Below are 98,729 nucleotides of genomic sequence, written 5' to 3'. Positions count from 1 at the left end.
AAAAAAACGAAACGACACCCACAACTCGCTCTTCGGTTTCCCCCCCCCCCCCCCCCCCCCCCCCCCCCCCCCCCCCCCCCCCCCCCCCCCCCCCCCCCCCCCCCGGCGGCGGTGTCCGGCGCGGGTGGGCCCGACGGGCCGGTGGCGGAGGGTGTCGAACGGCCGGGGCTCGTGGACGCCGTGTTCTTGGCGCCGCCCGCGTCACCCCGGTCGCCCTGGTGGTGCTCTGCGAGGGCATACCAGGTCACCCCGCCGACAACGAGCAGCGCCGCCACGACGGCCGTGATCACGGCGGTCGTGGGGCGCTTCCTCGGAGTCTGCGGCGGAGGCGTTCCCGGCTGCAGCGTTGTGGTCATCGGTGGTGGACCGGGATCACTTGCTGAAGGCCATCATCGTCTTGGTCTCCTTCTCCTCCGCGTCGTTCTGGGCGCTCACGCGTCCCGCCGCGACGACGAAGGTTCCGCCGGAGTAGACGTAGGCCGGGTCGTAGTAGTCGTCCTCGATCTCGGCGGTCGCCAGCGGGTGCTGCTGGACGATCTTCAGGGTGCCGCCGGTCGCGGGGAGCGTGGCGACGGCGCCGCCCTTGTCGTACATCGCCTTCATGTACAGCACGACCTCCGAACCCTCCATGCGCAGCGGGGTGATCGAGCGCTCGGCGGGGGCGGCGGCACGCCACTTCTGCTTGCCGGTGTTCAGGTCGAAGGCGACGACCGCGTTGGCCTGGCGGTACTCCGAGTCCGTCGCCATGTAGAAGGTGTTGGCGTCGGCGGCCACGCCGTGGCAGCCCTGGAGGTTGCGGCCGAAGATGACGAACGCGCCGCCGCCGCAGTCGGGGGCGTACTTGTCGTTGCCGCCCTGGATCTGCGAGCGGAGCTTGCCGTCCGCGGTGACGGCGAAGACGGACCACTTCTTCTCGTCGCGCTGCTGGGCGGAGACGACGAGCGGGTTCACCGAGTAGATCTTGTCGACCTCCCAGTTGGGCTGGAGCTTGAAGGTCCACTTCGGCTTGCCGGTCGCCGGGTCGACCTCGCTGATCTGCTCCTGCTTCTTGTCGACGTCGCTCGTGCGACAGCTGGCGGCCGCGATCAGCTTGGCGCCGCCCGCGAAGGCGTACGGCTGGCAGCTGCCGGCGGCCGGCTTGGTGAAGAGCTGCTTGCCGTCGGCGAGCGCGAAGCCCCAGGAGTTGTTGGTTCCGGCCGCCGTCACCGTGTTGCCGCTGATGGCGAGGGTGATGTCGGACAACGAGCTGAAGCCGGTGCCCTTGTCGAGCGACTTCTTCCAACCCGCCTTGCCGGTCTTCAGGTTGACCTGCTGGAGGACGGTGCAGTCGGCGCGGTCGCCCGCCTTGTCGTTGACGCCGATGACGGTGGTGCCGTCGGCGGCGGGCTCGGGGGCGGCGGCGCACACCTCGAAGGGCAGGTCGAGGTGCCACTTCGCGGCGCCGTCGGCGAGGCCGTAGCCGTCGATGCCCTTGTACATCGCCTTGGCGACGACATCGCCGACGACCCACGGCCCGAAGACGTCGGCGCCGTTGCGGGGCAGGTCGACACTGTTCTTGAGCAGCCAGTTGATCTTCGCCTCGCCGGGCTGGCGGCCGGCGTTGAGGTCGTCCTCGCCGTTACGGCCCTCGCCGTCGCCGCTGCCGTCGCCCTGGTCGACGGACTCGGACGGCTTCGGGGCGCCGCTGGTGGCGGTCGGCTTGGCGACGGGCTCGTCCTTGCCGTCACCGCTGAGGGCGAACCACGTGCCGCCGCCGATGACGAGCGCGGCGGCCACGGCCGCGGCGACGATGACGCCGGGCTTGCCCTTGAAGGGGTTCTTGCCGCCGGGCGCGGGGGGCTGGGTGGGGTACCCGCCGCCGTACGGACCCGGCTGCTGCTGACCGTACGGGCCGGGCTGCTGCTGACCGTACGGGCCGGGCTGCTGGGGATATCCGTAACCCGGCTGCGGCGGCTGGCCGTACGGGCCTGGCTGCTGCTGCGGGTAGCCGTAACCGGGCTGCGGGGCCTGGTGGTACGGGCCAGGCGCGGCGGGCGGCGGCGTCTGCGGGGCCTGGGGCGCCTGCGGCGGGACCGGCGGAGTCTGCGGCGGCATGGGCGGCATCGGCGGCGGGCCCGCGGCCGGGTTGTGAGCCGGAGCCTGGCCCGGGTTCTGACCCGGGTTCTGGTTCGGGTCCGGGTTCGGTGCGCCGAAGCCCGGCGGCTGGTTGCTGGGCGGCTGGGTCATCAGCGCGTTCCCCCTTGGTGTGAGCGGGTTTTCTTTCTACCACTCACGGGATGACGCAAAAACGACCGGTCCACCCCTTGTTCCCAAGGGAGGACCGGCCCGTGATGCCGCCGTTACGCGTTCTGCACGGCTTCTCTACGCGTCCTCGGCCAGTTCCAGCCAGCGCATCTCCAACTCCTCGCGCTCCCCGGCAAGTTCCCGCAGCTCAGCGTCCAGCTTCGCGACCTTCTCGAAATCGGTCGCGTTCTCGGCGATCTGGGCGTGCAACTTGGCCTCCTTCTCGGAAACCTTGTCCAGCTGCCGCTCGACCTTCTGCAGCTCCTTCTTCGCGGCGCGCGCGTCGGCCGCGGAGACGCCCGGCTTCGCCTGCGCGGCCGCGGCGGCCGGGGCAGGGACCGACGCCTCGATCATCTTCCGCCGCCGCTCCAGGTACTCGTCGATGCCGCGCGGCAGCATCCGCAGCGCCTGGTCGCCGAGCAGCGCGAACGTGCGGTCGGTGGTGCGCTCGAGGAAGAACCGGTCGTGGGAGATGACGACCATGGAGCCCGGCCAGCCGTCGAGGAGGTCCTCCAGCTGGGTCAGGGTCTCGATGTCCAGGTCGTTGGTGGGCTCGTCGAGGAAGAGGACGTTCGGCTCGTCCATCAGCAGGCGCAGCAGCTGGAGTCGGCGCCGCTCGCCACCGGAGAGGTCGCCGACCGGCGTCCACTGCTTCTCCTTGGAGAAGCCGAACTGCTCGCACAGCTGACCGGCGGTCATCTCCCGGCCCTTGCCGAGGTCGACCCGGTCGCGGATCTGCTGGACGGCCTCCAGGACCCGCAGCGTGCCGGGGAGTTCGGTGACGTCCTGGGAGAGGTAGGCGAGCCGTACGGTCTTGCCGACGACGATCTTCCCGTCGGCGGGCTGCTTCTCGCCCTGGCTGACGGCGGCCTCGGCCAGCGCCCGCAGGAGGGAGGTCTTGCCGGCGCCGTTGACGCCGACCAGGCCGATGCGGTCGCCGGGGCCGAGCTGCCAGGTGAGGTGCTTGAGCAGCGTCTTCGGGCCGGCGGTGACGGTGACGTTCTCCAGGTCGAAGACCGTCTTGCCGAGGCGGGCGTTGGCGAACTTCATCAGCTCGGAGGTGTCGCGCGGCGGCGGCACGTCGGCGATCAGCTCGTTGGCGGCCTCGATGCGGTAGCGGGGCTTGGAGGTACGGGCGGGGGCGCCGCGCCGCAGCCAGGCGAGCTCCTTGCGCATCAGGTTCTGCCGCTTGGTCTCCTCGGTCGCGGCGATGCGCTCGCGCTCGGCGCGGGCGAAGACGTAGTCGGAGTAGCCGCCCTCGTACTCGTGGACGTCACCGCGCTGCACGTCCCACATGCGGGTGCAGACCTGGTCGAGGAACCAGCGGTCGTGGGTGACGCAGACGAGCGCGGAGCGGCGCTCCTGGAGGTGCTTGGCGAGCCAGGCGATGCCCTCGACGTCGAGGTGGTTGGTGGGCTCGTCGAGGACGATCAGGTCCTGGTCCTCGATGAGGAGCTTCGCGAGCGCGATCCGGCGCCGCTCGCCACCGGAGAGCGGCCCGATGATCGTGTCGAGGCCCTTCTCGAAACCGGGCATGTCGAGCCCGCCGAAGAGCCCGGTGAGCACATCGCGGATCTTGGCGCTGCCGGCCCACTCGTGGTCGGCCATGACGCCGATGACCTCGTGCCGGATGGTGGCGGCCGGGTCGAGCGAGTCGTGCTGCGTGAGCACCCCGAGCCGCAGCCCGCCACTGTGCGTGACGCGGCCGGTGTCGGCCTCCTCCAGCTTGGCGAGCATCCGGATGAGGGTGGTCTTCCCGTCGCCGTTGCGGCCCACGACCCCGATCCGGTCCCCTTCGGAGACGCCGAGCGAGACACCGTCGAGCAGGGCACGGGTGCCGTACACCTTGCTGACAGCCTCGACATTGACCAGGTTGACGGCCACTTTGACTCCTGTACGGGGGAACGATCGACATCCAAGGGTAGACGGCCGGAGCGGTGGGCTACCGTGCGTGATCGTTCGCTGGCTCGCAGGAGCGCGGCGACGAGGACGAGGGCGGCGCGGCGCGGTACCTGACCACGGCTGCGCGCCCCCGATGCCGTAGCCGCCGGCAGCCCCTGACAGCAGCCCCTAACAGCAGCCCCTAACAGCGGGCGAGGGTGCCGCTTCCCCCGGTGGTCTTGTCGGCGAACACCCAGCCCTCGGTCTCCGTGCCGTCGATACGGGCGTAGATCCACTTGTTGCCATGGGCATTGGTGACGTAGCAGTGGTAGTAGATCTTCACGCCGTCCTTGACCGCGGTCACCCACCCGCACTCCGCGTACGGCCCGGTGTAGAGGTGGGAGTTCTGGGACAGGTATCCGTAGCCGTTGCTGCGGTTCGAGTGGGCCCAGCCGGTGCAGGCCGTCGACACTGGGGCGGGCTCCTTCGCCGTGGAGCTGGCTGTGGCCACCGGAGAGGTGGACGGGTCCGCGCCCGGCTCCTCACCGCCCTTGCTGGGCGTCGGGGTGGGACCCGGCTCCTTGTCCTCGTCCTTGTTCTTGTCCGTCCCCTCCGAGGGGGCGCTGGACTGCGTCTCGCCGGGGCCCATGGACGTCAGGTCCCCCGGGGAGGTCGCGCCGTCGGCCGCGCCGCCCGTGCCGGACATGTCGCCGTCGGCCGGGGTGCTCGCCGTGGGAAGCGCCCCGTTCGCCCCGCCGCCGCCCGTGTCTCCGCCCGTGTTCATCAGGGCGTAGGCGACGCCGCCTCCGGCGATCACGGTGGCGACCGCCGCCGCGACGATGGTGCGGGTGCGGCGCCGCCGCGCGCGGACGATCGCCGTACGGGTCTCGGAGCGGCTGCCGCGAGCGGCGGGTATGCCGGGCTGCATGCCTGGCTGCATGCCGTGCGGGCCGGCCGGCGGGTAGGCGGCGCCTGCGGGCTGCGGGATGGGCTGGAACGGCTCGGCGGCAGGGCCGAAGGCGGCGGGCGGGGTCACAGGGGTCGGGGCCGGGGTCGGCGTGAGGTTCGCCGTCGCGCCCGCGGCGACCGCCTCCAGCATCTCGCGCGCCCGGGCGGCGTCCGGCCGCTGCTGCGGATCCTTGGCCATCAGCGCCCGCAGCACGGGGGTGAGCGGTCCGGCGCGCCGGGGCTCCGGCAGCTCCTCGCCGACGATCGCCGCCAGCGTGGACCACACCGACGTACGGCGGAAGGGCGAAGCGCCTTCCACGGCCGCGTACAGCGTCATGCCGAGCGACCAGATGTCCGACGGGGAACCCGGTTCCTGGCCCTGCGCGCGCTCCGGCGGCAGATAGTCGAGGGAGCCGACGATCTGGCCGCTCTGGGTCAGCTTGGCCATGGCGTCGTCGCCGGAGGTCTCCATGCTGGCGATGCCGAAGTCGGTGAGCACGACACGGCCGCCGCGCTCGAGCAGCACGTTCCCCGGCTTGACGTCCCGGTGCAGGACCCCGGCCCGGTGCGCCGCGTCGAGCGCGTCCATCAGACTGGCGCCGATCGCGGCCGCCTCGCGCGGGTCCAGCGGGCCGCGCTCGGTCAGCACGTCGTCGAGGGAGGGCCCATCGACCAGCTCCATGACGATGACCGGCAGCCCCTGCTCCTCGACCACGTCGTGAACGGTGACCACACCGCTGTGCCGGATACGGGCGGCGGCCTGCGCCTCCCGCTGCATCCGGACCCGCAGATCGGCCAGCTCTGCCTTGGAGGCGTCGGTGTAGGCCCGCAGCACCTTGACGGCGACCTCGCGGTTCAGCAGCTGGTCCACCGCCCGGGCGACCACACCCATGCCTCCGCGCCCGATCGTCGCGGTCACGCGGTACCGCCCGCCCAGAACCTCGCCGACCAGCTCCGCGCCGTTCGCCCCCGTCACCTGTCACACCCCATCCGTCGCACAACGATTCATCCGAGGGGCACCAGAGTAGGGGTACGCATATGTGCGAGTGCGCACGGTCCACCCCTCGGCGCACAGGGGATCCCATGTGCGGGCCGGACCCCGACCGGACGCGGCACGTTTCCAACCGCCATTGCTGTCAACATATCTGACTTGAGGTCAGAAAATTCGTGCGTTCCGCCCACGGCCCGCCCGTTCGACCAGGAGCCACCCCGCCATCGCCATCGCCACCGCCGCCGGGGCAGTGATCTCGACCGCTATCAGCGTCGCCGAGTGGCCCTCCAGGAGGCCCCCGAAGCCGACCATGGACAGGCCCAGGACGCCGAAGAGCGCCAGGGTGATGCCCAGGGCCGCGACCGGGCTGCCCGTCGCGGAGGCCGGTGCGGGCGCGGCCGGGCGTTCGAAGCGGCGGAAGGCGGCGACGAGGAGCGCGGTGACGACGGCCGCGGCGGCGATACGGAGCGGGACCTGGGCCCACCAGGCGCCGGTCGCGGGCGCGGGCAGCGTCACGTCGAACGCGAGGAGCGTGCCGTACACGCCGAGCATCGCGGTCAGGTGCCACAGGAACGCGGTCATCGCGATCCCGTTGGCGGCGACGACCTTGTGCCAGACGCCGGCGCGGGCGACGAACCGGGCCCCCGGGCCCTTCAGCAGCTCGACCCCGCCGACCAGCCAGAGGCCGTGCGCGAGCAGGGCCAGCGTCGGCGGAGCCATGTTCGAGACCTTCTCACCGGGCATCCCGACCATGGAGAGCGGGTACGGCCCGAAGGCGACGAGCCCGGTGGCGGCGAGCAGCCCGGCGCCCGCGAGGACAGAGGGAAGGCGGATCATGCCGTCGGCGCGCAGGAAGCCGAGCTGATGGACCGCCAGCCAGACGAACGCGAAGTTCAGGAACTCGACGAAGGGCACGTCGAACGCGAACCGCAGCACGTCCATGGCGACCGCCCCGCCGGCGAGCACGCCGAACGCGCCCCATCCCCACCGCTCGTGCAGCTTCAGGAGCGGCGGCGTGAACGCCACCATCGCGAGGTAGATCCCGATGAACCACAGCGGCTGGGCGACGAGCCGCAGCGCGACCCCGGTCAGCCCACCGTCCGCCCCCAGGAGCTGGATCACCAGGGCGGCGGCCCCCCACACCCCCACGAACACCATCGTCGGCCGCAGCAGCCGCTGGAGCCTGGCCCGCAGGAACGCGGCGTACGCGGGGCGGGAGCGGTGGGCCAGGGCGTGCGAGAAGCCGCCCACGAAGAAGAACACCGGCATGACCTGGAGCGCCCAGGTGACGACCTGGAGCTCCGGTACGACGGCGAGCAGATTGCCCACCTGCCCGTCGGCCCCCACGGCCGCCATCAGCCAGTGTCCGAGCACCACGACCCCGAGGGAGGCGACCCGCAACAGGTCGACGTACCGGTCCCGCGTCGCGGGGGTGGCGGCGGCGAGCTCCCGAGCGCTGATTCCCACCCTGATTCTCATGGGGGGTACGGTCCCGCGGCCGCCCCGAACACCGTCAGCGCTCGGATACTCAATCGGCACCTGAGTACGGGCCGACTGGCCCCATGTCGTCGGCCACGCGGGCGATCTCCCGGCCATGCCTCCCGCCGACCGGGACTGACGCATCGTCATCTTTCGTCTGGTGCCGGGCACCCGGCGCCTCGTGCCCGCCCGCCCCCCCCCCCCGAGGAGAGGCCCCATGTCGCGACTCCCCCGCCTGGCCGCTGTCGCCACGGCCACCGCCGCGCTCACCGTGCTCGTGTCAGGCCCGACGTCGGCCGGAGAGCCGACCGTGTCGGACCCGCGCGTCGTCGCTCACTTCGACTTCGCCCTCGGGCAGACACCGGAGAACATCGCCCTCGAACCCGACGGCTCCGCGAACCTGACCCTGTCCTTCGCCCGCCAGGTCGTCCGCGTCACCAAGAACGGCGACACGACGATCCTGGCGACCCTGCCCGCCGTGGCGAACCCGAACACCCCCATCGTCGGCGCCGCGGTCACCACGGGCATCGCCCGCGCCCACGACGGCACCCTGTACGTCAACTTCGCCACCGGAAAGACCGAGACCGGCATCTGGCGCATCAAGCCCGACGGCAGCGCGCCCGAGCAGATCGCCCCGCTCCCTGCCGACAGCTTCCCCAACGGCCTCGCTCTCGACGAGGAATGCGGCACGCTCTACGCCGCCGACTCGGTACGCGGAACCGTGTGGAGCGTCCCGCAGGCAGGCGGCACACCCACGGCCTGGGCCACGGGAACCGAACTCCAGCCCCTCGCTCCCCCCGCCGGCTTCGGCGTCGGCGCCAACGGCATCAAGGTCCACAACGGCGCCGTGTGGGTATCCAACACCGACAGGCAGACCCTGCTGCGCATCCCTGTACAGCCCGACAAGTCCGCCAGTGCAATCGAGACCAGGGCGACCGGGCTGACCTGGATCGACGACTTCGCCTTCGCCGGGCACGACGACACGGTCCTCGCCGCGCTGATCGCGAGCAACGAGCTCGCCCTGGTACGCCCCGACGGCACCCACAAGGTCGTCCTCACGGCGCAGGACGGCCTGTCCAACCCGACCTCCGTCGCGGTGGACGGCAAGACCGTCTACGTACCGAGCGCGTCCTACTTCGAGACCGTGAAGGACCCGAACCTGCTCCTCGCCCGCCTCAACAAGGGCAAGGACTAACCGAGGACCGTCGCGCCCGGCGCCGGGGACGTGGCCGCACGGGCCGTGCGGCAGGTGCCGGAGGCGATCAGGGCGGCCGCGACCGCATCTGCCGACTCCGCGTCCTTCACCAGGAACGCCGTCGTCGGGCCCGAGCCCGAGACCAGGGCGGCCAGCGCGCCGGCCGCCGTACCCGCCTCCAGGGTGGCGGTCAGGGCCGGACGCAGGGAGACGGCGGCCGGCTGGAGGTCGTTGGCAAGGGCTCCGGCCAGGCCGGTCGCGTCGCCGGTGCGCAGGGCCTCCAGGAGGTCCGGTGAGGCGACCGGCTCGGGGACGGTGACGCCCTCGGTGAGCCGGTCGAACTCGCCGTACACCGCCGGGGTCGAAAGTCCGCCGTCGGCGACCGCGAACACCCAGTGGAAGGTGCCGCCCACCGGAAGCTCCGTCAGCCGCTCGCCACGCCCGACGCCGAGCGCCGCGCCGCCGACCAGGCTGAACGGCACGTCGCTGCCGAGCTCCGCGCAGATCTCCAGGAGTTCGGCGCGCGAGGAGTTCAGGCCCCAGAGCGCGTCGCACGCGAGCAGCGCGCCCGCGCCGTCGGCGCTGCCGCCCGCCATGCCGCCGGCGACCGGGATGTCCTTGGCGATGTGGAGGAGGACGTCCGGGGAGATCCCGTGCCGGGCGGCGAGCAGCTCCGCGGCGCGCGCGGCCAGGTTGGTGCGGTCGAGGGGGACCTTGTCGGCGTCGGGGCCCTCGCAGGTGATGGTCAGGTGGGTGGCGGGCGTCGCCGTCACCTCGTCGTACAGGGAGACGGCGAGGAAGACGTTCGCCAGGTCGTGAAACCCGTCGGCCCGCGCCCCACCGACCGCAAGCTGCACGTTCACCTTGGCGGGCACCCGCACGGTGACACTCCGCGCAGCACCCGCGTGCGCACCTCGGCCCGTACCCGCGCCCCGCTCCGTCCCCGTACCGCTCACGCCTTCGCCTCCGCGATCCTCGCGAACTCCTCCACCGTCAGGGCCTCGCCCCGGGCCTGGGGCGAGATGCCCGCCTTCACCAGGGCCTCCTCCGCCGCCGCGGGTGAGCCCGCCCAGCCGGCGAGGGCGGCGCGCAGGGTCTTGCGGCGCTGGGCGAAGGCCGCGTCGACGACCGCGAACACCTCCGCCTTCGAGGCGGTCGTCGCGACCGGCTCCGTACGGCGGACCAGCGACACCAGACCCGAGTCGACGTTCGGCGCCGGCCAGAAGACGTTGCGGCCGATCGCGCCCGCCCGCTTCACCTCGGCGTACCAGTTCGCCTTCACCGACGGCACGCCGTACACCTTGTTGCCGGGCTTGGCCGCCAGCCGGTCCGCGACCTCCGCCTGGACCATGACGAGCGTCCGCTCGATCGTCGGGAAGCGGTCCAGCATGTGGAGAAGCACCGGGACCGCCACGTTGTACGGGAGGTTCGCGACCAGCGCCGTGGGCGGCGGGCCCGGCAGCTCCTGGACGTCCATCGCATCGGAGTGGACCAGCGCGAACCGGTCCTTCTTCGCCGGCAGACGGGCCGCGATGGTCGCCGGCAGCGCGCCCGCGAGGACGTCGTCGATCTCGACGGCCGTCACCCGGTCCGCCGCCTCGAGCAGCGCCAGGGTCAGCGAGCCGAGCCCGGGGCCCACCTCCACGACCACGTCGTCGGGGCGCACCCCGGCCGTGCGGACGATCCGCCTGACCGTGTTGGCGTCGATGACGAAGTTCTGGCCCTTCTGCTTCGTGGGGCGCACGCCAAGGGCTGCTGCCAGTTCACGGATGTCGGCGGGGCCGAGGAGGGCGTCGGGGCCTTCGGGGCCGGTGGTGGTGCTCACCGGTACAGCCTACGGCTCACCGGTACAGCCTTCGGCCGCAGTGCGGCCACGGGCTCGCGCCGCGCTGCACGAAGAGCTTCTTCGCCCGGTACGTCTGCTCCGAGGCGGACGCGTTCTGGGCGACCCCGCTGCCGCCGAGCGAGCGCCAGGTGCCGGGGTCGAACTGGTAGAGCCCGCCGTACGTCCCCGAGGGGTCGACCGCGTTCGGCCGGCCGCCGGACTCGCAGGCGGCGAGCGCGCCCCAGTCGAGTCCGTCCGCGCCCCCCACGGACAAGGGCAGCGGCTTGGTCCCGACCTTCACCTTCTGGGTGACCGGCTCCCGGACGACCTCCTCGCCGGTCTTCCTCGGCTTCTGCCGGACGCCGTTGACGGTCCGCAGGCTGTACGTGACGCGGCGCACGCCCTGGACGCCCTGCCGTTCGACGACCTCCGTGCCCGCGAACAGCCCGGGGTCGCGGGTCCGCTCGACGGCGAACGGGATCGGCTCCTCGCGGATCTCCTGGGTGCCGGTGATCCTCATGACCGTGATCGTCTGGCCGTCGCGCGGGAAGGAGCCCGGCGGTACGGAGGTGGTGTCCTGGCCGGAGAGGGTGATCCCGGCCTCCGCGACGGCCTCGCGGACGGTGGCGGCGTTGGTGCGCAGGGTCCGCTCGCGGCCGTCGGCGAGGAGGGTGACGGTCCGTTCGGTGCGGACGTCGAGGGCGAGGCCGCGGCGGGAGATGGGGGCCGTGCGGGAGACGGAGAGGTACGCGCCCTCGGCCCGTACGCCGAGCTGGCGCAGGGCGCCGTCGACGGTGCGGGCCGTCGTCCACACCTGGCGGCGCTGCCCGTCGAGGGTGAGGGCGACGGGCCGGCCGTAGCGGACGACGACCTCGTCGCCGCTGGCCAGGTCCGCGCCGGGGGCCGGGGCGACGATGTCGTGGGAGCCGACGGCCAGGCCCTCGTCCGCGAGCAGCTCCCCGACGTCGTCGGCGAAGGTGTGCAGGGTGCGCGGGACGCCGTCGACGGAGAGCAGGATCGCCTTGTCGCTGGCGACGAAGGCGCTCGTGCCGCCGGCCAGGAAGGCGACGACGAGGGCCTGCGGGACGATGCGCCGCAGTCCCTGACCGGCACCGGTCCTGGCCTTGCGGCGGCGGGCGGCCCGCCGGGCCTCGGCGCGGGAGCCCTGGGGCGGGAGGAGTACCGCCTCCTGGGTCGGCTGGTCGTGCACGGCCACGGGCGCTGAGCGCCGCGGGGAGCGGTGACTGCCCTGGGAAGTGCTCACGAGGCCCGGACCCTAGCCCCGGGCGCGATCACTCTCCCAAACGACCCGACCACTACACGTAACCGTTATTGATCAGTGATCTCAGTAGTCGAAGGCGTCGGCCGTGTTCACGGCGATCGCCTCGCAGAGCTCCTCCTCCGTGATCCCGCGCACGGCGGCCATCGCACGGACGGTGACCGGGATGAGGTACGGCGCGTTCGGCCGTCCGCGGTACGGCGCCGGGGTCAGGAACGGGGCGTCCGTCTCGACCAGGACGAGCTCCAGCGGGGCGACGGCGAGGGCGTCGCGCAGCGGCTGCGCGTTCTTGAAGGTCACGTTGCCGGCGAAGGACATGTAGTAGCCCTTCGCGGCGCAGATCGCGGCCATCTCCGCGTCGCCGGAGTAGCAGTGGAAGACGGTCCGCTCGGGCGCGCCCTCCTCGTCGAGGACCCGCAGGACGTCGGCGTGGGCCTCGCGGTCGTGGATCACGAGCGCCTTGCCGTGGCGCTTGGCGATCTCGATGTGGGCGCGGAAGGAACGTTCCTGGGCGGCCATGCCCTCCGGGCCCGTACGGAAGTAGTCGAGCCCGGTCTCGCCGACGGCGCGGACGTACGGCAGGGCGGCGAGGCGGTCGATCTCGGCGAGCGCGTCGTCCAGGGCCGCGTCCCCGCCCGCCTCACGGGCGCCCTGCCGGGACCATCCGTCGGGGTCGCCGAGCACGATCCTCGGGGCCTCGTTGGGATGCAGGGCGACGGCGGCGTGCACGTGCTCGTGGGCGGCGGCCGTCTCGGCGGCCCACTGGGAGCCCTTGATGTCGCAGCCGACCTGGACGACGGTGGTGACCCCGACGGCGGCGGCCTTGGTGAGGGCCTCCTCGACGGTGCCGGACTGCATGTCCAGGTGCGTGTGGGAATCCGCCACCGGGAGGGGGAGCGGTTCGGGCAGCGGCGGCGGGGCGTCCTTCGAACTCATGGCCCCGATCGTACGAGGGCCATGAGTTCACTCGCGCGGCATGCCTACTTGCGGTGGAACAGGTCCGACAGACGCCGACGGTGGTGGGGCTCCTCGATGTGGACGGGACCGGGGACGTCCCCCGTCGGGGGCGGTGGGGCCGGGGCGGCCTCCCGGGCCGGGGGGCGCTCCTCGCGCTCCTCCCGCTGCACCCGCTCCAGGTCCTGCCCGATCGGCCCCGCCAGGCCGATCGGTCCGGCCGGGATCACGGGCCTGCGCGGCGTCCCGGGCACGTTCCGGTGATGGGCCTGTTCCCATGAGTCCAGGACCGAGGAAACCTGACCCGCGCGCATGATGCGGACGACGTGTCCGCCACAGTTCATGCAGGTCGGACTGGACAGCGGCGAGGGAACCCGCTCACCACCGGCCTTGTAGACGATGAATTCCTGGCCGGCGGCGTCGACGTGGTGCTCGATGTCGTACGCCTGCTCCCAGCCGTACCCGCAACGCATGCAGGCGAAGGCGTACGCCTCATGGGCGACGGGTATGCCGGTGCCGGTGATCTCACTCATGCCAGCTCCTCTCCACCGATCCAGTGGACCCACCGATCCAGTGGACGCCTTTTCGGGCCGGAGCGCATCAGCGCCGGTCGAACAATGGAATGGCCTTGGGCCTTCCCTTGCTCTCAGGCCCTCAGGGGGCCCGCCGCGCGGTTTTCGCTTTGCTTTTCACGATAGCTCTTTACCCTTTCCGGGGCCCGACACAGCCTTTCCGGGGCCCGACGCGGCCGCGTTCTTTGCCGCGACGACGGCATCGAACACCTCACGCTTGGGAAGGCCCGCCTCGGCGGCGACCGCGGCGATGGCCTCCTTGCGCCGCTCCCCCGCCTCCTCGCGCACCTGCACCCTGCGCACCAGCTCCTCGGCGTCGAGCTCGGCGGGCGCGGCCTCGGGGGCGCCCTCGACGACGACGGTGATCTCGCCCCGTACGCCTTCCTTCGCCCACTCCGCGAGCTCGCCGAGGCCGCCGCGCTTGACCTCCTCGTACGTCTTGGTCAGCTCGCGGCAGACGGCGGCGCGGCGCTCGGCGCCGAAGACCTCGGCCATCGCGGCGAGGGTGTCGTCGAGGCGGTGCGGGGCCTCGAAGTAGACGAGGGTGCGGCGCTCGTCGGCGACCTCGCGGAGCCGTCCGAGGCGCTCCCCCGCCTTCCTCGGCAGGAAGCCCTCGAAGCAGAAGCGGTCCACGGGCAGCCCGGACAGGGCGAGCGCGGTCAGCACGGCGGAGGGGCCGGGGACGGCGGTGACCTTGATGTCGTGCTCGACGGCGGCGGCGACGAGGCGGTAGCCGGGGTCGGAGACGGACGGCATGCCGGCGTCGGTGACCAGCAGCACCCGCGCGCCGCCGACGAGCGCCTCGACCAGTTCGGGCGTACGGGCGGACTCGTTGCCCTCGAAGTAGGAGACGACCCGGCCCGAGGTGTGCACGCCGAGGGCCCGGGTGAGGCCGCGCAGCCGCCGGGTGTCCTCCGCGGCGACGATGTCGGCGGTCTCCAGCTCGGCCGCGAGCCGCGGCGGGGCGTCTCCGATGTCCCCGATGGGCGTCCCTGCAAGTACCAGCGTTCCTGTCACATAGGTCATCCTCGCAGCCCGGACAGGCGACTCGCACAGATGCGTTCCCTACGATGGCGCGGTGACCAGTACCGCACCCGAGACCCTGCAGGGTCAGCGCGCCGTGGAAGAGCCCCCGTCGTGGCAGCAGCGTCTGCGGCGCTTCGGCTACACGCCCCCCGCTTCGGGGGCCTCCGGACCGGGGCTGCGGGAACGTCTCGTACCGCCGTACACGCGGCCATCGGAGCGGCTCTGGTCGCTGCTGGGGATCTCACGGGGCGCGGCGGATCGGGTGTGGCGGCTGGCCGCCTGGGGCGGTCCGCTGCTTGTCGCGCTGCTCGCCGGGCTGCTGCGGTTCTGGAACCTCGGCAAGCCGCACGCGGTGATATTCGACGAGACGTACTACGCCAAGGACGCCTGGGCGCTGATCAACCAGGGGTACGAGGGGGCGTGGCCGAAGGACATCGACAAAACGATCCTGAGCAACCCTGACTCGGTCCTGATCCCGACGGATCCGGGCTATGTCGTCCATCCGCCGATGGGCAAGTGGGTCATCGGTCTCGGTGAGAAGATCATCGGCTTCGAGCCGCTGGGCTGGCGCTTCATGGTGGCGCTGCTCGGCACGCTGTCCGTGCTGATGCTCTGCCGGATCGGGCGGCGGCTGTTCCGCTCCACGTTCCTGGGCTGTCTGGCGGGTCTGCTGCTCGCGGTGGACGGCCTGCACTTCGTGATGAGCCGGACGGCGCTGCTCGACCAGGTCCTGATGTTCTTCGTGCTGGCCGCGTTCGGGTGTGTGCTGATCGACCGGGACTGGGCGAGGCGCAGGCTGGCGGGGGCCCTGGAGGAGGACGAGGAGGGGGTCCTGCGGCCGGACTCCTGGGCCGCGGAGACGGTGCGGCTGGGCTGGCGGCCGTGGCGGCTGGCGGCGGGGGTGTCGCTGGGGCTCGCGGCGGCGACGAAGTGGAACGGCCTGTACGTGATGGTCGCCTTCGGGCTCCTGACGGTGCTGTGGGACGTGGGCGCCCGGCGCACGGCCGGCGCGGTCCGCCCGTACGTCGCGGTGATCAAGCGCGACCTGCTCCCGGCGTTCGTCTCGGTCGTACCGGTCGCCATCGTCACGTACCTGGCCACGTGGACGGGCTGGATCGTCACGGACAAGGGGTACTTCCGCAACTGGGCGGCCGAGCAGGACAAGATCGACGGCGGCGGCCTCTGGTCGTGGCTGCCGGACTGGCTGCGCAGCCTGTGGCACTACGAGAGCGAGGTCTACACGTTCCACGTGGGCCTGAACTCGCCGCACACGTACGAGTCGAACCCCTGGAGCTGGATCGTCCTCGGCCGCCCCGTCTCGTACTTCTACGAGTCCCCGGCACCGGGCACGGCGGGCTGCCCCTCGACCGCGACGGAGAAGTGCGCCCAGGAGGTCCTGGCCCTCGGCACGCCGCTGCTGTGGTGGGCGGCCTGCTTCGCCATCCTGTACATCCTGTGGCGCTGGTTCTTCCGCCGGGACTGGCGCGCGGGCGCGATCGCGTGCGGAATCGCGGCGGGCTGGCTGCCGTGGTTCCTCTACCAGGAACGCACCATCTTCCTCTTCTACGCGGTGGTCTTCGTGCCGTTCCTGTGCCTTGCGGTGACGATGATGATCGGCGCGATGATCGGCCCCGCGGGCTCCTCGGAAAGGCGCCGGACGTTCGGGGCGGTGGGGGCGGGAGTTCTCGTTCTTCTGATCGTGTGGAACTTCATCTATTTCTGGCCGATCTACACGGGCACGGCGATTCCGATGGACCAGTGGCGGAACCGGATGTGGCTCGACACCTGGGTGTGACGCTGGTTGACTGAGCGAACTTCTGGGGCTTCTGGGGAGGGGAACCACAGAGATGCGTAGTGGAACGAAAGTCGCGATCGTCGGCGGGGTCTTCGTCGTCGTGGCGGGCGGAGTCGCCTACGGGGGCTACAACCTCGTCCAGGGGATCAATGGCAGCTCCGGCGTGAGCAGCCGCTCTGGTGCGGAGGAGAAACTGTCCGGGCCGGTCACCGAGGACGAGGTCACGAAGACGGCCACGGACTTCCTGGCCGCGTGGGCGGCGGGCGAGCCCGAGAAGGCCGCCCAGCTGACCAACAACCCCGTCGAGGCCGGGCCGGTCGTGGCCAACTACGGCGAGGGCGCGAAGGTCTCCAAGGCCGAGATCACCCCGGGCAAGGCCATCGGCGCCAAGGTGCCGTTCACGGTGAAGGCGACGGTGACGTACGAGGGGCAGTCGAAGCCCTGGACGTACGACTCCGAACTGACCGTGGTGCGCGGCCTGTCCACCGGGCGGCCGCTCGTCGACTGGAAGCCCGCCGTCATCCACCCGAAGCTGACCAAGGACGGGACCCTGCGCACCGGCGCGGCGAAGACCGGCGCGATCAAGGCCGTCGACCGCAAGGGCGTCGAGCTGACGGCGGAGAAGTACCCCTCGCTCGGGCCCATCCTGGAGCAGCTGCGCGCGAAGTACGGGGCGAAGGCCGGCGGGGAGCCGGGCATCGAGACCTGGATCGAGTCCGGTACGGAGGGCGCGCCGAGCACCACGCTCGTGACCCATGTGAAGGGCAGACCCGGGCGGCTGGAGACGACCATCGACGCGACTGCGCAGGCCGCCGCCGAGCGGGCGGTGAAGCAGTACGGCCAGGCGTCGGTGGTGGCGGTCAAGCCGTCCACCGGCGAGGTACGGGCGGTCGCCAACAGCCCGGCGGCAGGCTTCAACGCGGCGTTCGAGGGCCGGCAGGCGCCGGGCTCGACGCTGAAGATCGTCACGGCGGCGCTGCTCCTGGAGAAGGGGCTCGTGACGGCGAACGGGCCCGCCCCGTGCCCGCCGGCGGTCCGGTACTACACCCGTACGTTCAACAACCTCGAGAACTTCTCTCTCGGCACCGTCCCCTTCAAGCGGAGCTTCGCCAGGTCCTGCAACACGGCCTTCATCAAGCTGATCGACGAGGTGAACGACGACTCCGCGCTCGGCAAGGAGGCCCGGGACGTCTTCGGGATCGGCCTCGACTGGAAGACGGGCATCCAGTCCGTCGACGGGTCGATCCCCGAGGAGACGCAGGGCGCGGCGGCGGAGCAGTACATCGGGCAGGGCACGGTGCAGATGAACGCGCTCAACATCGCCTCGATCACCGCCACCGCGAAGACCGGCACCTTCAAGCAGCCGTTCCTGGTGTCCAAGGAGCTGGACGGGCGGACCTTCGCCGAGGCCTCGCGCTCCCTGCCGGACTCGGTGTCGAGCCAGTTGCGCGCCATGATGCGGGCGGCGGCGACCGGGGAGGGCACCGGCGCGAGGGCGATGGCCTCGGTCGGCGGGGAGAAGGGCGCGAAGACGGGCTCGGCGGAGGTCGACGGTCAGGCCACCTCCAACAGCTGGTTCACGGGCTACTCCGACGATCTGGCGGCGGCGGCCGTCGTCACGTCCGGCGGACACGGCGGGGACACAGCGGGGGAGATCGTGGCGAGCGTGCTGAAGACGGGTTGAGGTGGGGGGAGGAGTCGGGCTGAGGAGTCGGGTTGAGGCGGCGCGTTGAGGCGGATCAACGCCTCGCGTGGCCCGTACACGTACCGCTAGCGTGCGGGCCATGACCGAATCGCTCGCCCACCCCCGGTTCGCCGCAGCTCTCCACGAGCTGGGCCTCGACGTCGAGATCCGCCGCTTGGCCGACGCCAAGGCCGTACGGGAGACGATCGCGTACGCACTGCACCCCAAGTCCCTGATCGCCCACGCGGGCGGGGCGCTGGTGGACGTGCGCGAGCGGATCGCGTGACGCCGCTCGTCGTGGCGGCGGTCCTGCTGGCCGCCGTGACGCACGCGAGTTGGAACGCGATCGCCCACACCATCCGCGACCAGCTGCTCTCCTTCACCCTGATCTCCGGCGGCGGGGCGGCGATCGGCGCGGTCCTCGTCTGCTTCGTACCGGTGCCGACCGCCGGGGCGTGGCCGTACCTGGTCGCCTCGGCCGCCCTGCACATCGGCTACTACGCCCTGCTCATGCGGTCGTTCACGCTCGGCGACTTCGGCCAGATGTACCCGATCGCACGCGGTACGGCCCCGTTGGCGGTGACCGTCCTCGCGGCGGTCTTCGTCGAGGAGATCCCGGACGGCCTCCAGCTCCTGGGAGTCGCCGTGGCCTGCGCGGGGCTGACGGGCCTCGCGCTCTGGGGACTTCGCGGGGCGGGCCGCCGCCCCGACTGGCCCGCCCTGCTGGCGGCGGGCGGTACGGGCCTGGCCATCGCCGCGTACACGGTCGTCGACGGCGTGGGCGCACGGGCCTCCGGCACCCCGCTCGGCTACATCGCGTGGCTGATGATCCTGCAGGGCCTGGTGATCCCCGCGTACACCTTCTGCCGGCGCCGCTCCCGGCTCCTGCCCGAACTCCGTCCGTACGCCACCCGCGGGCTGCTCGGGGCCGCGCTGTCGGTCTCCGCGTACGGCCTGGTCCTGTGGGCCCAGACGGAGGCTCCCCTGGCGCTGGTCGCGGCCCTGCGGGAGTCCTCGATCATCGTGGGGGCGGCGATCGGGGCGCTGTTCTTCAAGGAGCGCTTCGGGGGGCCGAGGATGGCGGCGGCGGGGCTGATGGTCGTGGGCATCGGGCTGATGCTGACCACGACGTGACGAGTCCGCGTGCCGGCGTCAGCGCAGGTCGAGCCGCATCAGGACCCGCGGGTGACCGGCAAGGACCGAGGTGGTGTCGGCGGCGTGGACGAACCCGGCGCGTTCGAAGTTCTTCCGCAGCCCGGCGTACGCCATGGTCAGGTCGACCTTGGCGTCCCCGTTGTCGAGGGGGTACGCCTCGATCGCCGGTGCGCCCTGGGCGCGGGCGAACTCGACCGCGCCCGCGATGAGGGCGTGCGAGATCCCCTGCTTCCGGTGCCCGGGGCGCACCCGGACGCACCAGAGCGACCAGACGGGCAGATCGTCGACGTGCGGGATCTTCCGGCTGTGCGCGAAGGCGGTGTCGGCCCGCGGCGCGACGGCGGCCCAGCCGACCGGTTCGTCGCCGTCGTAGGCGAGGACCCCAGGAGGGATCCGGCCGCGGCACAGCTCGGCGACGTACTCACCCCGCGCGGGCCCCCGCAGCTCGTTGTTGAGCTTGGACGGGATCCGGTAGCTCAGGCACCAGCAGACGTTGGCGTCCGGCGACTTCGGGCCGAGCACGGTGCGGACGTCCTCGAAGACCGAAGCCGGGCGTACGTCGATGGTCATGACTCCACGATGGCACGACGGGACGGTGATCCGACTTGCGCTTGCCGTGGCGTCAACTCCTACGGTCGTGTGTGGGCCGGAGAGACCGGCCCGGCGATGGGAGGAGACCGGTCATGGCCTGGTCGATCGCGGAGGTGGCCCGGATGTCCGGGGTGACGTCCCGGACGCTGCGGCACTACGACGAGATCGGCCTGCTGCCGCCCGCGTGGATCGGGAGCAACGGGCACCGCTACTACGAGGAGGCCGATCTGCTGCGGTTGCAGCAGATCCTGCTGATGCGGGAGCTGGACCTGGGACTGCGCGAGGTCCAGGCGGTCCTGGACAGCCAGGCCGACCGGGTGACCGTGCTGCGCGAGCACCACGAGCGGCTGCTGCGGGAGCGGAACCGGCTGGACACGCTGGTCCGCACGGTCGGGCGCACCATCGCCGATCTTGAGAAGGACGACACCATGACGAAGATCAACAGGCCGGAGAACCTCTTCGAGGGCTTCGCGCCCTCCCCCGACCAGGACGCCGAGGTCCGCGAGCGCTGGCCGGAGGCGTGGGAGGAGTCCCGGCCGGCCAGGGAGACGATGACGGCCGAGGACCAGGAGCGGTGGCAGCGGGAGGTGACGGCCCAGATGATCCGCTTCGCGGAGCTCATGACGTCCGGCACCCCGCCGACGGCCCCGTCGGTCCAGGCCGAGGTGGACACCCACTACGAGGGCGTCTGCCGCTTCTGGACCCCGACGGCGGAGGCGTACAAGGGCCTGGCCCAGACGTACGTCGAAGACCCGCGCTTCCGCGCGAACTTCGACAAGATCGCGGAAGGCCTGGCGGAGTACCAGCGCGACGCGATGCACGCGTACGCGGACGCCCGCCTGAGCTGAGCCGACCTGAACGGACGCTGGAGGGCTGCAGACTTCCGGCGCCAGGCCGCCGATTCGACGGCCCAACGCCCATCAGGCATACAACTACGTTGCCGAAGCACGGAAGAAGTCGGTGCGGATCCGACGGAAGCCGGTGTGCCCGGTTGCCTGCGCGTGCACCAGGCACCACAGCGCAGGCTCGCTCTCGACATCTGCTGCCCCGGATCCCTCCAAGCAAGTTGTGCACTCGGCCTCGGTGATGGGCCCAGTTCCCGTCCGGTCCTCGCCAAGTACCCAGGGCCACGAACAGACCCCCGTCGGAACCACGCGCCGATCAGCCGCCAACAGACTCTCCGCCCGTCACCTCAGTGACCAGCTCGGCCCACACGACCTTGCCGGGCCCCTGCCGATCAGAGACGCCCCACTTCTCCGACAGCACGTCCACCAGGGGGAGCCCCCATCCGCCCCCGGCACAGTCGTTCGGCAGCGCCATCATCGGCCGCTTCTCCGAGGCATCGTGCACCTCGATCCGCAGGATGCCCGGCAAAGCGGGCGAACCGTGTCTCGATCTCCCGGCCCGGGACCCGCCCGTGCCGAACGGCGTTGGTGAGCAGCTCGGACAGGACGAGCGACGCGCAATCAACGACACACCCCAGCCCCCAGTCCTCCAGAGCGCCGGACAACCGGCGCATCAACTGCTGCCGGTTCCATCAGCCACCTCCAGGGAAGCCCGCTGTCCTAGGACTACGGGCGCGCCTGAAGATGACAATGGCGCACAGTCCCAGGACTGTGGTGGACTGCAGTTGTTCGAGAGGAGCTGGCGTGGCACCCAAATGGCGGGAACTGGCCGACAGACTGGCCGAGCGCATCAGGAGCGGTGAGTACGCCGTCGGCCAGCGGCTTCCCCATATCCGGGACCTCGTGGAGGCGGGCGAAGGGTCGAAGTCCACGGTTCACGCGGCCTACAGAGCGCTGGAGGCCGAAGGCCTGGTGACCTCGTCCCGTGGGCATGGCACCGTCGTTCATTGCTGATCGCGTCGCCTCGGGACGCGCGTACCGACGTGGCGAGCAGACGCAGACGGTCAGCCGCGTGCCCGCGCCGGCCGCGGTAGCCGCGGCTCACGGACTGCCCGAGGGCGCCGACGTGTACGCCCGTGCTCGCGTCGTGAAGGAGGGCGATCAGCCGACGCATACCCTGACCAGCTACTACCGGCCCGAGCACGTCGAGGGGACACGCCTCGTCGACCCGACGCCCGGGCCCGCCGGCCGGGGCGGCGGTTTCCGCGTGCTCTACGACGCGGGGTACGAGATCGACCACATGCGCGAGGAGCTGTTCGCGCGGATCCCGACGCCCGAGGAGGCGACGCTGCTCCAACTGGCGCCCGGCGAATGGGTGGTCGAGCTCCACCGCACCACGTACACCGCTGACGGGACCGTCGTGGAGTTCGCCATCGGCGTCCACGCGGCGAGCCGCTTCTCATGGTCGTACGACTTCAAGGTCCCCGACTCGGCGCAGGCGCAGGAGGCGGCGGAGTGATCTCGGCACAGGCCTGGTCGGATGCCCAACTACTCTGGGACTTCCAGCAGATGCACCACCAGCCGCGCCCCTGCTCGGTCGGCATCGGGCTGGGCAGCCACGACCTGGGCGTGGCCGACGTGACGGTCGACCTGTACCGGCGCGGCATGTTCCCGCTCATCGTCTTCACCGGCGCCACCAGCCGCACAACCGCGGCCCGCATGCCTCGCGGCGAGGCGGAGCACTATCGTGAGCGAGCGCTGGAGTTGGGTGTGCCCGCGTCCGCCATCCTCGTCGAACCGAACGCGCGGAACACGGGCGAGAACATCCGCTTCTCGCGCGAACTCCTCGCGAAACAGGGCGTGGACGTCTCGTCCGTCCTCCTCGTAAGCAAGCCGTACGAGGAGCGGCGGGCCTATGCCACTGCTCGCAAGCTCTGGCCCGGCGTCGAGGTCGTCAGCGCATCCTCGCCAATGGCCCTCGCGGAGTACGTGGACTCGATCGGGGACGCCCGCCTCGTCCTCGACATGCTCGTAGGTGCACAGCAGCGGCTTCTGATCTACCCAGAGCAGGGTTTCATGGTGGCGCAGCCGGTCCCCGAGGCCGTCGGCGCGGCCTACGACCGCCTCCGTGCCGCCGGGTTCACCAGCCGTCTCGCCCCCACCCCGTAGCCACACGCGGAACATGGTGGTCGGCATCGGGATGATGTTGCAGACTGCGTCTCGAACTGTCGTGCACGACAAGGTGGGTGGGGAAACAGTGACGTTGGGACGCAGGCTCTTCCTGGGAAGCTTCACCGCGGGCGCGGTGACCGTGGCCGTCGGGGGGAGCGCCGCGAGTGCGAGTGCGGCGGCGGAGGGTGCGGAGGGGGTGACCACGACGTTCGACGGGCCCGTGACAGCCGAGAAGTTCTACACGAACGCCACCGCCGAGTCCGCGTTCTTCAAGACCACGTCGGCGACCGACCACACGGTGACCGTCTACCAGGCGGCCACCGCCGGTACCGGCGCGGCGCTGAACGTGGTGTCGGACAATCCGGGGACCTCGGCGATGTACCTGTCCGGTGCAGAGACCGGGCGCGGGACACTGAAGATCGCGCATCGGGGGTACGCGGACGGATCCGACAGGAACGCCGCCGCCCTCTCCATCGACCTCCAGACGTCCGGCACGGCGGCCCAGGGCATCTTCCTCACCGCGACCAACGGGCCGACGGCGGGGAACCTCGTCTCCCTGCGCAACAACGACGGCCTGGACGACTTCGTCGTCAAGGGCACCGGCCGTATCGGCGTCGGGATCGACCGCGCCGCCACCCCCCGCGCCCAGGTCCACATCGTCCAGCGGGCGGACGCACCGGCGGCCCTGCACGTCGAGGGCACGGTCCGCGTCGCCGACACTGCGGCCCCGCCGACCTTCATCGACTCGACGGGCGGCGGCGCGCTGTACGCCGTGGGCGGGGAGCTCATGTGGAGGGGCTCCAACGGCACGGTCACCCGCCTGGCCCCGGCCTGAGCAGCGCGTACGAGACGGAGGCAGGTATGCAGCTGACACCCGAGGAACTCGTGTCGGAGTTCCACGACGCCGTGATGGAGCTCTACTTCGCGAGGAAGCGGATCGTGGCCCTGGAGGCGGAGAACGGCGCGTTGAAGGCCCGTCTCGCGGCCGTCCTGCCGGAGAGCGAGGGGACGGAGAGCTGACCGTTCCGGCCGCTCAGTCGAGGCTCGCCCTGACCGCCCGTACCAGCGCCTGCGCTCGCGGGTCCGCCGTCACCGTCTTGCGCATGCCGTTCGTCACGTAGCCGAACGCGATCGACGACTCCGGGTCCGCGAAGGCCAGCGAGCCGCCGCGGCCCGGGTGGCCGAAGGAGGTGGGGCCGAGGAGGGGGGAGGCCGGGCCGTGGAGCATGTGGCCCAGGCCGAAGCGGGTGCCCACCATCAGGACGCGGTCCGGGCCCGCGGACTCCTCGGTGCGGGCCAGGGTGAGGGTCGCCGGGGCGAAGAGGCGGGGGCCGCCGTCGACCGGGCCGAGGGTCGAGGCGTAGAAGCGGGCGAGTGCGCGGGCGGTGGAGACGCCGGCCGAGCCCGGGAGTTCGGCGGTCCGGTACGCGGGGTCGTTCTCGTCCGGCTTCGGGTCGATCGCCCCGAAGGCGCGCCGGGTGAGGGAGTACGGGTCGCGGTACGCCTCGGTGACCGAGCGCTTGGGGCGGAGCCGGAGCGCGCCGCTGTCCGGCGGTTCGAGCTCCTCGACCGGTCCGAGGCGGCCGACGCGCGAGGCCTCGTCGGCCGGCAGGCCTATCCAGAGGTCGAGGCCGAGCGGGCGGGCGATCTCCTCGGCGACCCAGCGGCCGATGGTCCGCCCGGTCACCCGGTGGACCAGGCCGGAGAGCAGCCAGCTGAAGGTGTGCGCGTGGTAGCCGTGCGCCGTGCCCGGCTCCCAGACCGGCGCCTGCGCGGCGATCGCCGCCTGGGCGATCACCGGGTCGATCGCCTCGGCGAGCGTCAGCGGGCGGTCCAGGACCGGCACCCCGGCCCGGTGCGCGAGCAGCTGCCGTACCGTGACCCGCTCCTTGCCGGCCGTCTTGAACTCCGGCCAGTACGTGCCGACCGGCGCGTCCAGGTCGAGCTGGCCGCGCTGGTGGAGGAGGAGAGGGACGGCGGCGGCCACGCCCTTCGTCGCCGAGCGGACCACCTGGGCCGTGTCGATGGCCCAGGGGACCTGGCCGTCGACGTCGCGGGTCCCGGCCCACAGGTCGACGACCTTGACGCCGTCCCGGTAGACGGCGACCGCCGCGCCCCGCTCGCCCCGCTGCTCGAAGTTGCGCAGGAACGCGTCCCTGACCGGCTCGAACCCCGCCGCCACCGTGCCCCGGACGTCCACCTGAACCCACGCTTCCTCTCGTACGACCGATCCCCATGGTGCAACGCCCACGTCAGGGACCCGATTCCGGGGTCGGGAACCGGTCAGGCCACCGAGCTCGGCACGAAGCCGTACGGCAGTTCCAGGCGGTTCCTGGCCATGAGCTCCGTATCGGCGAGGACGTCCGCCGTGGGGCCGTCGCCCGCGATCACGCCCTCGCTGAGGATCACCGAGCGCGGGCAGAGCTCCAGCGCGTACGGCAGGTCATGGGTGACCATCAGGACGGTGACGTCGAGCGAGCGCAGGACGTCCGCGAGCTCGCGGCGCGAGGCCGGGTCGAGGTTGGAGGACGGCTCGTCCAGGACGAGGATCTCCGGCTCCATCGCGAGGACGGTCGCGACCGCCACGCGCCGCCGCTGACCGAACGACAGGTGGTGCGGGGGCCTGTCCGCGTACTCCGCCATGCCCACCCGCGCGAGGGCCTTGTGCACCACGGCCTCCAGCTCCGGCCCGCGCAGGCCCGCCGCGGCCGGGCCGAAGGCGACGTCCTCGCGGACGGTCGGCATGAACAGCTGGTCGTCCGGGTCCTGGAAGACGATCCCGACCCGGCGGCGGATCTCGGCCAGGTTCCGCTTCTCCACCGGCAGCCCGGCGACGGAGACCGTGCCCGCGCCGCCGGTCAGGATGCCGTTGAGGTGGAGGACGAGGGTGGTCTTCCCGGCGCCGTTGGGGCCGAGGAGCGCGACCCGCTCGCCGCGTCCGACGGTCAGGTCGACGCCGAAGAGCGCCTGGTGGCCGTCGGGGTAGGCGTACGCCAGGCCGCGTACGTCGAGAGATACGTCGAGAGAAGGAGTCGTCATCGGAAAGTCCATCCCAGGAGGCAGATCAGGAAGGCTGTGAGCGGCAGGAAAGCCGCCCGGAGCCACTCGGCGCGGGTCGCCGTCACCTCGTCGATGACCGGCATGGAGCCCGCGTACCCCCGGCTGACCATCGCGAGATGGACGCGCTCACCCCGCTCGTACGAGCGGATGAAGAGGGCGCCCGCGGACTTGGCGAGGACGCCCCAGTGGCGGACGCCCTTCGCCTCGAAGCCGCGCGAGCGGCGGGCGATGGACATCCGGCGCATCTCGTCGGTGATCACATCGCCGTACCGGATCATGAAGGAGGCGATCTGGACGAGGAGTGGCGGGAGCTTCAGCCGCTGGAGGCCGAGGAGCAGTTCGCGCAGTTCGGTCGTGGCGGCGAGGAGTACGGAGGCGGCGACGCCGAGGGTGCCCTTGGCGAGGACGTTCCAGGCGCCCCACAGGCCGGGGACGCTCACGGACACCCCGAGGACCTCCGTCTGCTCGCCCGGGACCACGAACGGCATCAGGAACGCGAACGCCACGAACGGGATCTCGATCAGGAGCCGGCGCAGGACAAAACCGGCCGGGATCCGGGCCGCAGCCGCCACGGCGCCGAGCAGCAGCGCGTAGGCGCCGAAGGCCCAGACCGCCTCGCGGGGCGTGGAGACCACGACCACCACGAAGGCGAGGACGCCGGCGAGCTTCGTGTGCGGGGGCAGCGCGTGGACCGGCGAGGTCCCCCGCCGGTACAGCTTGTGTGCGTGTCCCGCGCCCATGTCAGACCCGGGCGCCGGTCGTCTGCTTACGGCGGCGTACGGCCCAGAACGCGCCGGTGCCGACGGCGAGCGTCGCGCCGACGCCGATCACGCCCGCGAGGCCGCCGGAGAGCCGGGAGGTCTCGATGCCCTTGACGCCGTAGTCGGCGAGCGGGGAGCCGACCGCCGCGTGCTCCTCGACGTTCTTGTCGATGCCCTGGTCGGCGGCGACCTTCTCCAGGCCGTCCGGGCTGGCGGAGGCGTAGAAGGAGACGAAGCCCGCGAGGACGAACGCGGAGATCAGGCCGCCGATCCAGACCTTCTTCGGGGAGCGGGCCGGCGCGGCAGGGGCTGCCGGAGCGGCGTCGACCAGCTCGCCGTTCACGCGCAGCTTGAGCGGGGTGGTCAGGCCACGGGCGCCGTACACGAGGTCGGGGCGGACGGCGACGACCGCGCCGACGGTCAGCATGGTGATCGCCGCCTCGCCGATCCCGATGAGGGTGTGGACACCGACCATCGCGGTGAGCACCTTGGCGATCGGTACGTCGGTGGTGCCGCCGACCGCGTAGACCAGCGTGAACGCGGCGGCCGCGGCCGGTACGGAGACGAGGGCGGCCACGAAGGAGGCCACGGTCACCGATCGGCGGGTGCGCGGCAGGACCAGGACGAGGCCGCGGAAGAGCGCGTACGCGACGACGACCGTGACCACGCCCATGACGGTGACGTTCACGCCGAGCGCGGTGAGGCCGCCGTCCGCGAAGAGGATGCCCTGCATCAGCAGGACCACGGCGATGCAGAGCACACCGGTGTACGGCCCGACGAGTATCGCGGCGAGCGCGCCTCCGAGGAGGTGGCCGCTGGTCCCGGCCGCGACCGGGAAGTTCAGCATCTGCACGGCGAAGATGAACGCCGCGACCAGCCCGGCGAGCGGGGCCGCCCGCTCGTCCAGCTCGCGGCGCGCTCCGCGCAGACTGACGGCGACGGCGCCGGCGGCGACGACACCGGCGGCGGCCGATACGGGGGCGTTGATGAATCCGTCAGGTACATGCACGTCCTGAATAATGAACGTTCTTGCAAGTGACTTGCAAGAACGCATGGAGCACAGAAGGGCGGCGGCCCCGTGCACGCGCCCCAAAATATGGGACATTAGGGGATAAATAGACGAGTGTGAGGAGTGACTCGATGTCCCCCACCGCGGACGACCACGAAGTCGAGGATCACGCCAAAGGCCGGATCATCAGCGACGCCCCCCTCTCCCGCCCCGTCCCGGTCGCCCTGCGCTACGACCCCGACCTCACCCCCGCCACCGTGCGCTTCGTCTTCCCCGGCAACATCGAGTGGTCCTTCCCACGCGCCCTCCTCGAAACCGGCATGCGCGCCCCGACCCGCCGCGGCGACATCGGCGTCTGGCCGTGCGGGCGCGTCCAGACGGTCGTCGAGTTCCACACGGACGACGGGGTCGCGGTCGTCCAGTTCGACACGACCGCCCTGCTCCGCTTCCTCAGACACACCTACGCCGTCACCGCGTCGACCTCGACGCGATGACGGCGCAGGGCCGCGTCGGCTCCCCGTCCCCACGGGCTCCGGCGCGATCCGGGGCGTACTCCTCCGCTCAAGGAGCCGCCCGGGATCCGGGGCGTACCGCTCCGCTCAAGCGGCCGCCCCGGGGTTCATGAGGCTCAGACCTTCACGAGCTCGCGCTCCGGGTCCTGCGGGGTGGCCTGCGACTTCGCGAGCCCCTCGCCCTCCACGTCCACGTTCGGCAGCGCCCGGTCCAGCCACTTCGGCAGCCACCACGCCTTGTGGCCGAGCAGCGCGAGCACCGCCGGGACGATCGCCATGCGGACCACGAAGGCGTCGAAGAGGACGGCGACGGCGAGACCGAAGCCGATCATCTTGATCATCTGGTCGGTCATGCCGATGAAGCCGGAGAAGACCGCGATCATGATCACCGCGGCGGCGGTGACCACCCGGGCGCTGTGCCGGAAGCCGGTCACGATCGCCTCGCCGGGCCGCTCCCCGTGGACGTACGCCTCGCGCATCCGGGTGACGAGGAAGACCTCGTAGTCCATGGCGAGACCGAAGACCACACCCACCATGAAGATCGGCATCATCGACATGATCGGGCCGGTCTGCTCGACCCCGAACAGGGACCCGAGCCAGCCCCACTGGAAGACCGCGACGACCGCGCCGAGGGCCGCGACCACCGAGAGCAGGAAGCCGAGGGCCGCCTTCAGCGGGACGAGGACCGAGCGGAACACCACCATCAGGAGCAGGAAGGCGAGTCCGACGACCAGCGCCAGGTAGGGCACGAGCGCGTCGTTCATCTTCTGCGAGAAGTCGATGTTCATCGCCGTGGCACCGGTGACCAGGACGTTGTCGCCGGTCGCGTCGCGGATCTCGTGGACCAGGTCCTCGGTCTCCACGGAGGACGGGCGGTCCTTCGGGACGACCGTGATCATCGCGGTGTCGCCGGCCTTGTTCGGCGTCGGCGGGGTGACGGCCACGACACCATCCAGGCCCTTGATCTTCTCGGCGGTGGAGTCGGCGGCGGCCTTGTCCCCGTCGACGACGACCATCAGGGGCCCGTTGAACCCGGGGCCGAAGCCGTCCGACAGCAGGTCGTACGCCCGGCGCTCGGTGGTGGAGACGGGCTTGGCGCCGTCGTCCGGCAGACCCATCTCCAGGGAGGCGGCGGGCAGCGCGATCGCGCCGAGGCCGAGGACACCGACGAGCAGGACCATGACCGGGCGGCGGATGACGAACCGGGCCCAGCGGGTGCCCATGTTGGGCTTGCCGCCCTCGCTCTCGGCCTTCTTCCCCTGCCCCTTGCGCTCCTTGCGGCCCACGACCTTGGAGCCCGCGAAGCCGAGCAGCGCCGGGATCAGGGTGAGCGCGATCAGGACGGCGATCACGACCGTGCCGGCCGCCGCGAAGCCCATCTTCGTCAGCATCGGGATGTTGACGACGGCGAGACCGACCAGCGCGATGACGACGGTCAGACCGGCGAAGACGACGGCCGAGCCGGCCGTGCCGACCGCGCGGCCCGCGGCATCCTCGCGCTCGCGGCCCTCGGCGAGCTCCGCGCGGTAGCGGGAGACGATGAAGAGGGCGTAGTCGATGCCGACCGCGAGGCCGATCATCATCGCGAGGGTGGAGGTGGTGGAGCCGAGGTCGAGGACGTTCGCGAGCGCGGTGATCGTCGAGACGCCGATGCCGACGCCGACGATCGCGGTGAGCAGCGGAAGTCCGGCGGCGACCAGCGAGCCGAACGTCATGACCAGGACGATGCCCGCGATGACCACGCCGACGATCTCGCCCGCGCCGGTCTCCGGCATGGTCTGGAGCGCGTCACCGCCGATCTCGACGGTCAGCCCCTGTCCCTGCGCGTCGTGCCCGGTCTTCTCCAGGGCCGCGCGGGTCGCGTCCGTCAGCTCCATGCCGGAGACCTTGTAGCTGACGGAGACGTAGGCGGTCGAGCCGTCCTTCGAGACCGCCTGGGCGGTGTACGGGTCGGTGACCGAGGCGACCTCGTCGGAGCCGGACTTCAGCTCGCCGACGACGTCCTGGACCTTCGCCTTGTTGGCCGGGTCGGTCATCTTCTGGCCCTCGGGGGCCTTGAAGACGACGCGGGCGGTGGCCCCGTCGGCGTTGCCGCCGGGGAAGCGCTGCTCAAGGAGGTCGAAAGCCTTCTGGGCCTCGGTGCCGGGGATCGAGAAGGAGGAGGAAGTCGCGGCGGGCGCGGTGGCGGCGCCGACCCCGGCGAGCGCGAGGAGCGCCACCCAGAGGAGGGCGACGAGCCGTCGGCGCCGGAAGGCGGAGCGACCCAGCTTGTAGAGGAACGTGGCCACGGGGGCGTACTCCCGATTCGTGGTGGGACAGGGCATGGGGAGCCGGCCCGACGGCGTGAGCGGTGCGACGTCAGGTACTACCGAGCAGAAAGAGGGTCAGGCGCCGAGTGAGGGGAGCACGACGGCGTCGACGTAGGAGCTGAGGAAGGCGTGGTCGACCGGCTGATCGTCGATCAGCGGGCGGGCGATGAACGCTCCGATCAGCATGTGCGGTACGAGCTTCAGCGCCGGGTTGTCGGCGCGGACCTCGCCCCGCTCGACCGCTCGTCGCAGCACCTCGTCGAGTCCGGTCATCTCGGGTTCGATGAGCAGCTCGCGCAGTGCCTGCAGCAGGTCGGGGTTGTCGTGGACGGCATGGGCCAGACCCCGCATCAGCGCGGAGTCCTTCTCCATCTGGCAGTCGTCGGACCGATCCATCAGCGCGTGGAAGTCTCCGCGCAACGAGCCGGTGTCGATCTCGGCGAGACTGACGGGCTTGTTGTGGCGCATCGCCCTCGCGACGAGCTCGGGCTTGCTCCCCCACTGGCGGTAGAGGGTGGCCTTGCTGGAGCGGGTGCGGGCGGCGACGGCGTCCATGGTGAGGGCGTCGTAGCCGACCTCGCGCAGGAGGTCGAGCACGGCTTCGTACAGCTCGGCCTCACGCTCTGGGGTGAGCCTGCTGCGTGCCATGACCGGTTCTCCCTCGACGATGACGATGACGATCCGAACGAAACGGTTTCGTACAGTACGAAGGTACCCGGGAGCCCGGCGAAACGAAACCGTTTCGTACGTGTTCTGGCCCACACACCCGTACGAGTTGCCGCACCCCCTCCGCGCGGAAAGCATGAGGAGGTGAGTGACGACGCCGCGTATCTCCGCTTCCCGCACCTCCACGACGACCTGCTCTGCTTCGCCGCCGAGGACGACCTCTGGCTCGCGCCCCTGGTGCCCGACGGCCAGTCCCCCGGCCGCGCCTGGCGGGTCACGGTCGACCGGACCCGGGTCGGCCATCCCCGGTTCTCGCCCGACGGCAGCCACATCGCGTACACGACCTGGCGCAGTCTCGACCCCGAGATCCATCTCGCGCCCGTCGAGGGCGGCCCCTCACGGCGGCTCACCTACTGGGGCTCGACCGACACCCGGGTCTGCTCCTGGTCGCCGGACGGCGACATCCTCGCCGTCTCCTCGCACGGCCAGCCCTTCTCGTACTTCTCCTGGGCCTACACCGTCCCCACCGATGGCTCCCCCGGCGGCAGGATGCCCTGGGGCCCGGCCTCCCACATCGAGGTCGCCGATGTCGAGGGCGAGTCCGGGGTGGAGCGGCGCACGCTCCTCCTCACCGGAAAGCCGCCGCACGAGCCGGCCGCCTGGAAGCGGTACCGGGGCGGGGCCACCGGGCGGCTCTGGCTGCACGGGGAGCGGCTGCTGCCGGACATCGGCGGCCATCTCGACTCGCCGATGTTCGTGGCCGGCCGGATCGCGTTCCTCTCCGACCACGAGGGCGTCGGCAACCTCTACTCCTGCCTGCCCGACGGCACCGATCTGCGCCGCCACACGGACCACGACGCCTTCTACGCCCGGCACGCCTCCAGCGACGGGCGGCGGGTGGTCTACCAGTGCGCGGGCGACCTGTGGATCGTCGACGACCTGACCGTGCCCGACGCCGCCCCGCGCAAGCTGGAGGTACGGCTCGGGGGCCCGCGCGCCGGACGGCGCCGCTACCAGGTCCCGGCCGCCAACCACGTGGACGCGATCTCGGTCGACGAGACCGGGCGGGCGAGCGCCGTGTCGGTGCGCGGCAGCCTGTACTGGCTCACCCACCGCGACGGCCCGGCCCGCACGATCACGGACACCCCGGGAGTACGGGTGCGGCTGCCGGAGATGCTGGGCAGCGGCGACCAGGTCGCGTACGTCACCGACGCCGAGGGCGAGGACGCCATCGAGGTCGCGTACCTGCCGCGGGCCAGCGGGGACCGGGAGCCGCGCCGGCTGGCGATCGGCGAGCTCGGCCGGGTCGAGGAGATGATCTCGGACCCGGCCGGCGAGCGGCTCGCGATCGCCTCCAACGACGGCCGGCTGCTGCTGATCGACGCGACGGAGGCCTCCAACGGCGAAGTCACCGAGCTGATCCGCTCGGACAACGGGCCGGTCCGCGATCTCGCCTTCTCCCCCGACGGGACCTGGCTGACCTGGTCGCACCCGGGGATCGGCCGCTCGCTGCGGAAGATCAAGATGGCCCGGATCTCCGGTCCCGGCACCCCGACGATCGTCGAGGTCACCAACGGCCGCTTCGAGGACGAGAATCCGGTCTTCACCCGCGACGGCCGCTATCTCGCCTTCCTCTCCTGGCGCGGCTTCGACCCGGTGTACGACGTGCACACCGGCGACCTCTCCTTCCCGCTGGGCTGCCGCCCCTATCTCGTACCGCTCTCCTCCGCGACCCCCTCGCCCTTCGCGCTGCTGCCGGACGGCAGGCCGGCGGCGGGCGGGCTCGACCCGGCGGAGGCGGACACTGAGACCGCCGAGGGCATGACGATCGTGGAGGTGGAGGGGCTCGCCGACCGTGTCACCCCCATCCCGGTCGCCGCGTCCAAGTACTCGGGGCTGCGCCCGGTCAGCGGCGGCGGGCTCGTCTGGCTGCGCTGGCCGATCTCCGGCGCGCTCGGCGAGACGTTCGCCAACCCGGCCGACATGACGGGCCGACCGACGCTGGAGCACTTCACCATCACCAAGGCGCGGAAGACCGAACTGGTCCAGCACCTCGACTGGTTCGCCGTCAGCGGCGACGGTTCGCGGCTCGTCGTGGTCGACGAGGGCGAGCTGCGGGCGGTGCCGTCGACGGAGACCGGGGACAGCGACTCGACCGTCTACATCGACCTGCGGCGGATCCTGCACGAGGTCGACCCGGAGGCGGAGTGGCGCCAGGCGTACGACGAGGCGGGCCGCATCGTCCGCGCGTACTTCTGGGAGCCGGGCATGTGCGGCGTCGACTGGACGGCGGTACTGGACCAGTACCGTCCGCTCGTCGAACGGGTCGCGTCCCCCGACGAGTTCGCCGATCTGCTGCGCGAGGTCATGGGCGAGCTGGGCACCTCGCACGCGTACGTGACGCCCGCACGGCGCAACGAGGGACCGCCGCACTACCAGCGGCCGATGGGCCTGCTCGGCGCCAACCTCGTTCCCCGGGACGGCCGTTGGATGGTCAAGCGGATCCTGCCCGGCGACTCCTCGGACTCCAAGGCGCGCTCGCCGCTCGCGGGCACCGGCATCCGGGAGGGCGCGGTCCTCACCCATGTGGACGGGCGTCCGGTGGACCCGGTGACCGGCCCGTATCCGCTGCTGGCCTCCTCGGGCGGCACGACGGTCGAGCTGACGTTCGAGCCGGCGGAGGGCGAGGGGCGCGCGCGCCGGGTCGCGATCGTGCCGCTGATCGACGAACGGCCGCTGCGCTACCAGGACTGGGTGGCGAAGCGGCGCGCGGTGGTACGGGAGGTCAGCGGCGGCAAGTGCGGGTACCTGCACATCCCGGACATGGGCGGTTCGGGCTGGGCGCAGTTCAACCGGGACCTGCGGATGGAGGTCTCGCGGCCGGCCCTGATCGTGGACGTGCGCGGCAACGCGGGCGGTCACATCAGTGAGCTGGTGGTGGAGACGCTCACCCGGAAGATCCTGGGCTGGGACCTGACGCGTAACGCCCAGCCCGTCTCGTACGCCTCGAACGCCCCGCGCGGCCCGGTCGTCGCGCTCGCGGACGAGGCCACGTCCTCGGACGGCGACATGATCACGGCCGCGTTCAAGCTGCTCGGGCTCGGGCCGGTGGTGGGTCAGCGGACGTGGGGCGGTGTGGTCGGCATGACGGGGCGGCACCGGCTGGGCGACGGCACGCAGATCACGGTGCCGATGAACGCGGCCTGGTTCCCCGAGTACGGCTGGTCCGTCGAGAACCGGGGCGTGGACCCGGACCTGGCCATCATGCGCACGCCACTGGACTGGGCCGAGGGCCGGCACGCCCAGCTGGACGACGCGGTCGAGGTGGCGCTCTCCCTGCTCGCGGAGACCCCGGCGGCGACCCCACCGGGCTACGCCGACGTCCCGGACCGCTCCCGCCCGAAGCTCCCGCCGAGGTCCGACTCATAGGCGGTGCCGGGTTCGTCCCCGTCGAGGACGACATCCCCCACGGGCACGAACCCGGTCCGCGCGAGCACAGCCCTCGACCCGCCGTTCGCGAGGGCCGCGCAGGCCCGGAGCCGCCGCAGCCCGTACGCGGTGACCGCGAGCCGGCAGAGCGCCCGCACCCCGGCCGTGGCCACCCCTCGCCCGGCGGCCTTCTCGGCGACGCGGAACCCCAACTCGGCCTCCCCATCGGCCACATCGACGAGATTGAACCGCCCGAGGATCTCCCCGCCGTCCCCGACGAGCATGTGGAAGAGGATCTCCCCGGCTTCCTGCGCGTCGAGCAACTCCTGATGCCGCGCCGCGAACTCCTCGAAGTACGCGTCCCCGCGATCGGGCACATGGGCGGCGAAGTACGCCCGGTTCTCCCGCTCGAACGCGAGAAGCGCGGGCGCGTGGTCGGCTCGGAGCAGCTGCAGTTCGGGCATGGTCGTCACCGTAGATCGTGGTCCGCACACGCGGAAGGCGCACCCGGCGTCCCGGGTGCGCCTTCTCGTACGGGACCTCAGAGGTTCCCGTGGACAGACGTCAGGCGTCGTAGTCCATGTCGAGGCGTTCCTGGTCCTCCTGCTGGGCCCGGCGCTGCTGCTCCTCCGGGGAGGGGCGGCCCTTGGCCCGGGAGGCGCGCTGGGACGCTTCTTCGCGCGCGCCCATCTTCTGCTTCGCCTGCTCAGCGGCCTGCTTCGCCTTCTCGGCGGCCTGCTTCGTCTTGTCCTTGAACTGGTCTTGCATGCCCATGAAGGTTCACTCCTAGAAGGGTGAGAGGGGAACGGGGCTGCTCGCCCCTTGGGCCTCGACCAGCGTGGCACGGGCGGACACTCTGCGCATTTCGATCAGATACGCTCCGTACGCGTCCGCTCGTCGGCCGCCCCGCCCGCCCCGACCAGCCCCTTGGAGACACCGGCCAGACGGGGTTCGAAGCGCTTCATCTCCCGTTGGCCCACCGTGGCGATGACCCCCGGCAGGTAGCCCCGCGTGGACTGCATCCCGCGCAGCCACCATTGGGCGTACACATGGGCCGAGCGCCGCTCGATGCCCGCCACGATCCGGTCCACGGCCGGGCCCAGCGGGTACGTACGGTTCGACGGCCACGGCAGCCGCTGCCGCAGCTCCTTCATCACGTCGTCCTGGTCCGCGCCCCGCACCATGTCCGTGTCGGTCCAGGACAGATAGCCGACGCCGACCTTCACGCCCTTGTAGCCGACCTCGGCCCGCAGGCTGTGCGCGAAAGCCTCCACGCCCGACTTGGACGCGCAGTACGCCGTCATCATCGGCGCCGGGGTCATCGCCGCGAGCGAGGCGATCTGGAGGAAGTAGCCGCGGGACTCCATCAGGACCGGCAGGAACGCCCGTCCGGTCACCGCCCCGCCGATCAGGTTGACCTCGATGACGCGCCGCCAGGCGACCGGGTCGGAGTCCACGAACGGACCGCCCGCCGCGACACCCGCGTTGGCGACCACGATGTCGACCTTGCCGAAGCGCTCCTTGACCTCGGCGGCCACCCGGGCCATCGCCTCGTGGTCGGTGACGTCCGCGTGCCACCAGTCCGCCTCGGTGTGCAGCCGGCCGGCGACCTGCTTCAGCTCCTCCGGCTCCAGACCCACCAGCGCGAGCTTCGCACCGCGCGCGGAGAGCTTGCGGGCGAGGAGTTCGCCGACCCCGCGGGCCGCTCCGGTGACGACCGCGACCTGGCCCTCCAGGCTCACCCTGCTCATGCGTCCTCCTTCATTTCGATGTGGGTTCCGGCGTGCGTTCCGATGTGGGTTCCGATGTGGGTTCCGACGAGTTCCCTGATCCGGGCCGTCACCGCCTCCGGTGCCTCCACCGGCGTCATGTGGCCCATCCCCGCCAGCTCCTCAAGACCCACGCACTGGGGCAGCGCCGCCGCCAGGCCGCGGGAGTGCACGGGCGGGGTGAGCCGGTCGGCCGTGCCGACGAGCACGGCCACGGGCAGCTCCAACTCCCGTACGCCCGCGTCGAGATCGAGCTCCGCGAGCACCCGCGACCAGGCCACCCGCGCGCGGCGCGGGCAGGCGTGCACGATCCGGGCGCAGGCGTCGACACGCCCGGGCGCCGAACCCGGGCCCATCGTCGCGTACTTGAGGATCCTGCGGGAGAGCGGAGTGACCGGGCCGAGCGGTGCCCTCGCTCCCAGGATCCCCTTCGTCAGCCGCGTCCGCAGCCCGCCCGCCCGCAGCGGTACGACGAGGGCCTCGGCCACCAGTCGGGACGGCCCGGTCGAGCAGAGCAGCGCGGCGGCCGCGTGCTCCCGGAACGCGGGGCGCGCCGCGGCCGCCATCAGCGTCATGCCGCCCATGGAGTGCCCGGCCAGGACCGCCCGCTCGCCGGGGCCGAGGGTCGCGGCGAGCACCGCCTCCAGGTCGTCGGCGAGCGCCCGCGTCGAGTAGCCGGAGGGGCCGGCCATGGCGGGGGTGCGGCCGTGGCCGCGCTGGTCGTAGGCGATGACCTTGTGGTCGCGGGAGAGGTCCCGTATCTGCTCGGCCCAGAAGGCGGTCGAGCAGGTCCAGCCATGGGCCAGGACGACGGCCGGCGCGCCCTCGGGGCCGTACACCTCGACGTGGATCCGCGAGCCGTCGGCCGAGACGGCGGTGATCATACGGGGGCCGCTCACTTGACCGTCTCCTTCTTGCGGGACGTACGGCGGGGTGCGGGCACGCTCGGGGCGGCCGGCCGCAGCACCTCGTACTCCGCGAGGTCCACCCGCCGCGTCTCGCGCCGGAACTCACTCGTCGTGCCCGGCCAGAGCGTGGTGTTGCGGCCGTTGGCGTCCAGGTACCAGCTGTCGCAGCCGCCCGCCTTCCACACGGTCCGCTCCATCCGGCCCTGCACCTTGTTGTTCCAGGCGCCGACGGCGGACGGCCGGGCGGCGAGCGCGGCGCGCTCTCCGAGGGCGTCGAGCTGGCGCAGGTAGTCGGCCATGTAGTTCAGCTGGGACTCGATCATCAGGATCATGGAGGAGTTCCCGAGGCCGGTGTTGGGCCCGATGATCGTCATCCAGTTCGGGAAGCCGTCCACGGTCGCGCCGCGCAGCGACTGCACCCCGCCCTTCCACGCCTCGGACAGCCTGACGCCGTCCGCGCCGACGACGCGGTCGGCGACCGGCATGTCGGTGACGTGGAATCCCGTACCGAAGACGATCGCGTCGACCTCGGTCTCCGTCCCGTCGGCGGCCACGACGGTCGAGCCGCGCACCTCACGCAGCCCGGAGGCGACGACGTCCACGTTGGGCTGGGCGAGCGCCGGGTAGTACGCGTTGGACAGCAGGATGCGCTTGCAGCCGATGCGGTACGACGGGGTCAGCTTGGCCCGCAGCGCCGGGTCCTTGATCGCCCTGGCCATGTTGGCCTTGGCGAGCGACTCGACGAGGCCCAGCTCGCCCGGGCGCTTGGTGAACGCGCTGACCTGGAGTTCGCGGATCCCCCAGAGCAGCCCGCGGCGCGCGGTGCCGGTGAAGGGGAGGGTCCGGTGCAGCCAGCGCTCGGCGCCGGTGATGGCGCGGTCCACGCGCGGCATGACCCACGGGGGCGTGCGCTGGAAGAGGGTGAGCCTGCCGACCTGGGGCTGGATCGCGGGCACGATCTGGATGGCGGACGCGCCGGTGCCGACCATGGCGACGCGCTTGCCGGTGAGGTCGTAGTCGTGGTCCCACTGGGCGGAGTGGAAGACCTTGCCGGGGAAGTCGGCCAGGCCGGGGATGTCGGGGATCTTCGGGTCGGAGAGCGGCCCGGTCGCGGAGACGATCACGTCGGCGGTGAAGGAGCCCTGGCTGGTCTCGATCTCCCAGCGCAGCTCGTCCCCGTCCCAGCGCATCTCCGTCACCTCGTGGTTCAGCCGCAGGTGCGGGCGGAGCCCGAAGGTGTCGGTGACGTGCTCCAGGTACGCGCGGATGTGGCGCTGTCCTGAGAAGGTCCGGGGCCAGTCCGGGTTGGGCGCGAAGGAGAAGGAGTAGAGGTGGGACGGGACGTCGCAGGCGCAGCCCGGATAGCTGTTGTCGCGCCAGGTGCCGCCCACCGAGTCGGCCCGCTCCAGGACGACGAAGTCGGTGATCCCTTCGCGGCGCAGGCGGACAGCGGCCCCGAGCCCGCCGAACCCCGATCCGATCACCGCCACTCGTACGTGCTCGTGCTTCGCCATGCCGCCTCCTGTGCGCCCGGCCCGTGCTCCCGACCAAGATTCCGCCAGCAATCACTGGCACAGTCGGGACTGTAGAGCAGCCGCATACCGAGCGGTAGGGGTCGGGCAAGGGAAAGTTACCGGCGGTACAACATAGGCTTGCGGGCGTGGCAGAAGGATCGGAAGACGTGACGGCAGACCTGCCGGACGTGACGGCAGACGCGACGGGCGACGCGACGGCCGACGCGACGGGCGACGCGACGGGCGACGCGACGGCCGACGCGACCGGCGACGCGACGGGCGTACGCGAGTACCGCATGGACGAGCTCGCCGCGAAGGCCGGCATCACCGTGCGCACCCTGCGCTTCTACCGCGAGCGCGGACTCATCGCACCGCCCCGCCGCGAGGGCCGGATCGCCTGGTACGACGACCACCACCTCGCCAAGCTCCGTACGATCGCGGCCCTGCTCGAACGCGGCCACACCCTCAACGGCATCGCCGACCTCAACACCGCCTTCGAGAGCGGCAAGGACGTCAGCGAGGTCCTCGGCCTCGGCGAACCCACCGAGGAGGAGCCGGTCCGGCTCACCCCCCAGGAACTGGCCGACTACTTCGCGGGCGAGGTCACCCCCGAGAACCTGCTGGCCGCCCTCGACCTCGGCTACCTGGCCACCGACGGCGACACCATCGTCCACATCAGCCGCCGGCTGCTCGACGTCTCCGCCGCCCTGGTGAAGGAGGGCATCCCGCTCGCCGCCGTCCTGGAGGCGGGCCGGGCGGTCCGCGAGCACGCGGACGCGCTGGCGGGACTCTTCACCGAACTCCTGCGCGAGCACGCCGAGGAGAAGGACATCCAGCGGCTGCGCCCGCTCGCGAAGAGCGTGGTGGAGGCGGAGCTGTCGATGGCCCTGGACCGCCGGCTGCGCGAGCCCTGATCCCCGCCGGCGGCCTCATGATCAGGTGACAGGTTCTTCAAAGGTTCTTCATCACCTCCGTCCTACGGTCGGTCCCGCCCACCGCACTCGCGGCCCGGGCCCGACAGGAGGAGCGGGAGAACCGATGAGGACGACGAACCGGGTGCTGATGGCCGCGGCCGCTTCGGTCATGGCCCTCGCGCTGACCGGCTGCGGCAGCGACGACGGCGGGGCGAGGGTTCCGACGGCCGGGGGCGCCACCACCACCAAGGGGGCGGGGAAGGACCCGGGAGGCGGCGGCGAAGAGGCCGAGATCGCCGCGTACGTGGAAGCCAAGCGCGCGTTCGTGAAGTGCCTGCGGGAGAACGGCGTCGACGCGCCCGACCCGGACGCCAACGGCCAGGTCGACCTCGGGGACAACGCCGCGCTGAAGAAGAATCCGACGTATCTGAAGGCCTCGGAGCAGTGCAGGCCGCTCAACCCGCCCGTACCCGCGGCTCTTGAGAAGAGGCTCCTGCCCAAGCTCTCGCCCGAGCAGATCAAGCTCCGGCGCGAGTACGCGGAGTGCATGCAGAAGAACGGGGCCCCCGACTTCCCGGACCCCGGTCCGGACGGGTACGGCGAGAACAACAACGCGGCCGAACCCCTGTGGGACCAGTCGTCGGCCGGGGCCAAGCGGGCCGCCCGCACGTGCGCGCCGATCATCGGCGACCCCGTCGAGACGGGACCGGGCAAGGGCTGACCTGACATGACGGGCACTGACAGCACACAGACGTACGACATGAAGGAGACCGAGCCGGACACCGGGACACCCGCTCCGGGGCGGCGGCGCCGTGGGCGGACCCTGCTCGTGGCCTCGGGCTTCGTGGGGGTCACGGCGGTCGCCGTGGTCGGGGCGCTCGGTCTCGGCGGCGGCGGGGACGAGAACCCGACCGCGCCGGCCCGGGCGGACTCCACGGTGCAGGTCACCCGCGCGACGCTCGTCGAACGGACCAAGGTGGACGGCGAGTTGGGGTACGGATCGGAGATACCGCTGCCGGTCAAGGCGACCGGGACGGTCACCTGGCTGCCGGAGCCGGGCGCGCGCGTCGAGCGCGGGGGCGAACTGCTGCGGGTGGACGACCGGCCGGTGGTGCTGCTGTACGGCACGCTGCCGATGTACCGCGAACTGGGGCTCGTGGAACGCGAGAACGTCCGGCCCTCCGGGTCACCGGCGCCGGGGGGCGCCGGTCAGCCGGAAGGGCCGGACTCGGGGGGCCCGAAGGGGACACCGACGAGCACAGCACCACCGCGCACGGGGTCTGACACGGCGTCGACTCCCGCACCGATGAGCGGCATGGACGTCCTCCAGTTCGAGTCCAACCTGGCCGCCCTCGGCTACAAGGGCTTCACGGTGGACGAGAAGTACACCTCCGGCACCGCCCAGGCGGTCAAGCGCTGGCAGAAGTCGCTCGGCCTCCCCCAGACCGGCCGGATCGGCGTCGGTGACGTCATCTACTCCTCCGGAACGGTACGGATCGGCCACGCGGGCGTCCGCCTCGGCGCGGCGGTCGGCGAGAACGCCCTGACGTACACGGGCACGTCCCGGAAGGTCGTCGTCGACGCCTCGGCCCTGGAGGCGGCCTGGGCCGTACGGGACACGGAGGTCACGGTGCACCTGCCCGACGGGCGCCCGGTGAAGGGGAAGGTGACGTCCGTGGGGAAGAGTGCGACCGCGCCCGAGGGGGGTGGCGGGGACGGCGGCACCAGTGGTTCCGGTTCAGGTTCCGGTTCCGGCGGACCGGCCGCGACGGTTCCGGTGACCGTCACCATCACGGACCAGCGGGCCATCGGCCGGCTGGAGAGCGGGCCCGTCACGGTCGAGTACGTGGGGCGGGAGCGCAAGGACGTCCTGACCGTCCCGGTCGCCGCGCTCGTCGCCCTCGCGGAGGGCGGCCACGGCCTGGAGACCACGGACGGCACGTTCGTGGCCGTGAAGACCGGGCTCTTCGCGGACGGCCGGGTCGAGGTGAGCGGTACGGCGGTCCGCGAGGGCCTGAAGGTGAGGATTCCGCAGTGACGGCGGCGGTCGTGGAGTTCGAGGCGGTCTCGAAGACGTACCCGGGAGGCGTGGCGGCGGTACGGGACGTGGACCTGCGTGTCGAGCGGGGCGAACTGGTGGCGATCGTCGGCCCGTCGGGCTCGGGCAAGTCCAGCATGCTCAACCTCATGGGCAGCCTGGACCGGCCCTCCGCGGGCCGGGTCCTGGTCGACGGGCACGACGTCGCGGCCCTGACCGACCGCGAGGTCTCCGCGCTGCGGGCCACCCGGATCGGCTTCGTCTTCCAGCAGTTCCACCTCGCGGTCGGCGTGCCGGTCCTGGACTCGGTCGCCGACGGCCTGCTCTACGCGGGCATCCCGCTGCGCCGCCGCCGCGCCCTCGCGGCCGCGGCCCTGGCCCGGGTCGGCCTCAGCCACCGCGTCCACCACCTGCCCCACCAGCTCTCCGGCGGTGAACGCCAGCGGGTGGCGGTCGCCCGCGCGGTCGTCGGCGAACCGGCGGTCCTGCTGGCGGACGAACCGACCGGCAACCTGGACTCCGCCTCGGGAACGGCCGTACTGACGCTGCTCCGCGAACTCCACGCCTCCGGCACGACGGTCGTGATCATCACCCACGACCGCGACATCGCCGCCGCGCTCCCCCGCCGCATCGAGATGCGCGACGGCCACGTGGTCGCGGACACGGCGACGGGGGCGGTCCGATGAGGCGGCTGAGACGGCTGAGTCGACTGGGGGGCCGGTCCGACGGGCAGCCCGGCGGGACAGGGAGCCGCCCCGACGGGCAGCCCGGCCAGCTGGAGGGCCAGTCCGCCGGGCAGCCCGGCCCGGACGTCCGCCCCGCCACGACGCCCCCGCGCGCCCCCCGGCCTCGACCCGACCGGCTGGGGTCGGACCGGCTGCCGTCGGACCGGCTTCGGCCCGACCGGCTTCGGCCCGACCGGCTTCGGCCCGACCGGCTGCCGTCCGACCGGCTGGGGTCCGCCCGACTGCGTCCCGCCCGGCTGCGCCCCGCCGACGTCGTACGGCTCGGCGGCACCGGGCTCCGTACCCGCCCGCTCCGGGTGTTCCTCTCCGCGCTCGGCATCGCCATCGGTGTCGCGGCCATGATCGCGGTGGTCGGGATCTCCGGCTCGGGCCAGGCCGAGGTGGACCGCCGGCTCGACGCGCTCGGGACCAACCTCCTGCGGGTCGCCCCGGGCAACACGATCCAGGGCGGCAAGGCCGAGCTGCCCGCCGAGTCCGTGACCATGATCGACCGCATCCCGCCCGTGCGGCAGGTCGCCGCCACCGGCGCGACGAACGCCCACGTGTACCGCAACGAGCGCATCGCCGTCGGCCGCACCGGCTCCCTCGACGTGCTCGCCGCCGGCCGCGAGCTGCTTCCCGCCGTCGGCGGCCGGCTCCACAAGGGCCGCTGGCTGGACGCGGCGACCGAGGCGTATCCGGCCGTCGTGCTCGGCTCCACCGCCGCCCAGCGCCTCGATGTGTACACCCCCGGCACCCGCGTCTGGCTCGGCGGCCGCTGGTTCTCGGTGATCGGCGTCCTGGATCCCGTACCCCTGGCCCCCGAGCTGGACAACGCCGCGCTCGTCGGCTGGCCCGCGGCCCGTACGTACCTCCGCTTCGGCGGCCATCCGTCGACCGTCTACGTACGGACCGAGGACAGCCAGGTCGCCGCCGTACGGTCCGTCCTGGCCGCCACCGCGTACCCGCAGAAGCCCGGCGAGGTGCAGATCTCCCGCCCCTCCGATGCCCTCGCGGCCCGCGAGGCCACCGAGTCGACGCTGACGGGACTCCTCCTCGGCCTCGGCGGAGTCGCGCTGCTCGTCGGCGGCGTCGGGGTCGGCAACACCATGGTCATCTCGGTCCTGGAGCGACGCCCGGAGATCGGTCTGCGCCGCGCGCTGGGCGCCACCCGGGGCCAGATCCGGACCCAGTTCGTGACGGAGTCGCTGCTCCTCTCCGTGATCGGCGGCCTCGGCGGCACCGTCCTCGGCACGCTGATCACCGCCGTGTACGCGATGTCCCGGGGCTGGCCCACGGTCGTCCCGGTGTGGGCGACCGCCGCCGGGGTGGGGTCCACGCTCCTGATCGGGATGATCGCCGGTCTGTATCCGGCGGTCCGCGCGAGCCGCCTGTCCCCGACCGAGGCCCTCGCGGGCACGTGACGGAGCGACAGGAAACGGTCAACCTGCGTCTCCCGGACCCCGGCGCTCCGCTGTCCGCTTTCGACCGGGCCGGTATCCGGGCTTCCGCCGGGACCGGAGGAACCGTCCACCGGAGGGCCGCACAGTCCCGGCGCGCGGAATACCTCCGACCGGAATTCCGGCCACGTTCCGCGAACGGCCGCGAAACAGTCCGGAAATAATCGCAAGCGCCCCTCGATTCCCACCGCACAAAAGCGGCCGAGCACATCGTCGGCCATTGAACGGTGCCCGCCGACCGGGCAATTCTTTCTCCGCACTCGAACGAACCGTCCCGCTCGCCGAGCGGGAATTCCCAAGAGTTCAGGAGAGATTGATGCGTCTTCGGACGAAGCTCGCCGCGGTGGCCATCGGCGCCGTCGCGGCCACCGGTGGCCTGGTCCTGCCCACCACCGCCGTCGCGGCCCCGGCCGGCGCCGCCGCGTGCTGGCACCCCAGCTGGTCGAACATCGACAACCGGGCGGGCAGCGTGAACACGAACTACGTGAACATCCGCTCCGGCCCGACGACCGACTGCGGGTCCAACGGCCAGGCGCAGATGAGCCACAGCCTCACGCTGCACTGCTGGGTGAACGGCCAGAACGGCACCTGGTCGCACATTCGCGACAACAGCACCGGCATCTCGGGCTGGATCAAGGACAGCCTGCTCAACGGCAACGGCGCCACGTACCAGTGCTGACGTAGCTGCCACCCCCTCCCCGGCCGGGCCGGGGAGGGGATCACCTCGGCGCCGGCAGCACGATCGTGAAGACCGTGCCCACTCCGACCTCGCTCTCGACCTCGATCGCCCCGTGATGGTCCGCCACGATCTGACGGGCGATCGACAGACCGAGCCCGCTGCCCCCGGTGGCCCGCCCGCGCGCCGCGTCCGCCCGCCAGAAGCGGTCGAAAAGATGCGGCAGATCGGCCGCCGGAATCCCGCTGCCCGTGTCCCTGACCGCGATCCGCACCATCTCGTCCCGTTCGGCCAGTTCCAGCCGGACGCCGCCCCCAGGAGCCGTATGCCGCACCGCGTTGCCGACCAGGTTGCTCAGCGCCTGGCGCAGCCGCCCGGGGTCGCCGTACAGCCGTACGGGACCGGGCGTCCCGGCCGTGAGCCGCACGCCGGCGGCCGAGGCCAGGGCGCTGTGCGCCGTGCGGCAGGTCTCCACGAGCTCGCGCGCGTCGAGTTCGCCGCGGTGGTACGTGAGGGCTCCCGCCTCCGCGAGCGCGAGGTCCTGGAGGTCGTCGACGATCCGCTGCTGGAGCAGGACCTCCTCGTGCAGCGAGTCGAGCAGCTCGGTGTCGGGCTCCAGGACCCCGTCGCGCAGCGCCTCCAGATAGCCGCGGAGGTTGGCCAGCGGGGTGCGCAGCTCGTGCGCGATGTCCCCGACGAGGCGCCGCTGGCGCTCCTCGCTCGCCTGGAGCGAGTCGGCCATGCGGTTGAAGGACCGGCCGAGTTCGGCGATCTCGTCCTTGCCTGCGCCGGGCACGCGCCGCCCCAGGTCGCCCTCGCCGAGGCCGTGGGAGGCGGCGGTGAGCGCCCGGACCGGCCGGAGGACCGCCCGGCTCAGGAGCAGCGCGCAGACGATCGCCGCGGCGGCGACCCCCGCGGCCACGGCCACGGTGGGGCCGACGGCGAGCGTGGTGTCCCCTGCGTCGTCCAGGGCGCCGAGGCGGACGCTGAGCGGCTGGGGCGCGGCGCCCGCGGTCCGCTCGTGGAACACCCGCTGGAGACAGGCGCCGCGTGCGGCGTCCCGCGTCACCTCGCACACGCCCACCGCGTCGAGGTCGCTCGCCCCGGCCCGGACGCGCTCCTGCTTGACGCAGGCGGGGTCCCGGCCGGTCTCCGTTCCGCTCCTGCCCGCGTCCGCGAAGACCGGGACGCCGAGGTCGTCGGGCCGGGCGGTGACGGCGTGCCCGGCGCGGGTCAGACAGGCGGCGTACGTGACGCCCTTCGCGTACGCGTCGATGGCGCCGGCGGTCACCTTGGCGACCGAGGGGAAGTTGCCCCAGCCCGGGAGGGTCAGGGTGGGCCGGGGGTCGACGAGGAGCGGGGGCGCCGTGCCGCCGGGGCGCGGGTCGCGGCCGAGGAGGGTGTCGGAGTCGGCGATCTGCCCCTGGTTTGCGGTGCTGATCCGGATGCGCTGTCCGGTGCCGGCGGCGAGGGTACGGACGACTCCGGCGACGCCGTCCCAGGTGCCGTGGTTCTGCCCGTACCGGAGCAGCTCGCCGGTGATCCGGGCGGTGACCTGCCGGTCGGCGGCGGCGGACTCCTGGAGCTGGCTGGTGGCCTGCCGCAGCGTCAGCCAGGCGGTCGCGGCGGTGGCGGCGAAGGCGACGAGCAGCACGAGGGCGAGGACCCGCACCCGGAAGCTCACGAGGGCTCCGTGGCATGTGGACCCGCGCCGTCCGCGAGCCGGTACCCGCGCCCGTACACGGTCTCCAGGTACCGCGGCCGGGTCGGCTCCGTCTCCACCTTCAGCCGCAGGTTGCGCATGTGCGCGTCGACGGTGCGCTCGAGGACGTCCCGGTCGAAGCCGAAGACCCGCTCGATGATCTGGGCCCGGGTGAAGACCCGCCCGGGTTCGCGGGCCAGGGTCTCCAGGATGGCGAACTCCTTCGAGGTCAGCGCCACGGGCCGGCCCGCGACGCGCACCTCGAAGCGCGCGGTGTCCAACTCCACCTCGCCGACCCGCAGCAGGGCGTCCCCGGTGCCCCCGCCCCGGCCGGAGCGGCGGAGCAGGGCCCGTACGCGAGCGGTGAGTTCGCGGGGGCTGTACGGCTTGGTGAGGTAGTCGTCGGCGCCGAGGTCGAGGCCGAGGAGCATGTCCTCCTCGGTGCTGCGGGCGGTGAGCAGCAGAATCGGTACGTCGGAGGCCTCGGCCCGCAGAATGCGGCAGACGTCGAGCCCGTCGACGTACGGCAGCATCACATCGAGAACGATCAGATCAGGCCGCGTGGCCCGCGCCTTTTCCAGCGCCGTACGCCCGTCGGCCACGACCTGAACGGCGTGCCCCTCACGTTCCAGATAGATCCGGATGAGCCGGGACTGTTTCTCGTCGTCCTCGGCGATCAGAATGCGAGCGCTCAACGATTCTCCCCGGCCCGGCGCTTGCGGAATTCCAGAGCACCGTAATACAGATTCGACCGGGCGGTGCGTGCCCGGCCGAAATCCGCCGCCGTTTCCCGGGGATACCGGCTCGGCGGCCCTACAGCTCGTAGACCGCCGTCACGGGTGCGTGGTCGCTCCACCGCTCCGCGTGCGTGGCGGCCCGCTCGACGTACGCCTTCACGGCCCGGCCGGCGAGCCCGGGGGTGGCCACCTGGTAGTCGATGCGCCAGCCGGAGTCGTTGTCGAAGGCGCGTCCGCGGTAGGACCACCAGGAGTAGGGCCCGTCCTGGTCCGGGTGCAGGGCCCGTACGACATCCACGTACGCGGCCTCGTCGAAGACGCGGCTCAGCCACTCCCGCTCCTCGGGGAGGAAGCCGGCGCTCTTCCGGTTGGCCTTCCAGTTCTTGAGGTCGGCCTCGCGGTGGGCGATGTTCCAGTCGCCGCAGACGACGACCTCGCGGCCGTCGGCGGCGGCGCGCTCCTTGAGCTCCTTCAGATAGGGCAGGAACGCGTCCATGAAGCGGATCTTCTCGTCCTGGCGCTCGGTGCCGACCTCCCCGGAGGGGAGGTAGAGGCTGGCGACAGTGACGCCGGGCAGGTCGGCCTCGATGTACCGGCCGCTGCCGTCGAACTCGCTCGAACCGAAGCCGACGCGTACGGCGTCCGGCTCGCGCCGGGTGTAGAGCGAGACGCCGGCGCGCCCCTTGGCGGCGGCGGGCGCGTGCGCGGTGAACCAGCCCTCGGGCGCCCGGACCTCGGCCGGGAGCTGGGCCTCCTCGGCGCGGACCTCCTGGAGGCAGACCACGTCGGCGGAGGTGCCGGCGAGCCACTCCACGAAGCCCTTCTTGGCGGCGGCCCGGAGACCATTGACATTGACGGACGTCACAGTGAGCATCCGGGGAGAATACCGACCCCAGGCGAGCGCATACCCATACAATGACCGACATGAACATACGCCCGACGCCGTACGACCACCCCGACGCGGTCAAACTCCAGGACGCCGTGATGCTGGAGTACATCGCCCGCTACGACGGCGAGGGCGACGCCACACCGCTCGACCCCGGGATGTTCGTACCGCCGCTCGGCCTCTACCTCCTCGCGTACGACACCGAGGACCGCCCCGTCGCGTCCGGCGGCTGGCGCACCCAGGACCAGAACGACGAGGGGTACGCGGACGGCGACGCCGAGCTCAAGCGCATGTACGTGGTCCCCGAGGCGCGCGGCCTGGGCCTGGCCCGCCGCATCCTGGCGGCCCTGGAGGAGGACGCGCGGGCGGCCGGCCGGACGCGGATGGTCCTGGAGACGGGCACGGCGCAGCCGGAGGCGATCGCCCTGTACACCTCCAGCGGGTACGAGCCGTGCACCAAATTCGGCCACTACCGGGAGTACGAGAGCAGCCGCTGCTTCGCGAAGCCTCTGACGCGCTGACTTCTCTGACCGAAAATCCCTGACGCGCCCCTGACATTCGTCTCACTATCTGGCACGCTGCCCCACGCACGTCGATCCGCACCGCTCTCATCCCCCACCTGCCTCGGCAGAAGGAGACATGCGTGAGACGCCATCGCACAGTCGCAGCGGTCCTGTTGTCCGTCGGAGCCCTGCTGACCGGAGCCCTGACCGCCACCTCGGCGCAAGCAGCGGAGAAGCCCGCCTTCTGGACCGCGGAGCGGATGCGCTCCGCGACCCCGCTGGACCTCGAGGTCACCCCGGGAGCCCTCAAGACCCTGAGCGACCGGGTCGCCCGCGCGTCCACCCCGACCACGATCGCCCCGACGGCCTTCCCGCAGCCGGGCGGCCCCTGGACGGGCGGCGGCGCGGTCGTGAAGACGTCCGGCCGGGTCTTCTTCACCTTCCAGGGCCGTACGGCCTCCTGCTCCGGCAATGCGGTCACCAGCCAGAACCAGAGCACGGTGATCACGGCCGGCCACTGCGTGAAGTACCAGGGCGCGTGGCACACGAACTGGGTCTTCGTCCCGGCGTACGACAACGGCAGCGCGCCGTACGGCCAGTGGACGGCGACGAAGACGCTCACCACCCCGCAGTGGGAGGCGAGCGAGGACATCAACTACGACGTGGGCGCGGCGGTCGTGGCCCCGCTCAACGGCCGCACCCTCACCTCGGTGACGGGCGCGCAGGGCATCCAGTTCAACGGCGGCTACAACAAGCCGATGTACGCCTTCGGTTTCCCGGCCGCGTCGCCCTACGACGGCTCGAAGCTCATCCACTGCGCGGGGAACTCCTCGAAGGACTTCCTCTTCTCCCAGGACCACAGCCTCGCGTGCAACATGACGGGCGGCTCCAGCGGCGGCCCCTGGTTCTCGGGCTTCAACGAGTCCACGGGCACGGGCCTCCAGGTCTCGGTGAACAGCTTCGGCTACACGTTCCTCCCGAACCGCATGTTCGGCCCGTACTTCGGCAACGACGCGAAGGCGTTGTACGACCGGGCCCAGGTGTCCTGACAGACGAAGGCACGGCGGCCCGGGGCGTATGTCAACCCGGGCCGCCGGCCTCGCCGCCCGCCTCAGAAATCGTCGGCGCCGTTGCGCAGCTCCAGCGTCCAGAAGCCGGTCCTGGCGGCGGAGTCGTCGACGGCGATACCGCCTGCGGGCGCGCTGACCACCTTGCTGCCCTCGGCGGGACCGTCGGCGGCGAAGAGGTTCACGTGGAAGGAGGTGACGGCGCGGTTCTCGTCGTCGACGCCGCCGTTGTTGATCCGCACGGCGGCGTAGGCCGGGGCGCCGGCGGCGAGGACGACGGGGGCGGCCGGCCTGCTCTTCGCCACGGACGGGACGTCCTTGGCGGTCTGGATGTCACCGAACGCGATCAGCGGGTACTGGAGCAGCGCGCAGGCGCGGCCGGAGACGTTGGTGGCGGTGAGGGTGATGTGCGTGGTGGGCACGCCGTCCTGCTTGGCCGCGGTGACCTTGACGTCGTTCACGGTGCAGGCCGCCGGCGCCTTGCCGGTGGGCTTCTTCGTGGCCCCGGTCTGCGCGCCGGCCGTCGACCCGGTGGTGGATCCGGTCGTGGAACCGGCGGTCGTGGAACCGCCCGTGGATCCGCCGGTAGTGGAGCCGGTCGTGGATCCGCCGGTGTTCGTACCGCCCGAGACGGACGCAGCGGCCTTTGGGTCCTTCGCGGCGGCGCCGTCCTCACCGCCACAGGCAGTGAGCGAGAGGGCGAGCGCGGCGGTGACGGCGGCGAGGACGGTGGTGCGGGTGCGGTACGTACGCAAGGGAACTCCCCGTGGAGAACGGCACGATGGCCGAGGTACAGCCGCCATCTCCGGCGGCCTGGCCACGACCTTGTCGGCCCGCCCGCCCCCGCTGCCAGAGCGCCCGGCCGATCCGGAACGCTGGAACGTTCCACCCCACCTGACCTGCAGGAACACCCCAACCCAGAACACCGCCTGGAACACGGCCACCCGGACAGCGCCCGCACCCGAACTGCCCCCCCAAACGCCGAGATCCCGCCCGATCTTTCGATCGGACGGGATCTCGTCTGCGCTTGTGGGGTGTTCACGAGTCAGCCTGACCAGCACGATTCTCGGCCTCCTTCACCGGTCAACCATGCCGTGCCCATCGGCATGCGGCCCGTCGCCTGTGTCGCGTTCGGCCGTCCGCAGCAAACCGGCCACGGCGTTGGTGTCGCCCCTGACTGGCTGTCACCTGATGAATCACAATCATCACTCCACGTAGCGCAGGCCGGAACGGCCGCGCACACCGGCAACCCGAGGTGACACCATGCTGCGGACAAGACGGAGCAGGCCGAGAACCGCCCTGTCGGCGGGGCTGCTCGTCCTGCTGACCACCCTGACGGCGTGGGCGCTGCCCGCACCCCTGGCCGCCGCCCAGGCCCAGCGCGTCGAATCCTGGGGCGGCAACTTCGCCGGGCAGCTCGGCGACGGCACCACCACCGAGCGGCACACCCCCGTCACCGTGGCCGGACTGACCGCCGCCGGCGTCACCGGCCTCTCCGCAGGCAGGGATCACAGCCTGGCCCTGTTGGCCAACGGCACCGTCAAGGCCTGGGGCAGCAACGCCTTCGGGCAGCTCGGCGACGGCACCACGACCAACCACCCGACCCCCGGCGGGGTACGCGAACTGAGCGGCGTGACGGCGGTCGCCGCCGGCTGCGAACACAGCCTCGCGCTGCTGTCCGACGGAACCGTCCGTGCCTGGGGCGGCAACGACTTCGCACAGCTCGGCAACGGCAGCACCGGCGGCACCAGCACCACCCCCGTCCCCGTCAGCGGACTGAGCGGCGTGACGGCGATCGCCGCGGGCTGTCGTCACAGCCTCGCGGTGCTGTCCGACGGCACCGTCCGTGCCTGGGGCGACAACGGCTTCGGGCAGCTCGGCAACGGCAGCACCGGCGGCGTCAGCAACGTCCCGGTCACCGTCAGCGGACTCACCGGCGCCCGAGACGTCGCCGGCGGTCTCGGGCACAGCCTGGCGCGCCTGTCCGACGGCACCGTCCGCGCCTGGGGCAGCAAGAGCTCCGGGCAGCTCGGCGACGGCACCACCGGCGGCGTCAGCAACGTCCCGGTCACCGTCAGCGGACTCACCGGCGCCCGCGACATCGCCGCGGGCAGCGTCCACAGCCTGGCGCGTCTGGCCGACGGCACCGTCCGGGCCTGGGGCGACAACGGCTTCGCGCAGCTCGGCATCGGCAGCACCGGCGGCGAGAGCAACGTCCCGGTCACCGTCAGCGGACTCACCGGCGCCCGAGACGTCGCCGCAGGCAGCGCCCACAGCCTGGCGCGCCTGGCCAACGGCACCGTCCGCGCCTGGGGCGACAACAACTTCGGGCAGCTCGGCAACGGCAGCACCACCACCAGCAACGTTCCGATCGCCGTGCATACCGGCATCGGCACCATCAGGTACATCGCCGCAGGCAGCGGACCCTTCAACGTTTCCTTCAACCTGGCGGCCTGAGCCCCCGCGCCGCACCCCGCAGACAGGCTCACCCTCTGTGCTCCACCCGTCCTGCCCCGCCGCGGCCGGGTGGAGCATCACACCGGCAGCGGCTGGAGGTACCGCAGCGAAATACCGCGGCCACCCCAACCACAGGCTGCCGAACGGTGCCTGGCCGCCGACCGCACCGACACCAGCCGGACAACCGACCCCGCACCACCAGTTTCGGAGCCCTCCTCATCGTCGGCTCGCCGGCCTGCCCAGCCATGCCTACCGCACTCGCGCACGCGCGCGGATCTGCCGGAAACCCACGATCACCGTCCGCCCCGGCGACCTCGGCAAGCACCACAAGTTCCGCCAGGACCGGCACTACCTCGACCCCATCTGGCAGGACGCCTACCGGCCCGAACGAGCGAACATCGAAGGCATCAACGGCAGGGCCAAGAGCCACGGCATCTCCGACCCCACGAAACGGCTCGCGCACGGACGAGTCGCGCAGACCATCCTCCTCGCGCTGATGATCTGCAGCATCAACCTGCACATCCTCTTCGCCTGGCACCAGACCACCGGCCCCCGGACAGCTGCGGCCACTCACGCGATCACCACGCCCGCCGGATCCGTGACCCCGCCACCCGGCACGGCTGGACGCCCCACGACACCGCCCCGAACAGACCCCGGAAACGCCAAGATCCCGCCCGATCGTGATGATCGGACGGGATCTCGTGAACTCTTCCTGAGCTGACTCAAGAACAGTCGCTTGTGGGGTGTTCACGAGTGAGCCTGACCAGGCGCTCCGGAGCCGTACGAAGGTCGCTTCCCAAACCGGCGGAGATCGTTTCCCACCCTGCTGATGGCCAGTCCTCCTCCACTGTCAGACGCAAGGGCAAGGATGGGCGGCATGACAAAGACCGGAGCGGACTACGCGTGGTTCGAGGGCGACTTTCCAGACATCGCTGAGGCGTACTGCTTCACCCTGGTGCGGGGTCTGTCGCCTGCTGAGCTGATGTCCCGGCTCGAAGGACGACCGGAGGCACCCCTGCAGGGCATAGCCGCAGTCGTCGACGCCACCTTCGCCCAGTACGACCTGGAGGAGGGGGACCGACAGCTGGTCGCCATGACGACTGTGGGTACCTGGACACTGCTGATCGAGCCCAACGGCTACCTCGGGGTCACCGAAGAACGAGCGCTGCCGGCCTCCACGGGGGCGAGCTGGGTCTCCCACTTCGTCAACATCAACGGCGTCGGCACGTTCCTCTGGGCAGAGGACCAGGTGCTGCGTGTGTGCTTCGACCCCATGTTCCCGGAGGATCGCTGGGGCGCCGCGCCCGACGAACTCCTCGACGTGATGCGACGGATCGGCTTCCATCTCGAGGTGGAGGACCCGGAACCGGACTTCTCCCCGCAGGCGGCGTTCGCCCTGGCAGAACACCTGACCGGCGTCGCCGTCACCCCGGCGCTGCTCCGGGACACGACGTTCACCTGCGCCACCGTACGAATCCGCTGACCACCCGCCTCCTGAACCAGTACGGACTCGCGCCTGCTGTCGGAGGTCGCCTCTATCGTGCGAGAAACAGTGCTGGAGAGGAGCAACGATGGGGTTCTCAGGTGAGTTGGTCTTCGGCCGCAGTGAGCGTCCCTTGCTTGAAGCCCCGGTCTTCGGCGGTGCGCAAGAGGACGACGAGGGCGGCATAACCGCTTGGTGGCCGAGGCCTGGTGGGTGGCAGACGCTGCAGTTCCACCATGAGACCTCGCTGGCCAAGCCTGAAGAGGTCCTGCGAGCTGTGGTCGAGTGGACCGGAGCTCCAGCATGTGTGGCGTCCGTGCACGACAGCAGCGTCGCGTTGGTCTGGGGTCTGGAACCCGGAGGTAACCAGTGGGATGCGTGGCTGAATCTGGCGATCGCCGCAGAAATATCGGACCGCCCACTGTCCGAGATGGACGCCTGCGTGCCCGGCGACGCCAATCGTGCCCTCGCCTGGGCCCAATCTGCGGGAGTCGGCCCGGGTGTGGACGTGACCACGATCGAGGAAGTCCTGCGGTCTCACGAGACCTTCGCGGAAGAGCTCTTCGACACGCTTCTGGATCGCTTGGGCTTCCCTGCGGCGTCCGATCCTGAAGCAGAAGGCTGAGCCAAGGATCCTCCCCGTCTTGCCGGAGTCCGCTCGATACTGACTGGAGTTGTAGCGGCTGCACACGGCAGAGTGACATGGTGACTGAACTATGGGCACACACCCTGACCTGGGCGGAAGTGGATCCGTCGCGGCACCCGTTCGAGCTGGACGAGGATGCCGCGAAGACATTGACCGGTCTTGTCGCTCCCCTGCTGCCCAGCGCGAAGGCCGCCGAAGAGCACCGCTGGCGCTCACTGGCCGCCGTCACCAGGTTCCTGGTGGACCGATACGGCCGATGGGCCTGCGGGTGGAACTGGTCGATAGGTGAGGGCGACACCGATGGCGGGATCGTCAGCGCGTGGTGCTGCACCTCCCATTCCGTGACGACGGCGGAAGAGACCGCTCCTCTGGTTGTCGCCGGCCTGCTTGAGTGGCGTGACTGGCTGGAGGATCTGGCGGAGCGCTTTGCCGCGCTGGCGCCGCCGTCGCACTCGACGGGGGCCACGGCGGATCCCTGGCATTGGGAGCGGGCCTGCACGCGGCTGGTCACCGTGGTGGCCGACCGAACGCAGGCCGAGAGCGGCTGGTACGGACACTGTGAGCAGGTGCTCGGCTGGTTCCTCACCTACAACGGAGTCGAAGAGGAGCGAGCCAGAGAGATTGTGGAGGGCGCGATCGGCGGCCGATTCGGCAGTTGGATCGCGCCGGACGCCACGGTGGTCGACGCGGTGAGTTCGAAGTTCGCCCGGGCCATGGGCGAGACCGGATGATGCCCGCCCCCGACTACCCGAAGGACGCCCTCGCCGACTGGCTGCGCATCCGTCCACAGATCTCATGGCCGTGTTGGAGCAGTGCCCACCGCAGCCATGGAGCACCGCACCGAGACGCCTTCCGGGACTTCTTCAACGCGACCCGTGGCAGCCGCGACACCGAGGGAACCACGAGGGTCCTGGCAGCCCTCGATCTGGCCCTGGCAGACGCGAAGAGGGGCGATCGGTTGACGTTCGCTCTCATGGCCGACTGGCAGCAGACCGTGTTGGGCGAGGGCGTGGCCGCCTTCCGTACGGTGTCGGCTTTCTCCAAGAGAGGGCGAGAACGCTACGGCATCGCACCGGGCACGCGGGCGTGGTTCGAGCAGTGCCTGTCCGAGAGCACTCAACCGGACCTGCCGCTCCCCTCACGCGCCGCACGAACCTACCTCGACATCCTCTTCTTCCACCCGTTCGAAGACGGCAACGCCCGCGCGGCGATGCTGGCGCTGGCCTTCGTCCTGGCCCGCGAAGGAGCGGCGATCGACCAGGTGCACCCGCTCCAGACCACCCGCTGGGCCGATGACGCCGAGGGAGCGGCCGATCTGGCAGTGCTGCTCGGCATCCTGATCACCGCGGCACAGCGCCGCCCGTCCCACGGGAGGCAGTCATGACCGAGCGGCCGCGCGTGCTGCGGGCGGGCTATCGAGGTCGCTGTCGGTGGTGCCGTGGATGATCGGGCGCATGACACATAGCTCCCGAGACGCCCTTCGGGCTCTCGCCTTGCAGCATCTTTCACCGGAGATCGCTGAGAAGTGGGTCGGTCTGCTTCGCCCTGGTGTGCATCTGGAGGCAGCGGTCGGCTCTGAAGACGTGGTCGGTCAGCTCGGTGGCCTTCCGGACTTGGCGGCCACTGCGGAATGGCCGGAGTGGGATGGGCACGGTCCGCTCTCCTTCGTCGCGTCGATCGACTGCGCGCGCTTGCCTTCGGCTGCGCTGGACATCGATCTGCCGCGGCGGGGACACTGCTGTTCTTCTACTTCGACGGGCAGTTGGACGACGGCGAGGCTCTCGTTCTGGCTGAGGACCGGGAGAGCTGGGCGGGCGCCCGCGTGCTCTATGTGCCGGCTGGCGAGAAAGTGGCGGAGCGTGGGACGCCTGCGGGGCTCAAGCCGTATCCGGTGGTGCCGCTGGCCGCTCGGGTGGAGATGACGGCGACCGAGCCCTGGCATCCGTCCGTCCGGGCCGCCTTCGCTCCGAGGGCGCCTCTTGGCAACCGGTACGACCATCCCGTCTGCTCGCAGGAGTTCCTGGACGCACTGTGGGAGTTCGACGATGAGGTAGGGCATCAGATCGGCGGCCATGCTCAGTCGGTGCAGAACCCGGTGGAGATCGAGATCGCGGAGGCGGTCCTGGACAGCGAGGTGTCCTGGGACGACCCTCGCCTGTCCGAGGAGGCGGGCGGCTGGGTGCTGTTGGCCCAGTTCGACAGCGAGGACGCCGCAGACATGATGTGGGGCGATGCCGGAGCCCTGTACTGGCTGATCCGCCCGGAGGATCTGGCCGAGCGGCGCTTCGAGCGGGCGATGTTCACCTGGCAGTGCAGCTGATGACCGCGGCACCTCCCGCTTGGGGAGTCCAGTACACGCTGAGCCTGCCGAGTGAGGGCGCTGCCCGCGCCGCCGCGGCCGAGCTGTCCGGGATGGGGCACCGCCTGACGGCAGTGCGCGTCCACGATCACTTCCGGTTCCGTCCCTCGAGCTTCTGGTACGGCCGGCCGTCGATGGACCCGGAGTTGGAGGGGTGGTTGCAGGTCTTCTCGCTGGCCGTCTACAGCGGGTACGACCGCATGGCTCTCGAGCCGTTCTTTCGGAGTGAACGGATTCAGGTGGCCCATGTGGCCCGTGCCCACGGCGGTTTTCAGCAGGGGTACAGCGAGGGGCATGCTACGACTCTCGAAGGAGTCTTCGTACGGGACGGCCTGGTCCATGAGCGGGCCGGCACCGACGTCGCCCTTCCGAGTCCTCTACCCAAGGATCCCGCACGTCCTCCGGCCGGACCGCCGTGGAGGAGCAGTAAGGTCGGTGAGCCCGCAGCGTTGGTCCAGGCCGTGGTGGCGGTCGCAGAGCGCATGTACGGCAGGGCGGAGGACGTTCCGGATGCCGTGGGGTGGCTTCTCGATGAGGAGTTCGCGTTCGGCGAGCCCTATGGGTCGACGGGTGAGTTCCTCGGTGATATCGCCGATGCTGTGGCCCACCAAGGCACCTGCACCGACGCCACGGTCGAGGCTGTCCCGTTCCTCATGGAGCTGGTCTGCGACGACAATGTCGCGCCCGGCAGCCGGTTGGTTCTGCTCGGCGACCTGTTGCGGCTTGCTGCTTCGGGGCCGGCAGCCGCAGTCTCCCTGGCCGATCGCATCACCGCACTCGGGGGTGTCTGGGAGGAGTCTGCGGCTGAATACCTGACACGGCGGGCCATCGGCGGCGAACTGCCGAGGCTGCTATCCCGCTGGGAAGACGAAAACGATGCCGTCCGATTCACTCTCGCCGCCCTCGCGGCGCTCTGTGGCACTCGTAGCCAGCGGGTATTCTCAGGGCTGGCCGTTCTCCCGGCTCCAGCAGGCAGCTCCCGCGCCGATGTCGTGTCGCTCGTGGCAGCCCTGCTCAGTGACGACCGAGAAGGCTTGGTACCTGCACTGGACCGGCTGGCCTCCTGGTCGCCCCGCGTTGCAGAGAAGGCAGTCAGCCCGAACGTTGATCTTCAGAGTCTGGGACTGGCCATCCTTCCGGACCTCGTCCTCGAAGACGTGGCGTCAGGAATCGTGGCAGAGCCTGATCTGCCGTAACTGTTGACGATGTTAAGCATTACGACTGGCGTCGCAGACACGCAGGTCAGGGGCGCCAGACATCAGGCTCATGCCCCTCCGTGCCTCAACTGCCAGACCTGGTTGGCCATTTCGCTGCCGGGCACGACTGGCATTCCCTACGATGACTGCCGTTGTCCTGTCGTACGGAAGGGCCGAGGAGGGGCGGATGGACTTCACAGGGGCGGGCGAGCCGGATGCGGCTCCCGGGTTGCGGACGGCTGTTGGGATCTTCTCCGGCAAGACTGATCGGACGCTGGCGCGGATCTCGGAGCTCGAGGCAGAACTCGCGGACCTCCGAGTCGAGGCGGCGAAGTATGCGAGCACTCGCGATCAGCTGAGCGAAGCTCTCGCCGAGTGCCTCGCAGGCCGCTCGGCGCCGTCCGAGGACGTTCAAAGCCCCCAGCAGGAAGCTGACGCGGAGGACGAGGACGGCGATGCGTCCGCCGGCGACGAGTCGGAATCGAGCGAGCCGGCGGAGGGGACGCGTGCCGGGCAGAGCGGGCCGTCGCGGTCGGCGTCCGGGCAGTTGATGCAGGCAGTCGAGCAGATCCTTGTGGGGGCCGGACGGTCGATGAAGGTCAAGGACATCACGGAGGCCCTCGGGCGCCCGACGAAGGGCGACGAAGGCCGGGCGCCCATCGAGACGACCCGCGCGACGTGCAAGCGGCTGGTGAAGAACGGCCGAGCCATGGAACACCCGATCGGGTACTTCGCCGCCCGCCGGGTCACGGAATCACGGGGAGGGGACGCCTGACGACGCCGCCCCGAACATGAGATGTCCCCTCCTCCCGTTACGGGGAGAAGGGGACGGACTCCGTTGAGCTTGGACCCTCTTCGGAGCCTATGACGTGGACCCTCGTAGCGGCTCACGCATCCCCGAGGCTAGAGCAATCCGCCTCGCCTCGGGGGCGCGTGGCCTATTTCGTCGTTCCCTGGGACGGCTTCCCCTGGGGACGGGAAGGCCGATTTTGATGCGTACTGCGCATTCCGTCCCGCGGATACAGCGGGACAGCGAGGAAATCTTCCAAGCGGGCAACGGTGACGACGTCCGGCCAGCACCGGCCGGCAAGCAGGTCGGCGATGGTCTGCCGGTTGACCCCGGAGGCGGCAGAGACCTGCCGCAGGCTTCGTTTTTCGACCTCCAGGGCGAGCGCGAGAGCGCGGGCGATGGCCTGGACGACTCCAGCGGCGACGTCGTCGACGTCGGAATCGGGCCAGGATTCCGGATTGCGGGCAAGGTCTCGCGGCGCGGTCTTGCGGGCCAAACCTCCGACCATGTTGATGCACTCCTTTCCGTGAAGATCGGCTTCGATGTCTTCACTGGCTGCTTGTCCAGCCGGTTCTGTTGGTCTGTGACTCTGAGCTCGGAGGTCTCCAGCAAGATCTGTGACTACCGGCCCCGGTTGCCGCATCGGCAGTGGACGCCGGTCGCCGAGCTGGTGAAGGCCACCGTGACGGCGACTGCTCCGGCTACCTGCTACGCGGCGGAGCATCTGCTGCACGTGATCGGCCGGATCGCGGTCTGGGCGGACCGGAGCGGATTCCCGCGCGACCCGGGCACCTGGCTGCGGACCGAGACGATCGACGCCTTCATCCTGTCGGGCTGTGTCGCGGCGAAGGACTCGACGGTGCTGACCTACCGGACCTGGCTGCGGCGGGCTCGGGAGGCTCTGGTGTGGGTCCAGCGCGGAGAGGCCCCTCCTGCTCGGCTGTCTTCGCCTCGTACTCCTCAACCACCCTACGAGCCCGGCGAGGTGGCCCGCCTGCGGGATTGGGCGAATCATCTGCCGGGTCAGGCTCGGCTCGACGGCCTGGCTCTCATGGCGCTTGGTGCCGGGTGTGGTCTGATGCCGGGCGAGGTGCCGCGTATTCGGGGCAACCACGTTCGCGTGACCTCTGGTGGGGTTGCGGTGCTGGAGGAGGAGCTGCTCAGCCGACTCGTGGCTTGTCATTCCGACTGGGAGGCCACGCTGGCTGAGCTCGCTGAGACCTCGGGGGCCGCGTTCCTGTTCCGGCCGGGGCGGAAGGTCGCCGCGGCCAAGAATCTCGTCTCGTCCTGGCCTGCACGGCATCGGCCCCATGCGGGTCTGCCATCGCTCTCCGCTCGGCGATTGCGATCGACGTGGATCGTCGGCCGGCTTTCCGAGGGCATCAGCCCGGATGCGGTCGCTTCCGCCGCCGGCATGGCCTCCCCCGCTGGCTTGGCGGGCTATCACCATTGGGTGCCCCAACTACCCAGGGCGGAGGTGATCCGTTTGTTGCGCGGCCGCCGCTCGTGAGGGCGCGGCCTGAAGCCGACCAGCTGGCCGCCCGCCATGCGCGCCCACGGCTGCGGCCCGGACGGCTCACGGAGATCCCCGATTCCAAGGTCGGCCAGCTGCTGACCGTCCTCGACCGTTCCGGCCTGCCTCAGCAGCTGGAGGACATGCTGCGAGGCCGTCCTGGGCCGCCAGGCGTACGGCCCAGGACTGTGCTGGCCGGCCTGATGCTCGCCGTGTACTACACGGGCCGAGCCACGATCTCCGACGCATGGCGGATCCTGCACTTCCGTCTCCAGCCCGCAGCCCGCGCCTGGCTTGACATTCCCGAAGTGCCGCCGTCCACGGCACGCGCGTGCGTAGCTGCCAGTCGTCGTCTCTACCGAGGGCTGGACCGGATCACCACCGCGCTCGACCCGGCGCGCTGCGACCGGCGTAGGCGTCTGGCCCAGGCGGAGGCGGACACCCACTCCGCGCTCTGGGACGAGGCCGCCGGCCGGGAGGCCGCGAACCGGCTCCAGCGGCTGGCGAACGCCCTCGTCCTGGTCCCTGTCCGGCTGGCACAGCATCGCGGGTACCTGCGTCACTGGACCGGTGACGTGGGAGCGGACGCCACCTCGGTGCCGGTTCTGGGCCGCCCGGACAGCGACCGCTCGGGCACTGCCTCCGTCGAGATCACCGCTGGCTGGCACTTCCGCGGCGGCTCCGACGAGGGCGTCTTCGGCTACAGCGCGACACTGCTCGTCGCCGCCCACTCCCGCACGGGTGAGGAGACCTCGAAGGGCCGCCGAGCGCCCTCCTACCCTCAGCTCTGCCTCGGCCTCACCCTGGACACTCCGACCGTCCGCACGGGCGAGAACGCGGTCACCGTACTGGAACAGCTCGCCGAGCTCCGGCTGCCGACAGGCACCTGTGCCGCGGACCGCGCCTACACCGGCTGCTCGCCGGAGAACTTCCAAATCCCCGTACGCCGGCTCGGCTATCGCCTCGCTCTGGACTACAAGGCGGTCGACCGTGGCATCCAGGGCAGCTGGCAAGGAGCCGTGTTGATTGACGGCTCCCTCGCCTGTCCGCACATCCCCAACGCCTTGGCCCAGGCCACTCACGGCATGGACGACAAGACCTTCCGCCGACGGCTCGATGAACTGAAGCCGGTGGTCGCCGAGCGGCTGCCCTACTTCCTCAAGCTCAAGCAGAACGCCGACGCCCGAGGAACGGTACGCCTGCAGTGCCCCGCGGCCGGCCCGTCCCCTTCCGTGAACTGTCCGCGTCGAGAACGCCTCCGTCCGACACGGCCAACCGTCTCCGGCCCGCCTCAGACCGTGATCCGGCTGGCAGATCGCCGCTCCCGCGCCAGCCACCCATCGGCTCACCCCACCGTCCGGCTTCCCGACAGCGAGTGGATGGACCCTCCGGGCAAGGACGCGCTGCCGACCGTCTGCGGAGCATCCGCGATCAGCGTGCCCGCCGACGCGGCCGGAGACCTGAAGACCGCCAAGTTCCGGCAGGACAGCCACTACCTCACCCCGGCCTGGGAGCGAATCTACAAACCGATCCGCTCCCACAACGAGGGCATCAACGGACGCCTCAAGAGCGCCGAGATGGACATCGGCAACCCCCTGCATCGCCGAGCCCCAGGCCAGGTGGCTCAGACGATCCTGATCGCCGTCATGGTCGCCATCAGCAACCTGGACATCCTGGAGACCTGGCTCTACGAACGCACCGGCAGCCGACTCACCGACGTTGACTTCGAGTCTGTTCCGGCTCCTCCGGCCCCCGGTCGGCCGTACGCCTCGGCGCCGCCTGGCGCCGGGCGACATCCACCGGCCAACCTCTGACCGGTCCGCGTCACAGCCGCACATCTAGATGATCAGCCCCGGACGACCGGGGCTGATCCTCATGACCCCGGGACGGCCCGGCGCCTGCCTGACAGACCACCAGACCTAACACGCCGCCATCCACCACCCCGAACAGGCATCGAACGACCCCCGAAATGACAAAGATCCCGCCCGATCTTGCGATCGGACGGGATCTCGTCACCATTCCTGAGCTAACTCAAGAACAGTCGCTTGTGGACCTGTGGGGATTTGAACCCCAGACCCCCTCGATGCGAACGAGGTGCGCTACCAGACTGCGCCACAGGCCCTTGCGACGTGTGAAACATTAGCATCCCGATCGGGGTACGACGAAATCCGCTCCCCCGCAGGTCAGCCAGGGGTCATTCGTTGGCCGCGCGGGGGCGGTCGTCGTCCGCGTACTGGTCGAAGAGCGGGGTGCGGCCGTCGCGGCGGCCGCGGGGCGGGGTCGTGCGCTGTCGCGGGGGCGGGGCGGGGGCCGGGGTCGGGTCCGGGGCCGCCGTGGAGGAGCGGGCCGAGCTCCAGGTCTCCGGGTCCGTGATGTCGATGCCGCTCGTGGCGCGCGGGGCGACCGGGGCGGTGACGTACGTGGGGAGCGGGACCGGGACCGGCTCCCAGCTGTCGCCGCGGGCCGGGCCTCGCTCGCGCTGCTGGTCCACCCACTCCGCGTGGTCCGTCTGCTCGACGAGCGCGCGGCGGCCGGCCTCCTGCGGGGAGACCGCGGGGGCCGGTTCGGATTCGGGGCGGGCCGGTTCCTCCTCCTGCTCCGTGGGCGCGGCCGGCCGGCGCGGACGGTTCTCACGCAGCCGGGCCGCCGCGGCCTCGGCGCGCCGACGGTCCATCACGTACACGAAGCGCCGGCGCTCCGTCGTCCGCAGATGCACGATGTACGCGCTCAGCAGTACCGCCGGGACGGCCGGCGCCCACAGGAACGCCAGGCCGCCGACCGCGGCGACGACCGCGCCCAGGGTGAAGGCCAGGAAGAGGACGACCGTGGTCCGTCGGCGCCGCGCGAGGACCTTGCCGCGGCGGGCCCGCTCGGCGGCCGCCGCCTTCGAGGGCCGCCGCGGCACCGGAGCCGGCTCACGTGACGGCTCACGGACCGGATCGCGCGAGTGGTCGGGGTCCGGTTCCGGGACCTCCAGGCGGGCTTCCGTCCTGGCCGCGGGCGCGGAGAACGCCCGGACGTCGACCGAGCTCAAATGCTCCGTCTCCACGTCCGGGTCCACGCCGGGCTCCCGGTCCTTCAGCTCCTTGGCGTACCGGCGCTCCATTCCCGCCCGTCCGGACAGCAGCCGGATGGCGGTGCTGAAGCGTTCCGTCGGACGGGCCTCGTTGAGCTCGTCCTGCCTGCGGAGCCACATCGGCACCAAGTAGGCGGCCCAGGCCCCGACGATGACTGCGTAGATGAGGCCGCTGCTGCTCACGCCTCACACCGTAGAGGGGTTCCGTTACGGGCATCGGCCAATTGGCCCGGTGTGTCGCACGATCTGGCTGATATCACTGAACTTTTTTGTGATTGTTCAGATCGATTGGCGGTCAACTGCTGATTGAATTCGAACATTTATTTCATTGGGCCCGATGTGAGGGACGTGCCTGGTGCCAGCGCCGCACCAGCCCCTCGGGCACCTCCTCCGCCGTGAGCGCGAAGACGAGATGGTCCCGCCACGCCCCGTCGATGTGGAGGTAGCGCGGGCGCAGCCCCTCCTCCCGGAATCCCAATTTCTCCACGACCCGCCGCGAGGGGCCGTTCTCCGGCCGAATGCAGACCTCGATCCGGTGCAGCCCGACCGTACGGAAGCAGTGGTCGACCACGAGCGCGACCGCCGTCGGCATGACGCCCCGGCCCGCCACCGCGCTGTCCACCCAGTACCCGACATGGCCCGAGCACATCGAGCCCCAGGTGATCCCCGCGACCGTCAGCTGACCGACCAGCTGTCCCCGGTACTCGATCACGAACGGCAGCATCCGGCCCGCGTGCGCCTCGCTCCGCAGATGGCGGACCATCTGCCGGTACGTCGGCCGCTGCGCGAGCGGAGTGCCCGGCGCCGGCGGCGGAATCGTCGCCTCCCAGGGGCGCAGCCAGTCCCGGTTGCGCCGGTTCACCTCGCGCCAGGCCCGCTGGTCGCGCATCTTTATCGGGCGCAGCACGACGTCGCCGTCGGCCAGGACCACGGGCCAGGACGGGATCATGACGGTCTCGGGTGGTCGCCGCCGCGGATCTGGTCGACCGCGTGGACGAGCAGCGGCTCCAGTACGGCGAGGCCGTCGCGGACCCCGCCCGAGGAACCCGGCAGGTTCACGATCAGCGTCCCGCGCGCCACCCCCGCGAGGCCCCGGGAGAGCGCCGCCGTGGGCACCTTCTCCCGGCCGTACGCGCGGATCGCCTCGGGAATGCCGGGGATCTCGTGGTCGAGGACCCGGCGGGTGACCTCGGGCGTGGCGTCGGTCGGCGAGATGCCGGTGCCGCCGGTGGTGAGGATGACGTCGTACCCGGCCTCGACCCCGGCCCGCAGCGCCGCCTCGACCGGCGCGCCGTCCGGCACGACCTGCGGGCCGTCGACCGCGAAGCCCATCCGCGCCAGGCCCTCGGCGATCAGCGGGCCGCCCTTGTCCTCGTACACCCCGGCCGCCGCACGGTTGGAGGCGGTGATGACGAGCGCGGAGTAGGGGGCGGACAGGGCTCCGCCGAGCTCGGGGGCGAGTGGCGCGGGCGCGCCTTCCGGCGCGGGGCCCGCGCCCTCGGCGGGCGGCTCGTGCGGACCGTGCGCCTCGTGCGCCCCGGCCACATGCCCCGCGCGTGCCTGCGCCTGAAGCCCGGCGACGGCCGCGCCCCCGGCCGCGTGCGCCTCGCGCCCGTGCGCCTCGCTCACCCGTCCGGCCCGCGCCTGCACGTGCAGCCCCGTCACGACTCGGCCCTCGTCCACGTGCCCGACTTGCCGCCCGTCTTCTCCTCCACGCGTACGTCGGAGATGACCGCGCCCTTGTCGACCGCCTTGATCATGTCGACCACCGTCAGCGCCGCCACCGAGACCGCCGTCAGGGCCTCCATCTCGACGCCCGTGCGGTCCGTGGTCTTCACGGTCGCCAGGATCTCCACGGCGTCGTCCGCGACCGTGAGGTCCAGCGTCACGCCCGAGACCGCCAGCGGGTGACAGAGCGGGATCAGGTCCGGGGTCTTCTTGGCGCCCATGATCCCCGCGATGCGGGCGGTGGCGAGCGCGTCGCCCTTCGGTACGCCCTCGCCCCGCAGCAGCTCGATCACGCGCGGCGAGACCAGGACGCGGCCACTGGCGCGCGCCGTCCGCGCCGTGACGTCCTTCGCGGAGACGTCGACCATGCGGGCCGCACCCGCCTCGTCGATGTGGGTGAGTCCTTGCTGCGTGCTCATGGCCGTGACACTCCCGGTCGCTGTGTGGGACGCCACGGTACCGCCACCAGGCCCTCCTCAGCCGAGGAGGACCACGTCGAGCTCGGCGCCGGGCGCCACCTCCATGCTCTCCTCCGGTACGACGAGCAGCGCGTTCGCGTGCGCGAGCGCCGCGATCAGGTGGGAGCCCGCACCGCCCACCGGAGTGACGGTGCCGGACTCGGCGTCGTACGTCCCGCGCAGGAACTGGCGGCGGCCCGAGGGGGACGACAGCGGCTTGTCGGCGGCGAGCGTGGCCCGGACCCGCGGCCGGTGGAGGTCGTCGAGGCCCATCAGGGCCCGGATCGCGGGGCGTACGAACAGCTCGAAGGAAACGTACGAGGAGACGGGGTTGCCGGGCAGCGCGAGCAGCGGCGTGTGCTCCGGGCCGATCGTCCCGAAGCCCTGCGGCTTGCCCGGCTGCATGGCCAGCTTGCGGAAGTCGACCTGGCCCTCGAAGTGACCGGCGGCTGTCAGCGCCTCCTTGACCACGTCGTACGCGCCGACGCTCACCCCGCCCGTGGTGACAAGGAGGTCGGCGCGGATCAGCTGGTCCTCGATGGTGGCCCGAAGCGTCTCGGCCTCGTCGGTGACGGCGCCCACCCGGTACGCGATGGCTCCGGCGTCGCGCGCGGCGGCGGCGAGCGCGAAGCTGTTGGAGTCGTAGATCTGGCCCGCGCCCAATTCCTCGCCGGGCTGGGCCAGTTCACTGCCGGTGGAGATCACGACGACGCGCGGGCGGGGGCGCACCCGCACGGTGGCCCGGCCGATCGCGGCGAGCAGCCCGATCTGCGGCGGCCCGAGGACCGTGCCCGCCTCCAGGGCCAGGTCGCCGGCCTGGACGTCGCTGCCGCGCGCGCGGACATGCGCGCGGGCCTCGGCGGACCGGTGGACGCGGACCTCGCCGCCCGCGCCCTCGGGGGCGGCGCTGGCGGCGCGCATCCCGGTCGCCGCTCCCCCGCCCGTACCGCCGTCGGTCCACTCGACCGGCACGACGGCCTCGGCGCCGGGCGGCAGCGGGGCACCGGTCATGATCCGGGCTGCCTGGCCGGGGCCGACCTCCGGCAGGCCGCCGGCGCCCGCCGCCACGTCGCCGATCACGGTCAGGACCGCCGGGAACTCCTCGGTGGCACCGGCGACATCGGCGACCCGGACCGCGTATCCGTCCATGGAGCTGTTGTCGAAGGGGGGCAGCGCGACCGGCACCGTGACGTCCTCGACCAGGACGCAGCCCTGGGCGTCGGGCAGTTGCAGCTCGATGGGTTCGAGCGGGGTGATCGCCCCGAGGACGTCGTCCAGGTGCTCGTCCACCGACCACAGGCCGCGGGCGGGCCCCGCGCAGGGGTCGCCGGGCGCGTCCGCGGACGGGCCGCCGGACCCGCCGTCGGTGACGCCGTCGGTGACGCCGCCGGACGGATCGCCTGCCGGATCGCCGGACAGATCGCCTGACACCGGTGCCGTACTGCTGCTCAAGGTGCTACATCTCCTCGCTGACGTACCTGCGGAGCCAGGTCCGGAAGTCCGGGCCCAGGTCTTCACGTTCGCACGCCAGTCTGACAATGGCACGCAGATAGTCCCCGCGGTCGCCGGTGTCATAGCGCCGGCCCTTGAAGACCACGCCGTGGACCGGGCCGCCGATCTTTTCGTCCTTGGCGAGTTTCTGCAGGGCGTCGGTCAGCTGGATCTCGCCGCCGCGGCCCGGCTCGGTCTCCCGCAGTATCCCGAAGATGGCCGGATCCAGGACGTAGCGGCCGATGATCGCGTAGTTGCTGGGCGCCTCGTCCGCGTCCGGCTTCTCGATCAGATCCGTCACCTTCACGACGTCGGAGTCGATCGTCTCGTCGACCGCCGCGCAGCCGTACTGGTGGATCTGCGCGGGGTCGACCTCCATGAGCGCGATCACGCTGCCGCCCTCGCGCTCCTGGATGTCCACCATCCGGGAGAGCAGCGGGTCGCGCGGGTCGATCAGGTCGTCGCCGAGCAGCACGGCGAAGGGCTGTTCTCCTACGTGCGGGGCCGCGCAGAGCACGGCGTGGCCGAGGCCGCGCGGGGCGCCCTGGCGCACGTAGTGCATGGTGGCGAGGTCGCTGGGCTCCTGCACCTTGGAGAGGCGCTCCTCGTCGCCCTTGCGGGCCAGCGCCTCCTCCAGCTCGTAGTTCCGGTCGAAGTGGTCCTCCAGGGGCCGCTTGTTCCGACCGGTGATCATGAGGACGTCGGAGAGTCCGGCCGCGACGGCCTCCTCGACGACGTACTGGATCGCGGGCTTGTCGACGACCGGCAGCATTTCCTTCGGCGTGGCCTTGGTGGCCGGGAGGAAGCGCGTGCCGAGACCGGCGGCCGGGATGACAGCCTTGCTGATCCTGGGAGGCGACTGAGTCATGCGGAGCACCATAGCCGTTCGGTATGAGAGGAAGATGGGGCTGCGATTAACTTCCTGTGCATAAAGACAGTTACGAGAGGTTCGTGAACCCGCGTGATGAGCCCATGATGGCCGATATAGCCGACATGTCCGACAAGGCCGCTCTGCGCCGCCGCCTCCTCGCGGCCCGCGCCCAGCTGACCAGCCATGATGTCGAATCCGCCGGCGAGCTCCTCGCCCGGGGTGCGCGGGAGCTGGCCGAGCTCGCCGCGCTGACCGAGGCGTCGACCGTCGCCGCCTATGTGTCCGTGGGCCGCGAGCCGGGCACGCGCGCGTTGCTGGACGTTCTGCGCGCGCGGGGCGTCCGCGTCCTGCTGCCGGTGCTGCTGCCCGACAACGACCTCGACTGGGCCGCGTACGAGGGCGCGGAGCACCTGGCGAAGGCCGGCCGGGGCCTCCTGGAGCCGACCGGGCCGCGGCTCGGCCCCGAGGCCGTGTGCGCGGCGGACGTGGTCCTGCTGCCGGGTCTCGCGGTCGACGAGCGCGGGATGCGGCTCGGACGGGGCGGCGGCTCGTACGACCGCGTGCTCGCCCGGCTCGCGCGGGCAGGCGCGGACCCGGCGCTCGTGGTGCTCCTGTACGCGAACGAGGTGGTCGGCCGGGTCCCGGAGGAACCGCACGACCACCCCGTGCACGCGGTGGTGACCCCGGAGGGGGTCAGGCACTTCAAGCCTTAGGGCTTGAGAACCAGCGTGTCCTTCGTCGAGGCGTCGACCGCAGCCTTGCCGAAGGACCAGTCGAGCAGCTCGCCCTTGGCCCACTTGTCGGTCTGGTCGGTGTAGTGCGCGTGGTACGCGTGCCCCGAGGCGCCCGTAAGGTTGATCCAGCGGGACCGGTCCCAGTCGCCGACGTTCACGACCATCCGCATCGACGGGACCCAGATGACGCCGTAGCCGCCGGCCGCGTTCCAGCCGGTCGCGTTCACGGCCGCCTCGCCGCCGCCCAGGTTCCACGGGCCGCGGTTCAGCACGGACTGGACGAAGCCCGGTCCGGCGGTGCCGAGGGTCTGGTTCGTCAGGGTCAGCTGGTGCAGCCGGCCCCAGCTCCAGGTGGAGACGTCCTTGCCGAGCTTGGCGGTCAGCTCCCAGCGGGCGTCCTCCATGGCACGGGCGAGCAGCTGGTCACGGTTCTCGGTGGCCTGGTCGGTGCGGTTGGCCTCGGTCTTCCACCACTCGCTGTTCTCCTGCTTGAGGAGCGGGCGGACCACCTCGTACCAGCGGTCGCCGCCGTCCGGCTGCGCCGAGTCCGCGTCGCGCTCGCCGCACTCCCGTACGCGCTTGTTCTGCTCGTCGACCGGGAGGCCGGTGAGGTCCGCCGGGCGGACGCTGATGCAGTCGCCCTCGGCCCGCAGCTCCTTGGGCAGCTTGTCGCCGAAGGCGAGCTTGAGGACGTTGCGCCAGACCGCGTTGAAGTACGCGGCGGCGGCCGAGTCGGGCTCCTGGGTGTAGTCCCAGCCCTCGAGGAGCTTCTGCGCCTCGCGGACGTACCGGTCGGAGATGTCGATCTTCAGCAGGAGCGGGTTGAGCAGGGTCGCGATCTCGCTGCGGTTGTCCATCTGCATGGTCCGCATGTCGTCCGGCGAGATCTTCCCGCCGTCCTTGGTCTTCGACTCGATGAGGTCGTTGATCCGCTGGCTGCGAGAACCGTATCCCCAGTCCTCCGTAAGGAGGTGGGGGTACTTCTTCGCGTCGACGACGGCCTGGTTGGCGGTGACGATGTAGCCGCGCTCGGGGTCCAGCTCGTACGGCAGCTCGTCGTACGGGACGTAGCCCTTCCACTTGTACGAGGAGTCCCAGCCCGGCGCCGGTACGGTGCCGTCGCCCTTGGTGCGGACCGGGATCTTCCCCGGCGCCTGGTAGCCGATGTGCTCGGCGTCGGCGTAGATCAGGTTCTGCGAGGGGACCTCGAAGTCCTTGGCCGCGGCGCGGAACTCCTTGAAGTCCTGGGCGCGGTTGAGCTTGAAGATCGCGTCCATGGACCTGCCGGGCTGCAGGGCGGTCCACTGGAGGGAGACGGCGTAGCCGGTGCCGCGGTCCGGGGCGGCGTTGCCGACGGGGGCCTTCTGGCCGACCTTCTCCAGCTCGGTGGAGCGGTCGGAGACCAGGGGGCCGTGCCCGGTCGAGCGGATCGTGATCTTCCGGCTGCCGCCGCCGGCGACCTTGATGGTCTCCTCGCGGGTGGTGAACGGCTTGACCTTGCCGTCCACGACGTAGCCCGCGTCCGAGACCTTCTCCAGGTACAGGTCGGTGACGTCGGCGCCGAGGTTGGTGAGGCCCCAGGCGATGGTGTCGTTGTGGCCGATTATCACGCCCGGCGTGCCGGAGAAGGTGTAGCCGGCGACGTCGTAGCGGCAGGTCGCGGAGACGGAGCGGCAGTGCAGGCCCATCTGGTACCAGAGGGACGGCAGCATCGGGGCGAGGTGCGGGTCGTTGGCGAGCAGCGGCTTGCCGGAGGTCGTGTACTTCCCGGAGACGACCCACGAGTTCGAGCCGATGCCGTTGCCGTTGGGGCCGAGCAGCGCGGGGATCTCGTCGAGCGCGTCGGAGAGCGACCCGAGCTGGGACTGCATGCCCTCCAGGGCGCCGTTGGGGCTGGTGCCGGTGGAGTCGCCGTTCTTCCCCGCCTTGGCGTCCGGGTCGAACTTCCCTGTCGCCTTGTCGACCGCGCCGCTCTGCATGATCGGCTGGTGCAGTTCGTACGGGTACCCCGGGTAGAGGTCCTTGATCTGCCGCGCGCTCAGCCGGCTCGTCATCAGGGAGCGGTCGATCTCGTCCTGCATGTTGCCGCGCAGGTCCCAGGCCATCGCCTTGAGCCAGGCCACCGAGTCGACGGGCGTCCAGGGCTCGATCTCGTAGTCGCCCGTGAAGGCGAGCGCCGCGTACTCGACGGAGACGTCGGCGGCGTCCCGGCCCTTGAGATAGGCGTTGACGCCCTCCGCGTAGGCCTGGAGGTTCTTCTTCGTCTCCGCGGACAGAACCTTGTCGTACTCCTGCTGTGCGACCTGGCGCCAGCCCAGCGTGCGCAGGAACGCGTCGGTGCCGACCTGGTCCTTGCCGAACATCTCGGAGAGGCGGCCCGCCGTCATGTGACGGCGCACGTCCATCTCGTAGAAGCGGTCCTGCGCCTGGACGAAGCCCTGCGCGCGGAACAGGTCGGCCTCGGTGTCGGCGTAGATCTGCGGCACCCCGTAGGCGTCGCGCTTGACCTCGACCTCCCCGGAGAGGCTGTCGAGCCGGAGCTCGCCCGTCGTCTGCGGGAACGAGGCACGGACGGCGCTGACGCCCCAGTACCCGCCGTAGCCGACGCCCGCGACCAGTGCGAGGACCAGCACGAGGACGATCAGGCGGGCGCGTCGCCCCTTCTTCTTGGCGTGGGGCGCGGTCGTGTTGGAGGGCATCGCTGTCCTTCGAGGGGCAGGGTGGTCCTGGAGTACGGGAGCAACCTTAGGCGCAGCGTCCGGACGGCCCGGACGCGGTGTCACCAAGGAGGCCGCCCAAGGCCGCACTGGTGATCGACACTGGTGATCCAGGGGAGCCAAGCGGAACACGGAGGACGGCGCAAGGACCGCGTCAAGGAAACGTTAAAGATTAGGTAAGGTAACGAAGTACTGGCCGCTGGAGGAACGATCCGGCTGCGCGCGAGGGGAAGGATCGGCCACTGACTGTCCACCAGCTCAATGAACTCCTGCTCATCTGCTCGCTCGTGCTGCTCATCGCCGTCGCGGCGGTGCGGATCTCGTCCCGGAGCGGGCTCCCCAGCCTGCTCCTGTACCTCGGTATCGGGATCGCGATAGGGCAGGACGGGATCGGCGGTGTCGCCTTCGACAATGCCGAGCTGACCCAGGTGATCGGCTATGCCGCACTGGTGGTGATCCTGGCCGAGGGTGGCCTGGGCACCAAGTGGAAGGAGATCAAACCCGCGTTGCCCGCGGCGGTCGTGCTGTCGACCGTCGGCGTCGCGGTGAGCGTGGGCATCACGGCCGCGGCCGCCCACTACCTGGTCGGCCTGGACTGGCGCCAGGCGCTGATCATCGGCGCGGTCGTCTCCTCGACGGACGCCGCCGCCGTCTTCTCCGTCCTGCGCAAGGTGCCGCTGCCCGCGCGGGTGACCGGTGTCCTGGAGGCCGAGTCCGGCTTCAACGACGCCCCGGTCGTCATCCTCGTCGTCGCCTTCTCCGCCGCCGGTCCGGTCGACTCCTGGTACGTCCTGGTCGGCACGATCTTCCTGGAGCTGGCCATCGGCGCCGCCATCGGCCTCGGCGTCGGCTTCCTCGGCGCCTTCGGGCTCCGGCGCGTCGCCCTGCCCGCCTCCGGCCTCTACCCGATCGCCGTCATGGCCATCGCGGTGGTCGCGTACGCGGCGGGCGCCCTGGCCCACGGCTCCGGCTTCCTCGCCGTCTATCTGGCCGCGATGGTCCTCGGCAACGCGAAACTGCCGCACGCCCCCGCCAACCGCGGCTTCGCCGAAGGGCTCGGCTGGATCGCCCAGATCGGCATGTTCGTCCTGCTCGGCCTGCTGGTGACCCCGTCCAAGCTGGGCGAGGACTTCTGGTCCGCGGTGGTCATCGGCCTGGCCCTGACGATGGTGGCGCGGCCCGTGGAGGTCCTGGTCAGCCTGCTGCCGTTCCGTATCCCCTGGCAGGAACAGGCCCTGATGTCCTGGGCCGGCCTGCGCGGAGCCGTCCCCATCATTCTCGCCACGATCCCGATGGTCTCCGGGATCGAGGGCAGCGAGCGGGTCTTCAACATCGTCTTCGTACTCGTCGTGGTCTACACGCTCGTCCAGGGACCGACACTGCCCTGGCTGGCGAGGGCGCTGAAGCTGGGCGACCGCGCCGAGGCCGCCGACCTGGGCGTCGAGTCGGCCCCGCTGGAGCGGCTGCGCGGCCATCTGCTGTCCGTCGCCATCCCGGAGGGCTCGAAGATGCACGGCGTGGAGGTCGCGGAGCTGCGCCTCCCGGCCGGAGCGGCGGTCACCCTCGTCGTACGGGAGGAGAAGAGCTTCGTGCCCTCGCCGTCGACGGTGCTGCGGTACAACGACGAGCTGCTCGTCGTCGCCACGGATCCGGTGCGGGACGCCACCGAGCGGCGACTGCGGGCCGTCGGGCAGGGCGGAAAGCTGGCCGGATGGCTGGGGACGGGCGGCGCGACGGCCGTGTCCGAGCACAGGGCGCACCTGCATTGGCCCCATCTGCCGGGCAGCGGGAAGCGAACGTCCGGTTAATCACAGGCATAGATTCCGAAGGAAGGGCCTTTTCCCAGGCGAGGAGACCTCCTTCCCTGTACCATGAAGGCACACTTGATCGAACCAACTCTGCCTGACGCAGAGCTGGCGCGACCGTATGGCGGCCGTGACGCCCTCCGCAATGGGGCCCGGTATCTACCGCAGTTCCGCGCATGAGGACAGCTCTCGGCGGCGCCCGCACCACCGTGCAGGGGCGCGCTACCAGGCGGCAGAAAGGCAAGGACCGTGGTGTCCACGGTCACTTCTGACACGCTTGAGACGGCCGTCACGTCCGGTGATGCGCCTGAGGACAAGACCGGCAAGGCCGGCAAGGCCCGTAAGCGTGCCGGATACGGACAGCTCCTGCGTACCCCCGGAGCGCTGTCCTTCCTGCTCCCCGGCTTCGCCGCACGGCAGCCGTTCGCGATGCTGACGATCGGCATCGTCCTGCTCGTCCAGCACACCACCGGCTCGTATGGCAGCGCCGGCGCCGTCGCCGCCGCCACCGGCGTCTCGATGGCGCTGTTCGCCCCGCAGAGCGGCAAGCTCGCCGACCGCCTCGGCCAGCGCGCCGTCCTGGTCCCCGGCGTGCTCATCCACTCCGCCGCCGTCTCCCTCCTCGTCGTGCTCGCGCTGGCCGGCGCCCCGATGTGGGCGCTGTTCCTCGCCGCCGTACCGGCCGGTGCCTCCGTCCCGCAGATCGGTCCGATGGTCCGCGCCCGCTGGGCGGCGAAGCTGGAGAACTCCCCGCTGATGCCGACGGCCGCGGCCTTCGAGTCCGTCACGGACGAGTTCACCTTCGTCGTCGGCCCGGTCCTCGCCACCGCGCTCTGCACCGGCGTGCACCCGGCGGCCGGCCTGGTCGCCGAGGCGGCGCTGACCCTCTTCGGCGGCCTGTTCTTCGCCGCCCAGCGGCGCACCCAGCCCGCCCACGGGCTTGTCGCGGCGGCCTCCGCCGAGTCGCGCGTCTCCGCGCTGTCCATCCCCGGCGTCCGCGTCCTGGTCGTCGCCTTCCTGGGCATCGGCTCGGTCTTCGGCGGCATGCAGGTCTCGCTGACCGCGTTCAGCGAGGAGATCGGCAACCCCGGCGCCAACGGTCTGCTGTACGGGATCTTCGCCGCGGGCAACATGCTCGCGGGCATCGCGTGCGGGGCCATCGCCTGGAAGATCGGCCCGCGCAAGCGCCTGATCCTGGGGTACGCCGGTCTGACCGCGGCGGCCTCGCTGCTCTGGTCCGCGCACTCCGTGCTGCTGCTCGGCGCGCTCGGCCTGGTCGTGGGCCTGTGCATCGCCCCGGCCCTGATCACCGGCTACACCATCGTCGAGACGCTGGTCCCGGCCTCCGCCCGCACCGAGGCGTTCACCTGGCTGACCGGCGCCGTGGCGCTGGGGCAGGCGGCGGCCGTGACGGTCGCAGGACGCCTCGCGGACGAGCACGGCGCGAGCACCGGATTCCTGGTGCCGCTGGTGGGCACGGCCCTCGCGCTGGCCACGCTTCTCGCGCTGCGCTCGCGACTGGCACCCCGGGCCCCGGGGCGGGTCGCGGCACGTGGTATCGGTCACCGAGTGCCGGTGACGGTGGACTGATCCCGCGGAATACGTCACTATGGATCGTCGTTAGCACTCGATGAGTGTGAGTGCCAGGAGGAAGACAAGTGCCGACCTACCAGTACCAGTGCACCGAGTGCGGCGAGGGCCTCGAGGCGGTGCAGAAGTTCACCGATGACGCGCTGACCGAGTGCCCGAGCTGCAAGGGACGCCTGAAGAAGGTGTTCTCGGCGGTCGGCATCGTCTTCAAGGGTTCCGGCTTCTACCGGAACGACAGCCGCGGCTCGTCGAGCTCCAGCTCGCCCTCGTCGTCGTCGAAGTCCTCCACGACTTCTTCGTCGTCGTCCACCTCCTCGGACGCGAAGCCGGCCGCTTCGGCGAGCTCGTCCTCTTCGTCCTCGACGTCGAGCGCGTCGACCTCGTCGAGCTCCTCCAGCTCGGCCGCCTGATCCGGGTTCCGGATCCGAGTTCTTACGGAAGCCCTACCGCTGTGCGCGGTGGGGCTTCCGGCGTTTCGCGGGCCGTTAATCTGACCGCTATGGCGACCAAGGCGTACGCGGACTACGCGGACATCGGTGTGATCGGCGGTTCGGGGTTCTACTCCTTCCTGGAGGACGTGACGGAGGTGCCCGTGGACACCCCGTACGGCAGCCCCAGCGACAGGCTCTTCCTCGGCGAGGTGGCGGGGCGGCGGGTCGCGTTCCTGCCGCGGCACGGCCGGACCCACACCGTGCCCCCGCACCGGATCAACTACCGCGCCAACCTGTGGGCGCTGCGCTCGGTGGGCGTACGGCAGGTGCTCGGTCCGTGCGCGGTGGGCGGCCTGCGGGAGGAGTACGGGCCCGGGACCCTCGTCGTGCCGGACCAGCTGGTCGACCGTACGAAGACGCGGGCGCAGACGTACTTCGACGGGGAGCCGCTGCCGGAGGCCTGGGGCGGGGCGGTGCCGAACGTCGTGCACACCACCTTCGCCGACCCGTACTGCCCGGACGGGCGGCGCGTGGCGCTCAAGGCGGCCCGGGGGAAGGGCTGGGAGCCGGTGGACGGCGGCACGATGGTCGTCGTCGAGGGGCCGCGCTTCTCGACCCGCGCGGAGTCCCGCTGGCACGCGGCGGCCGGCTGGTCGGTCGTCGGCATGACCGGGCATCCCGAGGCGGTCCTCGCCCGCGAACTGGGCCTCTGCTACACCTCGCTCGCGCTGGTCACGGACCTGGACGCGGGCGCGGAGACCGGCGAGGGGGTCTCGCACACCGAGGTCCTGCGGGTGTTCGGCGAGAACGTGGGGCGGCTGCGGGAGGTGCTCTTCGACGCGGTGGGCGCGCTGCCGGACACGGCGGACCGGGACTGCCTGTGCACGCACGCCCACGATGGTTGGGACCTGGGGATCGACCTGCCGTGAATGCCCTGGCGTGAATGCCCTGGCGTGAATCCCTCTGAGGAGTGAGGGAGTTGTCCACAGGGGGCGGGTGATCCACAGGCGGGAGCGGGATTCTCGCGGAGCCGGGATGGTGAGAGCGGTTCTCCGGACGGCCGGAGGACAGTACGGCTCGCATCCGGCTCGACTCCTGACAGGTGGTGCACGTCATGACGACGACCTCATCCACTCCCTTCCTTCTGGACCACTCCCCCGTTCCGGCGCCGTGCGGTGTCCCACCGTTCGAACCGCTTCGGGTACGGGGCGGGCGGCAGCGGCTGCGACGGGCGCTGCGGCGTCGGCGGCGGGCTCCGGCGGCGATCCTCGCGATGAGCGCGGCGGCGCTGGCGATGGCGGGCGGGGGCGAGGTCTCCGCGGGCCCGCCGCCACCCAAGGCGGTGCAGGAGCAGGCGGCCGGCCAGCGCCGGGCGCCCATGGTGCGGCTGGTGTCGGCGCCGGTACGGATCGCCGACGCGGCGACCGTGCGGCTGCTGCGGCCGGGTGACCGGGTGGATGTGATCGCCGCGCCCCACTCCCCGTTGGGCGGGGGCGGTGAGGCGCGCGTGGTCGCCACGGGCGCCCGGGTGGCCGAGGTTCCGCGCACGGGTGAGACCCGTTCGGACGGCGGGGCGTTGATCGTCCTCTCCGTTCCACGGTCGACGGCGACAGCTCTGGCGGGTGCGGGTGTCACGTCCCAACTGGCGGTGACGCTGTGCTGATTCGCACGGACTGCCTGTCAAGTAACCGTTCCGTGTGTACGGATTGGACGGCTCTGCGCTGTTCGCGGCGTAATGGCTCCGCTAACCGCACACGCGAAGAAAGGCACCCGGGTGAGCCCGAAGAAGGAAAGCGTGATGGCAGGCTTCAAAGCCTTCCTCATGCGCGGCAACGTGATCGACCTGGCGGTGGCGGTCGTCATCGGCGCCGCGTTCACCAACATCGTGAACTCCGTGGTGAAGGGCATCATCAACCCGGTGGTCGGCGCCTTCGGCACGAAGGACCTGGAGAGCTACAAGAGCTGCATCAAGGACCCGTGCCGGGTGGTGAACGGGGAGATGCAGGGCATCGAGCTCCAGTGGGGTCTGGTGCTCAGCGCCGTCCTCAGCTTCCTGATCACGGCGGCGGTCGTGTACTTCCTGATGGTGCTGCCCATGGCGAAGTACCTGGCCAAGCGGGCCGCCCACGACAAGGCGAAGGAAGGCGTCCAGGAGATCATGGAGGTCAGCGAGCTGGAGGTCCTCAAGGAGATCCGCGACCACCTGGTCGCTCAGCGGGGCCCGAGCTCCGGCGCCGGCGCGGGGACGACCGCCTCCTGAGGCCGTGGTGCCGGCGGCCCGGGGTGGGGCCGCCGGCACCGGGCGCACTACAGCAGTCCGGCGGCCCAGGTCAGCAGTTTCTCGTAGATCTCGGGGCGGTCCTCCTCGATGACGGGGTACCCGACGCCGAAGTCGCCGTTGACCCAACGGGCTTGGATGCCCGGGTTGGCGCTGTCCGTTCCGTCGTGCAGGAAGACGTGCGGGCTACAGTTGACCCGGCCGTCCCTGGCCGACTCGTACTGGGCCATGATCGCCGAGCGGGCCGTGCCGCTGTCGAAGGCCTCGGCGAGCGCCACCACGTCGACCGCGCCCGTCTCCTCGGCCACCTCGAGGATCACATGGCGCTGGGAGATGCACCGGCCCTGCGCCCAGAAGGCGCGGCGCAGAGCCCGGTCGAGCTGTTCACTGGCGTGCAGGCTCTGGGACTTGGCCGCCTGCACCGCCTCCAGGGCCGGAAGAGTGGTCACGGGATAGGTCCAGTCCGGTCCCTGCCACAGCCGCCATCCGGCCTCCGGCTCCACGGCGCCGAGGACCGAGATCTCCGAGTCCACCCCGGGGCGGGCATTGACCTCCCGGTTGAACAGCTCCAGGGGGAACGCCCGGAAGTCGAACCAGACGCGGCCCTCGAGGCCCAGTCGCCGCCGGGTCTCGTGCAGCCGGTGCACGGCGACGTGTGCGAAGGAGCAGTTGAGGTCGGTGTAGACGGCGATCGTGTCGGGTGCGGCGGGCAGCCGGGGGTCCGTCGTTCGGTCGGTCATGGTGCCTCCTCGACACGGATCAGGCCCCACCAGCCCTCACTGACGCCCCAGTGGAGGTTGCCGGTGCGATACACATGGTCTCCGGGATGCTGAGCGCGGAAGCGCACCGTCCGGGTGCTGCCGGAGGCCAGCGCCCCGATGGTCGACACGTACCAGCCGAGGCCGGTCTCGGAGGCGTCCCACACCTGGCCGTGCACGGTGAAGCCCTGATTGCGCATCCGGTGCGAGGCGACGGCCAGATGGACGGCCACCTGGTCGCCGGCGCGGCAGGTGAGCAGTGGCGTCGGCGGCGCCGGGTCGGACAGCACCGGGTCCAGGGGGTGCAGAGCGGCCGACTTGTAGTTGTACGCCTTCTGGCCCGCGTCGTCGGGGCTGTCCGAGAACAGGTCCGTCACTGGCTGGGTGAGGTCCCCGTCGTGGTACAGCCGCAGGCCGTCCTGGGTGAGCAGGACGAGCTCCCGCACCGGTTCGGCGTCCGGGCGGCGGACGACGGCCCGCTCGCCGGTCCACCGTTCCCGGCCGGTGTCCGGGTCGTACGGGGTGGCGTCCGCCTCCTCCACCACCAGCACCCCGGCCAGGCCCCGGCGCGGGTGGGAGATCACGTCCGCGTGGGAGCGCAGCAGCACCACACCGGGCTCGGCCGCGTACCAGCGATAGGTGCGGGAGGCCCCGGGCTTGACCGTGGTGTCCGCGTTGCGGCCGACATGGGCACCGTCGTCGGTGCGCACGTCGAAGTCGAGCAGGCTGGGGTGCAGCGAGACACGGCCGGAGACGATCCGCGCTCCCGAGTCCGCCTCGTTCATCAGCCGCGGGTCCAGAGGGCTGGCGGGCGGCGGCCCGTCCAGCTCGTTGATGAGGGTGACCTCCACCCACTCGCCGGCCCGGCAGCGAAGGACCAGCGGGCCGTCCTCGGGGCCGCCGTCTCCGTCGGCGGTGAAGACGAGACCGTACGGGTCGGTGCGCAGCGGGCTGTACGCGACGACCTGGGCCCGGGCGCGCACGGTGTGCCGGCGGACCCGGCGGCGGCCGGGCCGGTGCGGGGCGTCCGCCGTCCGCCCGGGCAACGGCGGCAGGTCGGCCTGCGGGCGGTCGTGCAGGCGCAGCAGCCCCCAGCAGCCCAGCCACAGGTCGTTGCCCGCGCTGAACGACCACAGATGGTCACCGGGTCCGAGGGTGGGTGCCAGGGCGAGTTCGGCCACGTTGGAGATGCCGAGGGTCTGCTGGTTGCGCCAGGCGGTGTCCTCGCGGCCGGCCCACTCGCGCCAGCGGGCACCGGAGACGGTGAAGCTGTGCTGGAGGTCGTGGGAGCCCTGCAGGACGTGCAGGCGCAGGTCCTCACCGGGATATCCGCGCAGCAGCGGCGTGCCGGGGTCGCCGTGAACGGCACTGGAGAACCAGTGGGCCGGGTCCCCGCCGCGCTCGGACAGCGGCTCGCTGCGGTAGTTCACGCCCATGGAGCCCTGGTCGTCGGGGGCTCCGGGGTGCGGGGGCGGGTTGATCGGTCCGCCGTGGTCGTGGGGGCCGTGCTTGACCATGGGCACGAAGTCGCCGATGGCCAGGACCATCTCGCGGTGCGACCGGCCGTCGGCGGTCTTGATCACGGCCTGGGCGCCGCGCCGCAGTTCCTGTGTGGGGTCCTCGGGCGAGACCCAGACGGCACCCTCGGGTTCGGCCATCAGCGCGCCGAACAGGCCATGCCGCTGCCTGTAGTTGGCGAGCAGGTGGTCGTGGAAGAGGACGGTTCCGAAGGCCTCGTCCACGTACCAGCGGTAGGTCCAGGAGTTGTACTGCTCTTCGGCCTCGGCGCCCTGGTCGGCGGTGGTGGTCGCGGACAGGTAGTTCCAGCCCACGGCGGAGCCGTCGGAGATCAGCGGGTCGTACTTGACCAGGTGGGTGTGGAGTCCGCACTCGGGCTGGAAGGGCAGCTTCGGGTCGAAGGCGGATTCCTTCTGGGGTCCTGTCGGCAGGGAGTTGGTCAGGGTGAGTTCGAGCACCTCGCCCTTGTTGGCCCGGATGACCAGCGGTTCCAGGGTCCGCTCGCCCTTGGCCAGTCGGCGCTTGAACTCCTCCAGGCCACCTGCCTCCTCGATCTCCTCGGCGAGGACGTAGAAGTGGGCGTTGTGGTCGTGCCAGGTCGCGGCGTGCTCGGCGGCCGGGTCGCCGTGGTAGTGCAGGGTGCCGTTGGTGACGACCAGGTGGTAGCGGCGGACAGGCGCGTCCGGTGGGGCGATCTTGGTGAACGCCTCGCCGGGCTGCGGGTCCTCGACAAACGCGGCGGCCTCCAGCGGCGTGGGCTCGCGGCCCATGCCCGGCGGCTGCAGCGGGGTCCGCGGCGGCCGGGGGTTCTTCTGCGGGAAGCTCGCCGACTGGGCGAGGAAGCCGGGGAAGCCCGGACGCTCGGGCGTCGGTACCGGCGGGGCCTCGCGGTGCGGCAGCGGGACGAGGGAGCGGATGGGCCGGCCGTCGGGGTAGCTTCCCGAGCCGTCCTGGAGGGTGTCGAAGATGCGGAAGAGGCCCCACATGCCCATGTGGAAGTGGACGTACATGTGGCAGTGCCAGATGGAGTCGCCGACCGCGCCCTGCTTCGAGCCGAGCCCGCCGATCAGTTCGAGGGTCATGGCCTCCTGCGGGCCGATGCTGACGGAGTCGACGATCGGGGCGTTCTCGTCCTCCGGCCGCAGCCGCCACTGGTGCAGATGGGTGTGGAAGACATGGGTGTCGCGCATGCCGCCGTGGACGAGCCGGATGACCGTGGGGTCCCCGGAGTAGCCGCGCAGGACGGGGGTGGAGGGGTCGCCGAACAGCCAGGAGCTGTGGTGCACTTCCTCCCCGATCACCGCGTCGCGCACCGGGTCGATCCGGCCCTCGTCGAGGAGCTGCTGGTAGCGGTACATCCGCCATTCCATCGGCTCGATGCGGTGGTTGACCGGGAGCATCGCCATGTTGGTCGGCGTCAGGTCGTCGACGGTGTCCGAGGTGCCCGGTACGGCTGCCGGGGAGCCGGTGGCGGAGGGCCGGTAGATCCCGGCAGCCGCGGTGGCGGCCGCGTGGCCCCCGCCGTGCCCGTGGCCGGGCATCGGCGGCGGGACCGCCGGGTTGTCGTTGCTCGGGTACTCCATCATGAAGACCACGAACTCGCGGAAGCTGCGGTCGGGCAGATGGACGTCCGCGTACAGACCGGTGGCCAGCGGCTGTCCGGTCTCCGGGTCGGTCCAGGTGGCCTCGGGAGCCTCGACCACAACCGCGCCGACCATGCCGTGGCTCTGGGAGCCCTCTCCGCGGGCGTCGGACATGTCCCCGAAGTGGAAGACACCCTCGTGCTCGGGGACCCACTCGTACACGCGGGTGCCGCCGGGCGGCACGCTGCTGTCCGGGTTGGCGCCCGCCGCGAGACCGTCCATGGTGCGGACGTCGTACCGGACGCCCTGGACGGTGATGCCGGCGGGCCGTGCGAGCTCGTTGGTCAGCCGGACCCGCAGCCGCTCGCCGCGCCGGACCCGCAGGACCAGCGGGCGGGCCAGCGGATGCGGGCCGGGCACAAGCTCGGGCTGCTCCAGATAGCTGGGGAAGGGCGTCGGCCAGCTCGCCGCGACCTCCCTCAGCTCGGGAGCGTCGGAGGCCAGGACATACAGGGCTCCGTTGCGGTCGTGGTCGCCGAACTCGTTGTAGGCGATGGGCACCTGGAGGGCGACGACGTCGTACGTCCGTACCGGCCGCCCGTACCCGTGGCGCTCGGCCGTCGACTCTGCGCTGCTCATGTTCTGCGGTACTCCCCCGTACTCGAATGTGGTCAGTCGGCAGCGGGCCCGGTGCTGTGGGCGAACCGGTCCACCACCCGGGAGCCGGAGAGGACCTGCCCCTCCCAGCTGTAGGTCTGGCCGAAGGGGCTGCCGTCACGGCCGCCCGTGCGGCCGAAGGTCAGCGCGATCCGGTCGCCGCGCCGGACCCGCACGGGACGCTCGACCGGCAGGTAGCAGTGCTTCCAGCTGTCGGACGTGGTGCGGCTCTCGATGTCGTCCCCGGAGATGTCCAGGGACACGGTGTCCGAGAGCTGGGCGGCGAAGTAGCCCTTGAAGCCGGTGAACACGCCGTCCCGCTGCACCGTGTACACCAGCGGCACCCGGTACGAGGTCTCCGTCGCGCCCTCCGTCGACAGCGGCGCGTAGCGCCGGACCAGCCGGGGCGAGGCGAGGTGGCCGGAGACCGGCAGGACGACGTCGTAGTAGAGGGAGAAGGGGTTCTTCGCGCCGCGGGCGGCGAGCAGCGCCGCGAACCGCTCCGGGCCGCCCGCGTCCTGCGGCCCCGGGCCGGTCAGCTGCGCGTGGGCGGATTCGGCGGACACCGGTATCAGGAAGCTGTCCACCAGGCGGGGCAGCATGGTGCCGCCGGGCTTCAGGAAGCGGTCCCGGGCGTCGTCGAGGATCGCGGAGAAGTTCTCGTTGTCGGCGAGGTTCCCCATGATCTCGGAGATCACGATGTCGACCCGCTCGGGCAGCTCCAGGTCGAAGGAGAGTCCGGCGAGTGGGTGGAAGCGGTCGGCGAAGCCGGCTTCGGCGAGCCGCTCGGCCGCGGTGTCCAGCACGTCCTCGTTGAGGTCGATCCCGTAGACCCGGGCCGCCCCTGCCTCCAGGGCCCAGCGGGCCAGGATGCCGGTGCCGGTGCCGAGGTCCAGCACGGTGTCCCCGGGCCGTACGGCCTCTGTGATCGCGGTCCTGAAGGCCGTCATCCGCAGCTCGTCCCCGAGCATCAGCTCGTGGAACTCCTCACCCCATTCGAGCAGCTGCTCGGAGGCAGGGAGCCAGACCTGTTCCGACGCGTAGTAGCCGGGCCAGACCCCCGCCCGGTACACGGTCAGTGGCGCGTCGCTGGGACCGCCGACCGGACGGCCGGTGGCCAGATCGAAGCTGCTGTGGTGCAGGGGGCAGCTGATGCGCAGGGTCCTGGCGTTGACGTAGCCATGCACAAGGCGGCCCTTGCGGTGCGGACACGTGGCGTCGACCACGAACTCCTGGCCGGCCACGCGGACGCGCAGCCGGTCGCCGGGGAGTTCCTGCAGGGCGGGCTCGGTGGTGGGCTCGTGGCCGGTCATGCTTCCGCCCGGCCGGTGAGTTCCCTGGCCCGGGCCACGGCCGCGTCGAAAGCGCCGCCGATCAGCCCGGAGAGCAGCCGGGCGCCGGTCCACAGCCGGGTGGGATCGAGTCCGTACGCCGTCTCGTACTCCTTGATGGCCAGCTGCATCTCCTGCATGTGGAAGGTGTCGATGTGCAGATGCTCGGTGTAGTAGCGGCCGTGCCGGATGCCGAGCCGCTCGCAGGCCCGCGCCTGATGGGTGAAGGCATCCGGTATGGAGGCCTCCAGATACGCCAGGGCGCCCAGGAAGTACTCGACGTGCGGGGCGCGCTGGGTGAGCCAGTAGAAGACGTTCAGGAACTCGTACGTCTCGTCGCCGGTGGTGCCCAGGAAATCCTCGGGCTCCTGCGGCAGGCCCAGTTCGGCGAGGAGCAGACGGTAGAGCTGGGAGTGCGCCTGCTGGAGGTTGCCGCAGCCGAACTCGTCGATGAGGACCCGCATCACGGCCATCTGGGACTTGATCGGGAGCCGCGGAACGGCGGGGAAGAAGTTCTGCGCCTCGGTCAGTCCGTCGAGGGCGAACTCCCGGACGACCAGCGCGAACTCCTGCCGGGTCGCGTGCTCCGCGAGGTACTCGCCGGAGGGACTGGCGGCCCTTTCCTCCGCGAGGAGGGCGTCGAGCAGGCGCTGCCAGGCGGCCCGGTCGGGAACCCGATCACCGGTGGCGTCCAGGGAGTCCACGAGGGGAACGATCCAGTCCCTTTCGATCTCCTCGACCCGGGCGAGGAGTCGGGAGTCGAGGACGCTCCGGTTGTGCCGGAACAGCTCCCGGTGGACCGATTCCGTACCGGAGTCCGGGCCTGCCTCCCGGCCGTGGCCGATGGGCGCGGGTATGCCGGTCGTCCGTGCGGTGTCTGTCGCGAGGTTCATCCGCCCGCCTCTTCGGTTTCCACGGTCCTGTCGGTCTCCAGCACGCCACCGCGGTGCAGCGCGGTCTTGATCCAGCGGTACCAGTCGTCCTTCTCCAGGCCGTAGCGCTCGCAGGCGTCCGCGAGCCGGGCCGCCGGGTCTTCGAGCCGGCCGGCGAACAGGTCGGCGCACAGGGCCGGTTCGACGTTGGCGAGCGCCACCACGTACCCGTCGACGGGCCCGGACTCGAGGAGCAGGTGCTCGAGCCCGGCGAAGACGCGCGCCCCGGGCCGGGCCTCGATCAGCCGCCGGGTGAAGGCGGCGCTGCCCGAGGAGTCCTTGACGCCCACGACCGAGGGCAGGGCGCAGATCCGCATCAGCGTGTCGAAGTCGGCCGCGTTTCCGGCGACCTCCGTGCCGTGGTAGGCGACGACCGGAAGGCCGGAGCGTTCACCGAGTTCCGCGAAGTGGTGGTAGATCTCGTCCTGGGTGACGCCGGCGCCGTACGGGGTGGTGGCGACAAGCCCCTGGGCGCCGAGGTCCGCAGCCACCCGGGCCCGTTCGAGGACCTGCTCCGTGGTGGGCCGCAGGACGCCCGCGAGGACGGGCAGTTCACCGGCGTGCTTGACGGTGGCGCCGAGCATGTCCTCCCACTGGCGGTCCGTCAGCCACCGGCCCTCTCCGGTGCTGAGGTTCGGCAGCAGCGCATCGGCATGGGGCCGGACGGTGTCGAGCAGCCGGGCGACTCCGCGCTCGGAGACCCCGTAGGTCTCCGAGAAGGGCGTCACCAGGGCCGCGATCACTCCCTGGTACATCTCAGGCTCCCTCGGGTAAGAGTTGGTCCAGGGGTAGGCGCAGGGCGAGCGATACGCGGTAGAGCCGCTCCAGCGACTCGGGGAAGGAGGGCTCAAGCACGCCCGCGGGCCAGGTGGCCACAGCGAGGACCGGATGTCCCGCGAAGGCGGCCGAGCGGGGGCCGACGGTGTGCAGCACCCCCTTGCGGTTGGTCACCATGCCGAGCAGCAGGCGGTCGATGAACGGCAGCTGCCGGGGTGTCGCGGAGTCGGACAGTGCCAGGCGGACGTCGGCCCGGTCGTATCCCTGCCGGCTGATGTCCATGACCGTGTGCAGGTGGTCCATGAACGGGTAGTAGAGGTCCTGGAGCTCCCGGGAGTAGCCCCAGATCACGTCGTCGCAGCGGCCCACCTGCTCCAGGCTCATCACGACGCGCGTGTCGAGCCGTTCCACGAAGAACGCCTTGCTGGCGATGCGCAGGGACTCGTCGTCGCTGTGCATGCCGAGGAACAGGGCCGCGTCGATGAACGTGTCCCGGCCCTCGGTGCCGGGGCCGGCGCCGGCCTCGATGCCCGCCTCGGCGCCCATGTCGTCAGCGGGCATAGCGGTCCAGCACCTCCCGGAGCCGCTTCATGGCGCCGGCGAACATCTCCGGCTCGCGCGCCAGGGCCAGCCGGATGAAGGGCTCGCCGCGGCCCGGCTGGCTCCAGTAGAAGTACCGGCCCGGCAGGATGTACACGCCCTCGGCCCGCAGCTCCCGCTGGAGTCCGGTCGCGGTCAGCTCGGGGTGCTGGATCCTCGCCCAGGCCACGCTCGTCTTGGCGACCGGCTCCTGGTACTCGAGGATCGTGCCCTGCAGTGCTTCCTTCACCGCGGCGCGGTTGACGTCGAGGACGTCGCGGACCGAGGCCAGACCGTCCGCCTCGGAGTTCTCCACGTACTGGGTCAGCATGTTGAGCACGAACGGGGAGACGTTCAGCAGCACGCTGGTGTGGAGGTTGAAGATGTCCTCCTTGATGTCGTCACTCGCCGTGAGCATCGCGGCCTTGGCGTCCTGCACCGGCCAGGTCTTGCCGGTGTCCTCGATCGCCAGGTAGCGCACCCCGGACTCCTCGAGCAGTTCGTATACGTCGAACCGGGCGAGCTGGGGGTCGTACAGCGTGAAGGAGGCGAAGCAGAAGTCGATGACCAGCAGCTTGTCGTGGTCCTTGCAGAACCGGACGACCTCCTCGAGGCCCTTGCGTCCGAACTGCATGAGGCTGAACCCGGTCGGGTTGTTGGGGTCGACCAGGAAGAGGGCGTCCGTGCGGACCTGGCGCTTGAGTTCGGTGTATATCCGGTCGACGTCGTGCAGTGCCGACTCCTCGATGGGATAGAGCGGCACCCCCATGTTCGACAGGACGTCGTGCAGGTTGTCGAAGCACGGCTCGACCAGCGTCACGGCCATGCGCTGCCGCTTGAGGTACATCGCCACGACCATGGTGGAGATGGAGGCGGCGTACGACAGCAGGGTCTTGTTCTTCTCCAGCGCGGTGGGCTGGCGATGGAGGCGGAAGAACGCCTCGATGAAGCGCTGTTCGTAGGTGGCCTGGAGCCCATCCTCGGCCTCGTACCAGAGCTCGGGAAGCCGGGCGACGATCTCGTGCTGGGCCACTGACTGGCGCTGGTGCGTGTGAGCGTCGGCGAGGTTGAACTCGGTGAGCAGAGCCTGGATCTCGTGCTGGGTGAGATCCAGCAGATGCTGGTTGCCAAGGGTGGTGCCGGCGTGCGCGGTCATGGTTCCTCCATGCGTACGGCGTACGGGTGGTGAACGCGTGCGGGCGTGAACCGTGGCGCCATGCGCCACGGATCTCATGGGTCGGAGGACTGCTGTCGCGTGCCGCGGCCCCGGGGCTCGCGGAGACCGTCGCCGAGGACGGTGGGGGCCGCTCCTACAGGAGGAGGCCGAGACGCACTTCGTCGACTGCCACTGCGACTGTGGCTGCGACGCGGTACCGGAAACGTGTTCCAAACATGTTTCTCCCCCGTAAGCGGACTGCGGTCCGATTGGGGGCGACTCTGCCACACCCGGAGGCGGCGGTACAAGCGGTCCACGAGACGTAATACACCGTCATATACCGGGCGCATGGCTGGTGCCTGGCCGTACACTGCTCGGACCCCGCCCCGCCCCCACCGGGATCCCCACGGAGAGAGACACACGAGGCCCCACGTGCAGGACGTGCCTGCGGAGCCATGCCCCGGCACCCTTCCCGAGGCCGCTCCCGAGCGGTCGGACGCCGCGCGCAACCGACTGCGCATCCTGGCCGCGGCGCGGGCGCTGTTCGACCACCACGGCGTGGAGAGCGTGTCCATGGACGCCATCGCGGCGGAGGCCGGCGTGGGCAAGGGAACGCTGTTCCGCCGGTTCGGCAGCAAGGCGGGGCTCGCGGCCGCCCTGCTGGACACGCAGGACAGCCGGCTCCAGGAGCGCATCCTGTTCGGCCCGCCCCCGTTGGGGCCCGACGCCCCGGCGGGCGAGCGCATCCTGGCGTTCTTCGACGCTTATCTGGACCTGCTGGGCAGCAACCTGGAGCTGCTCAGGCTCTCCGAGACGGCGGCTCCGGGGGTCCGTTACCGGATCGGCTCGTACACCTTCTGGCGTATCCATCTGGCCCTGCTGCTGCGTGAAGCCTGTCCTGAAGTCGACGCAGACTGCACGGCCCATCTGCTGCTCGCGCCGTTGGACTCCGACCTTCACCACGCCCTACGGGAGGGCGAGTTCGACCATGAACGAGTGCGCACCGCGCTGCTCACAATGGTGAAACGAGTCATCGGAGCGGCGGGCGACTGAACGAGGCAAGGCGAAGGCGCCCCGGCGCCGTGCACTGCGTCGGGGCCCCTCACCAGGGCGGATCAGCTCTCCCTGATCGCCTCGAGTTCCAGGGACAGCTCGATCTCCTTGGAGACGACGAGGCCGCCGGAGTCCAGGACCATGTTCCAGGTCAGGCCCCAGTCCTCGCGATTGACCTTGCCGTGGGCGGAGAAGACCGTACGGTCGTTGCCCCACGGGTCGCGCGCGTAGCCGAGGTAGTCCACCTCCAGGGAGACCGGGCGGGTGACGTCCTTGATGGTCAGGTCGCCGGTGAGCGTGCCGCGCTTGCCGTCCCAGGTCACCGAGGTGGAGACGAAGGTGGCCTTCGGGTACTTCTCCACGTCGAAGAAGTCCGCCGAGCGCAGGTGCTCATCGCGTGCGGAGTCACCGCTGTCCACGCTGGCCACGTCGATGACGGCGGTGACCTTGCTGTCCTCCGGCCGCTCGCCGATGACCACGGTGGCGTCCACGCCGGTGAAGCGGCCGCGGACCTTGGTCAGCATGAAGTGACGGCCGACGAAGCCGACCTCGGCGTGACCGGGGTCTATCTTCCACGGGCCGGCGGCGGGTAGCTCCACGCCGGCGACCGTACGCGTCGGTGCAGTGGTCATGTCCGTGCTCCCCCTGAGTCAGGCACCGGACTCGGTCGGCAGACCGGCCTCGACCCAGTCGTCCTTGCCCTCGAAGTACTCGTAGACATTGGTGTATCCCAGCTCCACCAGGCGATCGGCGGCGATGCCGGAGTTCGGGCAGGGGCCGTTCGCGCAGTAGACGGCGATCTCCGCCTCCTTGTTCGGAAGCAGGCTCGGGGCCAGCGCGTCCACCTGGTCGTGCGGCAGGTTGAGCGCCCCGGGCAGGTGCTTGTCGTTGTAGTACGAGGCCGCGAGCGCCTCGACCACCGTGATCAGGCTTTCGTCGATCTTCTTCTTCAGCTCGTCACGCGTGATTCGCTGGGCCATGTGCTGCGCCTCCCTGGTACGGAATGAATAGTCCGTGCGTCTGCACACACCTTAATAGTCTGTGCGTGCGCACACAAGCTATACTTTTCGACGTGAGCGAAGGTGAGTACGGAGTCGAGGCGTGGCGGGCCATGCTGCTTGCCCACAACGCGGCCGTGCGTGCCATCGAAAGCGATGTGCAGCGCAGCGGCCGCATCCCGCTGACCTGGTACGACGTGCTGCTTGAGCTACGGGGTGCGGGCGAGCCGGGGCTGCGCATGCAGGAGGTCGCCGAGCGGGTGGTCCTCAGCCGGACCAGGGTGAGCCGGCTGGTGGACGAGATGGCGCGGTCCGGCCTGGTGAGCAAGCAGCCCGATCTCACGGACAAGCGCGTCACCTGGGCCGTGATCACCGACGAGGGCCTGGCGGCGCTGCGCGAGACCGCGCCGGTCTACATGCGCGGTATCTGGGAGCACTTCGGCCGGCATCTGACGAACGAAGAGGCCGCCGTGATCACGGCGGCCCTCCTGCGTGTCGCCCATGCCGGCGACGACATCCGTCTGACCTGACGCGGACGCCAGGTCAGAGGTGATGCGGCGGCTTCTCGTCCAGGAAGCGCGCCAGATCGGCGGCGCTGTCACTGCCGCCGGGAGGCCGCTCGCCCCACCCGCGGTCCGTATCGTCCGCGGACTGCTGGTCCAGTGGATCGTCGAAGATCAGCTTCGGCTTTGTGGTGTTCTTCGTGGTGTTCTCGGGGTTGGGCTGGCTGCCGGGCTGCTTCGCGTCTCGCGGACCGTGGGCGGGGGCGGTGCTCATACCTCCAGGGTACGCCGGTCATTCGGCCGTGAACCCTCGTGATCCGCGGTCTTGTCGGCGGTCTGCGGGTAGCGCTCGTGGAACCGAAAACGGCGCGGGCCCCGGCGAGACGGCCCGAGGTCGGGGAAGGGCTAGCGGGCACCGCTCCCAGGCCCACGGCCTGGACGACCCTGAACGGGCATCCCGTGGGTTGTGGGCGGACGGGCGTGCCGTGGCGCACGCGCCTCACCCCGCTCTGGTGTCCTGGGGCGCATGACGCAACCGTTCCTGCCGCTCACCGCGCGCTCCCGCGCCGAGACGCACCGCGCCGCCACACCCCTGGAGCTGTTCTTCGACCTCTGCTTCGTCGTCGCCGTCGCCCAGGCCGGCGCCGAGCTCGTGCACGCCGTCGCCGAGGCCCACGCCGCCGACGGCATCGGCCACTACGCGATGGTCTTCTTCGCGATCTGGTGGGCCTGGATGAACTTCACCTGGTTCGCCTCCGCGTACGACAACGACGACGCCCTCTACCGCGTTGTCACGCTCATCCAGATCGCCGGTGTCCTGATCCTCGCCGCCGGCGTCTCCCGCGCCTTCGAGAACGACTGGCTCGTCGTCGTGCTCGGTTACGTCGTCATGCGACTCGCCCTCGCCTTCCAGTGGCTGCGCGCCGCCCACCACGCGTCCGACCCCGCCGAGCGCACGATGTGCCGCCGGTACGCGGGTGGGGTCCTCCTCTGCCAGGTCGGCTGGACGGCCCTGCTCTACGCCCCCGAGTCCGCGCGCCCCTGGATCTTCCTCGTGATGGTCGTCGCCGAGATGGCGGTCCCGGTGTACGCGGAGAAGGACGTCACGACCCAGTGGCACCCGCACCACATCGCCGAGCGCTACGGCCTGTTCACGATCATCGTCCTCGGCGAGACGATCGCTGCGGCGACCGTCGCCGTGAAGACCGGGGTCACGGAGTTCGACGCGCTCGGCGAGGTGCTCCCGATCGCCGCCGGCGGACTGCTGATCGTCTACGCCGCCTGGTGGATCTACTTCGTCGTGCCCGCCCACGACCGTCTCGTCTCCAACCGGCAGGGCTTCCTCTGGGGCTACGGCCACTACCTGATCTACGCCTCGGCCGCCGCCATCGGCGCCGGTATCGAGATCGCCGTCGAGCAGGCCGTGGGCAAGGCCCACATCTCCACGCTCGCCGCCTCCTCCGCCGTGACGATCCCCGCCGCGCTCTTCCTGTTCTGCGTGTGGCTGCTGCACGCCCGCTACTTCAAGGTCGGCATCGCGCAGCAGCTCGTCCTGCCCGTCTCGTCGCTGGCGATCCTGATGTGCACGTTCGCCGGCCACTGGGCGGTCCTGGCGGCCGGTCTCGTCGCGGCGGCGACCGTGGCGACCGGGGTGACGCTGACCGCCCGCAACCCGGCGACACGACCGCACACGCCGAACGAGCGTGGTACGCAGGGACCATGACGAAGCATGACGCGATCACGGACGTGACCGGGCTGCGGGTCGGGCACGCGCGCGTGGCCGGACCGGGGGCCCTGAGCGGGACCACCGTCGTCCTCGCCCCGGAGGGCGGGGTCGTGGCGGCGGTGGACGTGCGGGGCGGCGGTCCCGGTACGCGGGAGACCGACGCGCTGGACCCCCGTAACGTCGTCCAGCGGATCGAGGCGGTGGTCCTGACGGGCGGCAGCGCGTACGGGCTGGAATCGGCGGCCGGGGTGATGGCCTGGCTGGAGGAGCGGGGGCGAGGGGTACGGGTCGGGCCCGGGCCCTCGCACGTGGTCCCGGTGGTCCCCGCCGCCTGCGTCTTCGACCTGGGCCGCGGCGGCGACTTCGCCGCCCGCCCGAACGCGGCCACGGGGCGGGCCGCAGTGGAGGCCGCCGCGGCGACGGAGCTCCACGCGCGCGTGGAGACGGGCGCGGTCGGCGCGGGCACCGGGGCCGTGGTCGGCGGGCTCAAGGGCGGCGTCGGCACGGCGAGCACGGTCCTGGAGTCGGGGATCACGGTCGGCGCCCTGGTCGTCGTCAACGCGGTCGGATCGGCGGTCGATCCGGAGACGGGCGCCCTGTACGGGGAGTACTTCCAGGGCCGCCCCGCGTACCCGGAACCGGCCGTCCACGAGGCCGCGCAGCAGCGCCTCGCCGAGGCGCGGGCCACGAGCAGCCCGCCGCCCCTGAACACGACCCTCGCGGTCGTCGCGACCGACGCCGTCCTGACCCGCGCGCAGGCGCAGAAGTTCGCGGGCACGGCGCACGACGGCATCGCGCGCGCCGTCCGCCCGGTGCATCTCCTCAACGACGGGGACACCGTCTTCGCCCTCGCGACGGGCGAGCGCGAACTGGCCCCGGAGGCCGCCGGTCCGCTCGCCCTCAACCCGGTCCTGGCAGCGGGCGCGGACACGGTGACCCGGGCGATCGTGCGGGCGGTCCGGGGCATCGCCGAGGGGGTCGCGGGAGCGGGCGGCCACTTCCCCTCGTACCGCGAGCTGTACGGACCCAGTCCGGATGTCGACTCCCCGGCCGACAAGGGGAGTTGACCTGCGAGGCGGACAGCAGCCCGGCAGGCGTGCGGGAACTTCCCGCACGCCCCCTTCGTTTTGCCGAACCCAGGACACGATGTCAGACCCAGGGACTACGTTAAGCAAGCACCAAGTGACATGCGGCGACGGCCTGGAGACCCTCTTGAACGATCCGCAGGATCCTCACGATCCGTACGAGACGACCGAGACGCACGTTGAGCGGCTCCTCGGCCGGGCCCTCAACTCCTTCGACCTGCCCGACAGCACGATCGAGCGCCTGGAGACGGCGTTCGCCCACTCCAGCGCGCTGCACTCCTCGCACCACAGCGCCTCGCTGCACCGCACGACGTACCGCCACACCTATCTGCTGGCCGACGGCACGGCGCTGAGCCTGTGGGAGCTGGTGCACAACTCCGGCCGGGACGGCGCCGAGCAGCACGAGCTGTACGCGGACGAGGCGGACGCCCGGCTCGCCGCCTCCCGGCTGCCGGCCCGCTTCTCCGCGGACTGGGGCGTGGAGCGCTCCGCCGACCTGGACTTCGACGAGGACAACGACCTGGAGCTGCTGAGCGCGCTGCTGTCCCGCCGGATACCCGAGCAGCCCCGGATGTACGTTTCGGACAACTCGCCGGACCACGCCCGCCGGGTGCTACGCCGCGCGGAGAACGCGGACCGGCCGGGCGAGGAGACGGCGCGGCGGCTGCGGGTGGCGTTCGCGCATCACATCACGCAGGCGTTCGGCCGCCAGTGCGCGGTGGAGGGCGGCCGGGACGCCGGTTTCACCCTCTACGAGCACGCGTTCCTGCTGCTCGACGGCACCGAGCTGAGCCTCTGGGAGGTGGAGCACACGGCGACGCCGGACGGCCGCCACATGTGCGAGGTCTACGAGGACGAGCGCACCGCGCGCGAGGCGATGGAGCACCGCGCCCGGGTGCGGTGACGGCCGGTGGCCGGTCAGTCGGTCAGTCGGTCAGTCGACGGCTGGTCGGCTAACGGAGGCGTACCAGCAGGGCCACCGTCACACCGGTCAGCCGCTCGGTTCCGGTCGCGGTGTAGCGCGCTCGCAGGGCGCTCGCCTGGGTGGGCGGAAGGGCATCCAGCGGATCGGGCTCGTTGCCGGCGACCACCAGCCAGATCCGGGGCTCCTTCTTCAGGCACGCCTCGGGGTCCGGGCACTCGGCCGACCAGAGGTCCGCCCGCTCGGCCGCCGACGTCGCCAGGAAGACGTCCCGCGGCCGCAGCGTGTCCGGGAGGTAGAAGCGGACCCCCACGTCGAGCATGCGCCAGTAGTCGTCCCCCCGGTCGTAGACGACGGCGTCTCCGGGCTGGTGGTACCTCTGGATCGTTCGAGCGGCGCCCTCGTAGTCGACGCCGTGCCAGAAGTGCGCGAACGGCCGGCGCACCTCCTGCTGTTCGGGCAGCGTGAGCAGAGCGAGCGCCACAAGCACCGCCGCGACGACGCCCCGGGAGCGCCGGCCGCAGAGGCCCGCCGCGGCCAGGACCGCCCACGCCGGCAGGGTGAACAGCAGGTACCGGAAGTAGAAGTACGAGACGTCGCCGTGCGAGACCGCCCAGAGGAGCAGCGGCGGCAGCACGGCTGACGCGGAGAGGACGAGGAGGGGACCCATGGCCGCCGCACGGCGCTCGTCCCACGCCAGGACCGCGAGCGTGGTCACCGCCCCGGCGACCAGCGCGGAGGCGTACAGCTGCGGCCAGAAGGAGATCAGGCTCCACAGGTCGGGTCCCGGGATCCAGGAGAGCTGACGGCCCGCCTGCGTCCTGCCCAGCAGGACGACCGGAGCGGCGGCCGCCACCCCGGCCAGTACGGCGAACACGAAACGCGGGGCGACCGCGCGCTCGGTGCGCGCCCTCAGGACCACGGCGACCAGATGTCCCGCCAGCGCCGTCAGCGCCACCAGGTGCAGCAGGCCGACCGCCGCCACACACAGGGCGTACGCGGTCCAGCGCCACCAGCTCCGCGGTCGCTCCAGAGCCCGGAGCAGCAGCAGCGAGGCGAGGGTGACGGCGAAGACCACCAAGGCGTAGGGCCGGGCCTCCTGGGCGTAGCGCGTCACCACGGGGATGAGCCCGAACAGCAGTCCGGCGACCAGGCCCACGCGGTGGTCGAACAGACGCCGGCCGATCAGCGCGGTGCAGGCGGCGGTACCGGCCATGGCGAGCGCCGAGGGCAGGCGCAGCGCAGCGGCGGAGTCCCCGAAGACGGTCATCCAGCCGTGCAGGAGGAGGTAGTAGGCGCCGAGGACCGCGTCCACCCGCTCCAGCAGGTCGAGGAGCTGACCGGTGGAACGGGAGGCCGCGTCCCAGCTGTTGAGCTCGTCCTCCCACAGCTGGGGGCGTCCGATCTCGTACAGCGTCAGAGCGAGGGTGACCAGCGTCGGCCACAGCCACGTGGCGTGCCGCGGCCCGCTGTCGTCCGGCTGCCGGCCGGCGCGCTGGGCGGGCGGGACGCGGTCCCGGACCGCGGAGACCGCCGCGACCGCGGAGACCGCGGAGACTTCGGGGAGGGCGGGTGAGGGTGCGGGGGACGCAGGTTCCATGGCGACGCGGCTCAGCCCTTCGGTGCCGTGGCCGTCCGGCCCGCCGTGGCCGGCTCGGGGATCGGGGTGAGCTTCCGGACGGAGAACTCACGGTTGCTCTCGGTCTGGCGCCGGTACCGCTCGGGCAGGTCGGGCATGGCCAGGAGCCGGTCGCAGGCGGCGAGCGAGGCGGCGAAGTCGCCGACCCAGTAGGCAGTGATCGAGTACTCGAAGAGCAGGCCCCAGCGGTACACCCAGGGCCAGACGAACAGGATGTCGTCCGGCTGCGCGCGGTCGATGGCGGCGGAGACGATCGCGTGGGCGAGGTGGTGGCGGCTCATCCTCCGCAGCCGTGACGCCAGTTCGTAGCAGGCTTCGAGGCGCTGCGGGCGCGATTCCCAGGCGCGGGTGAGGGTGTCCATCGCCGCCGGCCAGTCCCCCGCGTCCGCTCTGAGGATCCCGGCCTGGAGCAGCGCGTAGTAGACCTCCTCCTCCCATTCGCCCATGGCCGCGCGGCGCTCGTAGAGGTCGATGGCCTCGTCCGCGCGGTCCATGTCGCGCATGGTCTGGGCGAGGTAGAAGACGGTGCGGGTATTGGCGGGGTCGCGGGCGAGTTCCTCGGTGAGCAGGCGGGCGTCGCGTTCGAACTTGTCGTGCCGTGAGCCGCCGTCGTGGAAGTCCTCGATGACGAGCGCGTCGAGGTGCGCCTGGCTGTGGCGGGCGTCCGCCGTCAGGTACTCGTGGGTGACCCCCTCGTACCGCCAGGCGATGTCGCCTCTGACCAGGCGTTTGATGCGGTACTCCAGGGTGCCCTCGTGCCGCAGCATGTACGCGTCGGCGGTCAGTGGGGGCAGTGGCCCTTCGCGTCGGATCACATGGTCCGCGTCGAGGAGCAGCAGGTAGTCGGCCTTGCCGCGGGCGTGGCGGATGTTCAGGCTCCGGTTGTGGCCGAAGTTCGTCCACGGCTCCTCATGCAGCTCACCGGGGATCCCCTTGAGCGCCTCGCGGATCAGGTCCTGGGTCCCGTCGGTGGACCCGGTGTCGGAGATGACCCAGGTGTCCACCAGATCGCGGACGGAGGCGAGGCAGCGCTCGATGACGCTGGACTCGTTCTTGACGATCATGCACAGGCAGATCGACGGCTTCATGGCAACCCCACTCGGCGGATCGGTCCGGGCGACCTCATGACCGGGCGACCTTATGAACCGGGCCCGGTCCGCCCTCATGCGGCACGCCGAGGCCGGTCGGAGGTTCGCTCCCGCGTACGCGGCCATTCGGAACGGCCCGTAGGCCAGTGAGTTGATAGGACTCCAACAACTTCAAGGCATTGCAGTCGCGATCCGATAACCGCAAGGAGGCCCGAACAGGCTTCCACACCATCGCTCGATCCGGTTATCGAAGGAGCACACGTATGCGTCCTGATCTCAGGACTAAGTCCTCTCTGGGACCGCTCGCCCGACGACGTTCCTGGCTCGCCGGCGGGGCCGTCGCCTCGCTCACCCTCATGGTGGCGGGCATGGCTGCCCCGGCGGTCGCCCTCGCGCAGAACCCGGCGCCGCAGTTCCCGGGCATGAGCGCGGCAGGGCCCGCGACCGACGACTGCAAGCCGCACGAGGACGGCGGGAAGCCGCCGCACGAGGACGGCCCGAAGCCGCCGCACGAGGACGGCCCGAAGCCGCACCCCGGTCCGAAGGGGATCGAGGAGCTGGTGAAGGGCAAGCTCCACCACTTCAACGACGTCCTGCCGCCGCACCTGCGGACCGGCGACGGCGACAAGGACAAGTGCAAGGAGGGGAAGCCGGGGCCGACGGGCCCCAAGGGCGACACCGGCCCGAAGGGCGACACGGGTGACACCGGGCCGAAGGGCGACACCGGCGACACCGGGCCGAAGGGCGACACCGGCGACACCGGACCGAAGGGCGACACCGGCGACACCGGCCCGGCCGGGCCCGGTGGCGGTGACACGGGCCCGAAGGGCGACACAGGTGACACCGGCCCCAAGGGCGACACCGGTGACACCGGACCGAAGGGCGACACGGGCGACACCGGCCCCAAGGGCGACACCGGTGACACCGGCCCGGCCGTGTGCAACGACATCGACGCCCACCGCCTCGAAGCCAGCCGTGAGATCAAGGGCGTGGTCACCGACGGTGACGTGTTTGCCGGCACCCGGGACCTGCAGTCCGACATCACGGACTTCATCTGGTACCCCCTCCCCGGCGCCCCGGAAGGCGCGTGCTCCGTCTCCATCGCCGAGCAGGCCAACCTGATCTCGGTCGAGGTGCTCACCATCACCGGGGAGGTCTGGGAGTTCCAGTGCGTCAACGTTCCGGGTTCGGGTAACACGCTCAACTGCGACACCGTCCCCGGCGCCGAACCTGGCGACGACGACTACCGCCGGGGCCGGTGGCTTCAGCTGAACTCGCCTGGCGGCGCCTCGGCGGCCAACAGCACCAACCGGTTCCTCGGCATGGCGCCCGGCTCCGGCATGGTGAACCACGCCGCGAAGGCGATGAAGTGACCTGATCCGGCAATAGTCCGGTCGGAACACGCCCGAGGGGCGGTGCGCACCGCGTGCGCACCGCCCCTCGTTCGTCCCCTTTCGGGGACCGGTCAGGCTGCTACGGCCACCTTCGTCTCAGCCTGAGGCTTCTCCTCCGTCGGCCCCGTCTCCGGGGCCGGCTTTCGCGCGCCCTTGAGGAGGATCACCAGGGCCGCGCTGACGACCGTTCCCACAAGGATCGCCAGCAGGTAGAGCAGCGGGTTGCCGATCAGCGGGATCACGAAGACGCCGCCGTGCGGGGCCCGCAGCGTGCACTCGAAGGCCATCGACAGGGCGCCGGTGACCGCGCCGCCCACCATCGCCGACGGGATGACCCGCAGCGGGTCGGCCGCGGCGAACGGGATCGCGCCCTCGCTGATGAACGAGGCGCCGAGGACCCAGGCCGCCTTGCCGTTCTCCCGCTCGGTCTTCGTGAAGAGCCTGCGGCGGACGACCGTGGCCAGCGCCATCGCGAGCGGCGGCACCATGCCGGCGGCCATCACGGCGGCCATCACCTTCAGGGAGCCCTCGTTGGGGTTGGCGAGGCCGCCGACGGCGAAGGCGTACGCGACCTTGTTGACCGGGCCTCCGAGGTCGAAGCACATCATCAGGCCGAGGATCACGCCGAGGATGACCGCGTTGGCGCCGGAGAGGCCGGAGAGCCAGTCGGTGAGCGCGCTCTGGAGGCCGGCGATGGGCTTGCCGATCACCAGGAACATCAGGAAGCCCACGACAATCGATGCCAGGAGCGGGATCACCACCACCGGCATGATGCCCCGCAGAGCAGCGGGCACCTTCACCTTCTGGATGGCGAGGACCGTCCCGCCGGCGATCAGACCGGCGGCCAGGCCGCCGAGGAAACCCGCGTTGATGGTGAGGGCGATCGCGCCGCCGACGAAGCCGGGGACGAGACCGGGCCGGTCGGCCATGCCGTACGCGATGTAACCCGCGAGGACCGGTACGAGGAAGCTGAACGCGAGGCCGCCGATCTGGAACATCAGCGCGGCCCAGGAGTCCGCCTGGCCCCAGGCGAAGTGTTCGGCGACGGAGGGGGCCTTGTCGATGTCGTAGCCGCCGATGGCGAAGCCGAGGGCGATGAGGAGACCGCCGGCGGCGACGAACGGGACCATGTAACTGACGCCGGACATCAGCCACTTGCGCAGCTTGGTGCCGTAGCCCTCGGTGGGCTCGCCGGTGCGCTCGACGGGGGTCGGCGTGCCGGCGGGAGCGGTGACCTCACCGCGCTCCGCCTTGCCGCGGACCTCGGAGATCAGCTCGGCCGGACGGTTGATGCCGGCCTTGACGCCGACGTCGACGGTCGGCTTCCCGGCGAACCGTTCCTTCTCCCGTACGGGCACGTCGTGAGCGAAGATCACGCCGTCGGCCGCGGCGACGACCGCCGGGTCGAGCCGGGTGAACCCGGCGGACCCCTGCGTCTCGACGACGACCTCGACGCCGGCCGCCTCACCGGCCTTCTCGAGTGCCTCGGCGGCCATGTAGGTGTGGGCGATGCCGGTGGGGCAGGAGGTGACGGCGACGATCCGGAAGGGAGCAGCCTCCTCCGCAGCCTCCTCCACGACCTCCTCCGCGGCCGCCTCGGGGGCCTCCGCCTCCGGCGGCTCCTCGCCCGAGATGAGAGCCGCCGCCTCCGCCGCCGAGCCCGCCGACCGGAGCGCCGTCGTGAACTCCTCGTTCATCAGCTGGCGGGCCAGGGAGGAGAGGATCGTGAGGTGGGCGTCGTCCGCTCCCGCCGGGGCAGCTATCAGGAAGATCAGGTCCGCCGGGCCGTCCGGGGCGCCGAAGTCGATGCCCGCGGGCGCTCGTCCGAAGGCGAGGGTGGGGGCCGTGACATGGGCGCTGCGGCAGTGCGGGATGCCGATGCCGCCGTCGAGGCCCGTCGGCATCTGGGCCTCGCGGGCCGCGACGTCCGCAAGGAAGCCGTCGAGGTCCGTCACCCGGCCGAGCGCGACCATGCGCTCCGCGAGCGAACGGGCCGCCGCTTCCTTGGTGCCGGCGGACAGGTCGAGATCGACCAGGTCCGCGGTGATCATCTTGCTCATCGCGGGCTCCCTTGCTCGCTGAGTACT

Annotated in this window: 91 protein-coding genes, 1 tRNA gene and 2 pseudogenes (1 of these 94 cut by a window edge); 44 read left to right on the top strand and 50 right to left on the bottom strand. The window is 71.3% G+C overall.

Going from position 1 to position 98,729, the window contains the following annotated elements; genetic code table 11:
- Positions 1-372: 372 nt before the first annotated feature.
- The 4 genes from ACZ4VI_RS17690 to ACZ4VI_RS17675 form a co-directional block, all read right to left on the bottom strand.
- On the bottom strand, positions 373-2,226 hold the full coding sequence (locus ACZ4VI_RS17690) for an outer membrane protein assembly factor BamB family protein (protein WP_468000114.1): 1,854 nt from the start codon (positions 2,224-2,226) through the stop codon (positions 373-375).
- 135 nt (positions 2,227-2,361) lie between these two features.
- Positions 2,362-4,167, bottom strand: a complete 1,806-nt coding sequence (locus tag ACZ4VI_RS17685; protein ID WP_468000113.1) for an ABC-F family ATP-binding cassette domain-containing protein — start codon at positions 4,165-4,167, stop codon at positions 2,362-2,364.
- Between the two features lie 199 nt (positions 4,168-4,366).
- Positions 4,367-6,004 (bottom strand): serine/threonine-protein kinase, encoded by a 1,638-nt coding sequence (locus ACZ4VI_RS17680; RefSeq protein ID WP_468000317.1) that lies wholly within the window; start codon positions 6,002-6,004, stop codon positions 4,367-4,369.
- A gap of 264 nt (positions 6,005-6,268) precedes the next feature.
- A complete protein-coding gene (locus tag ACZ4VI_RS17675) occupies positions 6,269-7,570 on the bottom strand; it encodes an acyltransferase family protein (protein WP_468000315.1) in 1,302 nt (433 codons plus the stop codon).
- A 229-nt stretch (positions 7,571-7,799) separates the two neighbouring features.
- Here ACZ4VI_RS17675 and ACZ4VI_RS17670 point away from each other — a divergent pair, with 229 nt between their 5' ends.
- Positions 7,800-8,777: an SMP-30/gluconolactonase/LRE family protein gene (locus ACZ4VI_RS17670; RefSeq protein WP_468000112.1), complete on the top strand. Its 978-nt coding sequence runs from the start codon at positions 7,800-7,802 to the stop codon at positions 8,775-8,777.
- On the opposite strand, the gene ACZ4VI_RS17665 is transcribed toward ACZ4VI_RS17670, so the two are convergent.
- From ACZ4VI_RS17665 to rsmI, 6 genes are all read right to left on the bottom strand, one after another.
- Positions 8,774-9,733 (bottom strand): 4-(cytidine 5'-diphospho)-2-C-methyl-D-erythritol kinase, encoded by a 960-nt coding sequence (locus ACZ4VI_RS17665; protein WP_468000111.1) that lies wholly within the window; start codon positions 9,731-9,733, stop codon positions 8,774-8,776. The genes ACZ4VI_RS17670 and ACZ4VI_RS17665 overlap by 4 nt on opposite strands.
- Entirely contained in the window at positions 9,730-10,602 is an 873-nt protein-coding gene (gene rsmA, locus ACZ4VI_RS17660) for a 16S rRNA (adenine(1518)-N(6)/adenine(1519)-N(6))-dimethyltransferase RsmA (protein ID WP_468000110.1), read from the bottom strand. The genes ACZ4VI_RS17665 and rsmA overlap by 4 nt, the downstream gene beginning before the upstream one ends.
- A gap of 16 nt (positions 10,603-10,618) precedes the next feature.
- Entirely contained in the window at positions 10,619-11,866 is a 1,248-nt protein-coding gene (locus ACZ4VI_RS17655; RefSeq protein WP_468000109.1) for a ubiquitin-like domain-containing protein, read from the bottom strand.
- Between the two features lie 81 nt (positions 11,867-11,947).
- A complete protein-coding gene (locus ACZ4VI_RS17650; RefSeq protein WP_468000108.1) occupies positions 11,948-12,817 on the bottom strand; it encodes a TatD family hydrolase in 870 nt (289 codons plus the stop codon).
- A gap of 44 nt (positions 12,818-12,861) precedes the next feature.
- The gene (locus tag ACZ4VI_RS17645) at positions 12,862-13,368 is read right to left on the bottom strand and encodes a hypothetical protein (RefSeq protein WP_468000107.1); all 507 of its coding nucleotides are present in this window, start codon (positions 13,366-13,368) and stop codon (positions 12,862-12,864) included.
- Positions 13,369-13,524: 156 nt separating this feature from the next.
- Complete coding sequence (gene rsmI, locus ACZ4VI_RS17640) at positions 13,525-14,433, bottom strand: 16S rRNA (cytidine(1402)-2'-O)-methyltransferase (protein WP_468000106.1); 909 nt, start codon at positions 14,431-14,433, stop codon at positions 13,525-13,527.
- Positions 14,434-14,485: 52 nt separating this feature from the next.
- Between rsmI and ACZ4VI_RS17635 the strand changes: the two genes are divergently transcribed.
- From ACZ4VI_RS17635 to ACZ4VI_RS17620, 4 genes are all read left to right on the top strand, one after another.
- On the top strand, positions 14,486-16,228 hold the full coding sequence (locus ACZ4VI_RS17635; RefSeq protein ID WP_468000105.1) for a dolichyl-phosphate-mannose--protein mannosyltransferase: 1,743 nt from the start codon (positions 14,486-14,488) through the stop codon (positions 16,226-16,228).
- A 52-nt stretch (positions 16,229-16,280) separates the two neighbouring features.
- A complete protein-coding gene (locus tag ACZ4VI_RS17630; RefSeq protein ID WP_468000104.1) occupies positions 16,281-17,912 on the top strand; it encodes a penicillin-binding transpeptidase domain-containing protein in 1,632 nt (543 codons plus the stop codon).
- A gap of 100 nt (positions 17,913-18,012) precedes the next feature.
- Positions 18,013-18,198 (top strand): hypothetical protein, encoded by a 186-nt coding sequence (locus tag ACZ4VI_RS17625; protein ID WP_468000103.1) that lies wholly within the window; start codon positions 18,013-18,015, stop codon positions 18,196-18,198.
- Complete coding sequence (locus tag ACZ4VI_RS17620; RefSeq protein WP_468000102.1) at positions 18,195-19,046, top strand: EamA family transporter; 852 nt, start codon at positions 18,195-18,197, stop codon at positions 19,044-19,046. The genes ACZ4VI_RS17625 and ACZ4VI_RS17620 overlap by 4 nt, the downstream gene beginning before the upstream one ends.
- An 18-nt stretch (positions 19,047-19,064) precedes the next feature.
- Here the strand turns inward: ACZ4VI_RS17620 and ACZ4VI_RS17615 are convergent, their stop codons facing one another.
- Positions 19,065-19,637, bottom strand: a complete 573-nt coding sequence (locus tag ACZ4VI_RS17615) for a GNAT family N-acetyltransferase (RefSeq protein WP_468000101.1) — start codon at positions 19,635-19,637, stop codon at positions 19,065-19,067.
- Between the two features lie 113 nt (positions 19,638-19,750).
- Here ACZ4VI_RS17615 and ACZ4VI_RS17610 point away from each other — a divergent pair, with 113 nt between their 5' ends.
- The gene (locus ACZ4VI_RS17610; RefSeq protein ID WP_468000100.1) at positions 19,751-20,506 is read left to right on the top strand and encodes a MerR family transcriptional regulator; all 756 of its coding nucleotides are present in this window, start codon (positions 19,751-19,753) and stop codon (positions 20,504-20,506) included.
- Positions 20,507-20,590: 84 nt separating this feature from the next.
- On the opposite strand, the gene ACZ4VI_RS17605 is transcribed toward ACZ4VI_RS17610, so the two are convergent.
- Positions 20,591-20,812, bottom strand: a complete 222-nt coding sequence (locus ACZ4VI_RS17605; RefSeq protein WP_468000314.1) for a DUF7848 domain-containing protein — start codon at positions 20,810-20,812, stop codon at positions 20,591-20,593.
- Positions 20,813-20,819: 7 nt separating this feature from the next.
- Positions 20,820-21,032, bottom strand: a complete 213-nt coding sequence (locus ACZ4VI_RS17600) for an ATP-binding protein (protein ID WP_468000099.1) — start codon at positions 21,030-21,032, stop codon at positions 20,820-20,822.
- Positions 21,033-21,307: 275 nt separating this feature from the next.
- Here ACZ4VI_RS17600 and ACZ4VI_RS17595 point away from each other — a divergent pair.
- The 4 genes and pseudogenes from ACZ4VI_RS17595 to ACZ4VI_RS17580 all read left to right on the top strand — a co-directional run bounded on the left by ACZ4VI_RS17595 (position 21,308) and on the right by ACZ4VI_RS17580 (position 23,695).
- A pseudogene (locus ACZ4VI_RS17595) lies at positions 21,308-22,022 on the top strand (GntR family transcriptional regulator).
- Positions 22,019-22,672, top strand: a complete 654-nt coding sequence (locus ACZ4VI_RS17590) for a YdcF family protein (protein ID WP_468000098.1) — start codon at positions 22,019-22,021, stop codon at positions 22,670-22,672. Before ACZ4VI_RS17595 ends, ACZ4VI_RS17590 begins: the two are co-directional and overlap by 4 nt.
- A gap of 31 nt (positions 22,673-22,703) precedes the next feature.
- Positions 22,704-23,510 carry a hyaluronoglucosaminidase gene (locus tag ACZ4VI_RS17585; protein ID WP_468000097.1) on the top strand — a complete coding sequence of 269 codons (807 nt, stop codon included), beginning with the start codon at positions 22,704-22,706 and terminating at the stop codon, positions 23,508-23,510.
- Between the two features lie 26 nt (positions 23,511-23,536).
- A complete protein-coding gene (locus ACZ4VI_RS17580; protein WP_468000096.1) occupies positions 23,537-23,695 on the top strand; it encodes a hypothetical protein in 159 nt (52 codons plus the stop codon).
- A 13-nt stretch (positions 23,696-23,708) separates the two neighbouring features.
- Here the strand turns inward: ACZ4VI_RS17580 and ACZ4VI_RS17575 are convergent, their stop codons facing one another.
- From ACZ4VI_RS17575 to ACZ4VI_RS17560, 4 genes are all read right to left on the bottom strand, one after another.
- Complete coding sequence (locus ACZ4VI_RS17575) at positions 23,709-24,875, bottom strand: serine hydrolase domain-containing protein (RefSeq protein WP_468000095.1); 1,167 nt, start codon at positions 24,873-24,875, stop codon at positions 23,709-23,711.
- An 83-nt stretch (positions 24,876-24,958) separates the two neighbouring features.
- On the bottom strand, positions 24,959-25,714 hold the full coding sequence (locus ACZ4VI_RS17570) for an energy-coupling factor ABC transporter ATP-binding protein (protein ID WP_468000094.1): 756 nt from the start codon (positions 25,712-25,714) through the stop codon (positions 24,959-24,961).
- Positions 25,711-26,475: a cobalt ECF transporter T component CbiQ gene (cbiQ, locus tag ACZ4VI_RS17565; RefSeq protein ID WP_468000093.1), complete on the bottom strand. Its 765-nt coding sequence runs from the start codon at positions 26,473-26,475 to the stop codon at positions 25,711-25,713. Before cbiQ ends, ACZ4VI_RS17570 begins: the two co-directional genes overlap by 4 nt.
- A 1-nt stretch (position 26,476) precedes the next feature.
- A complete protein-coding gene (locus tag ACZ4VI_RS17560) occupies positions 26,477-27,505 on the bottom strand; it encodes an energy-coupling factor ABC transporter permease (RefSeq protein WP_468000092.1) in 1,029 nt (342 codons plus the stop codon).
- A gap of 131 nt (positions 27,506-27,636) precedes the next feature.
- Here ACZ4VI_RS17560 and ACZ4VI_RS17555 point away from each other — a divergent pair, with 131 nt between their 5' ends.
- Complete coding sequence (locus ACZ4VI_RS17555) at positions 27,637-27,999, top strand: SsgA family sporulation/cell division regulator (RefSeq protein ID WP_468000091.1); 363 nt, start codon at positions 27,637-27,639, stop codon at positions 27,997-27,999.
- Between the two features lie 134 nt (positions 28,000-28,133).
- On the opposite strand, the gene ACZ4VI_RS17550 is transcribed toward ACZ4VI_RS17555, so the two are convergent.
- Both ACZ4VI_RS17550 and ACZ4VI_RS17545 read right to left on the bottom strand, forming a co-directional pair.
- Positions 28,134-30,305: an MMPL family transporter gene (locus ACZ4VI_RS17550; protein ID WP_468000090.1), complete on the bottom strand. Its 2,172-nt coding sequence runs from the start codon at positions 30,303-30,305 to the stop codon at positions 28,134-28,136.
- A gap of 96 nt (positions 30,306-30,401) precedes the next feature.
- Positions 30,402-30,974: a TetR/AcrR family transcriptional regulator gene (locus tag ACZ4VI_RS17545; protein WP_468000089.1), complete on the bottom strand. Its 573-nt coding sequence runs from the start codon at positions 30,972-30,974 to the stop codon at positions 30,402-30,404.
- 162 nt (positions 30,975-31,136) lie between these two features.
- Between ACZ4VI_RS17545 and ACZ4VI_RS17540 the strand changes: the two genes are divergently transcribed.
- The gene (locus ACZ4VI_RS17540; RefSeq protein WP_468000088.1) at positions 31,137-34,421 is read left to right on the top strand and encodes a S41 family peptidase; all 3,285 of its coding nucleotides are present in this window, start codon (positions 31,137-31,139) and stop codon (positions 34,419-34,421) included.
- On the opposite strand, the gene ACZ4VI_RS17535 is transcribed toward ACZ4VI_RS17540, so the two are convergent.
- From ACZ4VI_RS17535 to ACZ4VI_RS17515, 5 genes are all read right to left on the bottom strand, one after another.
- Complete coding sequence (locus tag ACZ4VI_RS17535) at positions 34,364-34,885, bottom strand: GNAT family N-acetyltransferase (protein WP_468000087.1); 522 nt, start codon at positions 34,883-34,885, stop codon at positions 34,364-34,366. The two genes, ACZ4VI_RS17540 and ACZ4VI_RS17535, sit on opposite strands and share 58 nt — an antisense overlap.
- A gap of 100 nt (positions 34,886-34,985) precedes the next feature.
- Entirely contained in the window at positions 34,986-35,195 is a 210-nt protein-coding gene (locus ACZ4VI_RS17530) for a hypothetical protein (protein ID WP_468000086.1), read from the bottom strand.
- Positions 35,196-35,290: 95 nt separating this feature from the next.
- Positions 35,291-36,172 (bottom strand): SDR family oxidoreductase, encoded by an 882-nt coding sequence (locus tag ACZ4VI_RS17525; protein ID WP_468000085.1) that lies wholly within the window; start codon positions 36,170-36,172, stop codon positions 35,291-35,293.
- The gene (locus tag ACZ4VI_RS17520; RefSeq protein ID WP_468000312.1) at positions 36,169-37,074 is read right to left on the bottom strand and encodes an alpha/beta fold hydrolase; all 906 of its coding nucleotides are present in this window, start codon (positions 37,072-37,074) and stop codon (positions 36,169-36,171) included. Before ACZ4VI_RS17520 ends, ACZ4VI_RS17525 begins: the two co-directional genes overlap by 4 nt.
- An 11-nt stretch (positions 37,075-37,085) precedes the next feature.
- Complete coding sequence (locus ACZ4VI_RS17515) at positions 37,086-38,612, bottom strand: flavin-containing monooxygenase (protein WP_468000084.1); 1,527 nt, start codon at positions 38,610-38,612, stop codon at positions 37,086-37,088.
- Between the two features lie 296 nt (positions 38,613-38,908).
- On the opposite strand from ACZ4VI_RS17515, the gene ACZ4VI_RS17510 reads away from it, so the two are divergent.
- The 6 genes from ACZ4VI_RS17510 (at position 38,909) to ACZ4VI_RS17485 (ending at position 44,428) form a co-directional block, all read left to right on the top strand.
- The gene (locus ACZ4VI_RS17510) at positions 38,909-39,526 is read left to right on the top strand and encodes a MerR family transcriptional regulator (RefSeq protein ID WP_468000310.1); all 618 of its coding nucleotides are present in this window, start codon (positions 38,909-38,911) and stop codon (positions 39,524-39,526) included.
- 124 nt (positions 39,527-39,650) lie between these two features.
- Positions 39,651-40,247, top strand: a complete 597-nt coding sequence (locus ACZ4VI_RS17505; RefSeq protein WP_468000083.1) for a hypothetical protein — start codon at positions 39,651-39,653, stop codon at positions 40,245-40,247.
- Positions 40,248-40,253: 6 nt separating this feature from the next.
- Entirely contained in the window at positions 40,254-41,564 is a 1,311-nt protein-coding gene (locus tag ACZ4VI_RS17500; protein ID WP_468000082.1) for a peptidoglycan-binding protein, read from the top strand.
- Positions 41,561-42,250 (top strand): ABC transporter ATP-binding protein, encoded by a 690-nt coding sequence (locus ACZ4VI_RS17495; protein WP_468000081.1) that lies wholly within the window; start codon positions 41,561-41,563, stop codon positions 42,248-42,250. Before ACZ4VI_RS17500 ends, ACZ4VI_RS17495 begins: the two co-directional genes overlap by 4 nt.
- Positions 42,247-43,713: an ABC transporter permease gene (locus ACZ4VI_RS17490; protein WP_468000080.1), complete on the top strand. Its 1,467-nt coding sequence runs from the start codon at positions 42,247-42,249 to the stop codon at positions 43,711-43,713. Before ACZ4VI_RS17495 ends, ACZ4VI_RS17490 begins: the two co-directional genes overlap by 4 nt.
- 352 nt (positions 43,714-44,065) lie before the next feature.
- The gene (locus ACZ4VI_RS17485; protein WP_468000079.1) at positions 44,066-44,428 is read left to right on the top strand and encodes an SH3 domain-containing protein; all 363 of its coding nucleotides are present in this window, start codon (positions 44,066-44,068) and stop codon (positions 44,426-44,428) included.
- Positions 44,429-44,468: 40 nt separating this feature from the next.
- On the opposite strand, the gene ACZ4VI_RS17480 is transcribed toward ACZ4VI_RS17485, so the two are convergent.
- The 3 genes from ACZ4VI_RS17480 to ACZ4VI_RS17470 all read right to left on the bottom strand — a co-directional run bounded on the left by ACZ4VI_RS17480 (position 44,469) and on the right by ACZ4VI_RS17470 (position 47,738).
- On the bottom strand, positions 44,469-46,109 hold the full coding sequence (locus ACZ4VI_RS17480) for a sensor histidine kinase (protein WP_468000078.1): 1,641 nt from the start codon (positions 46,107-46,109) through the stop codon (positions 44,469-44,471).
- Positions 46,106-46,822: a response regulator transcription factor gene (locus tag ACZ4VI_RS17475; protein WP_468000077.1), complete on the bottom strand. Its 717-nt coding sequence runs from the start codon at positions 46,820-46,822 to the stop codon at positions 46,106-46,108. The genes ACZ4VI_RS17480 and ACZ4VI_RS17475 overlap by 4 nt, the downstream gene beginning before the upstream one ends.
- Positions 46,823-46,940: 118 nt before the next feature.
- Entirely contained in the window at positions 46,941-47,738 is a 798-nt protein-coding gene (locus ACZ4VI_RS17470) for an exodeoxyribonuclease III (protein ID WP_468000076.1), read from the bottom strand.
- Between the two features lie 50 nt (positions 47,739-47,788).
- Between ACZ4VI_RS17470 and ACZ4VI_RS17465 the strand changes: the two genes are divergently transcribed.
- On the top strand, positions 47,789-48,271 hold the full coding sequence (locus tag ACZ4VI_RS17465) for a GNAT family N-acetyltransferase (protein ID WP_468000075.1): 483 nt from the start codon (positions 47,789-47,791) through the stop codon (positions 48,269-48,271).
- 122 nt (positions 48,272-48,393) lie between these two features.
- Positions 48,394-49,302 (top strand): trypsin-like serine peptidase, encoded by a 909-nt coding sequence (locus ACZ4VI_RS17460; RefSeq protein ID WP_468000074.1) that lies wholly within the window; start codon positions 48,394-48,396, stop codon positions 49,300-49,302.
- A 62-nt stretch (positions 49,303-49,364) separates the two neighbouring features.
- On the opposite strand, the gene ACZ4VI_RS17455 is transcribed toward ACZ4VI_RS17460, so the two are convergent.
- Positions 49,365-50,075: a DUF4232 domain-containing protein gene (locus ACZ4VI_RS17455; RefSeq protein ID WP_468000073.1), complete on the bottom strand. Its 711-nt coding sequence runs from the start codon at positions 50,073-50,075 to the stop codon at positions 49,365-49,367.
- Between the two features lie 508 nt (positions 50,076-50,583).
- Here ACZ4VI_RS17455 and ACZ4VI_RS17450 point away from each other — a divergent pair.
- From ACZ4VI_RS17450 to ACZ4VI_RS17400, 11 genes and pseudogenes are all read left to right on the top strand, one after another.
- Positions 50,584-51,777 carry an RCC1 domain-containing protein gene (locus tag ACZ4VI_RS17450; protein ID WP_468000072.1) on the top strand — a complete coding sequence of 398 codons (1,194 nt, stop codon included), beginning with the start codon at positions 50,584-50,586 and terminating at the stop codon, positions 51,775-51,777.
- A 37-nt stretch (positions 51,778-51,814) separates the two neighbouring features.
- Positions 51,815-52,498, top strand: coding sequence for a hypothetical protein (locus ACZ4VI_RS17445; RefSeq protein ID WP_468000071.1), 684 nt, complete (start codon positions 51,815-51,817; stop codon positions 52,496-52,498).
- Positions 52,499-52,654: 156 nt separating this feature from the next.
- Entirely contained in the window at positions 52,655-53,260 is a 606-nt protein-coding gene (locus ACZ4VI_RS17440) for a DUF6461 domain-containing protein (protein WP_468000070.1), read from the top strand.
- 88 nt (positions 53,261-53,348) lie between these two features.
- Positions 53,349-53,885: a hypothetical protein gene (locus tag ACZ4VI_RS17435; RefSeq protein WP_468000069.1), complete on the top strand. Its 537-nt coding sequence runs from the start codon at positions 53,349-53,351 to the stop codon at positions 53,883-53,885.
- Between the two features lie 77 nt (positions 53,886-53,962).
- Positions 53,963-54,637 carry a hypothetical protein gene (locus ACZ4VI_RS17430; RefSeq protein WP_468000068.1) on the top strand — a complete coding sequence of 225 codons (675 nt, stop codon included), beginning with the start codon at positions 53,963-53,965 and terminating at the stop codon, positions 54,635-54,637.
- 242 nt (positions 54,638-54,879) lie between these two features.
- Complete coding sequence (locus ACZ4VI_RS17425) at positions 54,880-55,290, top strand: Fic family protein (protein ID WP_468000067.1); 411 nt, start codon at positions 54,880-54,882, stop codon at positions 55,288-55,290.
- A gap of 58 nt (positions 55,291-55,348) precedes the next feature.
- Positions 55,349-56,226: pseudogene (locus tag ACZ4VI_RS17420) on the top strand (YwqG family protein).
- The gene (locus ACZ4VI_RS17415) at positions 56,226-57,461 is read left to right on the top strand and encodes a hypothetical protein (RefSeq protein WP_468000066.1); all 1,236 of its coding nucleotides are present in this window, start codon (positions 56,226-56,228) and stop codon (positions 57,459-57,461) included. Before ACZ4VI_RS17420 ends, ACZ4VI_RS17415 begins: the two are co-directional and overlap by 1 nt.
- 142 nt (positions 57,462-57,603) lie before the next feature.
- Positions 57,604-58,236: a hypothetical protein gene (locus ACZ4VI_RS17410; protein ID WP_468000065.1), complete on the top strand. Its 633-nt coding sequence runs from the start codon at positions 57,604-57,606 to the stop codon at positions 58,234-58,236.
- 217 nt (positions 58,237-58,453) lie between these two features.
- Positions 58,454-59,761 (top strand): hypothetical protein, encoded by a 1,308-nt coding sequence (locus tag ACZ4VI_RS17405; RefSeq protein ID WP_468000064.1) that lies wholly within the window; start codon positions 58,454-58,456, stop codon positions 59,759-59,761.
- Entirely contained in the window at positions 59,758-61,578 is a 1,821-nt protein-coding gene (locus ACZ4VI_RS17400; RefSeq protein WP_468000063.1) for a hypothetical protein, read from the top strand. Before ACZ4VI_RS17405 ends, ACZ4VI_RS17400 begins: the two co-directional genes overlap by 4 nt.
- Positions 61,579-61,812: 234 nt before the next feature.
- Here the strand turns inward: ACZ4VI_RS17400 and ACZ4VI_RS17395 are convergent.
- The 7 genes from ACZ4VI_RS17395 to galU all read right to left on the bottom strand — a co-directional run bounded on the left by ACZ4VI_RS17395 (position 61,813) and on the right by galU (position 67,385).
- A tRNA-Ala gene (locus ACZ4VI_RS17395) sits at positions 61,813-61,886 on the bottom strand.
- Between the two features lie 72 nt (positions 61,887-61,958).
- Entirely contained in the window at positions 61,959-63,023 is a 1,065-nt protein-coding gene (gene sepX, locus ACZ4VI_RS17390) for a divisome protein SepX/GlpR (RefSeq protein ID WP_468000062.1), read from the bottom strand.
- A 142-nt stretch (positions 63,024-63,165) separates the two neighbouring features.
- Positions 63,166-63,789 carry a GNAT family N-acetyltransferase gene (locus ACZ4VI_RS17385; RefSeq protein ID WP_468000061.1) on the bottom strand — a complete coding sequence of 208 codons (624 nt, stop codon included), beginning with the start codon at positions 63,787-63,789 and terminating at the stop codon, positions 63,166-63,168.
- On the bottom strand, positions 63,786-64,277 hold the full coding sequence (locus ACZ4VI_RS17380; protein ID WP_468000308.1) for a MogA/MoaB family molybdenum cofactor biosynthesis protein: 492 nt from the start codon (positions 64,275-64,277) through the stop codon (positions 63,786-63,788). The genes ACZ4VI_RS17385 and ACZ4VI_RS17380 overlap by 4 nt, the downstream gene beginning before the upstream one ends.
- Positions 64,278-64,501: 224 nt before the next feature.
- The gene (moaC, locus tag ACZ4VI_RS17375; RefSeq protein WP_361967194.1) at positions 64,502-64,987 is read right to left on the bottom strand and encodes a cyclic pyranopterin monophosphate synthase MoaC; all 486 of its coding nucleotides are present in this window, start codon (positions 64,985-64,987) and stop codon (positions 64,502-64,504) included.
- Between the two features lie 57 nt (positions 64,988-65,044).
- Positions 65,045-66,325 (bottom strand): molybdotransferase-like divisome protein Glp, encoded by a 1,281-nt coding sequence (gene glp, locus ACZ4VI_RS17370; RefSeq protein ID WP_468000306.1) that lies wholly within the window; start codon positions 66,323-66,325, stop codon positions 65,045-65,047.
- A gap of 157 nt (positions 66,326-66,482) precedes the next feature.
- Positions 66,483-67,385: a UTP--glucose-1-phosphate uridylyltransferase GalU gene (gene galU / locus ACZ4VI_RS17365; RefSeq protein ID WP_468000060.1), complete on the bottom strand. Its 903-nt coding sequence runs from the start codon at positions 67,383-67,385 to the stop codon at positions 66,483-66,485.
- Between the two features lie 107 nt (positions 67,386-67,492).
- Here galU and ACZ4VI_RS17360 point away from each other — a divergent pair, with 107 nt between their 5' ends.
- Positions 67,493-68,101: a 5-formyltetrahydrofolate cyclo-ligase gene (locus ACZ4VI_RS17360; RefSeq protein WP_468000059.1), complete on the top strand. Its 609-nt coding sequence runs from the start codon at positions 67,493-67,495 to the stop codon at positions 68,099-68,101.
- Here the strand turns inward: ACZ4VI_RS17360 and ACZ4VI_RS17355 are convergent.
- Positions 68,098-70,821, bottom strand: coding sequence for a penicillin acylase family protein (locus ACZ4VI_RS17355; protein WP_468000058.1), 2,724 nt, complete (start codon positions 70,819-70,821; stop codon positions 68,098-68,100). The genes ACZ4VI_RS17360 and ACZ4VI_RS17355 overlap by 4 nt on opposite strands.
- A 260-nt stretch (positions 70,822-71,081) precedes the next feature.
- On the opposite strand from ACZ4VI_RS17355, the gene ACZ4VI_RS17350 reads away from it, so the two are divergent.
- The 6 genes from ACZ4VI_RS17350 (at position 71,082) to mscL (ending at position 76,925) form a co-directional block, all read left to right on the top strand.
- The gene (locus tag ACZ4VI_RS17350) at positions 71,082-72,647 is read left to right on the top strand and encodes a potassium/proton antiporter (RefSeq protein WP_468000304.1); all 1,566 of its coding nucleotides are present in this window, start codon (positions 71,082-71,084) and stop codon (positions 72,645-72,647) included.
- A gap of 363 nt (positions 72,648-73,010) precedes the next feature.
- Positions 73,011-74,234, top strand: a complete 1,224-nt coding sequence (locus tag ACZ4VI_RS17345; protein WP_468000302.1) for an MFS transporter — start codon at positions 73,011-73,013, stop codon at positions 74,232-74,234.
- Between the two features lie 68 nt (positions 74,235-74,302).
- The gene (locus ACZ4VI_RS17340; protein ID WP_468000057.1) at positions 74,303-74,644 is read left to right on the top strand and encodes an FmdB family zinc ribbon protein; all 342 of its coding nucleotides are present in this window, start codon (positions 74,303-74,305) and stop codon (positions 74,642-74,644) included.
- A gap of 89 nt (positions 74,645-74,733) precedes the next feature.
- Complete coding sequence (locus tag ACZ4VI_RS17335) at positions 74,734-75,594, top strand: S-methyl-5'-thioadenosine phosphorylase (protein ID WP_468000056.1); 861 nt, start codon at positions 74,734-74,736, stop codon at positions 75,592-75,594.
- A gap of 185 nt (positions 75,595-75,779) precedes the next feature.
- Complete coding sequence (locus ACZ4VI_RS17330) at positions 75,780-76,328, top strand: hypothetical protein (RefSeq protein WP_468000055.1); 549 nt, start codon at positions 75,780-75,782, stop codon at positions 76,326-76,328.
- A gap of 111 nt (positions 76,329-76,439) precedes the next feature.
- Complete coding sequence (gene mscL / locus ACZ4VI_RS17325) at positions 76,440-76,925, top strand: large conductance mechanosensitive channel protein MscL (RefSeq protein WP_468000054.1); 486 nt, start codon at positions 76,440-76,442, stop codon at positions 76,923-76,925.
- A gap of 47 nt (positions 76,926-76,972) precedes the next feature.
- Here mscL and ACZ4VI_RS17320 read toward each other — a convergent pair whose 3' ends face one another.
- The 7 genes from ACZ4VI_RS17320 to ACZ4VI_RS17290 are packed head-to-tail and all read right to left on the bottom strand — an operon-like array spanning position 76,973 to position 86,234.
- Positions 76,973-77,683 carry a DsbA family oxidoreductase gene (locus ACZ4VI_RS17320; RefSeq protein ID WP_468000053.1) on the bottom strand — a complete coding sequence of 237 codons (711 nt, stop codon included), beginning with the start codon at positions 77,681-77,683 and terminating at the stop codon, positions 76,973-76,975.
- Positions 77,680-81,441, bottom strand: a complete 3,762-nt coding sequence (locus ACZ4VI_RS17315) for a multicopper oxidase domain-containing protein (RefSeq protein ID WP_468000052.1) — start codon at positions 81,439-81,441, stop codon at positions 77,680-77,682. Before ACZ4VI_RS17315 ends, ACZ4VI_RS17320 begins: the two co-directional genes overlap by 4 nt.
- A gap of 32 nt (positions 81,442-81,473) precedes the next feature.
- Complete coding sequence (locus tag ACZ4VI_RS17310) at positions 81,474-82,772, bottom strand: methyltransferase domain-containing protein (protein ID WP_468000051.1); 1,299 nt, start codon at positions 82,770-82,772, stop codon at positions 81,474-81,476.
- On the bottom strand, positions 82,769-83,683 hold the full coding sequence (locus ACZ4VI_RS17305; protein WP_468000050.1) for an iron-containing redox enzyme family protein: 915 nt from the start codon (positions 83,681-83,683) through the stop codon (positions 82,769-82,771). Before ACZ4VI_RS17305 ends, ACZ4VI_RS17310 begins: the two co-directional genes overlap by 4 nt.
- Entirely contained in the window at positions 83,680-84,477 is a 798-nt protein-coding gene (locus tag ACZ4VI_RS17300; RefSeq protein WP_468000049.1) for a dihydrodipicolinate synthase family protein, read from the bottom strand. The genes ACZ4VI_RS17305 and ACZ4VI_RS17300 overlap by 4 nt, the downstream gene beginning before the upstream one ends.
- 1 nt (position 84,478) lies before the next feature.
- A complete protein-coding gene (locus ACZ4VI_RS17295) occupies positions 84,479-85,060 on the bottom strand; it encodes a DUF6190 family protein (RefSeq protein ID WP_468000048.1) in 582 nt (193 codons plus the stop codon).
- Positions 85,050-86,234, bottom strand: a complete 1,185-nt coding sequence (locus ACZ4VI_RS17290) for an aminotransferase class I/II-fold pyridoxal phosphate-dependent enzyme (protein ID WP_468000047.1) — start codon at positions 86,232-86,234, stop codon at positions 85,050-85,052. Before ACZ4VI_RS17290 ends, ACZ4VI_RS17295 begins: the two co-directional genes overlap by 11 nt.
- 432 nt (positions 86,235-86,666) lie before the next feature.
- Between ACZ4VI_RS17290 and ACZ4VI_RS17285 the strand changes: the two genes are divergently transcribed.
- Entirely contained in the window at positions 86,667-87,287 is a 621-nt protein-coding gene (locus tag ACZ4VI_RS17285; RefSeq protein ID WP_468000046.1) for a TetR/AcrR family transcriptional regulator, read from the top strand.
- A gap of 62 nt (positions 87,288-87,349) precedes the next feature.
- On the opposite strand, the gene ACZ4VI_RS17280 is transcribed toward ACZ4VI_RS17285, so the two are convergent.
- Together ACZ4VI_RS17280 and ACZ4VI_RS17275 are read right to left on the bottom strand one after the other, a co-directional pair.
- Positions 87,350-87,919 carry a YceI family protein gene (locus ACZ4VI_RS17280; protein WP_468000045.1) on the bottom strand — a complete coding sequence of 190 codons (570 nt, stop codon included), beginning with the start codon at positions 87,917-87,919 and terminating at the stop codon, positions 87,350-87,352.
- 18 nt (positions 87,920-87,937) lie between these two features.
- The gene (locus ACZ4VI_RS17275; protein ID WP_468000044.1) at positions 87,938-88,267 is read right to left on the bottom strand and encodes a rhodanese-like domain-containing protein; all 330 of its coding nucleotides are present in this window, start codon (positions 88,265-88,267) and stop codon (positions 87,938-87,940) included.
- A 92-nt stretch (positions 88,268-88,359) separates the two neighbouring features.
- Between ACZ4VI_RS17275 and ACZ4VI_RS17270 the strand changes: the two genes are divergently transcribed.
- Positions 88,360-88,815, top strand: a complete 456-nt coding sequence (locus tag ACZ4VI_RS17270; RefSeq protein ID WP_468000043.1) for a MarR family winged helix-turn-helix transcriptional regulator — start codon at positions 88,360-88,362, stop codon at positions 88,813-88,815.
- A gap of 13 nt (positions 88,816-88,828) precedes the next feature.
- Here the strand turns inward: ACZ4VI_RS17270 and ACZ4VI_RS17265 are convergent, their stop codons facing one another.
- Positions 88,829-89,062 carry a hypothetical protein gene (locus ACZ4VI_RS17265; RefSeq protein ID WP_468000042.1) on the bottom strand — a complete coding sequence of 78 codons (234 nt, stop codon included), beginning with the start codon at positions 89,060-89,062 and terminating at the stop codon, positions 88,829-88,831.
- Positions 89,063-89,314: 252 nt separating this feature from the next.
- On the opposite strand from ACZ4VI_RS17265, the gene ACZ4VI_RS17260 reads away from it, so the two are divergent.
- The 3 genes from ACZ4VI_RS17260 (at position 89,315) to ACZ4VI_RS17250 (ending at position 92,503) form a co-directional block, all read left to right on the top strand.
- Positions 89,315-90,511, top strand: a complete 1,197-nt coding sequence (locus ACZ4VI_RS17260) for a low temperature requirement protein A (protein ID WP_468000041.1) — start codon at positions 89,315-89,317, stop codon at positions 90,509-90,511.
- Positions 90,508-91,581 (top strand): P1 family peptidase, encoded by a 1,074-nt coding sequence (locus ACZ4VI_RS17255; protein WP_468000040.1) that lies wholly within the window; start codon positions 90,508-90,510, stop codon positions 91,579-91,581. Before ACZ4VI_RS17260 ends, ACZ4VI_RS17255 begins: the two co-directional genes overlap by 4 nt.
- 79 nt (positions 91,582-91,660) lie before the next feature.
- A complete protein-coding gene (locus ACZ4VI_RS17250) occupies positions 91,661-92,503 on the top strand; it encodes a DUF6227 family protein (RefSeq protein ID WP_468000039.1) in 843 nt (280 codons plus the stop codon).
- A gap of 49 nt (positions 92,504-92,552) precedes the next feature.
- On the opposite strand, the gene ACZ4VI_RS17245 is transcribed toward ACZ4VI_RS17250, so the two are convergent.
- Together ACZ4VI_RS17245 and ACZ4VI_RS17240 are read right to left on the bottom strand one after the other, a co-directional pair.
- Positions 92,553-94,121, bottom strand: a complete 1,569-nt coding sequence (locus ACZ4VI_RS17245; protein WP_468000038.1) for a glycosyltransferase family 39 protein — start codon at positions 94,119-94,121, stop codon at positions 92,553-92,555.
- An 11-nt stretch (positions 94,122-94,132) separates the two neighbouring features.
- Positions 94,133-95,248 (bottom strand): tetratricopeptide repeat-containing glycosyltransferase, encoded by a 1,116-nt coding sequence (locus ACZ4VI_RS17240; RefSeq protein WP_468000037.1) that lies wholly within the window; start codon positions 95,246-95,248, stop codon positions 94,133-94,135.
- Positions 95,249-95,511: 263 nt separating this feature from the next.
- Between ACZ4VI_RS17240 and ACZ4VI_RS17235 the strand changes: the two genes are divergently transcribed.
- Positions 95,512-96,621 (top strand): hypothetical protein, encoded by a 1,110-nt coding sequence (locus ACZ4VI_RS17235; RefSeq protein ID WP_468000036.1) that lies wholly within the window; start codon positions 95,512-95,514, stop codon positions 96,619-96,621.
- A 92-nt stretch (positions 96,622-96,713) separates the two neighbouring features.
- On the opposite strand, the gene ACZ4VI_RS17230 is transcribed toward ACZ4VI_RS17235, so the two are convergent.
- A complete protein-coding gene (locus tag ACZ4VI_RS17230; RefSeq protein ID WP_468000035.1) occupies positions 96,714-98,702 on the bottom strand; it encodes a PTS fructose transporter subunit IIABC in 1,989 nt (662 codons plus the stop codon).
- A protein-coding gene (gene pfkB, locus ACZ4VI_RS17225) for a 1-phosphofructokinase (protein WP_468000034.1) crosses the window boundary here: on the bottom strand, positions 98,699-98,729 show its 3' portion. 923 nt of this gene lie beyond the right edge of the window; 31 of the gene's 954 nt are visible here — the last part of the coding sequence; its start codon lies off the right edge, out of view — the gene reads right to left on this strand; its stop codon occupies positions 98,699-98,701. The genes ACZ4VI_RS17230 and pfkB overlap by 4 nt, the downstream gene beginning before the upstream one ends.

This window comes from Streptomyces sp. NPDC029169 (assembly GCF_055563935.1).
The sequence above is the reverse complement of the archived record's forward strand: the minus strand, read 5'-3'. Positions and strand labels throughout refer to the sequence as shown.

Excerpts from the sequence above, each read along its gene's own strand:
- ACZ4VI_RS17690 (WP_468000114.1), bottom strand. The coding sequence starts at position 2,226 with ATGACCCAGCCGCCCAGCAACCAGCCGCCGGGCTTCGGCGCACCGAAC.
- ACZ4VI_RS17680 (WP_468000317.1), bottom strand. The coding sequence starts at position 6,004 with ATGGGTGTGGTCGCCCGGGCGGTGGACCAGCTGCTGAACCGCGAGGTC.
- ACZ4VI_RS17670 (WP_468000112.1), top strand. The coding sequence starts at position 7,800 with ATGTCGCGACTCCCCCGCCTGGCCGCTGTCGCCACGGCCACCGCCGCG.
- ACZ4VI_RS17650 (WP_468000108.1), bottom strand. The coding sequence starts at position 12,817 with ATGAGTTCGAAGGACGCCCCGCCGCCGCTGCCCGAACCGCTCCCCCTC.
- ACZ4VI_RS17645 (WP_468000107.1), bottom strand. The coding sequence starts at position 13,368 with ATGAGTGAGATCACCGGCACCGGCATACCCGTCGCCCATGAGGCGTAC.
- rsmI (WP_468000106.1), bottom strand. The coding sequence starts at position 14,433 with ATGACCTATGTGACAGGAACGCTGGTACTTGCAGGGACGCCCATCGGG.
- ACZ4VI_RS17630 (WP_468000104.1), top strand. The coding sequence starts at position 16,281 with ATGCGTAGTGGAACGAAAGTCGCGATCGTCGGCGGGGTCTTCGTCGTC.
- ACZ4VI_RS17625 (WP_468000103.1), top strand. The coding sequence starts at position 18,013 with ATGACCGAATCGCTCGCCCACCCCCGGTTCGCCGCAGCTCTCCACGAG.
- ACZ4VI_RS17615 (WP_468000101.1), bottom strand. The coding sequence starts at position 19,637 with ATGACCATCGACGTACGCCCGGCTTCGGTCTTCGAGGACGTCCGCACC.
- ACZ4VI_RS17610 (WP_468000100.1), top strand. The coding sequence starts at position 19,751 with ATGGCCTGGTCGATCGCGGAGGTGGCCCGGATGTCCGGGGTGACGTCC.
- ACZ4VI_RS17585 (WP_468000097.1), top strand. The coding sequence starts at position 22,704 with ATGATGTTGCAGACTGCGTCTCGAACTGTCGTGCACGACAAGGTGGGT.
- ACZ4VI_RS17580 (WP_468000096.1), top strand. The coding sequence starts at position 23,537 with ATGCAGCTGACACCCGAGGAACTCGTGTCGGAGTTCCACGACGCCGTG.
- ACZ4VI_RS17570 (WP_468000094.1), bottom strand. The coding sequence starts at position 25,714 with ATGACGACTCCTTCTCTCGACGTATCTCTCGACGTACGCGGCCTGGCG.
- cbiQ (WP_468000093.1), bottom strand. The coding sequence starts at position 26,475 with ATGGGCGCGGGACACGCACACAAGCTGTACCGGCGGGGGACCTCGCCG.
- ACZ4VI_RS17555 (WP_468000091.1), top strand. The coding sequence starts at position 27,637 with ATGTCCCCCACCGCGGACGACCACGAAGTCGAGGATCACGCCAAAGGC.
- ACZ4VI_RS17545 (WP_468000089.1), bottom strand. The coding sequence starts at position 30,974 with ATGGCACGCAGCAGGCTCACCCCAGAGCGTGAGGCCGAGCTGTACGAA.
- ACZ4VI_RS17535 (WP_468000087.1), bottom strand. The coding sequence starts at position 34,885 with ATGCCCGAACTGCAGCTGCTCCGAGCCGACCACGCGCCCGCGCTTCTC.
- ACZ4VI_RS17530 (WP_468000086.1), bottom strand. The coding sequence starts at position 35,195 with ATGGGCATGCAAGACCAGTTCAAGGACAAGACGAAGCAGGCCGCCGAG.
- ACZ4VI_RS17525 (WP_468000085.1), bottom strand. The coding sequence starts at position 36,172 with ATGAGCAGGGTGAGCCTGGAGGGCCAGGTCGCGGTCGTCACCGGAGCG.
- ACZ4VI_RS17520 (WP_468000312.1), bottom strand. The coding sequence starts at position 37,074 with ATGATCACCGCCGTCTCGGCCGACGGCTCGCGGATCCACGTCGAGGTG.
- ACZ4VI_RS17515 (WP_468000084.1), bottom strand. The coding sequence starts at position 38,612 with ATGGCGAAGCACGAGCACGTACGAGTGGCGGTGATCGGATCGGGGTTC.
- ACZ4VI_RS17510 (WP_468000310.1), top strand. The coding sequence starts at position 38,909 with ATGGACGAGCTCGCCGCGAAGGCCGGCATCACCGTGCGCACCCTGCGC.
- ACZ4VI_RS17505 (WP_468000083.1), top strand. The coding sequence starts at position 39,651 with ATGAGGACGACGAACCGGGTGCTGATGGCCGCGGCCGCTTCGGTCATG.
- ACZ4VI_RS17500 (WP_468000082.1), top strand. The coding sequence starts at position 40,254 with ATGACGGGCACTGACAGCACACAGACGTACGACATGAAGGAGACCGAG.
- ACZ4VI_RS17490 (WP_468000080.1), top strand. The coding sequence starts at position 42,247 with ATGAGGCGGCTGAGACGGCTGAGTCGACTGGGGGGCCGGTCCGACGGG.
- ACZ4VI_RS17485 (WP_468000079.1), top strand. The coding sequence starts at position 44,066 with ATGCGTCTTCGGACGAAGCTCGCCGCGGTGGCCATCGGCGCCGTCGCG.
- ACZ4VI_RS17470 (WP_468000076.1), bottom strand. The coding sequence starts at position 47,738 with ATGCTCACTGTGACGTCCGTCAATGTCAATGGTCTCCGGGCCGCCGCC.
- ACZ4VI_RS17465 (WP_468000075.1), top strand. The coding sequence starts at position 47,789 with ATGAACATACGCCCGACGCCGTACGACCACCCCGACGCGGTCAAACTC.
- ACZ4VI_RS17450 (WP_468000072.1), top strand. The coding sequence starts at position 50,584 with ATGCTGCGGACAAGACGGAGCAGGCCGAGAACCGCCCTGTCGGCGGGG.
- ACZ4VI_RS17440 (WP_468000070.1), top strand. The coding sequence starts at position 52,655 with ATGACAAAGACCGGAGCGGACTACGCGTGGTTCGAGGGCGACTTTCCA.
- ACZ4VI_RS17435 (WP_468000069.1), top strand. The coding sequence starts at position 53,349 with ATGGGGTTCTCAGGTGAGTTGGTCTTCGGCCGCAGTGAGCGTCCCTTG.
- ACZ4VI_RS17430 (WP_468000068.1), top strand. The coding sequence starts at position 53,963 with ATGGTGACTGAACTATGGGCACACACCCTGACCTGGGCGGAAGTGGAT.
- ACZ4VI_RS17425 (WP_468000067.1), top strand. The coding sequence starts at position 54,880 with ATGGCCGACTGGCAGCAGACCGTGTTGGGCGAGGGCGTGGCCGCCTTC.
- ACZ4VI_RS17415 (WP_468000066.1), top strand. The coding sequence starts at position 56,226 with ATGACCGCGGCACCTCCCGCTTGGGGAGTCCAGTACACGCTGAGCCTG.
- ACZ4VI_RS17410 (WP_468000065.1), top strand. The coding sequence starts at position 57,604 with ATGACTGCCGTTGTCCTGTCGTACGGAAGGGCCGAGGAGGGGCGGATG.
- ACZ4VI_RS17405 (WP_468000064.1), top strand. The coding sequence starts at position 58,454 with ATGCGTACTGCGCATTCCGTCCCGCGGATACAGCGGGACAGCGAGGAA.
- ACZ4VI_RS17385 (WP_468000061.1), bottom strand. The coding sequence starts at position 63,789 with ATGATCCCGTCCTGGCCCGTGGTCCTGGCCGACGGCGACGTCGTGCTG.
- moaC (WP_361967194.1), bottom strand. The coding sequence starts at position 64,987 with ATGAGCACGCAGCAAGGACTCACCCACATCGACGAGGCGGGTGCGGCC.
- galU (WP_468000060.1), bottom strand. The coding sequence starts at position 67,385 with ATGACTCAGTCGCCTCCCAGGATCAGCAAGGCTGTCATCCCGGCCGCC.
- ACZ4VI_RS17360 (WP_468000059.1), top strand. The coding sequence starts at position 67,493 with ATGGCCGATATAGCCGACATGTCCGACAAGGCCGCTCTGCGCCGCCGC.
- ACZ4VI_RS17355 (WP_468000058.1), bottom strand. The coding sequence starts at position 70,821 with ATGCCCTCCAACACGACCGCGCCCCACGCCAAGAAGAAGGGGCGACGC.
- ACZ4VI_RS17335 (WP_468000056.1), top strand. The coding sequence starts at position 74,734 with ATGGCGACCAAGGCGTACGCGGACTACGCGGACATCGGTGTGATCGGC.
- ACZ4VI_RS17330 (WP_468000055.1), top strand. The coding sequence starts at position 75,780 with ATGACGACGACCTCATCCACTCCCTTCCTTCTGGACCACTCCCCCGTT.
- ACZ4VI_RS17320 (WP_468000053.1), bottom strand. The coding sequence starts at position 77,683 with ATGACCGACCGAACGACGGACCCCCGGCTGCCCGCCGCACCCGACACG.
- ACZ4VI_RS17315 (WP_468000052.1), bottom strand. The coding sequence starts at position 81,441 with ATGAGCAGCGCAGAGTCGACGGCCGAGCGCCACGGGTACGGGCGGCCG.
- ACZ4VI_RS17310 (WP_468000051.1), bottom strand. The coding sequence starts at position 82,772 with ATGACCGGCCACGAGCCCACCACCGAGCCCGCCCTGCAGGAACTCCCC.
- ACZ4VI_RS17305 (WP_468000050.1), bottom strand. The coding sequence starts at position 83,683 with ATGAACCTCGCGACAGACACCGCACGGACGACCGGCATACCCGCGCCC.
- ACZ4VI_RS17300 (WP_468000049.1), bottom strand. The coding sequence starts at position 84,477 with ATGTACCAGGGAGTGATCGCGGCCCTGGTGACGCCCTTCTCGGAGACC.
- ACZ4VI_RS17295 (WP_468000048.1), bottom strand. The coding sequence starts at position 85,060 with ATGCCCGCTGACGACATGGGCGCCGAGGCGGGCATCGAGGCCGGCGCC.
- ACZ4VI_RS17290 (WP_468000047.1), bottom strand. The coding sequence starts at position 86,234 with ATGACCGCGCACGCCGGCACCACCCTTGGCAACCAGCATCTGCTGGAT.
- ACZ4VI_RS17280 (WP_468000045.1), bottom strand. The coding sequence starts at position 87,919 with ATGACCACTGCACCGACGCGTACGGTCGCCGGCGTGGAGCTACCCGCC.
- ACZ4VI_RS17275 (WP_468000044.1), bottom strand. The coding sequence starts at position 88,267 with ATGGCCCAGCGAATCACGCGTGACGAGCTGAAGAAGAAGATCGACGAA.
- ACZ4VI_RS17265 (WP_468000042.1), bottom strand. The coding sequence starts at position 89,062 with ATGAGCACCGCCCCCGCCCACGGTCCGCGAGACGCGAAGCAGCCCGGC.
- ACZ4VI_RS17260 (WP_468000041.1), top strand. The coding sequence starts at position 89,315 with ATGACGCAACCGTTCCTGCCGCTCACCGCGCGCTCCCGCGCCGAGACG.
- ACZ4VI_RS17255 (WP_468000040.1), top strand. The coding sequence starts at position 90,508 with ATGACGAAGCATGACGCGATCACGGACGTGACCGGGCTGCGGGTCGGG.
- ACZ4VI_RS17250 (WP_468000039.1), top strand. The coding sequence starts at position 91,661 with ATGTCAGACCCAGGGACTACGTTAAGCAAGCACCAAGTGACATGCGGC.
- ACZ4VI_RS17245 (WP_468000038.1), bottom strand. The coding sequence starts at position 94,121 with ATGGAACCTGCGTCCCCCGCACCCTCACCCGCCCTCCCCGAAGTCTCC.
- ACZ4VI_RS17240 (WP_468000037.1), bottom strand. The coding sequence starts at position 95,248 with ATGAAGCCGTCGATCTGCCTGTGCATGATCGTCAAGAACGAGTCCAGC.
- ACZ4VI_RS17235 (WP_468000036.1), top strand. The coding sequence starts at position 95,512 with ATGCGTCCTGATCTCAGGACTAAGTCCTCTCTGGGACCGCTCGCCCGA.
- ACZ4VI_RS17230 (WP_468000035.1), bottom strand. The coding sequence starts at position 98,702 with ATGAGCAAGATGATCACCGCGGACCTGGTCGATCTCGACCTGTCCGCC.